A 113,302-nucleotide genomic window follows, 5' to 3' on the forward strand; every position below is an offset into this window, starting at 1 on the left:
TCCCCTTCGCGGAACATTGTCCTGCGGCCGACGTTTGGAGGGCGCTGCCGCTCGGCCGCTTCTTCAAGGAAACTTCATGCTCGCTTCGCGCAATCTGCTGGTCGTCCTCGTCGTCGTCCTTGTCGCCGCCCTCGCCGTGACCGGCTATTCGCTCTACCAGGAAAAGAAGCAGCCTGACGGCGTGGAGATCTCGGTCGGCAAGAACGGGCTGTCGATCAAGGAGAAGTAGGCGCACAGCCTTCTTGCCCGCCCCGGCGATGCGGCCAGCGGGTGGCCGCTTGACGGGGTGGCATTGGCCTTCACGGCTCAAAGGCGCTAACACCCTGCCACGAGCCAGTTTCGTGGGAGAACGAGATGAACGCGCCCTTCAAGAACCTCATCGCCGGCGAATGGGCCGGTGCATCCAACGCCTCGCGCAACATCAACCCCTCCGACACCAACGACGTCGTCGGCGAGTATGCCCAGGGCTCGGTCGAGGACCTGAACAATGCGGTGGCCGCTGCAAAGGCAGCTTTCCCGTCCTGGAGCCGCACGACCCCGCAGGAACGCTACGAGATCCTGAAGAAGGCCTCGGACGAGATCCTCGCCCGCAAGGATGAGCTCGGCCGCCTGCTCTCGCGCGAGGAGGGCAAGACTCTCGCCGAGGGCATCGGCGAAGCCACCCGCGCCGGCCAGGTCTTCGCCTTCTTCGCCGGCGAATGCCTGCGGCTCGGCGGCGAGGCCGTGCCCTCGGTGCGTCCCGGCGTCGGCGTCGAGATCACGCGTGAGCCGGTCGGCATCGTCGGCATGATCACGCCCTGGAACTTCCCGATCGCGATCCCGGCCTGGAAGATCGCGCCGGCGCTCGCCTGGGGCAACTGCGTCGTGATCAAGCCGGCCGATCTGGTGCCGGGCTCGGCCTGGGCGCTGGTCGACATCATCCAGCGTGCGGGCCTGCCGAAGGGTGCACTCAACCTCGTCATGGGCCGCGGCTCGGTCGTCGGCCAGGCGCTGCTCGAGCACAAGGACGTGCAGGCGATCTCCTTCACCGGCTCTGTCGCGACCGGTCGCAAGGTCGCCGCTGCCTGCATCGCCGGAAACCCGATGAAGAAGGTCCAGCTCGAGATGGGCGGCAAGAACCCGCTCGTCGTGCTCGATGACGCCGATCTCAAGACGGCGGTGGAAGTCGCGGTCAACGGCGCCTTCTTCTCCACCGGCCAGCGCTGCACCGCCTCCTCGCGCCTGATCGTGCAGGCTGGCATCCACGACAAGTTCGTCGAGGCCTGCATCGAGCGGCTGAAGGGCGTCGTCGTCGATGATGCGTTGAAGAGCGGCACCCATATCGGCCCTGTCGTCGACCAGAGCCAGCTCGACCAGGACCTGAAATACATCCAGATCGCCAAGGACGAGGGCGGCAAGCTGGTCTTCGGCGGCGAACTCCTGAAGCGCGAGACCCCCGGCTTCTATCTGCAGCCGGCGCTGTTCACCGAGACCACCAACGCCATGCGCATCTCGCGCGAGGAGGTCTTCGGCCCTGTCGCGAACATCGTCCGCGTCAAGGATTACGAGGAAGCGCTGAGCCTCGCCAACGACACCGAGTTCGGCCTTTCCTCCGGTATCTGCACGACCTCGTTGAAGTATGCGACGCACTTCAAGCGCAACAGCGAGGCGGGCATGGTGATGGTCAACCTGCCGACCGCGGGCGTCGATTACCACGTGCCGTTCGGCGGCCGGAAGGGCTCCAGCTACGGCTCGCGCGAGCAGGGCGCCTACGCCAAGGAGTTCTACACCACCGTCAAGACGGCCTATACGCTGGCCTGATCGCCGGAACAGCGGGCTGTCGCGGCGGTTGATCGGGGGAAACCCTTCCCGATCGGAGCCGCGACATGCACCACCTCGACCCGAAGACGCGCAACGCCGCCGACCTCGCGCTCGACTGCTACAAGCACTGCCACAGCATGGCGACGACGCATTGTCTCGCCGTCGGCGGAGCTCATGCCGAGCGCGGGCATCTCACGCTGATGCTGGCCTGCGCCGAAATCTGCCGCACCACGGCGCATCTGCTGCTGATGGACTCGGTCCATGGCCGCCATCTGGCGAGCGAATGCGTGGAGGTCTGCGGGGCCTGCGCCGCCGACTGCGAGCGCGTCGGCGGCATGGACGCCTGTGTCGCGGCCTGCCGGTCTTGTGCCAGTGCCTGCGCTGCCCTGATCGCGTGACGGCCGGTCGCGCGGCCGGCTCTCTCAGAAACCTTCCAGCACGATCTTGCCCTTGGCGCGATTGCTCTCGATCAGCGCGTGCGCCCGCTTGAGATTGGCGGCGTTGATCGGGCCGAAATGCTCGGCGAGCGTCGTCCGGACCGTGCCGTCATCGACGAGGCGCGACACCTCTGCCAGCAGCTTGCCCTGCTCGTCCATATCCGCAGTCTTGAACAGCGAGCGGGTGAACATCAGCTCCCAGTGCAGTGACAGGCTCTTGCGCTTCAGCGAGTTGGCGTCGAGCGCCTTCGGATCGTCGATCAGGCCGAGCCGTCCCTGCGGTGCCAGCAGTTCGACGATCCCGGCGAGATGCGCGTCGGTATGCGTCGTCGAGAACACGAAAGCCGGGGCCCCGATGCCGAGCGCCGCGATCTGCGCCGGCAGCGGCTTCGTGTGGTCGATCACATGATGCGCGCCGAGCTGCTGTGCCCAGCTCTGTGTCTCGGGACGTGACGCGGTCGCGATGACCGTGACGTCGGTGAGCTTGCGTGCGAGCTGGATCGCGGCCGAGCCGACGCCGCCGGCTCCGCCGATGATCAGGAGCGCATGGGCCGCCCCCGGCACCGGCTTGCGGATGTCGAGCCGGTCGAACAGCATTTCCCAGGCGGTGATGGCGGTGAGCGGCAGCGCCGCGGCCTCCGCGAAGCTCAGCGTCTTCGGCTTGGGGCCGACGATGCGTTCGTCGACGAGGTGGAATTCGGCATTCGAGCCCGGCCGGTCGATCGCGCCGGCATAGAACACGGCGTCGCCCGGCTTGAAATCGATTACCTGCGGGCCTACTGCCTTGACGATACCAGCCGCATCCCAGCCCAGCACTTTCGCATGTCCTTCTGTCGGCTGGTTGCCCAACCGCACTTTGGTGTCCACCGGATTGACCGAGACCGCCTTGACCTCGACCAGCAGGTCGCGCCCGTCCGCCACCGGCTCGGGCAAGTCGAGATCGATCAGGCTGGTTTCGGCGATGATGGGCTGCGATTGGCGGTATCCGACGGCGCGCATGGCGTCTCTCCTGTGTTGCGATAGCGGCGAAATGCGCATAACCATCGACGGGCGCAAGAACGCACAATTTCAGCCTATAGTGTCGAAAAGGATACCGTCATGCCGCCGCGTTTCCAGGAGCCTTATTGCTCAGCCGGCTGCCCGGTCGAGGCGGCGCTCGGCCTGATCGGCGGCAAATGGAAGGGTATCGCGCTCTATCACATGATGGGCGGCACGCTGCGCTTCAACGAGATACGGCGGCGCATTCCCGGCGTGACCCAGCGCATGCTGACGACGCAATTGCGCGAACTCGAAGCGGACGGGCTGGTCGTACGGGTCGTCTATCCCGAGGTGCCGCCGCGCGTCGAATACAGCCTTTCCGCCAAGGGGCGCACGCTGGAGCCGGTCATCATGGCGTTGAAGATCTGGGGCGAGGCTCATGCCCGGACGCCGCAGGCAGCCTCGGCGGACAAGGCCGCCTGAGCGCTCAGCCGACCGGGATCACATCCACCGCGATGCCGATCTTCTGCGAACCGGGGCCGATCACGACGCCGTCGAGCGGAGCCACATCGGCATAGTCCCGGCCGATGGCGGTGACGATATGGTCGTCCGCGACGATCAGGTCGTTGGTCGGGTCGAGTCCGATCCAGCCGGTTTCCGGGCCGCACCAGAGCATCACCCAGGCATGGCTGGCATCGGAGCCTTCCAGCCGCTTTTCCCCGGGCGGCGGGATGGTGCGGATATAGCCGCTGACATAGGCGGCAGGCAGGCCCAGACCCCGCAGGCCGCCGATCATGATATGGGCGAAGTCCTGGCAGACGCCGTGCCGCTGGGCGAAGGCCTCGGCGATGGGCGTGGTGACCTCGGTCGCCTCCGGATCATAGGTGAAGTCGCGCCGGATCCGCGCCATCAGCTCGCAGGCGGCTTCGAGCACCGGCCGCTTTCCGCCGAAGCTTTCATCGGCATAGGCGATCACCGCCTGAACCTGGGGTACGAGCCGGCTCGGATAAAGATGATGGGCCGGCGAAACCGGAGCGAGGCTGCTAGACGCCAGCGCCAGCCTGGCGACCTCTTCCCAGCCGCGCGTCAGGCCGGCATGCGGTGGTGTCGGCCGCTGAACCTCGATCCGGGCACGCATCTCCACCTTCAATTCCCGGTGGGGCTTGGTGATGGTGACAGCCGTCATCCGGTTGCCGAAGAAGCAGATGCCGTCGTTGCGCTCCGCCGGCCTGGGCGAGATCGAGAGCTCGGCCTTGCGCACGATCTGGCCGCCGCCATCATGCGGCAGCAGCCGCATGATGCAGCGAGCGAAGGGCACCTGCCGGCTGTAGCCATAGGTAGTGACGTGGCGGAGATCGTAGATCACGCGATGCCCGTCATGCGCGAGCCCTCGGGCCCGCTGTTCTGCAGGAAATAGCGGTCGGCGATGGCGCTGGAGAGACCCATCAGCAATTGCTCGAACAGCAGGATGCTGGTCCGGTCGAGGCGCCCCGCCTCGGTGGTGCGGCAATCGGCGGCGAGGCGCAGCACCAGCCGGCGCGGCGCTTCCAGCATGCCGTCATCGGCGAGCGTCGGCAGGTCGGCGATCTCGGCGTCGAGCCGCTCGACCTGGAACGCGACAGAGCGCGGATTATAGGGGTCGAGCATCACCAGATCGAGCACCGGCTGCAGGCTGGCGCCGAGCAGGTAGCGCGAGCGGTAGGTGATCTGCGAATCCGTCAGGTCGAGCAGGGCGTCGAGGCTGTCGCCCGACGCATGGCTGTCGGCGAACTGCCGGGCGAAGCGGCAGGTCGCGACGCCGCGCTCCAGACGCCGGCCGATGTCGAGGAAGCGCCAGCCGGGACCGCGCACCATGTTCTCCTGGCTGAGGCCGGAGAAGGCGGCGAGCGTCTTCAGCGCCCGATCGGCGATCTCGTAGGTCTCGCCTTCGCTCGGCTTGCGCCCTTCCTCGGGAAGGAGCTGGCGCTGCAGATCGCCGAACAGCCGCCAGGCATCGACCGAGAGCCGTTCCCGGATCACCGAGGCCGTGCGCCTCGCCTCGCGCACCGAGGCTGCGGCGGAACCATAGTCGTCGAGGCTGTAGAGCGCCGCATAGGCCTGCGCGGCCGGATTCCTCTGGCCCTGTCCGCCGGCCGCCGCGCCCCAGGCGACGAGCATGCTCCCGAGCTGCCGCACCGTATCGTTGCGCCCGGGCGCCGGGTCCGCGTCGATCAGCCTGCCGAGCAGCGCGCGCACCAGGCGCAGGACCGCTTCGCCGCGCTCCAGATAGCGCCCGAGCCAGAACAGATTGTCGGCGGCACGGCTCGGCAGCGTGCCGGTGAAGCGGCGGATGCTGATACGATCGGGCGTCGGCAGCAGGCTGATCTGCGCGACGGGCTCCTCCGAGGTTATCCAGACATCGCTGGAACGCACGCCGTTGCGCATGCTGACGGCGCGCGCATCGGGCTCGTCGGAGATGCGGCAGAAGCCGCCAGGCATCACCTTCCAGCCGTCCGGCGTCGCGGCGGCGAAGACGCGCAACGTCATCGGGTGGGGTTCGAGCCGGCCGTTCTGGAAGACCGGCATGGTCGAGAGCCGCACCACCTCCTGCCCGACATAGTCCATGCCGCGTTCCTCGATGCGCTGGCGCAGCGCGTCGCGCTCGGCCGCCGCCAGATCGCCGGCCAGAATCGGGGCCGTGTCGAACCCGCCGCCGGCGCTGCGGAAGGCGGGCGCGACGCTCATTTCACCGAGCCGGTCGAGCACGGCCTGCCGCTCCTGCGGCTGGCCGCACCACCAGGTCGCGACATTCGGCAGGATCAGCTCCTCGCCGGTGAGCTGCTCGGCGATGGCCGGCATGAACCCCATCAGGGCGCGGGCCTCGACGACGCCGGAACCGAGCCCGTTGGCGACATGGACATGGCCCTGCCGGACAGCCTCGACCAGCCCGGCCACGCCGAGCGCCGAGCGGGCATTGAGTTCGAGCGGATCGGCAAAATCGCCGTCGATCCGTCGCCAGATCACATCGGCCCGCTTCAGTCCGGCGATGGTGCGCACATGCACGCGCCCCTCGCGCATCAGCAGATCGCCGCCCTCGACCAGCAGGAAGCCGAGATAGCGCGCGAGATAGGCCTGCTCGAAATAGCTTTCGTTGAGCGGGCCGGGTGTGAGCAGGCAGATGCGCGGCTCGACCCGCTTCGAGCGTGCGACGAGCCCGGCCCGTAAACCTTGGAAGAAGGCCGCCAGCCGTTCGATGTTCATGCTGCGGAACATGTCGGGGAAGGCGCGGGCCAGCGCCAGCCGGTTCTCCAGCGCATAGCCGGCGCCCGAAGGCGCCTGCGTCCGGTCCTGCAGCACCCACCAGCGCCCGTCGGGGCCGCGTCCAAGATCGGCGGCGTAAATCTGAAGCGCGCCGCCCCCCGGCGCACCGTGGAGCGGGCGTAGGTAGTCGGGGCTGCCGGTGACGATGGCGGCAGGCAACAGGCCGTTCGCGATCAGCTCGCCCGGTCCGTAGATGTCGTCGAGCAGCGTCGACAGCAGTTGCGCGCGCTGCGTCACGCCCGCCGCGATCACCTGCCATTCCGCTTCGGGGATGACGAGCGGCACATGCGAAAGCGGCCATGAGCGCTCGCCGGAGCCCGGGTCGTTCGCGTCGATGTCGCCGTGGACGCGGTAGGAGACGCCGGTGTCGCGGACATGCCGGTCCGCCAGCCCGAAACGCTGCGAGAGCTCGGCCGGCGTCAGCGCGCACCATTCCGCCAGGAACGGCTCCCAATGCGGGCGAACGGTGCCGGCTGCATCGACGAACTCGTCAAAGGCGCCGGGGAAGGGGCGATAGCCGGCGAGCAGCGCGGCGCGCCGCTCGGCTCTGCTGCGTCCCCCCGACCGGGTGCGGCTCTGCACAGCCATCCGCTTGGTCTAACCCCCGCTAGCGCGCTTTCCGTCCGGCAGGAAACCGCCGAACGATAAAGCTCGCGCCAATGAAAAAGCCTGCTCTAGCGCCTCAGATCCAGCGTGAGCGGGAATTCGGCGCTGCTTTCCTCCGACGGAATCGCCAGAGCGCCGGGACTATGACCGATCGCCTCGAACCGTGCGAGCCGTCTCGCCTCCGCTTCGTAGGAATTCACAGGCGGTGTCTCGTAATTGCGACCGCCCGGATGGGCGACATGGTAGACGCAGCCACCGAGCGAGCGGCCCACCCAGCTGTCGACGATGTCGAAGGTCAGCGGCGCGTGCACGGGGATCGTCGGATGCAGGCCCGAGGCCGGCTGCCAGGCCTTGAAGCGCACGGCCGCGATCGCTTCGCCCGACGAGCCGGTCTCGGTCATCGGCAGGCGCCGCCCGTTGCAGGTGATCAGATGGCGGCCGGGCACGAAGCCCTTCGCCTTGACCTGGAGACGTTCCACCGAGGAATCGACATAGCGCACCGTGCCGCCGATCGCGCCCTCCTCGCCCATGACGTGCCAGGGCTCGAGCGCCTGCCGGATCTCGATCTCGACCCCGCCATGCGCGACCTTGCCGAAGAAGGGGAAGCGGAACTCGGCCTGTGCCTCGAACCAAACCGGATCGAAGGCGTAGCCGGCGTGCTGGAGATCGGCGAGTACGTCCTGGAAATCCCGCCAGACCATCTCGGGCAGCATGAAGCGGTCGTGCAGGGCGGTGCCCCAGCGCACCAGCTTGCCCTCCTGCGGCTCGCGCCAGAACCAGGCGACCAGCGCTCGCAGCAGCAATTGCTGGGCGAGCGACATGCGTGAATCAGGCGGCATCTCGAATCCGCGGAACTCGATCAATCCGAGCCGTCCCGTCGGCCCGTCAGGCGAATAGAGCTTGTCGATGCAGATCTCGGTGCGGTGCGTGTTGCCGGAGACGTCGACGAGGAGATTGCGGAAGAGCCGGTCCACCAGCCAGAGCGGGATCGGCGCCTCGCCCGCCTTCGGAACCTGCGCCATCGCGAGCTCCAGCTCGTAGAGCTGGTCCTGCCGGGCCTCGTCGATGCGCGGAGCCTGGCTGGTCGGGCCGATGAACAGGCCCGAGAACAGATAGGACAGCGAGGGGTGCCGGTTCCAGTAGAGCACGATGCTCTTCAGGAGGTCCGGCCGGCGCAGGAAGGGCGAATCGGCAGGCGTCACGCCGCCGAGCACGACATGGTTGCCGCCGCCGGTGCCGGTATGGCGCCCGTCGACCATGAACTTCTCGGCGCAGAGCCGCGAAAGCCGCGCCTCCTCATAGACGCCCTGCGTGATCGCGACCGCGTCGCGCCAGTCCGTCGCCGGGTGGATGTTGACCTCGATCACGCCGGGGTCGGGCGTGACCTTGATGACATTGAGGCGCGGGTCGAAGGGCGGTGCATAGCCTTCGATATGGACGGGCTGGCCCAATTCCTCGGCAACCGCCTCCACCGAGGCGACGAGATCGAGATAATCCTCCAACTGCTCGACCGGCGGCAGGAAGACGCACACTACATTGTCGCGGATCTCGAGGCTGAGCGCGGTGCGGACATGCTCGCCGCCGATCTCCTGCTCGCGCCGATCCTGCGCGGAGCCGTTTGCGGTCTCGACGGCGCGCACGATCTGCGGATGCGGAGCGAAGCTCGTCGGCGCGGCCGGCGCTGGCGGGCTTCCGGCGCCCGCGGCGGGTGCAGGCCCGGATGATCCCGCCGGGGCGAGGGGCTGCCGCGGCTCCATCGGGTCCTGCGGATGGATATGCGGATACTCGGCCTTGGGCACCACCGGCAGCGAGCCGAGCGGCAACCGGTAGCCGACCGGGGAATCGCCCGGCACGAGGAAGAGCTTGCCGCGGCGCAGCCGCCACTTCTCGGAGCGCCAGCGCCGGTCGCTCGCCGCTGCCTGCCAGCGCTGCACGGGGATGACATAGCCGCGCGGATTGCCGAGGCCGAGCTGGAAGACCTGCGCCATCCGCGCCCGCTCCTCCGGATCGGCGAGGCGCGGATCGAGCGGGTCGACATTCTCGGGAAGCTGCGCCTCCTTCAGCAACCAGTGACCGGTATCCTCATAGGCCGGCAGCACATAGTCGGCGCCGAGGCCGAGCTTGTCCGAGAGGCCCTTGGCCAGGGCTTCGGCGTCATGCGTGGTGGCTTTGGCCTCGAGTTCGCGATCGCCGCCCGTCTGTGCGCCCGGCTCGCGGGCGATGAGATCGGCATTGCGCCAGATCGGCTCGCCATCGCGACGCCAGTACAGGGCGAAGGCCCAGCGCGGCAGGCTCTCGCCCGGATACCACTTGCCCTGGCCGTAATGCAGCATGCCGCCCGGCGCGAAGCGCTGGCGCAGGCGCCGGATCAGCGTGTCCGCCCGCTGGCGCTTGGTCGGTCCGACGGCGTCGATGTTCCACTCTTCGCCGGTCTGGTCGTCGATCGAGACGAAGGTCGGCTCGCCGCCCATGGTGAGGCGGACATCCTGCGCCTGAAGATCGGTCTCGACCTGCTCGCCGAGCCGGTCGAGCTCGGTCCAGGATTCGTCCGAGAAGGGCAGGGTGATGCGCGGCACCTCATGCACGCGCTCGACGCTCATGTGGAAGTCGAAGGTGGTCTCGGCATAGCTCGCCACGCCGCTGACAGGCGCGGCGGCGCGATAATGCGCGGTGGCCGCCAGCGGCAAATGGCCTTCGCCGGTGAGAAGCCCGGATGTCGGATCGAGCCCGACCCAGCCGGCACCGGGAATATAAACCTCCGCCCAGGCGTGCAGGTCGGTGAAGTCCTTGTCCGTTCCGCGCGGGCCCTCGAGCGGATCGATGTCGGCCTTCATCTGGATCAGGTAGCCGGAGACGAAACGGGTGGCGAGGCCGAGATTCCTGAGCGCCTGCACCAAGAGCCAGCTCGTATCGCGGCAGGAGCCGGAGCGGATCGACAGCGTATGCTCCGGCTCCTGCACGCCCGGCTCCATGCGGATGCCGTAGGCGATCAGGCGCTGCAGCCGCGCATTGAGATCGACGACGAAGTTGACGGTGTTGACGGGCTCCGTCGGCAGTTCGGCCAGGAAGGCTTCGAGCAGCGGGCCGACCGGCTCCGTGACGAGATAGGGGGCGAGCTCTTCGCGCAGTTCCTGCGTGTAGGTGAAGGGGAAGGTCTCGGCGTCGGTTTCGACGAAGAAATCGAACGGGTTGATGATCGACAGCTCGGTGACGACGTCGACCTCGATGCGGAACTCGTTGACCGGCTCGGGAAAGACGAAGCGCGCCAGCCAGTTGCCGGCGGGGTCCTGCTGCCAGTTCACGAAATGCTGCGCGGGCGACACCTTCAGCGAATAGCTCTGGATCGCGGCGCGGCAATGCGGTGCCGGCCGCAGGCGGATGATCTGCGGCCCCAGCGTGACCGGCCGGTCATAGCGGTAATGCGTAACGTGGTTCAGCGCGGCGATGATGGCCAAGGCTCGGCTCTCCTGGACGCTGGCAAGGGCGGAAACCGCCGACGAAGACAGGTTAGCGAGCCGGCAGACGCGCGCAAAGCGCCGTTATGGAGATGGGGTCGGCGGTGCGGGCAGTATCTGCCCAAGAGATGTGCACAATGGCGTGCGCATGATCCGCCGATGGCTGGACAGTCGCGGCGGAGTGGTTCCAGATAGCGCGCAATGGGCTGTTTGGCGGCCCGCAGATACGAACAACGGGGAATTCGATGCGTCACGTAGCCAAGTTGATGGCCGTTTCGGCCTTTACCGCGCTGATGACGACGACGGCGGCCTTCGCGCAGACGCCGAAGGACACGGTCGTCATGGCCAAGCAGATCGACGACATCATCACGTTGGACCCGGCCGAGGCCTTCGAGTTCTCCGGCGTCGAGGTTGGTGCCAACGCCTATGACAAGCTCATCGGCGTCGATATCGCCAACAACAACGCGCTCGTCCCGGAACTGGCCGAGAGCTGGACCGTCACCCCCGACAACCTGACCTACACCTTCAAGCTGCGCAAAGGCGTCAAGTTTCACTCCGGAAACCCGCTGACCACCGCCGACGTCGTCTATTCCTTCCAGCGCGCCGTGACACTGAACAAGTCGCCGGGCTTCATCCTGCGCCAGTTCGGCTTCGTCGCCGAGAACGTGCTCGACAAGGTCAAGGCGCTCGACGAGAACACCGTCCAGATCACCGTCTCCAAGCCCTTCGCTCCGACCTTCTTCTACAACTGCCTGACCTCGGGCGTCGCCTCGATCGTCGACACCAAGCTGGTCAAGGCCAACGAGAAGGATGGCGACTGGGGCAATGGCTGGCTGAAGCTCAATTCGGCCGGCTCCGGCGCCTACAAGGTCCGCAGCTACCGGCCGAACGAGCAATATACGCTCGACGCCAATGAGAGCTGGTACAAGGGCGCGCCGAAGAGCAAGCGCGTCGTCGTCCGCCATGTCGCCGAGCCCGCCTCGCAGCGCCTGTTGCTGGAGAAGGGCGACATCGACATCGCCCGCAACCTCTCCAAGGACCAGCTTGCGGCGGTCAAGAGCAATGACGCCATCAAGATCGTCCAGGGCGACAAGGGCTACATCCTCTATCTCGGCCTTAACCAGAAGAACCCGAACCTCGCCAAGCCCGAGGTGCGCGAGGCGCTGAAGCTGTTGGTCGATTACGGCTCGATCGAGAAGAACATCGTCGAAGGTACCTATAAGGGCCACGAATCCTTCCTGCCGCAGGGCTTCCTCGGGGCGATCTCGGACAAGCCCTACAAGCTCGACGTCGCCAAGGCGAAGGAGCTCCTGGCCAAGGCCGGCCTCGCCAACGGCTTCACCGTCACCATGGATACCCGCTCCGTCGCGCCGATCACCGACATCGCCCAGGCGATCCAGGCGACCTGGGCCCGGGCCGGCGTCAAGCTCGAGATCATCCCGGGCGATGGCAAGCAGACCCTGACCAAGTACCGCGCCCGCACACATGACATCTATATCGGCCAGTGGGGTCCGGACTATCTCGACCCGCACACCAATGCCGAGACCTTCGCCATCAACGAGGACAATGGCGAGGAGGCGAAGTCGAAGACACTGGCCTGGCGCAATGACTGGGATATCCCGGACATGACCAAGGTCACGCAGGGCGCGGTGCTGGAATCTGATGCCGCCAAGCGTACGACCACCTATGAGGCGCTGCAGCGCGACCACCAGAAGGTCTCGCCCTTCGTCATCATGTTCCAGCAGATCGAGGTCTCGGCCGAGCGCAAGAACGTGAACGGCTGGGTCATCGGACCGAGCTCGGACACCAACTTCTACGCGACCATCGTCAAGAACTGAGTCCTGTCAGGGGTGGGAGACCCGCTGCGGCGCCAAAGCCGCGGCGGGCGCCTTCGCCATGCCCTGTCCCGGCCCGCTCCTGCTTCGCGCCCGTCGCTGCCCGAAGCGCCCTGGCAACCACAAGAAACGGAGGCGGGTCATGACGGCCGTGACGCAAACTCCCGTCCGCAAATCATCGGCCGCCGGCGCGCTGCGCCGATGGGCCCGTGTGCTCTCCCGCGAGCTGACGACCGTGGCCATCACCATGTTCGGCCTGCTGCTCGTCACCTTCTTCATCGCCCGCGTCATCCCGATCGACCCGGTGCTCGCCGTCGTCGGCGACAATGCCCGCCCCGAGACCTATGAGGCGGCACGCATCGATCTCGGCCTCGACAAGCCGCTCTGGCAGCAATTCGCCATCTATATCGGCAAGGTCTTCACCGGGAACCTCGGCACCTCCGTGCTGACCTCGAATCCGGTCACCGAGGACATCAGGCGCGTCTTCCCGGCGACGCTGGAGCTCGCCACGCTGGGGACGGTGATCGGCGTGCTGATCGGGGTGCCGCTCGGCATCCTCGCGGCGGTCAATCAGGGGCGCTGGCAGGATCAGGTGGCCCGCGTCGTCGGCCTCGTGGGCTACTCCGTGCCGGTCTTCTGGATCGGCCTGATGGCACTGTTGCTGTTCTACGCCAAGCTCGGCTGGGTCGCGGGGCCCGGCCGCATCTCCGTGGTCTGGCAGGATATCGTCACCACCCGCACCGGCGTCATCCTCATCGACGCGGCACTGGAAGGCGAATGGGAGGCCTTCTGGGACGCCTTCTCGCATCTGATCTTGCCGGCGCTCGTCCTCGGCCTGCTCTCCGTCGCCTATATCAGCCGCATGACCCGCAGCTTCATGATCAGCGAGCTGCAGCAGCAATATGTCGTCGCCGCCCGCGTGAAGGGCGTCTCTGAAACGGCTGTGATCTGGCGCCATGCCCTGCGCAACGCCGCCGTGCCGCTCTTCACGGTGATCGCGCTGTCCTACATGCACCTGCTCGAAGGCTCGGTGCTGACCGAGACGATCTTCGCCTGGCCGGGGCTCGGCCGCTATCTCACCAACGCCCTGCTCAATGCCGATATGAACGCTGTGCTCGGCGGCACGCTGGTGGTCGGCGTCGTCTTCATCGCGGTCAATCTGCTCACCGACATCATCGGCCGGTTGGCCGATCCGCGCGTGCGCTGAGGAGGCGGATATGAGCGACACCTCCCCCTCCGCCGACTTGCATGCCTGGCTTATCAGCGATTCACCCGGGTCGCGCCGCCAGGCCCGGCTCGGCCAGCTCTATCGCCAATGGCTCGCCTTTCGGCGCAATCCGATGGCGGTCGCAGGCCTCGCCATCATCGTCCTGTTGCTGCTGGTCGCCGCCTTCGCGCCGCTGATCGCGCCTTTCGACCCGCTCGCACAGGCGCTCGACAAGCGGCTGTTGCCGCCCTCCACGACCAACTGGTTCGGCACCGACGCGCTCGGGCGCGACATCTTCAGCCGGATCGTCTACGGCACGCGCATCACGCTGGTCATCGTGCTGCTGGTCGTCGTCACGGTCGGGCCCTTCGGCCTGCTGATCGGCGCCGTTTCCGGCTATTTCGGCGGCTGGGTCGACCGGCTGCTGATGCGCATCACCGACGTCTTCCTGGCCTTCCCGCGTCTCGTGCTGGCGCTGGCCTTCGTCGCGGCGCTCGGGCCGGGCATCGTCAACGCCATCATCGCCATCGCGATCACGACCTGGCCGCCCTACGCCCGCGTCGCCCGCGCCGAGACCATGGTGATCCGCAACCAGGATTACATCGAGGCGATGCGCCTGCAGGGCGCCTCGCGCGCCCGCATCATCTGGAAGCATGTCGTGCCGATGTGCATGCCCTCGCTGATCGTGCGCACCACCTTCGACATGGCCGGCATCATCCTCACCGCCGCGGGCCTCGGCTTCCTCGGCCTCGGCGCGCAGCCGCCCATGCCGGAATGGGGCGCGATGATCTCGGCCGGGCGCGAGCAGATCTTCGACCAGTGGTGGGTCGCGACCTTCCCGGGCCTCGCCATCTGCGTCGTCGCGCTCGGCTTCAACCTGCTCGGCGACGGCTTGCGCGACGTCATGGATGCCAGGTGAAGCCATGACGCGCGAGGCCATGACGAGCGAACAGCCGCTTCTCGAAGTCGACAATCTCAAGGTCGATTTCCACACCGCGACCGGCATCGTCCATGCCGTGCGCGGACTGTCCTTCACGCTCGGGCGCGAGCGCCTCGGCATCGTCGGCGAGTCCGGCTCCGGCAAGTCGATGACCGGCCGCGCCATCCTCGACCTGATCCCGCATCCTGGTGTCGTCAGAGCCGACGCCATGCGCTTCCGTGGCCAGGACCTGATGACGATGGACAAGGGTGCGCGGCGAAAGCTGCGTGGCCGGCACATCTCAATGGTCATGCAGGACCCGAAATTCTCTCTGAATCCGGTGCAGACCGTCGGCAGCCAGATCGCCGAGGCCTACCGCATCCACCGCAAGGCCGGCGGCCGCGAGGCGCGCGAGCGCAGCCTCTCCATGCTGGAGCAGGTGCAGATCCGCGAGCCCGCGCGCGTCTACGACCTCTACCCGCACGAGGTTTCGGGCGGCATGGGCCAGCGCGTCATGATCGCGATGATGCTGATCGCCGAGCCCGAAATCCTGATCGCCGACGAGCCGACCTCGGCGCTCGACGTCACCGTCCAGCTCCAGATCCTCAAGATTCTCGACGATCTCGTGACCGAGCGCGGCATGGGGCTGATCTTCATCAGCCACGACCTGCATCTGGTGCAATCCTTCTGCGACCGCGTCATCGTCATGTATGGCGGCAAGGTCATGGAGACGCTGCCGGCGGCCGAGCTGGCCGACCCTTCCGCGCGCGGCCGCCGCCATCCCTACACGCTCGGCCTGCTCGAATGCCTGCCGGACCTCGGCCATCCCCGGGCGAAGCTCGCCACCCTCAACCGCGACCCGGCCTGGCTGGCATGACGAACGCTGCGATCTCCGTCGACAAGCTCAACGTCTCCTTCGGCGATTCCCATGTCGTGAAGGATCTCTCCTTCACCGTGAACCATGGCGAGAGCTACGGCCTGGTCGGCGAGTCCGGCTCCGGCAAGTCGACCGTGCTGCGCGTGCTCTCCGGCCTCAACCGCGACTGGGGCGGCGCGGTCGCGATCGAAGGCGCGGCGCAGCCCAAGGTCCGGGACAAGGCCTTCTACCGCCATGTCCAGATGGTCTTTCAGGACCCCTATGGCTCGCTCCATCCCAAGAAGACGGTGGACGACACGCTGGCCGAGCCGCTCGCCATTCACGGTGTCCGCGATGCCGAGGCGCGGATCGGCAAGGCGCTCTCCGATGTCGGCCTTCCCGCTTCCTTCCGCTTCCGCTATCCGCACCAGCTCTCGGGCGGCCAGCGCCAGCGCGTCGCCATCGCTCGCGCCCTCGTGCTCGAACCCTCGATCCTGCTGCTCGACGAGCCGACCTCGGCGCTCGACGTCTCGATCCAGGCCGAGGTGCTGAACCTGCTCGCGGCGCTCAGGCAGGAGCGCAAACTGACCTATATCCTCGTCAGCCATGATCTCGCGGTCGTCGGCCATATGTGCGAGCGGCTGCTGGTCATGCAGTTCGGCCGCGCCGTCGAGGAGATGACCGTCGAGACGCTGGCCGCGCGCCAGCCTCAGACGGCTTATGCGCAGCAGCTTCTGGCGGCGAGCGCGGGGTTCAGCCGCACCGGCTGAGCGGGACGCGCAACGGCCGAGCGCCATTGCCTCTTTGCAGCGGGGCCAAATCGTCTCACTCTGGTCGCAGCCTTGCGCTATGCGCTTCACGTTCGACACAGGCCGGTCGAGCGGCAAGGCTTTGCGCCGGCATTACGAAACCGGCACCGCCTTACGGAGTTGTGAGTTCCATGGACGCCATCGTCGACAATGCGCTTCGGCCCGAGAGCATTCCCGAGAGGACGCCGGTCCCGCCTTTCGATCTGGTGATCTTCGGCGCCGGCGGCGATCTCGCCTTGCGCAAGCTCTTTCCGGCTCTTGGCCAGCGCAATCGCGAAGGGGTTCTGCCCGAGGAAAGCCGCATCTTCGCGATCGTCCGCAAGGAGGAGGATGTAGAGGGGCTACCGAAGCAGATCGCCCAGCGGCTCCATGAGGAAGGCATTCCGAAGGATCAGGTCGAGTCCTTCCTGCGCAGGCTCACCATGGTGCTGCTCGATGCAGTCCAGCCGGAAACCTACAAGGCGCTGAAGAAGGCGCTGGGCGACAGCGAGCGCGTCCGCTCCTTCTATCTCTCGACCCCGCCCGATCTCTTCATCCCGATCTGCGAGAACCTCGCCAAGGCCGATATCCTGACGCCGACCTCGCGCGTCATCCTCGAGAAGCCGCTCGGCCGCGATCTCGCCTCGGCGCGCCAGATCAACGACGCCGTGGGGCGTATCCTGCCCGAAAGCCGCACCTACCGGATCGATCACTATCTCGGCAAGGAGACGGTGCAGAACCTGCTCGTCCTGCGCTTCGCCAACACGCTGTTCGAGCGGTCCTGGTCGAGCCGCGACATCGATCATGTCCAGATCACCGTGGCCGAGACGGTCGGTCTCGAAAGCCGTGCCGGCTACTACGACAAGGCCGGGCATATGCGCGACATGGTGCAGAACCATCTCATGCAGCTGCTCACTCTCTTCGCCATCGAGCCGCCGAACATGCTGGAAGCCGGCGCCGTCCGCGACGAGAAGATCAAGGTGCTGAAGGCGCTGCGTCCCATCGTCGGGCCTGACGTCCAGCGCTACACCGTGCGCGGCCAGTACGGACCCGGCCAGATAGATGGCCAGCGGGTTCGCGGCTATGCCGAGGAGCTCGGCCACGGCAGCAACACCGAGACCTTCGTCGCCGTGCGCTGCGAGATCGACAACTGGCGCTGGGCCGGCGTGCCGATCTATCTGCGCACCGGAAAGCGCATGGCGCAGCGCTATTCCGAGATCGCGGTCACCTTCAAGCCGGTGCCGCACTCGATCTTCGGCAACGGCACCTGCGACCGGCTCGACGCCAACCGCCTCTTCATCCGCCTGCAGCCCAATGACGGCGTCCAGCTCCAGCTGATGATGAAGGTGCCGGGCTCCGGACGCCTCAAGATCGTGCCGCGCCAGCTCGACCTGCGCTATTCCACCGCCTTCGACGAGCGCACGCCGGATGCCTATGAGCGCCTCCTGACGGATGTGATCCGCGGCGACCAGACCCTGTTCATGCATCGCGACGAGGTCGAGCAGGCCTGGACCTGGGTCGATCCGATCATCGCCGGCTGGCAGGATTACAGCCCGCATCCGCATCGCTATGCCGCCGGCTCCTGGGGGCCGTCGCAGGCGATCGGCCTGATCGAGCGCGACGGCCGTTCCTGGGCCGATCCGGATTTCGTCTGATGGCGGCCGGCCCGCTTGCCTGGCAGCGTTTCGCCACCCTTGCCGACGCCTCCGAGGCGCTGGGCGAGGCCGTCGCGGTGCGGTTGCGGGAGGTCGTCGCCGAGAAGGGCAAGGCGCTGCTCGCAGTCCCCGGCGGCACGACGCCGGCGCGCTTTCTCGCCGCTCTCGGGCAGAAAGATCTCGCCTGGGACAAGGTCACGCTGCTGCCGACCGACGAGCGCTTCGTCGCATCCGACGACGAGGCCTCGAACGAGCGCATGATCCGAGGGCAGTTCGCGCCGCTGGCCGAGGGACGCGCCGATTTCCTCTCCTTTCACGGCCACGGCAGCGATATCGAGGCTGCGGCAGCCCTGCTTGGCGCGCGACTTGCCGAACATCCGCCACTCGACCTGCTTGTCAGCGGCATGGGCGCGGATGGTCACATCGCCTCGCTCTTTCCCGGCGCCGAGACCACGTTCAGCGCGGTGCCCGATAGCGGCATCGTCGTCGCGCGCCCGCCCGGCCTGCCGCCACGACTGTCGCTCTCGCCGGCGCGCCTCGTCGATGCCGGCTGGGCGGGCCTGCTCGTCTCCGGCGGCGCCAAGGAAGCCGTCCTCAAGGAAGCCTCCAACCGCAAGGCACCGCTGCCGGTCGACATGCTGATCGGCCGCGAGCAGGGGCTCGACGTCTACTGGGCGAAGGAGTAGAGCCCGCTCACCCGCTCAAATCGATTGAAAGACGAGGCCATGGACGAAACTGCCGCGATTGCCCGGTTGAAGAGCTGCGGCGTGATCCCTGTCGTCGTGATCGAGGACGCCTCGCGTGCTGTGGATCTCGCCCATGCGCTGGTCGCCGGCGGCATCGACGTCGTCGAGGTCACGCTGCGCCGTCCCGGCGCGATGGAGGCGCTTGCGGCCATCGCGAAGTCGGTGCCGAAGGCATTGGCCGTGGCCGGCACGGTGGTGACTCCGGCCCAGGTGACGCAGGTCAAGGATGCCGGCGCGCAGGCCGTGGTCAGCCCCGGCTTCAGCGAAGGCGTCGATGCGGCTTTGCGCGAGGCGGGTCTGCCCTGGCTGCCGGGCGTCGCCACGGCGTCTGACTGCATGCGCGCAGTCGCGGCCGGCCGGACCACCGCCAAGTTCTTCCCGGCCGAGCAGGCCGGCGGCCCGCCGGCACTGAAGGCGCTCTCCGGCCCGTTCCCGCAGATGAGCTTCTGCCCGACCGGCGGTGTCGGCCTCAAGAACCTCGGTGATTACCTCGCTTTGCCGCAGGTGATCTGCGTCGGCGGCTCCTGGCTCGTCCCGGCCGATGCGATCGCCGCCGGCGACTGGAGCCGCATCACAACGCTGGCGCGCGAGGCGAAGGAAGCGTTTGTGAAGGCACGGAGCTGACTTCGCCGCATGCGCGTACGCCCTGCGTCATTCTCGGGCGGAGCGAAGCGCAGACCCGAGAATCTCTGGCAGGATGCGGCTCTGGAGTTTCTTTCGGCATGAGATGCTCGGGTCAAGCCCGAGCATGACGCGCTCTATGCCGCCAGCTTCTCCCGCACCATTTCCGCAATCGCCAGCGAACTGGTCAGCCCCGGGCTCTCGATGCCCAAGAGGTTGACCAGCTCCGCCACCCTATGCACCTCCGGCCCGTCGATGCGGAAATCCGGCATCGGCTCGGTTGGGCCGTGCAGCTTCGGCCGGATGCCGGCATAGTCGGCGACCAGCGCTCCATCCAGCAATGCCGGCCAGTAGGTCCGGATCGCCGCGTAGAACTTCTCCGCCCGCGGCGGGTCGACCACCAGATCCTGGTCACTCCCGACCCATTCGACATCGGGGCCGAACTTGACGCGCCCACCCATGTCGATCGTGGCGTGGATGCCCAGGCCGGCCGCTTCCGGCACCGGATAGACCAGATGGCTGAAGGGCTGCCGCCCCGTCAGCGCGAAGTAGTTGCCCTTGGCGTAGTGCTGGATCGGCACATGCTCGGCCGGGAAGCCTGCGAGCAGGCCGAGCAGCTTCGGCGCGCCGTGCCCCGCCGAATTGACGATCGTCCGCACGGAATAGGTCGCGGGCTCCGCGCCGCCGAAATCCACGCTGAAGCCCTCCGCCTCGCGCCGCCAACCGGCGATCGGCGTGTTCAGCGCAAGCGAGCCACCGGCCGCCTCGCACTCGCCGAGCAGCGAGAGCATCAGCGCATGGCTGTCGACCACGCCGGTCTCGGGTGAGAGCAGGGCGATCTCGCAGCGCACCTCCGGCTCCATCGCCTTGGCCTCGGCGCCCGAGAGCCAGCGCAGCGAATCGACGCCGGAGGCTTTCGCCCGCGCCATGATCGTCTCCAGCGCCGGCTTCTGGGCTTCGGAGGTGGCGACGATCAGCTTGCCGCAGGCCTTGTGGGGCAGGCCGCGCTCTTCGAGGTAGCGGTAGAGCTGTTGACGGCCCTCGACGCAGACACGGGCCTTCAGCGAGCCGGGCGGGTAGTAGATCCCGGCATGGATGACCTCGGAGTTGCGCGCCGAGGTCTGGGTGCCGATGCCGTCGGCAGCCTCGGCGATGACGACCTCGCGGCCGGCCAGCGCCAGCGCGCGGGCCACCGCGAGGCCGACGACGCCGGCCCCGATCACCAGGCAATCGATGTCGCTCATCGTGAGGCGTCAGGCCCGCTGCGGCATGGCGATCTCGATCAGGCTCGCCCAGTAGTTCACGCCGACGGGGATCGCCGCATCGTTGAACTCATAGGCCGGGTGGTGCAGCCCCGCCGAGTCGCCGTTGCCGATGTTGATGAAGGCGCCGGGGCGCTCCTCCAGCATGTAGGAGAAGTCCTCCGAGCCCATGGTCGGCGGGATGTCGGTGGTGATCGCATCCGACCCGAAGACTTCCTTGGCGACGCTAGTCACGAAATCGGTCTGGCCGGCATGGTTGAAGGTCACGGGATAACCGAGATGGTATTCGAGGTCGTATTTCATGCCGAAGGCCTTCATCACGCCCTCGACGATCTCGGTGATGCGCTTCTGCGCGAGTTCGCGCGTCTTCGGCGTCAGCGTGCGCACCGAGCCCTTGATCTCCGCCGTCTGCGGAATGACGTTGAAGGCCTCGCCGGCATTGAGCGCAGTGACCGAGACGACGATGGATTCGAGCGGGTCGGCATTGCGCGAGGCGACCGTCTGCAGGGCGCTGACCAGGGCGCAGGAGGCGACGATCGGGTCGTTGACGTTGTGCGGTGCTGCCGCGTGTCCGCCCTTGCCCTCGATCTTGATGTGGATGCGGTCGGCAGCGGCCATCGCCGGCCCCTTGGCGATCTCGAAGCGGCCGAGCGCGAGCCCCGGCCGGTTGTGCATGCCATAGACCTCCTGCACGCCGAAGCGGGTGATCAGCCCGTCGTCGATCATCGCCTTGGCGCCGGCACCGCCTTCCTCCGCAGGCTGGAAGATCAGCACGGCGGTGCCGTCGAAGTCGCGGGTCTCGGACAGGTACTTCGCGGCGCCGAGCAGCATGGCGGTGTGGCCGTCATGGCCGCAGGCATGCATCTTGCCAGGCACGGTCGAGCGGTGCTCGAGATTGGTCTCCTCATGGATCGGCAGGGCGTCCATGTCGGCGCGCATGCCGATGACCTTGCCGGAATTCTGGCCCTTGCCCTTGATGATCCCGACCACGCCGGTCTGGCCGATGCCGGTGACGACTTCGTCGACGCCCCATTCCTTGAGCTTGTCGGCGACGAGGCCGGCAGTCCGGTGAACGTCGTACATCAGCTCGGGGTGGCGGTGGATGTCGCGGCGGATCGCGGTGATTTCCGGAGTCAGCGCCGCGATGATGTCGGTCTTGGGCATCGTATCCTCTGAGATAGCATGGGGCGCCGCGCAGAAAGCGGGTGCCGTCCGCACGCTAGCCCAGGCCCGGCCCGCCTGTCCAAGCCGGCAGCGCGCAGGGGGCGGGCCTTTGCGGAATGGCGGTCAGTGATCTGACAAGATGATGTGCCGTTGATTCCGCTCCGAAGGCCTCTTGGATTGCATCTACGTAATAGATCGGAAAGCCGCCAGCCATGATTTGGCCTTCCTTTGCCAATAGCGGAGGCGGCGTTCGTTCAGGTCATCGAGAATCTCTGACCTGATCATTCCTTTCCCCCTTCTCATGTTTGGTAGATGATGCGTCGTTCGTTGTTGCTTGCGTTGATGTTCGGTTTCTTGCCTGCGGTGGCCCTGGCCAACATTCCCTCCGAGAAAATTTCCTTTCAGCCTCAGGTCAAGGGCCTGGGCTGCCTCAAGCCCGAGACGCTGGCGATGGTCGCCGAGCTCATCGCGAAAATCGGGCCGATCCAGATCACCTCGACCTGCGGCGGCCGCCACGCCCGCCATTCGCAGCACTATAGCGGCAAGGCGATCGATTTCCGGCCGCTGGGGACCTCGCCACGGAAAGCGGCTGCGATCGCCCGCGCGCTCGAAAATGTCGGCGGTGTGGGTACCTACTCCAACGGCCTCGTTCATGCCGATATCGGCGAGCGCGAGGTCTCCTGGCACGGCCAGAAGCGCAGCCGCTATGCCTCCGCCGGCAAGCGCAGCCGCTACGCGAAGCTGGCCCGCAACGGCGGTTGATCTAACCGTTCAGAGCCCGAATTCGGTCCGCCAGCGCGCGATATCCTCGACCGCGACGTTCGATCCGCAGAGCACGAGACAGACGCGCTCCCCGGGTCGGAACTTCTCCTTGCACGCCAGCGCGGCGGCCACCACGCAGGCCGCCGCCGGCTCGACCAGCACGCGCTCGTTCTGCAGCACCCAGATCAGTTCCCGCACCGCGTCCCCATCCGGCACCACGACGATCTCCTCGAGGAATTGCCGTGCAGCCGCCATGGTGCGCTCGGTGGCGAAGGGCGCTCCAAGCGTGCGTGCGATCGAGGTCGAGCGGATCGGGACGGGCTCACCGGCGGCGAGCGCCTGCGTCATCGTCGTCGCGCCCTCGGTCTCGACGCCGTGCAGCCGCACCGCAGGGTCGAGCCCCTTCAGAGCCGCGCCGACCCCGGCCGAGAAACCGCCGCCGCCGATCGAGATGAAGACATGATCGATGCGCCCGCCGGCATCGGCGGCGAGTTCGAGCCCCAGCGTGCCATGGCCCGCGATGATCGCGGGGTCGTCATAGGAATGGACGTGGATCATGCCCGCTGCGGCATAGTCCTCGGCCTTGGCGAAGGCGGCGATCGAATCGTCGCAGAGCTCGACCTCGCCGCCGGCCTCCTCGGTCCGCCGGATGTTGAGGGCCGGCGTCGCCTTCGGCATCAGCACCAGCGCCCGGGTGCCGACCGCCCGCGCGACGAGCGCGACGGCGATGGCGTGGTTGCCGCCGGAGACGGTGACGACGCCGCGCGCGAGCTCGGCAGCGGTCAGCGCCGCCAGTTTGTTGAAGCAGCCACGCACCTTGAAGGAGCCGCCGAGCTGCAGGCTTTCGAGCTTCACCCAGGTCTCGACCCCGAGCCGCTCCGACAGGCCGGCGCTGTGATAGGTCGGCGTGCGGCGGACCTTGCCGGCGATACGAACGGCGGCAGCCTGGATATCGGCGAGGGTGACATCGAACGGCATGGCGGGTTTCGGTCCTGTTCTGGGCGCGGCGGCACCTGTTGCCGCACGAGAGCGCGTCCCGTGCAAGGCCGTCAAGCGCGAGCGAGACGGGTTTCGCCTTGTCCCTGCTCCCTGGCAGGTCCTAGCTTGCTGTCACGAAACCTGCTCGCGGCAGGGCCTTTGGAAGAGGGATGCGATGACGATGACGCCGAAAGAGATGCTTGCGAAGCTGGTTTCGTTCAACACGGAATCGCAGCGCAGCAATCTCGACCTGATCCATTTCTGCCGCGACTATCTCGCCTTGCTCGGCGTCGAGAGCAGGCTCGCGCCGAGCGAGGACGGCCAGAAGGCCAATCTCTATGCGACGATCGGGCCGAAGGGCGATGGCGGCGTCGTGCTCTCCGGCCATACCGACGTCGTGCCGGTAGCCGGGCAGGCCTGGACGTCCGACCCCTGGACCCTGACCGAGCGCGGCGGCAGGCTCTATGGCCGCGGTGCCTGCGACATGAAGGGCTTTGACGCGATCGCGCTGGCGCTCGTGCCGGAGATGCTGGCGGCGCCCCTGAAGCGGCCGATCCATATCGCGCTCTCCTATGACGAGGAGGTCGGCTGCCGGGGCGCGCGGGTGATGATCGAGGCGATGCAGGCTGATGGGATGAATCCCGCGGCCGTGATCGTCGGCGAGCCCTCCATGATGCAGGTCGTGACCGGCCACAAAGGCGCCATGCGTATGCGCACGACCGTGCGCGGTCACGCCGTGCATTCCAGCCGCGTCGATATCGGTGTGCCCGCCGTAATGGTCGCGGGCGAGCTGATCCACTGGCACAACGAGGTGATGGCGCAGAACAAGGCGGCGGCGCCCGGCAACGGCTTCGAGCCGCCTTACAGCACGCTGCATGTCGGCGTCGTCCAGGGCGGCACGGCTGTGAACATCACGGCGGAGCACTGCACCTTCGCCCATGAGGTGCGATGCGTCCCCGGCGACAGCCACGAGGATTACGCCGCCCGCTATCGCGCCAAAATCGCGGAGATCGAGGCGCGGATGCAGGCGATCGCGCCCAAAAGCGGCATCGACTTCGAGATCACCTCGAACACGCCCGCCATGGGCCCCGAGACGGACGGCGCGGCCGAGGCGCTCTGCCGGCGGCTCACCGGCGATAATGGCAGCCATGTCGTCGCCTACGGAACCGAAGGCGGGCTGTTCCAGCGCGCCGGCTGGTCGACCGTGGTCTGCGGTCCCGGCGACATCGCCCAGGCACATCAGCCGGACGAGTTCATCGCCGTCTCGCAGCTCGAAGCCGGCGCCGCGTTCCAGCGCGCGCTTATCGCCGAGCTCTCCCGCTGAGGCAGCCGTCAGGCCGCGGGCGGTTCGCCCGCCTTCGGCCGCTTATGGCCGGCGGGGCGCATCGGCAGCGGCACCGCCGGCCGGTCGGTCCGGTACTGGCCGCGGGCGATGGCGCCGAACAGCAGCACGACGGAGGTCAGCGTCATCAGCCACCACGGCAGCAATGGCGCGAAGCCGAAGACGCTGAGCGCAAAGGCCGTGGTGAAGGCGGCGACGCCGCCGGCAGCCAGCGCTCCCGGCATCCGGCCGGCGGCGCGGATCGCGAAATAGAGACAAGCGGCGGCGGCTGCGGCGCCGACCAGCCCGAGCTCATACCAGGTCTCGAACAGCAGCGTGGCTGGCGCTGGCTGCGGCAGCGTCCCGTTCATCTGGCCGCGGACGACCGTGTCGAGCCCGTGCCCGGTGATGAGCTCGATCGGCGACTGGCGGATCACATCCGCCCAGATCGAGAGCATCTGCGCGAAGCCGTCGGCGCTGTCGGGCAGCGCCGAAACCAGCGGCGCGAGCAGGAAGGGCAGGATCGGCGCGAACAGCATCAGCCCGGCGATGATCGTGGCGATCACCTGCGCGGCCCGCTCGCGGCTGGCCGTCACGGCTCCGAAGGCCACGGCCCCGAAGATCATCGCGACGGTCTCGCCATCCTCGAAGCGCGTCAGCGCCAGCAGAGCCACGACGAGTGCGAGGCCGAGCGCACTCATCCCCCTTTCGCGTGACAGCAGCCAGGCGAGCGCCGGCCAGGCCGTGATGAGAACGACCGAGACGCCGCGCTCGACCGCGCCGGGCGGCGTTTCGGCATGCCTGAGCGCCGCGATGATGATCAGCCCGAGCGCGAAGATGCCGGCGCTGCCGGTGCCGAGCGGCGAGAGGTTCAGGTTCGAGGAGCGCATCCGCTCGGGCAGGGCGGAAAGCCCGGCAAAGCCGAGCACGACGGCGAGCATCAGATTACCGGCCTTCTCGGCCGCGGCAGCCGGGAAGGGGCTCCACACCAGCGAGAGGAACGCCCAGGCCACGAGGCCTAGCAGGATCAGGCCCGGGCGGCTGAGCACGGCTTCCTTGAACGCGCCGGCGAACCTGCCGGGCTCTTCGACCAGTGCCGCGATAATCAGCAGCGCGATTCCGATCGGCACGAGCACCACGGCGGCGCGGCGCGAGACCAGCGCCGCCAGCGGCAGGACAAGCGCAAGCGTGCCGAAGCCGATGCGCCGCAGCAGCAGGGCGGCGTCGGTCGCCGGGTCGAGCGGGGTTTGGGCGTTGTTGCGGATCATGCGTTCCGACGGCGTGATGGGCAGCGGCCGGCCCGGTTGCCCGAGACAAACCTTCGCCACCCTAGCGAGACTGTAAGCGCACGACTGTAGGTGCGGCGCAACACTGCGCCGGCATCTCTCGGTCGCGTGACAAAGTCTTGCGGCCACCGCCTCTGGCGTCGCGCGGCCGTTCGTGAGAGGAATCCGGCATGACGATGCTGGCTGCCATTCCTTATGCGAGCGGTTCCGCGATCGACGCCTTCATGCAGGGACTGGCGGCGCAGCTGAGACAGCGCGGTCTGCGTCTCGGCGGGGTCGTCCAGCACAATGATGATGCCTGCGACGATCGCTGCATGGCGATGTCGCTTGAGGATCTCGGCAGCGGCCGGCGCTTCCCGATCAGCCAGAATCTCGGCGATGCCGCCGCAGGTTGTCATCTGGATGCGGCCGGGCTTGCCGCTGCCTCGGCCGCTTTTGCCGGCGCGCTGGCCGAGCGGGTCGATCTCGTCATCGTCAACAAGTTCGGCAAGCAGGAGGCCCTGGGCGAGGGGCTGCGTCAGGAGATCGCCGATGCGGTGATGGCCGGCTTGCCCGTGCTGATCGCGGTACGGCACGATTTCCTGCCGGCCTGGCGTGATTTCGCCGGAGACGACTGGGTCGAGCTGGCGGCCGACGCTGTGGCGGTCGAACGCTGGGTCGCGGCTGCGATCCGGCTCGCTGCCTGACCGGCGCCGTGATGCGGCGCCGGGATTGTCTGGCATGACGGGAGCCACGCTGCCGCCCACGGTCGGCCTTATCCTCGCGGGCGGCCTCGCACGCCGCATGGGCGGCGGCGACAAGGCCCTGAAGATCCTCGCCGGCCGGACGATCCTCGCCCATGTCGTCGGGCGGCTCGGTGAGCAGTGCGACAGCCTTCTCCTCAATGCCAATGGCGATCCAGCCCGGTTCGCGGCATGCGGCCTGCTGGTCGTCGCCGATACGGTGCCGGATTTCGCAGGCCCGCTTGCTGGCATCCTGGCCGGCCTCGACTGGCTCGCGGGCCACCGGCCGGATACGGCGTGGCTGCTGAGTGTCGCAGCCGATACGCCGTTCATCCCGACCGATCTCGCCGCGCGTCTGCACCGGGCCCGCATCGCGGCGGGCGTGCCGCTCGCCTGCGCCGCCTCCGCCGGGCAGGCGCACCACGCCATCGGGCTCTGGCCCGTCTCGCTGCGAGAGGAGCTGCGCCAGGCCTTGGCGACCGGTGAACGCAAGATCAGCCGCTGGACGCAGGCGCAGGGCGTTGCCGTCGCCGAGTGGCCGGCCGAGCCGTTCGATCCCTTCTTCAACATCAATTCGCCGGAAGATCTGGTTGAAGCGGAACGCCTCGCGGGGTTGCCGATCTAGCCACGGCGACGGGCATTACCGCTCCAGCAAGGCCTTCAACACCGCGAGGTCGCGGGACACCATGGCCGCGTCGCGCGCCATCTCATCGTCGGACACACCCTCGCGCTGGAACAGCGTGAACACCAGCTCGGCACCGTCGCCATTGGCGACGACCCGCATCGGGTTGTGCATGGCCGGCCCATGCTCGGGGATCACTGCATGGTCGAGCACGCCGTGATTGTTCGGCTCGCTGAACAGGACGCGCATCGGTCCCATCGGCGTCTCGGCGCGCCAGGTCATGCCTTCGACATGCACGAAACTATGACCGAGGCCTTCGGCCCATTGCGGGAAATTCGCCGGATCGGCCAGGAAGGCATAGACCTCCTCCACTGGGCGATCGATGCCGATGCCGATATGGCGGGCGTGCTGGACGGGCATGGCTCTGTCCTCCCAAACGCGGGTCATCCCGGCCGGAGCCCTCGGGTCCGGCCTTTTGGTCGGCCCAAGGGTGAACTCCGTGGAGAGCCGGGATCCATGCCCGAACCTCGATCGGAAGCGCTCCGGCATGGATCCCGGATCAAGTCCGGGATGACGGCGTGATTCCGTGTAAAGTCGGTCGATACTGAGAACAAAAGAAGAACATATTTACTTGCTTGTCAAGCCCCGACATCGGCCGGTCGGTGCTACTCGATGACGATCCGTGGTGCCGCCCGCATGGCGCCGCCGAGGCCGGCCTGCACCTGTCGCGCCACCGCGATATAGGCCTTGGCATGCGAGCTCTGCGGGTCGCTGGCGACGATGGGCCGGCCGCCGTCGGAGGTCTCGCGGATCGGCATGGCCAGCGGGATCTCGCCGAGGAAGGGAATATGGAGCCGCTCGGCCTCGTGCCGCGCCCCGCCATGGGCGAAGATATCGGACTGGTGCCCGCATTGCGGGCAGATAAAATAGCTCATGTTCTCGACGATGCCGAGGATCGGCACCGCGACCTTCCTGAACATCGCGACGCCACGGCGCGCGTCGAGCAGGGCCAGGTCCTGCGGCGTCGAGACGATGACGGCGCCGGCGAGCGGCACCTGCTGGGCCATGGTGAGCTGCGCATCGCCGGTGCCGGGCGGCATGTCCACGACGAGGATGTCGAGCTCTCCCCAGGCGACCTCGCGCAACATCTGCGTGATCGCCGAGATCACCATCGGCCCACGCCAGATCATCGGCGTCTCCTCGTCGACGAGGAAGCCGATCGACATCACCTTGAGCCCATAGGCCTCCATCGGCGCCAGAGTCCGGCCGGAGACGAGCTGGGGCTTGCCGGTGATGCCGAATATCTTCGGCATGGACGGCCCGTAGATGTCGGAATCGAGCACGCCGACCTTGAGGCCGAGCGTCGAGAGCGCGACGGCGAGATTGGCCGCGGTGGTCGACTTTCCGACGCCGCCCTTGCCGCTGGCGACGGCGATGATCTGCTTCACGCCGGGAACGCCGGTAGGCTTGGGCGCGCCGCCGGGGCCGGGGCGCTGCGCCTGTTGCCGGGCTTGCATGCCCGCCGAAGCCGCTGCCTTGTCCGCGGTCAGCCCGACAAGGACCTGGGTCACGCCCGGCAAGCCGCCGACCGCGCTTTCGGCCGCCTTGCGCACCGGCTCCATCGCGCCGGCCTCGGTCGCGTCGATGCCGATGGCGAAGATCACCTTGCCGCCATCGACCAGGATATCGCCGATGCGGCCGGAGGCGGCGAGCGATTGCCCGCTTGCCGGCAGCTCCACCAGTTCGAGCGCCCGCAGGACATCGGCTTGGGAGACGGTCACGTTGTCGAACTCCGTTTGTCGGAAGCGTCGTTCTCGGGCGGAGCGCAGCGCAGAGCCGAGAATCTCTTCGAGGAGATGCTCGGGTCAAGCCCGAGCATGACGCGGTTGTCTAGGCCGCCTTGCGAATATGAAAGACGAGGGCGCCGTCCGCATCCCCCTGCAACTCGATGGCATCGCCCGTTTCGCGCGCGAGATTAGGCAGGTCGATCACCGTCATCGGATCGGTGCATTGCACGACGAGCAGGCTGCCGGCCCGCGCGCCGCGAAGCGCCTTGCGCACGCGCAGCACCGGGAGCGGGCATTTCAGGCCGCGCAGATCGAGCGGAATGGTGTCCATGGTCTCGCGCCCGCCGGGCCGTTGTCGTCGCACTGCTTCATAGGACGGCTGTTCGGGTTGGAGCAACCGCCGCCATGCCGCATGCTTGACCCGCCTCGTCGCCGCGACGATGAAGGTCGGGCAGGATAACACGGAGTGCCGGCGGCGATGCTAGCGAAGAGCCGAAGCGGGCGAGGGCCGTGATGGCGCGGCTGAGCGGCGCCCGGACGGATTCCGGGCTCATCACTGTCGAGCAAGCCGGGGCTCGCGCGGCCGCGCTGGTCGCGCCGGTGGCCGATGCTCTCGCTCTGCCCCTGGGCGAAGCAGATGGCCGCACCCTGGCCGAGGCCGTGATCGCGCCGTTCGATCTGCCGCTTTTCTCCAATTCGGCGGTCGACGGTTATGCCGTCCGCTCTGCCGATCTCTCGCCCGGCACTGAAACCTGTCTCCCGATCCTCGGCCGCAGCGCGGCGGGCGATACGGGCGGAATGCTCGGGCGGGGCGCCTGGCGCATCTTCACCGGCGCGCCGATTCCGGCCGGCGCCGACACTGTCGTCATGCAGGAGGATGTCACGCCGAACGGCGGGGAGGTCAGTCTGCCTCCCGGCCTGAAGCGCGGTGCTAATCTGCGCTTGGCAGGCGAGGATATCGCGCGCGGGCAGGTGGCCTTGCCGGCGGGGCGACGCCTGAGGCCGCAGGATCTCGGCCTGCTGGCGGCACTGGGGCTGGATCACGTCCGGGTGCGGCGTCGCCCGCGCGTGGCCGTGTTCTCGACCGGCGACGAGCTGACCGAGCCTGGGCAGCCCCTCGCGCTGGGGGCGATCTACGACGCAAACCGGGCGATGTTGCGCGCCCTGCTGGCGCGAGCGGGCGCCGATGTCGCCGATCTCGGCATCCTGCGTGACGAACCCGGCGAGCTGGAGCGGCATCTGCGCGAGGCGGCCGGCGCCTGCGACCTCGTCGTCACCTCCGGCGGCGTCTCCGTCGGAGAGGCCGATCACGTCAAGGATGCGGTGGCCGCCTGCGGCGCGCTCGATCTCTGGCGTGTCGCGATCAAGCCGGGCAAGCCGATCGCCATCGGGTCGGTCGCGGGCACGCCCTTCATCGGCCTGCCCGGCAATCCGGTCGCCGTTTTCGTGGGCTTCATGTTCATCGCCCGGCCGATGCTGGCCCGGCTTGCCGGGACGGCCTTCGAGGCGCCAGTCGCGCTGCCGGTCACGGCGGGCTTCCGTCATCGCAAGAAGGGCGGGCGGCGCGAGTTCCTGCGCGTGACCATCGAACGGCGTGACGATGGAGTCGTAATCGCGCGCAAGCATCCGGGCGAAGGCGCCGGCTCGCTCGCCTCGCTCGCGCAGTCGGACGGGCTTGTCGTGCTGGCCGAGCATGTCGAGCAACTGGAAGAGGGCGAGAGCGTCGCCTTCCTGCCTTATGGCGGTCTGCTCGACTAGCTCGCTGATTTTTCACGGAACCACTGCGTCATCCCGGGCCTGACCCGGGATCCATGCCAGAGCGCGGCCGATCGAGGTTCAGGGATCCCGGCTCTCCGCTTCGCTCCGGCCGGGATGACCCGCATTTCCGTGAAGACGAAGCACGCCCCAGCGCGGCCGCCCGCCTCAATCGCGTCGGAAGACGACGCTCGCTCCCCAGCCGAGGAGCAGCGCCAGCAGCGCCGTCGCGAAACCATAGAGCAGCGGCCAGTCATAGGCTCCGGAAGCGAGGCGCTGCTCGATGCCGGTCTTGATCACCTCGAAGCTGGTCTGCTGGCGCGCCAGCGGAACCCCGCCGGAATACAGCACGATGTCGACGGTGTAGGAGCCGGTCGGCGCCGTGGCCGGGATGTCGATCGGCGCGCTGAAAAGCGCGTTTGACAGGAAGGTGACGCCGCGCTCCTCGTAGCCGTAGAGGTCCTTCGCCTGCATGATCCGGGTGAGGCTTTCGCGGAAGCGGATCGAACTGGGATCGAGATCGACCCAGTTTCCCTGCGGCAGTTCGGCATTGGCGAGGCCGATGCGGCCGCGACGTGCGGTCTCAGCGTTCATCATCTCGGCGATCGGCCGGTTGCTGGCCACGTGCAGGAAGACCGGATTGTCAGGGAAGCGACGCTGCGTCCGGTTGATCCAGATCGGGCCGAGCCGCTCCTTCTCGCGCACCAGCAGCATGCGCCGGGGGCCGCGGACCGTGACGATGATGTCGTAGGGATCGCCGCGCGAGACCGTACGTCCATCGCGCTCGACCAGTCCGAAGACCGTCAGCTGGCTGCCGGTGTAGTTCGAGGTGATCTGGATCTGGTGGCTCGACATCGCCGCGATCAGCGTCTCGGCCCGGGCCGCCACTGTCGCGAGACCGGCGCAGAGCGCGGCGAGGAGGCCGAGGACCCGCTTCATCGCGCGCTCTCCGGCACCACCACCGAGAAGGGCTCGTTCGGCGGAATGAAGAGCTCGATGGCGAAGCGCAGGCCGACCGAGAGGATCAGCAGCGCCAACAGGAGCCGGAAGGACTCGACGTTGAGGTTGCGCGCCGCCCGTCCGCCGAACTGCGCGCCGATGACGCCGCCCAGAAGCAGGAGCGTTGCGAGGATGAGGTCGACCGACTGGTTGGTGACCGCATGCAGGATGGTCGCGCCCGTCATCGTCACCAGGATCTGGAAGAGCGAGGTGCCGACCACCACGGCCGGCGGAATCCGGAAGAAGTAGATCAGGCCGGGCACCAGGATGAACCCGCCGCCGACGCCGAGCACGGCGCCGATGAAGCCGATGATGATGGCGAGCAGGGCGATAGGCAGGACGCTGCAATACAGGCCGGAGCGATAGAAGCGCTGGCGGAAGGGCAGGCCCATCCACCAGGGATGCATGCCGCCGCGCCGCTTCAGCCGCGCCGGCTTGCCGGCTCGGACGCGCAGCATGGCGCGCAGCGCATCGTAGAGCATCAGCCCGCCGATGATCGAGAACAGCGTGACATAGGACAGCGTGATGACGAGCTCGAGCTGGCCGAGCCGGCGCATCGTATTGAAGAACAGCACGCCGAGGACCGTTCCGACGATGCCGCCCGAGACCAGGACGCCCCCGAGCTTGAGGTCGAGCGCCTTGCGCCTGAGATAGGTCAGCACCCCGGTCATCGACGAGCCGGCGACCTGCGCCGCGACCGTCGCGACCGCGACGGCGGGGGGAATGTCGAGGAAGATCAGGAGGGGCGTGAGCAGGAAGCCGCCGCCGACGCCGAACAGGCCGGAGATGAAGCCGACCGCGCCGCTCAGGCCGAGCACCATCAGCACGCTGATCGGAAGCTCGGCGATCGGCAGGTAAATCTGCACTCTTACCCCTCGCAGGCGGGTGCATAGCCGCTGCTTGCACCGATTTGTCCCAGACTGAACCGCCCAGGTTAAAAGATGTTGCTGAAATGGAAGACGGGCCGCTACCGGCCCGCCTCAAGAGACTATCGTTCTGCTTGCCGCGTCAACACGTCGAAAGCATGACGCGCCGGCGCCGGGCTCAACTCCGCGCCGGCTTGTTCGGCTTGGCTGCCGCTGCGGTCGGGCCGGCGTCCCAGCCCTTGGCCGGCGGCGTCACGTCGTTGGCGACGGCATCGAGCGCCTTGGGCTTCCAGTTGCTGGCGGTCGCCTTGGCGGCGGCGAGCTCTTCCGGCTTCATGCGCTGGGCGACCTCGTCGCGCTTGCGGCCGGCATCCTCGTCGCCCTGCGTGGCGGCCACCGAGAACCAGACGAAGGATTGGGCGAGATCGGTCGGCGCCCCGAGGCCGCGGCCGAGCAGGACCGCGAGATTGTACTGGCTGTCGCGCACCCCGAGCTCGGCGGCGCGGCGGAACCACTCGGTCGCGACTGCATAGTCCGCCTTGCCGGAGACGCCCTCGGCGTGGAGCACCGCAAGGTTGTGCATCGCCTTGGCGTTGCCACGCTCGGCGGAGCGCTGGTACCAGATGCGGGCGAGCGCGAGATCGCGCTGCGTGCCGATGCCCTTCTCGAACATGTTGCCGACGCGGAACTGGGCAGGAGCGAGCCCCGCCACGGCCGCGCGCTCGAACAGCCGCAGCGCGAGCTTGGCATCGCGTTGGGCGGCGGGACCGTCGACGGCCTTGCTTGCCAGCTCGTAGACGGCGCGCGCATCGCCATCGAAGGCGGCCTTGCGCAGCCCGGCACTGCCGAAGCCCGCCGGCAGGTCGCCGAGGCCGGTCACCGCCTGCACATTCGATTCCGTCGCCGGGGCAGGAGCCGCCTGGCTGTCCATCGCGGCTGGACCGGCAGGACCGGGGGGCAAGGCCGCAATCTGCTCCGGCGCAACGATGGCCGGCGCCGGATTCGGGGGAGCCGACGACAGCGCCGAGGACTGGTCCTTGGCAGGAGCCTGATCCTTGACCGGCGCCTGCGAGGGCTCGACCGGCGCTTCCGGCTGGGCCACCGGCGGAGCGACGAGGCTGCGTGCTTCGCCGTTCGCGCTGGCCGTCTTGGTGCCGTCGCCACGCAGCGCACCGGTGACGATATGCGCCGTGCCCATCGCCAGGACGAGCGCGGCGAGGCCGAGCAGCAGCGGCCGCTTGCGCTTCTCCAGGATTTCCTTGAGCCGGCCGGAGCTTTTCGTTGTCGGCTCAAGGCTGGCGGAGGGCGCGCTCGCTGCCGCCTCGCTGGCGGCTTTCGCCGAGCGCCGCGCGGCGGCGATCAGGCTCTGGCGGACCGATTGCTGATCCTGACCTGTGGCGACATTGCTTTCGGGTCGGGGCCGGCCGGAGCCCGGCTCCAGCGGCAGGTCGAAGGCCGTATTCGGCAGCGTCGGAGCGCTCTCGACGCGGGAGGAGGAGGCAGGCGCCCCAAAGCGATCCTGAGCGGCGGCGCTGACGGAGGGGCCGGTGCTTTCGCGAGCGGGAGCAGCAGGCGCGCGGCCGGTCATCTCCTCGGCACGCGCCATTGTCTGAGCGCGGGGGGGGGCATTCCGGCGCTCGCCTTGCAACTCGGCCTCCAGCCCGGAGAGCCGGCCCATGATCGCCTCGAGCGACATGTGGACGGCGCCCAGCGCATCCTGCGTCTGGCGCTCGGACGAGACATGGGTGTCGCGCAGGCCGGTGACGAGGTTCGACAGCTCGGCGATGCCTTTGCCGGGTGCGGTGGCCGTGCTGGTCGCCTGGACGAGGGCGGCCCGCTCGGCCGCAGTCTCCTCGCGCATCGACCGCAGATGCACGACGAGATCCTGCAGCGTGCGCTCGATGCCGGTTTCGGCCGTACGTGTCGCTGCCGCCTCGTCGAGGCGAGCTGCAATGCCCGAAATCTGCTGCTCCAGGGCCTCGAAGGATTGCGAGTCGGCGCCGGGGGCGCCGGCTTCGTCGATCTTGTCGGCGAGATGACGCAGCATCTGCTCGATCGGGCCGAGATCGACCGGCGTCGCCGGGTCGCCTGTGCCGACCATGCGGTTGAGCTGGCTCGATGCGGCGAGGCTCTCGATCCGGCCGGCCAGCGCTTCGATCTGGCGTGTGACGGCGGACGGGCCCTGCTCGGCGAGGAGCTCGATGCGGTGCTGCAAGGCGTCGATGCGATCGTCGAGATGGTCGCCATGCCGCTGCGCCGTGACGTCGTCGAACTTGCGCGACAGCATTTCGATCTGCGTCGCGAGCGAAGCCAGGGGCGCGGTGTCGAAGTCCTGTGGCCGGCTGGACAGGACCGTGCTGCGCACATCCTCGATCGCAGCCGAGAGCGTACGCATCTCGCGCGGGTCCGGCTGGATTTCGCGCAACCGGCCGATCTCGAAGCCGAGCGAGGCGACCTGATGGGCGAGGTCCTCGAGCCGGTGATCCTGGCCGCCAGATGCGACCAGGCTGCGCAGCTCCGCGATGTCGCGCATCACGGGGTCGAGATTGGCCGTCTCGCCGCCGCGCGTCGCGAGCGCGTCGATCTTGGCGGCGAGATGCGCGATTTCGAGCTGGAAGCGCTGATAGCTGTCGCCCGTGCGATCCTGCGAGAGCCGCGAGACCTCGGCCTCGATCCGGGCCAGGGGCTTGAGCAAAGGTTCGAACTGGTCGCGCCTGTCGAAGCGGTCGAGACGCTCGGCGAGGCCGGCGATCTTGTTCTCGATGATGCTGGTGTCCGCCTGGCGCGGCTGCGGCTGCGGAGCGGCGGGGCGCTGTGCCGAGGTGCGCCGGGTCCCGAGGGAGAGTCTCGATTCCAGCTCCCGCAAATCCTCCCGCAACGCGGAGATACGTTCCGGCGCGACGCTTGCGGCACGCGAAGGCACGGTTTCCTCGGTGTCGAGAACGCGCTGGCGCGTGCGGATGTCGGTGACGGCCGCCGCCAGCCCGTCGCGGCTGAAGGCGAGACGCGGCGAATGCTCGGCCCGGTTCTGCTGGATCTCCTGGCTGCGCCGCTCGATGTCGGCGATGCGTTCGCCCATCGTCTTGATCGCCTCGGCGATGACGCTGGTCGCGCGCTCCTGTCGTTCGGCGGAGCCGCGCTCGCTCGACGATATGCGGTCTTCGGTCTTCTCGATCCAGCGGGCGATGGAATCGAGCGCGCCCGCTGTGCGGGTGCTGGCCTCCCGGGTCAGGCGTTCGATGCTGGCGGCCTGGTTGACCACGGCATCGAGTTCGAAACGCGACAGGTCGGGAACGGCGTTGCGCGGCGCGGTATCCATCTGTCCCTGGGACAGGCGTGCGAGCCTTTCGGAAAGGGCCGCGATATCCAGCTGCTCGGGCTTGGCGGGTGTCGGTGTCGGGGCGAACTCGGGCTCCCCGCTCTCGTCGCGGATCTTGTGGTCGAGCCATTCGCCGAGCGTCATGCCGGCGCGCCGTGCCGCTGCCTTTGCCGCGTCGCGCGTCCGGGGATCAACGCCCTTGACGCTCCAGGGCAAGCTGTTGGCCATGTTCTCGCTCGCCTACGGGGCCGATCTCCACGTCGGGTGCGGCCCCCTGATGCCGCAAACCCGCCGCGCGAACCTGGGCAGTCGTGAAGATAATGTTGACGACGCCGATGCGCGTTCCCGACATTTGACGGCCATGGTAAACAACGAGTTAAGAAACGGCTTCCGAACCGTTAATTTTCCGCCATTGACTCATGGGAACATCGGCCGGGCCGCGATGTAACGGTAACTTACCCGGGCAAAGCGACGTATTACCTGACGCAACGAAAGCGTCTTCCGTATGAGGAGGCATCCTGATCGATGCTGCCGTATGGGCAGCGATTCGATCTCCCGCAAGGAACGAGACCTCCATGTCGCGCCAAAGCCTGGCTATGGCGGGTTCTTCGAGTCATGAAGCCCGCTCTATAAACGCACCCGCCGAGGCCGATGAGGCCGGCGAATTCACCATCAGCGATCTCGCTCGCGACTTCGACGTCACGCTGCGTACCCTTCGCTTCTACGAGTCGCGCGGCCTGATCACGCCGACCCGTTCGGGGATGGTGCGCATCTATTCGGCGCGCGATCGCGCGCGGCTCGCATTGATCCTCAAGGGCAAGCAGCTCGGCTTCACGCTGGTCGAGATCCGCGCCATGCTCGCCAATGAGGACAAGAAGGGCGGAGCCGGGGACAAGGCCGCCAATGTCGGTGGCCTTCAGCTCAGCCGCGACCAGATCGTCGAGCAGCTCGAGCTGCTGCGCAGCCAGCGTGCCGAGATCGAAAGCGCGATCTCAGAGCTTGAGGCTTCGCTCGCCCGCTTCCCGAAAGCCTGATCTCCTTTTCGTTCTGGCTACCCACGAAACCCCGGCTTTGCCGGGGTTTTTTTATGCCGCATGCCCAGCCGCCGTCCGCAGAACGACAAAAAGGCGGTGTACCCGGTTGCATGTCGACTGAGATTGTTTATATATGAACTATCTTCAGGCGGCCCGGTTGACGAAGTGCCGCTCAGCGACGAGAGGGAGGACCAGATGCCGGTCTACAAGGCGCCCGTCGACGATACGCTTTTCCTGCTCAACGACGTTTTCAACATCGAGCGCTACAACAATCTCCCGGGCTTCGCCGATGCGAGCGCGGATGTGGTCGAGGCTGTGCTCGGCGAGGGCGCCAAGCTCTGCGAGGAAGTCCTCCAGCCGATCAACTATTCCGGCGACCAGGAGGGCTGCACGCGCCATCCCGACGGCCGGGTGACGACGCCGAAAGGCTTCAAGGCGGCCTATGAGGCCTATGCCGGCGGCGGCTGGATCGGGCTTGCCATGGACCCCGAATATGGCGGCCAGGGCCTGCCCTACACGCTCGGCGCCGTGATGAACGAATATGCCTCCGCCGCGAACATGGCCTTCGCCATGTATCCGGGCCTGACCATGGGCGCGATCGCCGCGCTCTACGTCCATGGCTCCGACGAGCAGAAGCGGGCCTATCTGCCGAAGATGATCGAAGGCACATGGTCGGGCACGATGAACCTGACCGAGCCGCATTGCGGCACCGATCTTGGCCTGCTCAAGACCAAGGCCGTGCCGAACGGCGACGGCTCCTACGCGCTGACCGGCACCAAGATCTTCATCTCGGCCGGCGAGCAGGACATCACCGAGAACATCATCCACCTCGTGCTTGCCCGCATCGAGGGCGCACCGGCCGGCGTGAAGGGCATCTCGCTCTTCGTCGTGCCGCGCAACCAGATCGGCGCGGATGGCTCCGTCGGGGAGAACAACCACGTCTCCTGCGGCTCGATCGAGCACAAGATGGGCATTCACGGCAATTCGACCTGCGTCATGAACTATGAGGGTGCGCAGGGCTGGCTCATAGGCGCCGAGAACAAGGGCCTCAACGCCATGTTCGTGATGATGAACGAGGCCCGTCTCGGCGTCGCCATCCAGGGCCTCGCCCAGTCCGAGGTCGCCTACCAGAATGCCGTCGTCTACGCCAAGGAACGCCTGCAGGGCAGGGCGCTGACCGGCGCCCAGGCAGCCGACAAGCCGGCCGACCCGATCATCGTCCATCCCGACGTGCGCCGCACGCTGATGTCGATCAGGGCGTTCAACGAGGCCGCCCGTGCCTTCGTGCTCTGGAACGCGCTGCAATCCGACATCGCCCATCGCTCGGGCGATGCCGCCGAGCGCCAGGCGGCCGACGACCAGCTCGGCCTGATGACACCGGTGCTCAAGGGCGTGCTCACCGATATCGGCTTCGACAATGCCGTGAAGGCGCAGCAGATGTTCGGCGGCCACGGCTACATCGCCGAGACCGGCGTCGAGCAGTTCGTCCGCGATGCCCGCATCGCCATGATCTATGAGGGCGCCAACGGTGTGCAGGCCATGGATCTCGTCGGCCGCAAGCTCGGCCGCGACGGCGGGCGTGCCATCATGGCCTTCTTCAACGAGGTCGGCGGCTTCCTGAAGGACAACGCCGAGGACGAGGCTCTGAAGCCTCTGCTCGGGCCGCTCCAGGTCTCGCTCGGCCATCTCCAGCAGGCGGCGATGTGGTTCATGAACAACGCGCTCGCCAAGCCGGACAATGCCGGCGCGGGGGCGAACGACTTTATGCACCTGCTCGGTCTGGTCTCGCTCGGCTACATGTGGGCGAGGATGGCCAAGGTCGCGCAGGAGAAGCTCAAGGCCGGCGCCAACGGCGCGACCGAGCGGATGAACGCCAAGCTGGTCACGGCCCGCTTCTTCATGGAGCGCACCTTGCCCGAGACTGCCGCGCATCTGGCGCGGATCACTGCCGGTGCCGATACGACCATGGCGCTGACGCCTGAGCAGTTCTGACGATCGACTGTCATGCCCGGGCTCGACCCGGGCATCTCTTGCAGAACCCGCTGGATGACGAGATGGTCGGGTCAAGCCCGACCATGACGTCCGGCACCAGAACGCGCCGGCCGACGGCGCCCCGGGAGGCCACCAAATGGCAGACGCATTCATCTACGATCACGTCCGCACGCCGCGCGGCAAGGGCAAGGCCGATGGCTCGCTGCACGAGGTCACGGCGATCGAGTTGGGCACGCAGGCCCTGCGCGCTATCAAGGACCGCAGCAACCTCGATCCGCTGCTCGTCGAGGACGTGGTGCTCGGCTGCGTCGATCCGGTCGGGGAGGCTGCGGCCGACATCGCCCGCACCGTGGCGCTCAAGGCCGGCTACGGCAAGGAAGTGCCGGGCGTGCAGATCAACCGTTTCTGCGCCTCCGGCCTCGACGCGGTGAACCTCGCCGCCGCGCAGGTCATGTCCGGCCAGAAGGAGATGGCGATCGGCGGCGGCGTCGAATCCATGTCCCGCGTCGGCATGGGCGCCTCCGGCTTCGGCATCGCCGTCGACCCCAGCGTCGCGATCGACACCTATTTCATGCCGCAAGGCATCTCGGCCGACCTCATCGCGACGAAATATGGTTTCTCGCGCGACGATGTCGACGCCTTCGCCGTCCGCTCCCACCAGCGCGCCGCCAAGGCCTGGAAGGAAGGGCGTTTCAAGAACTCGGTCATCCCCGTGACCGACGTCAACGGCCTCATCATCCTCGACCACGACGAAACCATTCGTCCCGAGGCCAATATGCAGGCGCTGGCCGCGCTGAAGGCCTCCTTCGTCCAGATGGGCGAGATGGGCGGCTTCGATGCGGTCGCGACCGCGGCGCATCCGGATGTCGAGTTCGTCAACCACGTCCACCACGCCGGCAATTCGTCGGGCATCGTCGATGGCGCGGCGGCCGTCCTCGTCGGCTCGAAGCGCGCTGGCCGCGCGGCGGGCCTGAAGCCGCGCGCTCGCATCAAGGCCTTCGCCACGGTCGGCTCCGACCTCGCGCTGATGCTGACCGGCCCGATCGACGTCACCCAGCTCGTGCTGAAGAAGGCCGGCATGACCTTGAAGGACATCGACCTCTTCGAGCTGAACGAGGCCTTCTCCTCCGTGGTCCTGCGCTATCAGCAGGCGCTCGACATCGACGACGACGTTCTGAACGTCAACGGCGGCGCCATCGCGATGGGCCACCCGCTGGGCGCGACCGGCGCGATGGTGCTCGGCACCGTGCTCGACGAGCTGGAGCGGCAGGACAAGCAGACCGCGCTGGTGACGCTCTGCGTCGCGGTCGGAATGGGCGTTGCGACCATCATTGAGAGGGTCTAGCGCCGCCGTCATTCCGGGGCGCCGCATAGCGGCGAGCCCGGAACCCATGACCACCAGCCGCTGCGGAAGAGGCGCAGCGGCTGCCGCAGCAAATCAACATCACATGTCGTGTTCATGGGTTCCGGGCTCCTCGCTGCGCTCGGCCCCGGAATGACGAGGGAGGATTTCAGATGAACCTCACCAATTTCCGCTTCGAGACCGACGCCGACGGTATCGCCGTCGCGACCTGGGACATGCCGGGCCGCTCGATGAACGTCATCACCCCCGAGGCGATGGAGGAGCTGAACCAGATCGTCGACAAGGTCGCCGCTGACGAAGCCATCAAGGGCTGCGTCGTCACCTCCGGCAAGGAGAGCTTCTCCGGCGGCGCCGACCTCACCATGCTCCAGGGCCTGCGCGATCTCTATGTGAAACTCGCCAAGGAGAAGGGCGAGGCGGTCGCGATGCAGAGCTTCTTCGACGAGAGCCGCAAGCTCTCGCTGCTCTACCGCAAGCTCGAGACCTGCGGGAAGCCCTTCGCCGCCGCGATCCATGGCGTCTGCCTCGGCGGCGCTTTCGAGCTCTCGTTGTCCTGCCAGTATCGCGTCGTCTCGGACGATGCCTCGACCCGCGTCGGCCTGCCTGAGATCAAGGTCGGACTCTTCCCGGGCGCCGGCGGCACCCAGCGCGTGGCGCGCCTGATGCAGACCGGCGACGCGCTCCAGATGATGTTCAAGGGCGAGCAGGTGAAGTCGCTGCCGGCGCGCAATTCCGGCCTCGTCCACGCCGTCGCGCCGCGCGCCGACATCGTCCAGAACGCCAAGGACTGGCTCAAGGCCAACCCGCAGGCGACCCAGCCCTGGGACCAGAAGGGCTTCAAGCTGCCCTCCAACAAGGTGCATTCGCCGGCCGGCATGCAGATCTGGCCGCCGGCCAACGCGATCTATCGCCGCGAGACCAACGACAACTACCCCGCTGCCCGCGCCATCCTCTCGGCTGTTTATGAGGGGCTGCAACTGCCCATCGACCTCGCGCTGAAGGTCGAGAGCCGCTACTTCGCCAAGATCCTGCGGACGAAGGAGGCGGCCTCGATGATCCGCTCGCTCTTCGTCTCGATGCAGGAGCTGAACAAGGGCGCCCGCCGCCCGGCCGACGTGCCGCCCTCCAAGCTCAAGAAGGTCGGCGTCATCGGCGCCGGCTTCATGGGCGCCGGCATCGCCTATGTCACGGCGCAGGCCGGCTTGGACGTCGTGCTGATCGATAAGGACATCGAGGCGGCGGAGAAGGGCAAGGCCTATTCGCACAAGCTGGTCTCCGACCAGATCATGAAGGGCCGCGCCAAGACCGCCGACCGCGACGCGCTGCTCGGCCGCATCAAAGCCTCAGCCGACTATGCCGATCTCAAGGGCTGCGACCTGATCGTCGAGGCCGTCTTCGAGGACCCGAAGGTCAAGGCGGCGGTGATCGCCGAGGTCGAGGCCGTGGTCGGCCCGCGCACCATTTTCGGCTCCAACACCTCGACGCTGCCGATCACCGGCCTCGCCGAGACCAGCCAGCGGCCGAAGAACTTCATCGGCATCCATTTCTTCTCGCCGGTCGAGAAAATGCTGCTGGTCGAGGTCATCATGGCCAAGAAGACGGGCAAGAAGGCGCTCGCCATGGCGCTGGACTATGTCCGCGCCATCAAGAAGACGCCGATCGTCGTCAACGACACCCGCGGCTTCTATGCCAATCGCTGCGTCGGCAACTACATCCGCGAAGGCCATCTCATGCTGATGGAGGGCGTGCCGCCGGCGATGATCGAGGCCGCCGGCAAGCAGGCCGGCATGCCCGTCGGCCCGCTCTCGCTGAACGACGAGGTAGCGGTCGATCTCGCCTGGAAGGTGCTGAAGGCGACCAAGGCCCAGCTCGGCGACGCTGCCGTCGATCCCGCGCAGGAGAAGCTGCTCTCCGACATGGTCGAGAAGCACGGGCGGCTGGGTCGCAAGAACAAGAAGGGCTTCTACGATTATCCGGAATCCGGGCCGAAGCGGCTCTGGCCAGGCCTCGCCGAACTCGTCGGCAAGCGGCTCGACCCGGAGAGCGTCGACATGGAAGAGCTGCAGCAGCGCCTGCTCGTCACGCAAGCCCTGGAAGCAGCCCGTACCTATGAGGAAGGCGTCGTCACCGATCCGCGCGAGGCCGATGTCGGCTCGATCATCGGCTTCGGCTTCGCGCCTTACTCGGGCGGCACGCTCTCCTACATCGACAATATGGGCGCGGCCGTCTTCGTGAAGCTCTGCGAGAAGCTGGCCAAGGCCCATGGCGAGCGCTTCAAGCCGAACCGGCTGCTGAAGCGCATGGCCAAGACCGGCGAGAGCTTCTACGCCACGGCGGAGAAGAGGGCGGCGGCCTGACGACGGAACGGCGTCCATGGCTGTTCGGCCCATCGTGCGGTTCCCGGATCCGCGTCTGCGCGTGGCGGCCGAGCCCGTCATCCGTTTCGACGCGGATTTGCGGGCGCTTGCCGATGATCTGCGCGACACGATGCGGGCGGCGCCGGGCGTCGGCATCACCGCGCCGCATATCGGCGTGCCGCTGCGGTTGGTCGTGCTGGAGCTGACGCCGGGCGAGGTCGCGGTCTACGTCAATCCGGTCGTCGTCGAGGCGTCGTCCGAGATGATCCGCCATAGCGAGGGCAGCGTCTCGATGCCGGGCGTAGTCGACGAGATCGAGCGCCCGGCGCGGGTGACGATAGGCTATCGCGATCTCGACGGCGTCGAGCGGACCGAGGCAGCGGAAGGCTTTCGGGCGATCTGCCATCAGCACGAGATCGACCAGCTCGACGGCATCTTCTGGATCGACCGCCTGTCGCGCCTCAAGCGCGACAGGCTTATCGCGCGCTACAACAAGTTGCAGCGCGGGTGAACTGATCGCCGGCTATCGCGCCAGCCCGCCGAAGACAAAATCATTCGTCAGCTTCACCGACGTCTGCCAGCCATCCGGCTGATTATAGTTGCCGGCGGTGACCGCGACGACGATATCGAGGTCCGGCGCGACGACTAGGCGCTGGCCGCCATTGCCGAAGGCGCCGTATCGCACCGAGGGTGTGCCATAGCGCGGCAGGTACCAGTGATAGCCGTAATCGAGGCCGTCGCCCGTCCTGATGCGCGAGGTCAGGCTCGCCTCCAGCCAATCGGCGGGGACGACCTGCCGGCCGCCATATGCGCCCTTGTCGAGCAGCAGCTGGCCGATGGCGGCGAGATCGCGCGGGCGCAGGCGCAGGCCGGAAGCCGCGGCCTCCAGGCCGTTCGAGCCCTTGATCCAGGCGAAATCGCCGATACCCAGCGGAGCGAACAGGCGCTCGCGGGCAAACGAACCGAGCGGCATGCCGCTGCCCTTCGCGATCAGATGGCCGAGCAGCGCGGTTGCGCCGCCGCTATAGGTCCAGGCCTCCCCGGGCGACCGGTCGATCGGCCGGTCGAGGATGAAGCGATAGCGATCGGGCGCGCGTTCCATGGCGATCTCGCTGTTGCGCGGATCGCTATACGGCAGGGATTCGTCCCATTGCGTGCCCATGGTCATCGCGAGCACATGCGATACGCGCAGCCTCTGGCGGGCCGCGTCGGCGGTGAGATCGGGGTATTCGGGGAAGCTCGCGAGCAAGGGCGCGGTCGGCCCCGGCACCAGCCCGTCCGCGAGCGCGATTCCGTAGAGCAGCCCGACGATGCTTTTCGAGACGGAGCGCAGGTCGTGCAATTCGCCGGCATCGAAGGCGACGACGCCTCGGCTATCGCCCCAGATCTCGTCGGCGCCGGGGAAGTAACGCTCGAGCGCGATCTTGCCTTGCCGCAGCACGACAAGGCCGTGGAGGCCTTTCAGCTCTCCAGCGGCGAAGGCCTTGTCGATGCGTTCGCCGGCGTCCGCCCGGAAACCGGCCTCGACGAGCGAGAGGCTCTGCCACTCTCTCGTCGATTGTCGTGCGGCGACAGGGGCAGCCATAAGGGCCATGCCCGTCGCTGCCAGGAAAGCGCGGCGGTCCATGGCCTGGTGCGAATCAGTTCGCCACAGCCCGGATCACCCGGCGCAGCTTCTCGACCAGTTCGCCGACCTGGCTTTCCGTGATGATCAGCGGCGGCGAGAAGGCGATCGTGTCGGCGGCGGTGCGGACCATCAGCCCTTCCTCGCGGAAGGCACGGTCCATCGCCTCGTAGCCGCGCTTGCCCGCGCCTTCCGCGCGCGGAGCGAGATCGACGGCGCCGACGAGGCCGAGTGTGCGGATGTCGACGACGTTGGGCTCGCCCTTCAGGCTCATCACCGCATCGGCCCAGGCATCCTCCATCGCACGGGCGCGCTCGAACAGCCCTTCCTCGCGATAGATGTCGAGGGCCGCCAGCGAAGCGGCCGCTGCCAGCGGGTGGCCCGAATAGGTGTAGCCGTGAAACAGCTCGATGACGTTGTCCGGGCCGTTCATGAAGGCGTCGTAGATATGCTTGCGCACGATCACGCCGCCCATCGGCACGGTGCCGGAGGTCACGCCCTTGGCGAAGGTGATCATGTCCGGGATAACCCCGTAGCGCTCCGAGGCGAAGGCGAAGCCGAGGCGGCCGAAGCCGGTGATGACCTCGTCGAAGATCAGCAGGATGCCGTGCTTGTCGCAGATCTCGCGCAGGCGCTTGAGATAGCCCTTCGGCGGCGGCAGCGCGCCGGTCGATCCCGCCATCGGCTCGACGATGACGGCGGCGATGGTCGAGGCGTCATGCAGCGCGACGACGCGTTCGAGATCATCCGCGAAATGCGCGCCGTATTCCGGCTCGCCCTTGCTGAAGGCCTGCTTCTCGCGGTCATAGGTGTGGGCGATATGGTCGGTGCCGGTCAGCAATCCACCGAAGAACTTGCGGTTGTTGACCATGCCGCCGACCGAGATGCCGCCGAAGCCGACGCCGTGATAGCCACGTTCGCGGCCGATCAGACGGGTTTTCGAGCCCTTGCCCGAGACGTTCCAATAGGCAAGCGCGATCTTGAGGGCCGAATCAGCCGCTTCCGAGCCCGAGCCGGCGAAGAAGACATGGTCGAGATCGCCTGGCGCCAGCGCCGCGATCCGGGCGGCGGCGGCGAAGACCTTGGGGTGGCCGTATTGGAAGGACGGCGCGTAGTCGAGCTCGCGCGCCTGCGCCTGGATCGCCTGGATGATCGGCTCGCGGGCGTGGCCGGCATTGCAGCACCACAGGCCCGCCGTGCCGTCCATGACCGGCTTGTTGTCCGGCGTATAGTAGAACATGCCTTCGGCCCGCGCGACCATGCGCGGGTTCTTCTTGAACGACCGATTGGCCGTGAACGGCATCCAATAGGCTTCGAGATCGTTCGGCGTACCGATGGCGGAAGGTGCTGAAGTCATCGAAGGGCCCCTGTGGATTAACCTTCGTTGAACCTAGCAGGCGAAAGCGGGCTGTAAATCGCCATCATGGTGCGCCATGGCTGCACCGGACAAATAGCGGTCTGGGCAAGGCCGCACGTGACGTTAGGTCGTCGATGGCGTAATCTCCCCACTTGGGGCGCAGACTGAACGGACCCCGATGACAGAAGGCGATGGTGATCCTGGACGGCTGGACGAGCGGGCCGCAGCGATCATCCGCGCGGAGCTGGCCCGTGTCCTTGCGTCCGACGCCTTTCGCGCCGCGCCCCAGCTTTCGGCTTTCCTGAGCTTCATCGTCGAGCGCACGATCGAAGGCCGCGCCGCCGAATTGAAGGGCTACACAATAGCCGTGGAAGGCCTCGGCCGGCCGGCCGACTTCAACCCTCAGATCGACCCGATCGTCAGGGTAGAGGCGGGCCGGCTCAGGCGTGCGCTGACGCAGTATTATGGCGGCGAAGGCCAGGGCGATCCGGTCGGGATCTCTATGCCGGTCGGCGGATACGTTCCCGTTTTCGAGATCGTCGACGCGAATGAAGAGATTGGTTGGGTTCCGGCTCCCGCCCGTCGGGACGAGGACACCATGGCGGCGCCACGGGCCGCAAAACCCGCCGATCGCGTCGCCGCGCGTCGGTGGTCCGTGGCTACCATTGCGGCGCTCGCGCTCGGCCTTCTCGCGCTCGGCTGGTGGTATCTGGCGCTGCCCGACGCGCCGGCCGAGCTCGCTTCGACCAGAATGACGGGAATAGAACAGGGCGCGGGCACACCGCAGGGCATCGCAACTTCGCTGCAGCTTGTCCGCGTCGCGATCACGATCCCCACCGTGCCGTCCGATCCCAAGCTGGCAGGCATCCTGCGCCGGTTCTCCGATCTGCTCGTCGATGCGATGGCCCGCTTCGACGATCTCGTGACGATCAAGGCTCCTGCGCCAGGGGCGGCGGCGCCTGCCGACGTCGACTATGTTTTCGAGATGAACGTCCAGGCCGTCGATGGCGGCGTCGAGGGGTTGGGTCGCCTGCGTTCCGTTCGGGACGGACGCATCGTCTGGACGGCGTCCTCCGGCCGGCCATCGCTCGAACTGCTGCAGGAATCCGACCTTGCCGAGATGGCCCGCAGGCTGGCGACAAGGCTGATCGAGCCGTTCGGCATCATCCCGGCCGATGCGCGCCAGTCGCCGCCGACACCGGCGGTTGGCTGCGTCCTGCAATCCTTCGATGCCCGGCGCTCGATGTTGCCGGACGACCTTCTCGCCGCCCGGTCTTGCCTTGAGAAACTGGTGGAGCAGGAGCCGGGCTTCTATCCGGCCTGGGCCCATCTTGCGATCATGACGCTTGGCGAGCATGGCTCCGGTTTCAATCCCGAGACCCTCGTTCCCAAGAACCTGGACGACAAGGGCCGTTCACCGCTCGATCGTGCGCTGGCCGCGGCTCTCACTGCCATTCGCCTGGCTCCGTCCGGCGCGCGCGCCTATCAGGCGATGATGAAGGTCCTGCTCTTGCGCGGATCGACCGAGGAGGCGATCCAGAAGGGGCGGGAAGCTCTGACGCGCAATCCCTATGATCCCGACATCATGGCCGATCTCGGGTCGCTCTATGTCCGGCTCGGCCGGCCGATCGAGGGGCTGCCGCTGCTCGAGCGCGCGACGGCGCTGAGTGTCGGGCGCCCGCCGCGCTACGATTTCTATGCCTTTCTGGGGGCCTATCTGATCGGGGCGAAGAAGGTTTCCGAGACCTATGCCGCCACGCTCGCCGCCGACACCAGCCCGTTCGGCCTGCTGGCCCAGGCACTGCGCGCCGCATCGGACGACGACTCGCCGGCACAGGCCAAGGCCATCGCAGGGCTGCGCGACAAGGCGCCGCTCTTCGCCAGGGATCCGCGCGCCTATCTGGCCCGAAAGGGGTTCGCCGAAGAGGTGACGGGCAAAATCCTGGCCGCGCTCGGGCTCGACAAGTCCTAGGCGTTTTCTGCAAGCCGCCCAGAGCGCCCGCGCTCCCATGTGACGCTGCTCGCATAACATTGTGCGCGCAGGTACTCTGCGGCTCAGTGTTGTGATTCGTTCCCCGCTTTCCGATCCACCCTTGTAGCGCGAACGCTGCCGTGGCCCCCTTGCGCTTGAAAGCCTTGCATCCTCTCGCCGGCGCGATCACCGGCCTTTCGGCCGGCGCGGTGATGACGATCCTGTTGCCTGGCGCGCTCGGCTCGGCGTTGGGGTTGCTCGCCTCGGGCGCTGGCGTATTGGCCACCATCCGTGCCTTCGAGCGCTATGGCCTCGCGCGGCATGAGCAGGCTCTGGCCGGACTTGGCGAAGTCAAGGTCCGGCTCGCCACCAATGCCATCCGTCTCGATGCCCTGTCGCAGCGTGTCGAGCAGATGCCGATGCGGGATGTCGATGCGGCGCCGGCGCGGGCGGCGATCCATGAGCTCACCGCCGAGGTCGGGCTCCTCGGCGATCTCATCCATCAGGTGGCGACGACGCTGGCCGATCATGAGAACGTCCTGGCCCGCCTGCCCGAACCGGCCGCCGCCGTGCCGGCGCCGGCCGCTTCAGCCATTCCCGAAGTCGTTCTCGATCCGGAGGCGGCGCGGCGCGCACGGGCAGAACAGCTCGCCGCCGAACGGGCTGCCGCGGCCAAGGCCGCCCGGGAAGAGGCCGAAGCCGAGCGTGCCGCCCTCATCAGCACCGCGCTCAGCGAGGGGCGTCTCGAAGTCCACCTCCAGCCGATCGTGTCGTTGCCGCAGCGCCGCACCCGCGGCTACGAGGCGCTGGCGCGGCTGCGGCTCGACGAGAACACGCTGCTTCTGCCGCATGAATTTCTCGATACCGTCGAAGCCCGCGGCTTCGGGCCGACGCTCGACGCGCTTGTCCTGACGCGCGCCTTGGCGATCGCCCGGCACCTTGGCTCGAAGGATGGCGATATCTTCGTCTCCTGCAATTTCAGCGCCGCGACCTGGGATTCGTCGCGCGCATTGGCCGCCCTGACGCGCATTCTCGACAAGTATCGCGACCACACCAGGCATCTCGTCATCGAGATGCCGCAGGCGGTCTTCCGCAAGCTTGATCCGACCAGCCTCGGCCTGCTCGGCGCGATGTCAGCGAACGGCGTGCGCTTCGCGCTCGATCATCTCGTCGATCTCAGGCTCGATCCGCATGCGCTGTTCGAGCGGGGCGTGCGTTACGTCAAGGCTCCGGCGGCGCTGCTGCGGGACCATGTCGAGGGCAGGATTGCCAGCGATATCGCGGCCGGCGATCTCGCGGCGATGATGGGCCGCGCATCGGTCACGCTCGTCGCCGAGCAGGTCGAGGACAACCCGCTGGCCGCCGACATGATCGAGCTCGGCGTCACGATGGGGCAGGGGCAGGCGTTCTCTCCGCCGCGCCCGGTCAAACCGGAGGTCTTCGCCGAGCCGGAGGCTGCTTCTGCGCTGTCTCAGGCAGTCTCGTCGCAGGCCCCGCAGCAGGACGCAGCAAACGACGTCGTGCGTCCGATGGTGTCTGCCGAGCTGCCTCCGGCCCCACCCATTCAGCAGGCGGAAAGCCGCCCAGAGCGGCTGCCCTTCCGCTCCGTCCTGCGCCGCGCCACAGCCTGACGCGCGGCGGTGCGCCGCAACATCCGGTTCCGCTCTCTGCGAATCCCGTCTAGACCTGCCTGCGCGAGGCGGCTTCTGCATCGCTACCAGCCGCCGGAGATCGAGACAGTGTCGCCATCGGGGATCGCATCAACCATCGCGCTATCGGGCTTTTCCGAGGTCGCGGACCGCTTCGATCTCTGCCTGTGCGACGTCTGGGGCGTGGTGCATAACGGCGTTGCCGCCTATCGCGAGTCGATCGTGGCGCTGATGCGCATGCGCGAACGCGGCATCAGCGTCGTGCTCGTCACCAATGCGCCGCGTCCGAGCGATGTCATCGTCGGTCAGCTCGACAATTTCGGTGTGCCGCGCGAGGCTTGGGACGCGATCGTCACATCCGGTGATGTCTGCCGGTCCCTGATCCGCGCACGCGCCGGCGAATCGATGTTCCGCCTCGGTCCGGATCGTGACCTGCCGCTGACCGCGGGTCTCGACGTGCGGGAAACCGGTCCCGACGACGCGGCCTATGTGCTCTGCACCGGCCTCTTCGACGACGAGAACGATACGGCGGCGACCTATGCCGATCTGCTGGCCGGCTTCGCCGCGCGGAAGCTGCCGCTGATCTGCGCCAACCCAGACCTCGTCGTCGAGCGCGGCGGCCGCATCATCCCCTGCGCCGGTTCGGTCGCGCTTGCCTATGAGGAGATCGGCGGGCAGGTGATCTATGCCGGCAAGCCGCATCTGCCGATCTACGAAGCAGCGTTAGCCGCGGCCGAGGAGAAGCGCGGTGCCCCGATCGCCCGCGACAGGATCTGCGCCGTGGGCGATGCGATCCGCACCGACATCGCCGGTGCCGAGGGCTTCGGCGCGGCCGGCGTCATGGTGCTGGCGGGCATCCACGCCCAGGATCTGATGGAAGCGTCGTGGGAGGAGCGTCACGGCTGGTTCGGCCGGCAGACGCACCGCCCGGCCTATGCCATGCCTCATCTGGTCTGGTGAGCGGCGCCAGAGCATTTTCGAGCGAAGTGGATACCGGTTCGCGTGAAGAAAATGCGACACAACAAAGAGGTAGGGCGTTTCGCGCTGAGAACGCGGGGATGCTCTACGCGGCCACGCAGACCGATTCGATCTTTGTCTTCAGCATCTGGGCGTTGAACGGCTTGACGATGTAGTTGCTGACGCCGGCCTTCTTGGCGGCGATGACGTTCTCCGTCTTCGATTCCGCCGTGACGATGATGAAGGGCGTCTCGGCCAGCCGCGTCTCCTCGCGCACCTTCTGGAGCAGCTCGAAACCGCTCATCGGCTCCATGTTCCAGTCGGAGATCACGAGCCCGTATTTCTTGTCGCGCATCTTGGCGATCGCCACCGAGCCGTCCGAGGCGTCGTCGACATTCTCGAAGCCGAGTTGCTTCAGCAGGTTGCGGATGATGCGGATCATCGTTTGGTAGTCGTCGACCACGAGGATCGGCATGGTTGGATCGAGAGCCATCGAGACGCTCCAGGGCAGTGCAGCGGTTCCGGCGCCGGAACATACCAGCGCCACGCCGCCCGTTCGGGGCGGCCTCCACTCGCATTCGGTGATAGCTCCGGCACGTTGCGAAGCGGTTAATCCGATTGCCGAGTGACGTAACGACATGATGGCGCGCCGCACCAAAGTTCAATTGCCGTCATATTGCAGTTGCGAGATGCTTAACCCGATCGCTGACAGGGGCTGGGGGCCGCCTGCAAGCCGAGAGAGATCCATGACAGTTCAGCCGATGCCCGGCGCGCTCTATACCGTTCATGCCTTCGAGGATCTGGCCGTCGGCCAGAACGAGAGCCTGATGCGGACCGTGATGGAACGCGATGTCGCGCTCTTCGCCGAGCTGTCGGGCGATGCCAATCCGATTCATCTGTGCGATCATTTCGCTGCCGGCACCAAGTTCGGCCAGCGCATCGCCCATGGCATGCTGACGGCGAGCCTCGTCTCGGCGCTGCTCGGCACGCGCCTGCCAGGGCCGGGTGCCGTCTATCTCTCGCAGACGCTGACCTTCCTGGCACCCGTGAAGATCGGGGATGTCGTCACCGCCCGGGTCGAGGTCGTCGAGCTCGTCACTGAGCGCCGCAGGGCGCGCTTCTTCTGCGAATGCCTGGTTGACGGCAAGGCGGTGATGGAGGGCGAGGCCTGGGTGGCGATGCCGCCGAGGCCGAAATCCTGAGGCGTTCGGCCGGCCGTGGCCTTGACGCCTCGCCGGCCTTCGCCGCAAAGACGACCGACGCCCGGCTTTCGCGGGCAGACGGACGTTCTCGATCGATGTCATCCCCAGCCGATGCGCCGTTGCGCCCAGAGCCGGCGGCCGTGGTCCTCGACCTCGACAAGCCCATACCCGATAGCCTGCGCGGCGCCGTCCTGGCGCTCGGCAATTTCGACGGCGTCCATCGGGGCCACGCCGAGTTGGCGCGCGTGGCGGGCGCCATGGCGAGTGACCTCGGAACCAGGCCCGCCGCCTTCACCTTCGAACCGCATCCGCGCAGCGTCTTCCGCCCGGAGGAGCCGGTATTTCGGCTAACGCCGCCGCAGCTCAAGCTCGAATTGCTGGCCGATTCCGGCCTGGCCCAAGTCTTCGTCCTGCCCTTCGACCGCGACATCGCGGCGATTCCCGCCGAGCGCTTCGTGGACGATCTGCTCATCGGCCGGCTGGGCGCCTCCGGCCTCGTCTGCGGTTACGATTTCCATTTCGGCAAGGGCCGCACCGGCTCGCCGGAGATGCTGCAGGCGCACTGCCTTGCGGCCGGCATCCCGGTCAGGGTCGTCCCGCCCTTCGCGTGGCAGGGCGAGGCGGTGTCTTCGACGCTGATCCGCCAGGCATTGGAGGAGGGCGATGCCGCCCGCGCCGCAGCGTTCCTGGGCCGCCCCTGGTTCGTGCGCGGGCTCGTCGCTCACGGCGACAAGCGCGGCCGCGAACTCGGCTACCCCACCGCCAACATGCACCTCGCTCGCGATTGCCGGTTGCGCCACGGCATCTACGCCGTGCGCATGCGCATCGATGGCGTCTGGCATGACGCCGTCGCGAGCTTCGGCCGCCGCCCCACCTTCGACGACGGCGCGCCGCGGCTGGAGACATTCGTCTTCGATTTCTCGGGCGATCTCTACGGCAAGCGCGTCGAAGTCGCCTTCATCGACTGGTTGCGCGGCGAGGCGAAGTTCGACTCGCTCGATGCCCTGATCGTGCAGATGGACGCCGACAGCGCCCATGCGCGCGACATTCTGACCAAGGCCCCTGCTTTCGACGCGCCGCCCTTCCTTCCTTGAGCAGCGCCTGCTAGAAGCCCCTCATGCCCGCTGAACGCGCCATGCTGATCGATTTTCCCCGGCGAATTACGGGCCCGGCTGCCGCCTCGCGCTAAACAGGCGCGGGCGCTTGCGCAGTCCGGGTTGAAGACCGCTTTTCCCGTTTCAAGAGTGGACGCGCCGGGGCCTGATCGAAGGCCCGCCGTTCCGATTGCCCGAGCCGGATGATGACCGACAGCACCAAGACCGCCCAAGTTGCCGAGAGTGTCGACTATTCGCAGACGCTCTTCCTGCCGCAGACCGAATTCCCGATGCGCGCGGGCCTGCCGCAGCGCGAGCCGGAGTTGCTCGCCCGCTGGGCGAAGCTCGACCTCTATCGCAAGCTGCGCGAGGCCGGGCAGGGCCGGGACCGTTTCGTCCTGCATGACGGCCCTCCCTATGCCAATGGCAACATCCATATCGGCCACGCGCTCAACAAGGTCCTGAAGGACCTCGTCACGCGCTCGCAGCAGATGCTCGGCTACGATTCCAACTACGTGCCGGGCTGGGACTGTCACGGCCTGCCGATCGAATGGAAGATCGAGGAGCAGTACCGCGCCAAGGGGCTGAACAAGGACGACGTTGATGTCGTCGAGTTCCGCAAGGAATGCCGCGCCTTCGCCGAGCACTGGGTCGATGTGCAGCGTCAGGAGTTCAAGCGCCTCGGCGTCGAGGGCGACTGGGCCCACCCCTATCTGACCATGGCCTACCCGGCCGAGGCGCAGATCGCCCGCGAGATCATGAAGTTCGCCGAGACCGGCCAGCTCTATCGCGGCTCCAAGCCGGTGATGTGGTCGGTCGTCGAGAAGACCGCGCTCGCCGAGGCCGAGGTCGAGTACGAGGAGCATGTCAGCGACACGGTCTATGTGGCGTTTCCGGTGCTGAATGCCCCGGCTCCGCTGGCCGGCGCCTCGATCGTCATCTGGACGACCACGCCGTGGACGATGCCGGGCAACCGCGCGATCTCGTTCCACAACAAGATCGGGTACGGCCTCTACAAGGTCACCGCTGCGCCCGAGAACAACTGGGCCAAGGTCGGCGCGACCTACATCCTCGCCAAGAACCTCGCCGAGAGCGTCTTCAAGGCTGCCAAGGTCGAAGCCTTCGAGCTCGTCGCCGACGTGTCGGCCGCCGCATTCGCCGGCCTGACCGCAGCCCACCCCCTGCGCGGCCACGGCTACGATTTCGACGTCCCCCTGCTCGACGGAGACCATGTCACCGACGATGCCGGCACGGGCTTCGTCCACACTGCGCCCGGCCATGGCCGGGAGGACTTCGACATCTGGATGGCGAGCGGCCGCATGCTGGCCGAGCGCGGCATCGAGACCCGCATCCCCTATACCGTCGATGCCGATGGCCGCTTCACCAAGGAGGCTCCGGGCTTCGAGGGCGCGCAGGTCATCACCGACAAGGGCGAGAAGGGCAATGCCAACGACGTCGTCATCAAGGCGCTGGTCGAGGCCGGCAACCTTGTCGCGCGCGGTCGCCTGAAGCACCAGTATCCGCATTCCTGGCGCTCGAAGAAGCCGGTCATCTTCCGCAACACGCCGCAATGGTTCATCGCCATGGACAAGCCGATCGGCGAGGCCGGCGCGCCGGACGTAGCCGATCCGAAGCCGGTCGCCGGTGGCAACGCCGACACGCTGCGCAACCGAGCGCTGAAGGCGATCAAGGAGACCGAGTGGGTGCCGGCCGCTGGCGAGAATCGCATCAACGGCATGATCGCCAACCGTCCCGACTGGGTCGTCTCGCGCCAGCGCGCCTGGGGCGTGCCGATCACCGTCTTCGTCGAGAAGGAGACGAAGGCGATCCTCATCGACGCGAAGGTCAATGCCGCCATCGCCGAGGCCTTCGAGGCCGAGGGCGCCGACGCCTGGTTCACCGACACCGATGGCGCCCGCTTCCTGAAACCGTTCGGCTATGACCCGGCGAAATATGAGCGCGTCACCGACGTCCTCGACGTCTGGTTCGACTCCGGCTCCACCCATGCCTTCACCCTGGAGAAGCGCGCCGATCTGCGCGCCCGCCGCAAGGACGAGGGTGGCAAGGATCGCGTGATGTATCTCGAAGGCTCGGACCAGCATCGCGGCTGGTTCCATTCGAGCCTGCTTGAAAGCTGCGGCACGCGCGGCCGGGCACCCTACGACATCGTCCTGACCCATGGCTTCTGCCTGGACGAGAAGGGCGAGAAGATGTCGAAGTCGAAGGGCAACGTCACCGCCCCTCAGGACATCATCAAGGATTCCGGCGCCGACATCCTGCGCCTGTGGGTCGCGGCGGCGGATTATTCCGACGATCTGCGCATCGGCAAGGAGATCCTGAAGACCTTCGTCGAGACCTATCGCAAGCTGCGGAACACGCAGCGCTGGATGCTCGGCACGCTCGCGCATTTCAGCGAGGATGTCCGCGTTTCCGACGTGCAGACCATGCCGGAGCTGGAGCGGCTGATGCTGCACCGGCTCGCGGAACTGGGGCCGCAGGTCGCGGAGGCCTACCGCACCTATGACTACAAGAAGGTCGTGACGCTGCTTTCGCAGTTCATGAACACCGAGCTGTCGGCCTTCTATTTCGACATCCGCAAGGACGCGCTCTACTGCGACCCGCTATCGAGCCACGTCCGCAAGAGCGCGCTGACGGTGGTCGATCATCTGTTCCGCTGCCTCACCACCTGGCTGGCGCCGATCCTCGTCTTCACCTCCGAGGAAGCCTGGCTCGAACGCTATCCGGAGCAGAAGGCCGCCGAGGGTTCGGTCCATCTCGAACTCTTCGCACGCGCCCCCGAGGATTGGCTCGATCCCGAGCTCGCCGAGCGCTGGAGCAAGATCCGCCGCGTCCGCCGCGTCGTCACCGGCGCGCTCGAGCTTGAGCGCGCCGCCAAGCGGATCGGCTCCTCGCTTGAAGCTGCTCCCCAGGTCTTCGTTTCCGACGCCGATCTCTACGCAGCCCTGTCGGGCGTCGATCTCGCCGAGATCGGCATCACCTCCGATGTCCGCATCGAGAACGGGGAGGGGCCGGCCGAGGCCTTCCGCCTCGCCGACGTGCCGGGCGTGGCGGTGGTGCCGCATCGCGCCGACGGCATCAAATGCGCCCGTTCCTGGAAGTATTTCGACCCGGCGACGGCCGATCCGGCCTATCCGCAGGTGACGCCACGCGACGCGAAGGCTCTGAAGGAGTTGGGAGTGCGCGCCTGATGACGCCTGCCCGCCGCCTCGGTCTGGCCACGGTCCTGATCGTCTTCATCTCCGATCAGGTCCTGAAATCCTGGCTGCTCTACAATGTCGGGCTGGCCGAGAACGGCCCCTTCGATCTCGCCCCGTTCCTGACGATCGTGCTCGCCTGGAACCGCGGCATCTCCTACGGGCTGTTCCAGCAGGGCACCGATCTCGGCCGCTGGTTCCTGGTGGTGATCTCCTTCGTCGCGGCCATCTGGCTCTGGCGCTGGATGTGGCGCAGTCCTGACAGGCTGACGGTGCTGAGCCTTGCGCTGATCATCGGTGGGGCGCTGGGCAACGGCGTTGACCGCGCTGTCTACGGCGCGGTTGTGGACTTCGTTCACTTTCACTGGGGTAATTTCAGCTGGTACATCTTCAACATCGCCGATGTCGCGATCGTTGTCGGCGTGGTCGGGCTCCTGTATGAGTCCTTCCGACCGGCTGGGGAAAAGACAGCTGAGTGACAGTCTCGCCATCGTTTTGCCGCTCCTCCGTGGTTGAGGCGGGTCTTGAGATCGTCCAAAGGGAGATTTGACATGGCGCAACGCATCCGCGTGACGCATCTGCTGCTCGCCGGCGGGCTCGTGCTGGCCGCTCAACCTGCCTTCGCGCAGGAGGGCATGCTGTTCAAGAACCTGATCGAGGGAACTTTTGGCGGCCGTGGTGCCGGCGGCGATATCGAGTATCGCGCTCGGCCGCCGCTGGTCGTGCCGCCGAATTCGACGCTGCCGCGTCCGCAGGATCCTGCCGGCGCCCGCAGTGCCGCCTGGCCCAATGATCCCGACGTCCAGCGCCGCAAGGACGAGGCCAATCGCCCAGCCTATGTGCTGACGGAGAAGGCGCGCAACAACCCGGTCCTGTCGCAGGAAGAGCTGCGCCGCGGCCGGATCTCGCGGGGCGAGGTGGCGCCGACCATCGTCGAGGAACACAGCAACTATAACAACCAGATTCAGCCGATCCGCATCGGCAAGGATCTGGCTGCCCGCCGCAATCAGGCTGCCGAGGAGACGCTGGCCTATGGCAGCGAGCCGCCGCGTCGCCTGCTGAGCGAGCCGCCGACCGGATATCGTCGCCCGGCAGCCACGGCCGCATTCGGCCCCGGTCGCGGTGGCCCGGTCGAGGACAAGCAGGCCGTCGGCCAGCGCGAATTCGTGACCGGCCAAGGCCCGGTGATGCAGATCAAACCCGAATAGGGGCGATCCGCGGAATCGGCTGAGGCGAGCCCTTGCCGAAGCCGGGCAAGCTGACCAAGTTCTCTTTGGGGCGGGCGCATCGTGCCCGCCCCTTCTTATCTGAGCAGGAGACGGCATCAGGTGAATATCCACGCGCGCCAGCCCGACGCGGCGGAGCCCGTCGAGTCCTTCCGCCTCGGTAATGGTCTCGATGTCGTGGTCGTGAAGGACCACCGCGCGCCGGTCGTCACCCACATGGTCTGGTACCGCAACGGCTCGGCGGATGATCCGGCCGGCAAGTCGGGCATCGCGCATTTCCTTGAACACCTGATGTTCAAGGGCACGCAGCGCTGGCCCGCCGGCGAGTTCTCCAAGATCGTCGCCGGCTATGGTGGCCAGGAGAACGCCTTCACCTCCTTCGACTACACCGCCTATTTCCAGCGCGTGCCAAAGGAGCATCTGCGCGCGATGATGGACTACGAGGCCGACCGGATGACCGGTCTCTCCTTCGACGAGAGCGTCGTCGCGCCGGAGCGCGACGTGGTGCTGGAGGAGCGGCGCATGCGCGTCGATTCCGACCCGGCTGCCGAACTCGGCGAGGAATTTTCCGCGACGCTGTTCTTCCACCATCCCTACGGCACCCCGATCATCGGCTGGGAACATGAGATCGAGGGCCTGAGCCGGGACGACGCCTTCGCCTATTACCAGCGCTTCTACACGCCCGAGAACGCGATCCTCGTCGTCGCCGGCGACACCGATGCCGCCGAGGTGCGCCGTCTCGCCGAGGAGAGCTATGGCAAGATCGCGGCCCGCGGCGCGGCGCCGGTCCGCAGCCGCCCGATCGAGCCCGAGCCCCGCGCCTCGCGACGTGTGACGCTGAACGACCGCCGCGTGCAGCAGCCCTCGCTGCGCCGTGGCTGGCTGACCCCGACCTACACCAGCGGAGACCGCGACGAGGTTCTGGCGCTCGAACTCGTCGCCGAGATCCTCGGCGGCGGCACGACCTCGCGGCTCTACCGCAAGCTCTGTGTCGAGGACGAGCTGGCGGCCGGCGCCAATGCTTATTTCATGGGCTCGATGGTCGATCGTTCGGCCTTCCAGCTCTCGGCGAGCCCGCGCCCGGGCGTCGAGATGGCCGCGATGGAGGCAGGCCTCGACGCCGTCCTCGCGACCTTCCTGGCTGAGGGGCCGAGCGAGCTCGAATTGGCGCGCGCCCGCACGCGGCTCGTCGCGGAGACGATCTTTGCCCGCGACAATCAGGCCTCGCTCGCCCGCATCTTCGGCTCGGCCCTGGCTGTCGGCGAGACCGTCGAGGACGTAATCGCCTGGCCGCAGCGCATCGAGGCGATCAGCCGCGACGCCGTCGTCGAGGCTGCCCGCCGCTATCTGAAGCCGGATCGCAGCGTCACCGGCCTGCTCCTGCCCGCCTGACCTCGCGGTCTTACCCTTTCGAACGGGCGGGCTTCAGGGCCCGCCGACAGGAAGCGACATGAACGCGCCGATTCCGACCCCCAAGCTCAATACCGCCGGCCCCGCCATCGCGGTCCAGACCGTCCGCTCGCCCGGCGGCATCGAGGCCTGGCTCGTCGAAGACCATAGCCTGCCGTTGATCGCGGTCGATTTCGCCTTCGACGGCGGCGCCAGCCGGGATCCGGAGAACGCGACCGGTAGTGCCTATCTGATCTCGGGACTCCTCGACGAGGGTGCCGGCAATCTCGACGCCGAAGCCTTCCAGGGCCGGCTGGCGGACCACGCGATCAGCCTCGGCTTCGAGGCCCGCCGGGATGATTTCCACGGTCATCTGCAGACCCTGGCGGGCCACCGCGACACCGCCTTCGAACTGCTGGCGCTGGCGCTCAACCAGCCGCGTTTCGATGCGGACGCCGTTGCCCGCGTCCGGGCGCAGATCATCGCCGGTCTGCAGCGCCAGGCACAGAATCCCGAAGTGATGTGCCGCAACGCACTCTTCGCCGCGGCCTTCCCGGGCCATGCCTACGGCCGGCCGGAGAAAGGCGATGTCGACAGCGTCTCGAAACTGGAAGCCCCGGCGCTCAGGGTGCTGACGCCGGACCTGCTCGATCGCGGCGGGCTCAAGGTCGTCGTGGTCGGCGACATCACGGCTGCCGAGCTCGCCGGGCGCCTCGACCTGCTGTTCGGCGGCTTGCCGGCCGGGGAAGCGCGTCCGCGCCCTTCCGAGCCGCTGCCGATCCAGGGCCTCGGCCAGACACATGTCATCGATCTCGACGTGCCGCAGACCGTCCTGCGCTTCGTGGGACCGGGGCTGATGTGGCACGACCCCGACTTCATCCCCGCGAGCGTGCTCAACCACATCCTCGGCGGCTCCGCCTTCACCTCGCGCCTCTTCATGGAAGTGCGCGAGAAGCGCGGCCTCGCCTATGGCGTCTCCTCCAGCATGATGCCGCTGCGCGAGAGCGCCATGCTGGTCGGCGGCACGGCCACCCGCAACGACCGCGCCGCAGAGTCGATGAAGGTGATCCGCGAGGAGATGATGAAGCTCGCCAGCGAGGGCCCGACCGAACATGAGGTCGAGGAAGCCAAGCGCTACATCATCGGCTCCTACCCGCTGCGCTTCGACACCTCCCCGAAGATCGCCGGCGAATTGCTGCATCTCGCCTTGCGCGGCGACACGCCCGATTTCCTCGCCCGGCGCAATGGCCTCTTCGCTGCCGTGACGCTGGCCGACGTCAAGCGCGTCGCGCAGCGCCTGTTCGGCAATCCCGACCTGCTCGTCCAGGCGGTTGGCAAGCCGGTCGGGCTGGTCTGAAATAGCCCTGTCTTCCTGTCGATACGGATAGTGCCCATGCTTCAGCAAAGCTTCGATCTCGCGCTCGAATCCAAGGTCGGCAAAGGGGGCATTCCCGATGCGGCCTTCGAAAAGGCGCTGGGGGATCTCAAGCCTGCGTTGGCGAAGCTGCAGGGGCAGGCCAGGGATGGCTCGCTTCCGCTGCTGAAGCTGCCGAGCGACACCGCCGATCTCGGCCCCGTGAAGGCTTCTGCCGAGCGCTTGAAGCAGGGCGGCACCACCGATGTGCTCGTGCTCGGCACCGGCGGCTCCAGCCTGGGCGGCCAGACTCTCGCGCAACTCACCGGCTACGGCATCCCCGGCCTCTCCCAGTTCACCTCCGGCCCGCGCGTCCACTTCATCGACAATCTCGACCCGGCGACCTATGCGGCGCTGCTCGCCAGGCTGCCGCTCAAGACGACGAAGTTCGTCGCGATCTCGAAATCGGGCGGCACCGGCGAGACCCTGCTGCAGTCGATCGCGGCAATCGAGGCGCTGCGCGGCGCGCATCTCGACGACAAGCAGATCGGTGATCACTTCCAGGGGCTGTCCGAGCCGGCCAAATCCGGCAAGCTGCACCCGCTGCGCGCGCTGCTGGAACCCTATGGCACGCCCTTCCTCGAGCACCACACCGATGTCGGCGGCCGCTATTCGGTATTGACCAATTGCGGCCTGCTGCCGGCCGCCGTGCTCGGCCTCGATATCGAGGCGCTGAGGCTTGGCGCGGCAAGGGCGGTGGCGCCGCTGCTGGCCGGCAAGGATGTCCGCGAGACGCCCTCGGCGGTCGGAGCCGCGCTTCACCTCGCCGCCATGCGCTCCGGCAAGAACATCGCCGTGCTCATGCCCTATGCCGACAAGCTGGCGCTGCTCACCCGCTGGTGGATGCAGCTCTGGGCCGAGAGCCTCGGCAAGGACGGGCAGGGCACGCAGCCGGTCGGCGCGCTCGGTCCGGTCGACCAGCATTCGCAGCAGCAGCTCTATCTCGCCGGGCCCAAGGACAAGTTCTTCACGGTCTTGACGACGAACGTGAAGGGCAAGGGTCCGAAGATCGACGCCGCCCTGGCGGAAAAGATCGGGCAGGCCGATTTCGCCGGCAAGACGATCGGCGATCTGGTGGCGGCGCAGGGCATCGCCATGATCGACACCTTCGCCAAGAATGGCTGCGCGGTCCGCCGCTTCCATGTCGAGAGGATCGACGAGACCAGCCATGGCGAGGTGCTGATGCATTTCATGCTGGAGACGATCCTGACCGGCTACGCCATGGGTGTGGATCCCTTCGACCAGCCCGCGGTGGAGGAGGCGAAGCTCCTCGCCAAGAGCTATCTTGCCGAGGGGCGCAGCTGAGCGAATCGGCTGGCCGCATTGTCATTCCGGGGCAGGCCGAAGGCCTGAGCCCGGAACCCATAACCGCAGGTCCGACATGGTTCCCTCGACCGCAGCAGCCCCTGTCGGCAAGCTCCGGTGTTCATGGATTCCGGGCTCTTCGCTGACGCGAAGCCCCGAAATGACGGCGAGTCCATGACCGTCCGCCGCCTCGATCCCGTCCTGGTCGACCGCATCGCCGCCGGCGAGGTGATCGAGCGCCCGGCAGCGGCCGTGAAGGAGCTGGTCGAGAACGCGATCGATGCCGGCGCGCGCGCGATCGCCGTCACCATCGCGGGCGGCGGGCGCGAGCTGATCCGCGTCGTCGACGACGGCGCCGGCATGACGCCGGAAGACCTCGAACTCGCGGTCGAGCGCCACGCCACCTCGAAGCTGCCGGAGGGCGACCTCTTCGCGATTCGCTCGCTCGGCTTCCGCGGCGAGGCGCTGCCCTCCATCGGCTCGGTGGCGCGGCTTTCGATCGCAACCCGCCGGCGCGAGGCACCGCAAGGGCACGGACTCGTCGTCGAGGCCGGCGAGAAGGGCGTGGTCCGCCCCGTTGCCGCCGCGCCCGGCACGCGGATCGAGGTCAGCGACCTCTTCATCTTCACCCCGGCGCGCCTCAAATTCCTGAAGAGCGACCGCGCCGAGGCGCAGGCCGTATCCGAGATGCTGCGGCGCCTCGCCATCGCCCATCCCGAGATCCGCTTTTCGCTCGAAGGCGAGCATGTCAGCGCCTTCGACTGGGCGGCGGAGCCGCTTGGCGAGGAAGGCCTGCTGCGCCGCCTCGGCCGCGCGCTCGGCCGCGACTTCCCCGAGAATGCGCTGAAGATCGACGCCGAGCGCGAAGGCTTCCGCATCAGCGGCTTCGCTGGCCTGCCGACCTTCCACCGCGGGACCTCGGCCGGCGTGCATCTCGCGGTCAACGGTCGTCCGGTGCGTGACAAATTGCTGCTCTCGGCCGTGCGCGGAGCCTATGCCGATGTCGTGCCTTCCGACCGGCACCCGGTGCTCTTCGTCGATGTCGGCTGCGATCCGCGCCTCGTCGACGTCAACGTCCATCCGGCCAAGAGCGAGGTGCGCTTCCGCGATCCGGCGCTGGTGCGCGGCCTCGTCGTCTCCGGCCTGAAGGCGGCGCTCGCCGCCGCCGGCCACCGCGCCACCACGACCGGTGGCGCGCGCACGCTCGATGCCTTCCGCGCCGTTTTCTCGATGGGCGGCAGCGGCAACGCCATCCCGCGTCCCGCTTTCCCGGAGACGCCGGGCTGGAGTGCCACAGCGTCGGCCTCGTACTCACCGCCGCAATCCGGCTTCTCCGATTTCGCCGCGCCTTCCGCAGATGCCCGCGCGCATCTCGCCGAGCCCTCGTCCGACGCGCTCGACCGGCCGCTCGGTGCTCCGCGCGCCCAGCTCCACGAGACCTATATCGTCGCCCAGACCCGCGAGGGTGTCGTCATCGTCGACCAGCACGCCGCCCATGAGCGGCTGGTCTATGAGCGGCTGAAAGCCGAGCGTGCCCGCTCCGGCATCGCCCGCCAGCCCTTGTTGCTGCCCGAGGTGGTCGAACTCGACCCCGTCGATGCCGACCGGCTGGTCGCTGCCGGGAGCGAGCTTGAAAGCCTCGGCCTCGTCATCGAAGCCTTCGGCCCGGGCGCGGTGCTGGTGCGCGAGGCACCGGCCCAGCTCGCCGGCGGCAATCTCCAGCGCCTCGTCCGCGATGTCGCCGATGCGCTGGCCGAGCATGGCACGGCCGGCTCCTTGGAACGCCGGCTCGACCATGTGCTGGCGACGATGGCCTGCCACAACTCGGTTCGCGCCGGCCGCCGCATGCGCCCCGAGGAGATGGACGCGCTGCTGCGCGAGATGGAGGTCACGCCCAATTCCGGCCAGTGCAATCACGGCCGCCCGACCTATGTCGAACTGAAGCTCAGCGATATCGAGCGGCTGTTCGGGCGGCGGTGAGGGAACGATCACGGCGCCGGCGGATGGGGGCCCGGCGCGACTGCGATCAACTCGGTCGATAGAAACCGGAATCGAGATTGTCCAGCGTCATGCCGGCATCGCCGGCTTGTGGAAACCATTGCTCGTCGACGATGGCCTGAAGTTCGCGTCGCGCAGCGACGTAGTCGACCGCGAGATTGGCATGCGCAGCCGTCAGGCGGACTTGCATGTTGGGGTGACCAAAGAGTTCCATGAGGACGCGCCTCTGATCTCCACGACGGGATTTGAGTTCAGTTGCCAGAGCCCATGTTTTCAAGATTAGGCGATTGGCTCGTGCGTTTTCGTTACGCTCGATCGCATCGTATTGCTCGATGCAGAGCTGTTCAAAAAGTCGCACGATCTCGGCGTTCGACAGGGACTTCAAATCTCGTTGCCGCATCATTTGAGCACCTTAAACTGCCGCAAGGCTTGATGACCGATCCGCACATGCTCCGACCAGTCTCTGCCTCGAAGATAGTCGCGTGGCGTCTGCATGCCGAGCTTCCAGTTTCGCCTACCATACCACCCGCTGATCTCGTGGTGCTTGTATCGCGGGATACTGACCACATTCTCGACGCTATCGATCATGGAGCGCGAAAAGTCCTGGTTCAACCGCGTGTGCTGTTCGACGATATGGTGGTCGTCATAGCCCGGTCGCTGCTGACCGACATGCTGCTGCAACTCGTCGAGCGACTTCGGCTCGTCCTGATAGGAGCGGATCGAGGGATACTCCGTATAGAGCCAGTGCCCCACTTCGATCGCTGTAATGACGATGCCGACCGGACCTGCTCGGCGCAGAGCCTGAAGCGCGATCGCTTTGGCCAGCGCCTTTGCGGCCTGTGTCTTTGAAGGCTGGCCCCTCGCTGTATCCTTGGGCAGGTCGAGCGCCGGGCCGCCATTATCGCCGATGCCGGGCTGCCGGCTTTGGCCGGAGCCCTCGCCGCCACCCCATTGGCCGCCCTCGGGGCTGCCCGCCGGAACACGCGGTTGATCCGGATTGAAGCCGCCCTTCTCGATCAGCGCCTGCAGGCGGGCGAGGGCACGCATCATGCGATCGCCGGCGAGCCGGCAAGCAACGGCATGGTGGCGGGCAGCGTGCCCGCAAGGTTCGATGGATCGTAGGGTGGGCATCCGGCGCTGGGTCTCCGCGGCGGATGCGGAGACTAAGCGCGAAACAGCGGGTGGGGATAAGTTCGCTGGCGCCGCCGTGGCTCTATGAGGCCCGCAGCACCATCACCTGCGTCTCGCCATAACCCCGCCGCTCCAGCTCCTCGAAGCCCTCGGGCAGGACGATCTCGGCGTCCGCCGCCTCTTCCAGCACGATCAGCGCATCCTTCTCGAGCCAGCCGCCCTCGCGGGCGGAGGCGAGTGCCTTTTCGCCCAGCCCCTTGCGATAGGGCGGGTCGCAGAAGACGAGGCCGAAGGGCGCCATGCCGCTGATCGGGCCGAGCTTCGTCGCGTCGCGGCGGAAGATGCGGCTGAAGCCGGCGATGCCCAGCGCCATCTGGTTCTCGCGGATGATGCCGCGGGCCTCCGTCCCGTCATCGACGAGCAGGGCGAAGCCCGCTCCGCGCGACAGCGCCTCGAAGCCGAGAGCGCCCGTGCCGGCGAAGAGATCGAGCACGCGCGCGCCCTCGATCGCATCGCCATAGGCATGGGCGAGCACGTTGAACAGGGATTCGCGCAGGCGGTCCGAGGTCGGCCGGATGCTGCCGATCCCCGGTTTCGGGCCGGCCAGTGGCCGGCCGCCCAGGCGTCCGCCGACGATCCGCATCGCTTAGCCGCGGTTACCGCCACCACCAGGGCGTGGACCTCTGCCACCGCCGCCGGGACGCGGGCCCTTGCCGCCACCAGGCCGCCCACCGCCCGGCTTGCCGCCGAAGGGGCGTCCGCCGCCGGCCGGCCGCTCGGAGGAGCGGGCGCCGAAGCTCTTGCCGCCGAAGCCTTTGCCGCCGCCCGGCTTGTCGCCGAAGCTGCGGCCACGCGGCCGGTCATCAGAAGGTCGCTCGGAGGAACGGGCGCCGAAGCTCTTGCCGCCGCCGAAGCCTCTGCCGCCACCGGGCTTGTCATCGAAGCTGCGGCTGCGGGGGCGATCTTCGGCCGGTCGCTCGCTGAAGCGGCGGGCAGGGCGCTCGGCTCCGTCGCGAGGGGCGCGGTCGGGGCGGTCCCCGCGCGGCGCGCGATCCTGCCAGGGCCGCTCATCGGCGCGGTCTCGCGTCCCGGCGTCCTCGCGCGGGCGTCGCGCCGGTCTCTCGCCGCCGCTCGGGCGGTCGAAGGAGCGCGGAGGCCGAGCCTCGGCGCTGCCGCGCTCCTGGCGCGGCTTGCGATCGGGCCTGCGCTTGCTCTCGCGCGGTGCCTCAGGCTCCTCGCGCGCGGGGGCGGCGACACGCTCGACCAGCACGCGCCGGCCCTTGGGATCGGCGATGGCCTTGTCGCGCCGGCGCGCGACGACGCCGCTCTCCTCGCGGCTCTGGCGTTCCAGCTTGGGGTCTGCGCCACGGCGCGGCGGTGCCTTCCGCTCGCGCTGCGGCTCGGTCTCGGCATCGCGCCAGACCGTGCGGGTCCACGGCTTGTCGCCGCGTAAGGGCGCGCGGGCCGGTTCGCCATCGCGTCCCGTTTCGTCGCGGCGGCGCCGCGGGCGGTCGTCGCCCGCCGGAGCCGGGCGCGGCGCGGCGGGCAGTGCGTCGCGGCGCGGCGATTCGAAGTCGGCGCCCGCCTGGGCGGCGAGCTCGGTGCCGAGCTGGTCCTGCAGCACGCGCGAGCGAATCTCGTCGGCCTCGCCCTCGGGCAGGTCGCCGAGCTGGAAGGGGCCGAAGGAGATGCGGATCAGCCGGTTCACCGTCAGCCCGAGATGCTCGAGCACGGTCTTGACCTCGCGGTTCTTGCCCTCGCGCAGATCGACCGTCAGCCAGGTGTTGAAGCCCTGCTGGCGCTCGAAGCGGGCGGTCACCGGCCCGTAATGGATGCCGTCGATGGTGACGCCGTCCTTCACCGTGTCGAGTACGTCCTGCGTCACCTCGCCGAAGGCGCGCACGCGGTAGCGCCTGAGCCAGCCGGTCTCCGGCAGCTCCAGCACCCGCGCCAAGCCGCCGTCGTTGGTCAGCAGCAGCAGGCCCTCGGTGTTGATGTCGAGCCGGCCGATGGTGAGCACGCGCGGCAGGTCCTCCGGCAGCGCGTCGAAGACGGTCGGCCGGCCTTCCGGGTCGAAATTGGTCGTCACCACGCCGCGGGGCTTGTGGTAGAGCCACAGCCGCGTGCGCTCGCGTGCCGGCAAGGGCTCGCCGTCGACCAGCACGATATCGGTCGGCTTCACGTCGAGGGCCGGGCTTTCCAGCACCGTGCCGTTCACGCTGACGCGGCCTTCCGCGATCATCGCCTCGCTGTCGCGGCGCGAGGCGACACCGGCGCGCGCCATCACCTTGGCGATCCGCTCCGGCTCCTCCGCCGTGATCAGCTTGCGCTCGGGTGCGGCGTCGTGCGAACGGCGCGGCCGCTCGTCATGGCCTCCGCCACCTTCGAAGCGCGGCGTGCGCGGCCGCGAAAAACGCTTCTCGCCGTCGCGGCCCTCGCCGCGCGGCGGCCGGTCGGCACCGCCCTGCGCCCTGTCGCGAGACGGGAAGGGGCGATCGCCCGCTCCTGCGGGGCGCCGGGGCCGCTCATCGCCCGAACGCTCGCGGAAACTGCGGCCCTCGCCTTCCGGCTTGAAGCGGGCGGGCCTTTCGCCGTCGAAGCGGCGCGGACGCGGGGCTTCGCCCTCGCTGCCGGCCGGTCGCTCGAAACGGCGGGCCGGGCGCTCGTCGCCGGCCGAATGGCCGCGGAACGGCTTGCGCTCGCCATCGCGGGCCGGGCGCCCGTCGCTGGCGGAGTGAGCCCGAAACGGCTTGCGTTCGCCGTCACGCGCCGGCCCACGGCTTTCCCCGCCGGAACGGCCGCCGAAGCTCTTGCCGCCGAAGCCCTTGCCGGGGCCACGGCCGCCGGCGCCACCGCCCTTGTGGGGGCCGCGGCCTCTGTTGTTGCTGTCGTCTTTCATGGTTGCTCCTGAGCCGGCCGAGCACAACCGCTTTGCGGAGAGGCCTGGCTCGCTTATTCGCTAGAGCGCGCGCCGATCAGCTTGCGACGCAATCTGATCGAATAACGCGTTCTCTATCAATATCTGAGAGACGGATTCACCGATCAGGTTGATCCAACCTGATCGGATCCGGCTCTATGACCGGCGCTTGTAGCAGAGGCTTTTCCTCGCTGCGAGCGCCAAAGCAGGGGTTGATGATGCCGCAGCCGAAACCGTCTCCCGCGCCAGACGCGATGGCGCTCGCCTTCGACGAGGCGAAAGCGGCCGCCCTGCGCGGCGAGGTGCCGGTCGGAGCGGTGGTAGTGCGCGACGGCGCGGTCCTCGCCCGCGCCGGCAATCGTACGCTCGAATTGAAGGATCCGACCGCCCATGCCGAGATGCTGGCGCTGCGTCGCGCCTGCGAGGCGATCGGCAGCGAGCGACTGATCGGCTGCGATCTCTACGTCACGCTCGAGCCCTGCCCGATGTGCGCCGCCGCGATTTCCTTCGCCCGGATCAGGCGGCTCTATTTCGGCGCGGGCGATCCGAAGGGTGGGGCGGTCGAGAACGGCGTCAGGCTCTATGAGAGCCCGACCTGCCACCATGTGCCGGAAATCTATGGCGGGCTGCGCGAGACCGATGCCGCGGCGCTGCTCCGGGATTTCTTCCGCGAGCGGCGTTGAGCCTCAGGTATCCGACGAGGTGATGCCGAACTTCTGCGCGAGCTGCGTGCGGTCCATGCAGGAGACGTCGTAGGTCACCTGCCGGCCCTTGAACTCGGGGCGCTTGCCGAATTCCTTGGTCATCGTGCCGATGATGTCATCGACCCGCGCTTCGCAAGCCTGGGCGGTCGTGAACTCCATCTCGCTGATCCGCGCGGTCGTGCACTGGGGCTCCCCGGCGACGCAGGCCATGACGACCATGGTGAAGGCATCCATGCAGGCGCTCCTGTTGCTGCCCGCCGAGGCTGCGCCCGTATGGTTAGCGCGGCGTTAACGGCCGGCGAGGTGGTCCAGGGTGCTCAAGCAAGATGCGCGCCGTCAGGCAAGACCGCGCCAGCAGAGATAGGCGCCGAGCGCCAGCAGGCCGGCGAAGAAGCAGATCTTGAAGGTCGCGGGCGAGATGCGGCTGCGGATGAACTGGCCCGCGCCCATGCCTGCCAGCGCGGGCACAAGAGCCAGCAGCGATTGCCAGGCGACGGTGCCGTTGAGCGCGCCGGCGCCGATCAATCCGAGGGAGAGCGCCAGCGTCGAGATGATGAAGGAGATGCCGAGCGCCTGCACCAGCTCGTCCTTGTCGAAACCGAGTGCCTGCAGATAGGGCACGGCCGGCAGCACGAAGACGCCGGTCGCGGCGGTGACGACGCCGGTCGCAACGCCGATGACGGGGCCGAGCCAGTTTTCCCAGGCTGTGGGCACGCGCAGCTTCGCCGCCTTCAAGCCGACGAGTGCGTAAAGTACCAAAGCCAGGCCGAGCCAGAGCGTCGCGGTGCCGTCTTTCTGCTGCTGCAACAGGCCGGCGCCGGCCCAGGTGCCCAAGCAGATGGTTGCGAGCATTGGCCAGAGCCGCCGCAGCGTCGCGCCGAGCTTCGGGCCGGTCGCGATCTGCCAGCCATTGGTGACGAGGTTGGGCACGACCAGCAGCGCCGCAGCTTGAGCCGGGGCCATGACCACGCCGAGGATGCCGACCGCGATGGTCGGCAAGCCCAGCCCGATCACGCCTTTGACGAAGCCGGCGAGCACGAAGGTCGCGGTGGTGAAGAGGATGAGAGTCGTGTTGTCCATGTCCCGCTTGTGGCATTGCCGCGGATGGCTGTCGCGGGCCGATGCTACGGCCGGCGCCGTAGCGTTCCCGCTTGCGATGGCGGCGGGTTGGCGCATCATGCGGCCCATGAACACGCAAGGTCCCTACCTCGCCGAGATCGCCCATCTGATGGGCGATCCTGCTCGCGCCAACATGCTGCACGCGCTGATGGACGGCCGTGCGCTGACGGCCAAGGAACTCGCCTGGATAGCCGGCGTCGCGCCGCAGACTGCGAGCGGCCATCTCGCCAAGCTGATGCAGGGCAGCCTGATCGACGTCGCCGTGCAGGGGCGCCACCGCTATTACAGGCTGGCCGGGCCGGAAGTTGCAGCGGCGCTCGAAGGCCTGATGGTGCTCGCCAATCTGGACGGGACGAGCCGGCGCCTGCCGTCGCGCGTCGGCGCCGAATTGAGCCAGGCCCGCACCTGCTACGACCATTTCGCCGGCCGGCTCGGCATCGGCATCCACGACGCGCTGATGACGGGCGACCATCTCTCTGCCAGCGAAGGCGGCTATGCGCTGACCAATTCGGGGAAAGCCATCTTCGTCGCGCTCGGGGTCGATCCCGAAGCAAGCGCCAGGAGCCGCCGCGCCGCCTTGCGTCCCTGTCTCGACTGGAGCGAGCGGCGGCCGCATCTTGCCGGACATCTCGCAGCGGCGCTGGCCTGCCGCTGCTTCGAGATGGAGTGGGTGCGTCGTCGCAAGGACAGCCGCGCCGTCAGCCTGACGGAAGACGGCCGCACCGTGCTCGAAGCGGCGCTTCCCGGTTTCCGCTGCGATGCGCCGGAAACCGTCAGCCCGCCGCTGCGAGAGCGCGCGCCAGCGCTCGCTTGACCTCGTCCTTGATCGGCTCGGCCGCCGCGAGGATCGCCTTGGCCTTGAAGAAGTCGAGCCCGCCGATGCGATCGGCGCCCGCCCGGATCAGGATATCGGGCGGCCGGCGCTCGACCATGCTCTGGACCAGCGTCCGGGTCAGGATCTGCGATGCCCCGACGATCGCCTCCATGGCGCCGGGAATGCGCGTGTCGCTCGTTGCCGTTGTGGGCGCGCTGACATCGACAGCGATGACGATGCGGCCCGGCGCCAGCAGGCCTTGATAGGGCAGGGGATCGATGGCGCCGCCATCGATCAGCACGCGCCCGCCGAGCGCGACCGGCCGCACCAGTCCGGGGATGGCGAGCGAGGCGGCGACGGCCGGCGTCAGCGGCCCCTCGTCGAGCAGCACCTCGGCATGGCGATGGTAGTCTGCCGCGACGGCGGTGAAGGGGATCGCCAGCTCCTCGAAGCGATCCGGCACCGCCTCCGGCCAGAACAGGTCCAGCAGCCGCTCGCCGTCGATCAGCACGGGGTTGCCAAGCCCGCGCACGAGGTCGGTGAGCTTGCCGACGCGGGCGTCGAGCAGCTTTGCGATCACGCGGGCCCGGTCGCGGAAGCTCTGCAGCGCATGCTCGCGCAGGTCACGGCCGGAGAGGCCGGCGGCATAGGCCGCGCCGATGATGGCGCCGATCGAGCAGCCGGCGATCTGCGCGGGCTTGAGCCCGAGTTCGTCGAAGGCCTCCAGCACCGCGATATGGCTGAGACCTCGCGCCCCGCCGGCACCCAGCACGAGCGCGATTTCCGGCGCGCGACCGGTTCCTTGTGAGGAGATGGCGGTACGGGAGCCCGGCATGCCTTCCGTTCCCGTCCTCTGCCTCAAGCCACCGCCCGAGCCAGGAAGGGCTTCAGCGCCGCCAGCGTCGCCTCCGGATTTTCCTCGGGCAGGAAATGCCCGCTGTCGATCGCCTGTCCCTCGGCCTGCGGTGCGAAGCTCTGCCGCCAGGTCTCGAGCGGGCTCGCGCCCTTGGCGGGAATGCCGGCCTCGCCCCAGAGCACCAGCGTCGGGCAGAGGATGCGCTTGCCTTCGGCGAGATCGGCCTTGTCATGCTCGATGTCGGTGGTGGCGCCCGCCCGGTAATCCTCGCAGGCCGCATGGATGCGCGTGGGATCGTTGAAGGATTCGGCGTAGGATCGCATCGCCAGCGGGTCGAACAGGTCGAGGTTCTTCGCCCGGCTCCAGCTTGCGATGGTGTGGTCGAGCCAGCCGACCGGATCGGCCTTGATCAGGTTCTCCGGCACCGGCTCGGGCTGCGCCAGGAAGGTCCAGTGATAGACCTGCATGGCGCGGGCGGCGTCCATGCCCTCCCACATCGAGACGGTCGGCAGGATATCGAGGAGGACGAGTTTCTCGACGCGGCCGGGATGGTCGAGCGCCAGCCGGTAGGCGACGCGCGCGCCGCGATCATGCCCGATCACGCCGAAGCGGATATGACCGAGCGCCTGCATAACCGCGACGATGTCTTCGCCCATGCCGCGCTTGGTGTAGGTCGCCTTGCCGCCGTCGCCATGCGGCGCGGCCGACCAGCCATAGCCGCGCAGATCCGGGCAGACGACGGTGTGGGTCTTGGCCAGTTCCGGCGCGAGCCTGTGCCATTCGGCATGGGTCTGCGGGAAGCCGTGGATCAGCACCAGCGGCGGGCCTTCGCCGCCCACGCGCGCGAAGATCTTGCCGATCGGCCCGTCGATCCAGTGTGGCTTGAAGCCGGGGAAGAGCGTGTCGATGTTCGCCATGGCCGGGAGCATAGGCATCGACCCGAAAAGTGGGAACCGGTTTTCGGAATGAGTCGATGCAGAAAGAAATCACAACGCTGATCGAATGGAGGATTTAGTAGGGTTATGGAATTTTGTATGCGGCGCAGGGATCATCTCTGGATATCGACGGGATGATTGAATGTTGATATTGATTAGAATTAATATTAATTTCTACCATTAATATTATCGCCAATGATAATCGAAGTAATTATTATCATAATTAATATAAGAGAAATAACCATAATAATACTACTAATTTCGTGTAACTTTGTCCATTCACCTCCATAAATCGCGACATGTGCGAACGAAATAACCATTGTTGCGCAGAATATTTTGCAGATTTTAATTAAAAAATCGCGGGTTCGTTGTTTCATTTTGTTGCGGTGTTACCTTGAGATTTCCCGAAATTCAAAGGCCGCGCGCCCCTGAAATATCGGTATCGGCGATGATGTAACCTGACGACCTTCTGTCAGCCTTGCTCGCGCTTCACCGCCTGCCAGCCGATGTCGCGGCGGCAGAAGCCTTCGGGCCAGTCGATCTTGTCGACCGCCTCATAGGCGCGTGCCTGTGCCTCGGCGACGCTCTTACCGAGCGCGACGACGTTGAGCACGCGCCCGCCATTGGCGACGAGGTCGCCATTCGCGAGCTTCGTGCCGGCGTGGAAGACGAGAACGTCGTCCAGCGCTTCGGCCTTCTCGACGCCACGGATAACGCTGCCGGTTTCGGGCTTCGCCGGGTAGCCCCTGGCCGCGAGCACGACGGTGAGCGCCGCTTCGTCCCGCCAGCGCAGATCGACGCTGGCGAGCACGCCGTCGCAGGATGCGAGCAGGGCCGGCACGATGTCGCTCTTGAGGCGCGGCATCAGCACCTCGCATTCGGGGTCGCCGAAGCGGACATTGTATTCGATCAGCTTCGGCCCCTGCGCCGTGATCATCAGCCCGGCGAAGAGCACGCCCTGGAACGGCGTGCCGCGCTTGGCCATTCCGGCGAGGGTCGGCCTGATGATCTCGGCCATGACGCGCTCTTCCATGGCGGGCGTCATCACGGGGGCGGGCGAATAGGCGCCCATGCCGCCGGTGTTGGGGCCGGTGTCGCCATCGCCGACGCGCTTGTGGTCCTGCGCCGAGGCCAGCGCCAGCGCATGCGTGCCGTCGCAGAGGGCGAAGAAGCTGGCCTCCTCGCCGATCATCCATTCCTCGACCACCACCTCGGCGCCGGCCTCGCCGAGCCCGCCGGCGAACATCATGTCGATGGCCTCATTCGCCTCGTCCAGCGTCTCGGCCATGATCACGCCCTTGCCTGCGGCGAGCCCGTCGGCCTTGATCACGATCGGCGCGCCCTGAGCGGCGACATAGGCCTTGGCGGAAGACGCATCGCCGAAGCGCCCGAAGGCGGCGGTCGGGATCGCGAATTCGGCGCAGAGCTCCTTGGTGAAGCCCTTCGAGCCTTCGAGCTGCGCCGCCGCCTTCGACGGGCCGAAGACCTTGATCCCGGCCTGGCGGAGATCGTCGGCGATGCCATCGACAAGCGGCCCTTCAGGCCCGACGACGACGAGGTCGATGCCCTGCAACCGGCAGAAGGCGATCACCGCATTGTGGTCGGCGACATCGACCGCGACGTTCTCGCCGCATTGCGCCGTGCCGGGATTGCCGGGCGCGATGAACAGCAGGTCGCAGAGCGGCGATGCCGATATCGCCCAGGCGAGCGCATGCTCCCGCCCGCCCGATCCGATCAGAAGAATTTTCATGGCGCCATCTCCGCTCCGTCACGGGCGCAATAGCGGTCGATCGCTGCGGCGGCAACGCTTCTGCTGTGCGGGCAGGGCCGTTATGGTCCGGTCATGAACACCGAATCGCCCCTGCCGACCGGCAATGCCCCGGAATGGTCCGTCTCGGACCTCTCCGGCGCGCTGAAGCGCACCATCGAGGATAATTTCGGCTTCGTGCGCGTGCGCGGCGAGATTTCGGGCTATCGCGGCCCGGTCGCTTCCGGCCATGTCTATTTCTCGCTGAAGGACACCAACGCCAAGATCGACGCGGTGATCTGGAAAGGCGTCTTCGGGCGGCTGAAGACGCGGCCGCAGGAGGGGCTGGAGGTCATCGCCACCGGCAAGATCACCACCTTCGCCGGCAAGTCGAGCTACCAGATCGTCATCGATTCACTGGAGCTGGCCGGCGCCGGCGCGCTGATGGCGCTACTGGAGGAGCGGCGCAAGCGCTTGGCGGCCGAGGGACTCTTCGCCGAGGAGCGCAAGCAGCTCATCCCCTATCTGCCCTCCGTCATCGGCGTCGTGACCTCGCCGACGGGCGCCGTCATCCGCGACATTCTGCACCGGCTGGAGGATCGCTTCCCCCGCCATGTCCTCGTCTGGCCGGTGAGGGTGCAGGGCGAGACCAGCGCGGCCGAGGTCGCCAACGCCATCGCCGGTTTCAACGCGCTGGCACAGGGCGGACGCATCCCGAGACCGGACGTCATCATCGTCGCGCGCGGCGGCGGCTCGCTCGAAGACCTGATGAGTTTCAACGAGGAGGTCGTGGTGCGCGCCGCCGCAACCTCCGGCATCCCGCTCGTCTCGGCTGTCGGCCACGAGACCGACTGGACCCTGATCGACCACGCCGCCGATCTGCGCGCGCCGACGCCGACCGGCGCGGCCGAGAAGGTCGTGCCGGTCCGCGCCGAGCTGATGAGCTTCGTGGCCGACCTGTCGCGGCGCCATGCCGGGGCGATGCTTCGCCTGTCAGACCGCCGCCGCAGCGACCTGAGGGCGCTGGCTCGTGCCCTTCCCGGGCCGGAAGCGGTGCTGTCCGGCCCGCGCCAGCGGCTCGACCTCACCGGGACGCGGCTGGCTCCGGCGCTGGCGCGCAACGCCCGCGCTCATGAGCAGGCGCTGCAGGGCCTGTCGCGCCGGCTGGAGGCGCGTTCACCCCGCGTGGCGCTTGCCAAATTGAGGGCCGAACTCGCTGGCTTTGCGCGCGTCCTCGCCAACGCCAGAACGAACGCATTGGAGAAGGAGCGCACCCGCATCGCCCATGCTCGCGATCGTCTGGCGACGCTCGACGCGCGCGCCCGCAACGCCTTCGGTCAGAGCCTGATCCAGCGTCGCGACCGTGGTGCCGCACTGGCCGAGCGGGCCGAGCGCGCCTTCGGGCAGAGCCTGCATCGCCGCGGCGATCGTCTCACCTCGTTATGGACGCTGATCCGCTCGCTCGGCCCCGAAACCGTGCTGGCGCGTGGATACGCGCTGATCCGCGACGAGGCCGGCGCGCTGTTGCGCAGTGTCGGTGAAGCGCTTCCGGGCCGGGCGCTGACTGTGCAGCTTGGCGATGGCAGCTTCGGCGTCACCGTTGCCGGAGGCGAGCCCGGCGGGCCGAAGCCGGCGCCGCGCCCGCTGCGCAAGGGTCCGGCCCCGGCAGGGCAGGGCGATCTGTTCTGAAGCTCAGGGCGCGTTGAGGAAGGTGTTGACGCGCTTCAGCGCATCCTCGCGCGCGGCCATGTTGGTGCCGACCGTGACCTTGCCTGTGCCGCTGGCGGAATAGGCGATGTTGTCGCGCTCCCTCACCTCGAGGCGCGGATGGTCGAAATCATGCAGGACGCCGGGATAGAGCACGAGGCCGACCTGCTCGCCGCGCGCCTGCGCTGCCTTGGCGAGGTAGCCGCAGGGCGCCGCCGGCGTCCAGTCGTCGGCATCCCCCATCAGGATCAGCAGCGGCAGGCGGGCCGAGAAGCTCGGCGATTCCGATTGCACGCGGCAGGCTGGATAGAAGGCGATGGCGCGCTTGAAATCCGGCCGCCCGTCGGTTGGAATCCGGTCTTTGCGGATCGCGGCCAGGACCGTCGAGCCGCCGCCCGACCAACCGAGCAGGGAGATCATGCCGGGCCGGATATCGCTGCGGTGCTGCAGCCAGTTCCGCGCAGCGGCGGCGTCGCTCACGCGCTCGCGCCCGGCGCGCACGGTCAGGTCCTTGACGCCGCATTGCGAGCCGAGCCCGCGCGAACCGTAGCTGTCCGGCATCAGCACGGCGAAACCGGCAGCAGCGAGCCGCTCGCCCCAGTCCATATGCCGCACCGACAATTTGCCTTGCTCGCGCCACAGACCGCCGCAACCATGCAGCGCGACCACGGCTGGAAAAGGCCCCGGTCCGGCTGGGCGGTAGAAGACGCCTTCGAGATGCCCGTCGTCCAGCGGAAGCGAGACGCGCTCGTAGCCGGCGGCCAGGGCGGCCGGGGCTCCAAGCAGTAAAAGGCTCATCAGACACGCGGCAAGGCGCTTGAGACTGGACATCACCGACCAGAAGATTATCACAAGCTCTGGAGTATTCCGGTTTTCCGTTTCCCGATCAATGATTTGATACGAATTTGATGAACATCAGCGAGCGTCTTCCTCCGAGCGGGCCCGAGGCGGTCCTCGATTACGGCCCCGGCGAGTTCCGCGTGATGAAGCCCGGCGCCTTCGTGCGTTGCGCCGTGACGTCCGTGCCGATCCGCCTGGAGGAGCTGCGCTACTGGTCCATCGAATGGCAGGAGGCTTACGCCTCGCCGGAAGCGGTCCTGCTCAGGCTACGCCGGGCCGGGCGCGCCTGACGCGGCAGCGAGCAGGCTTTCGACACGGTCCGGCTCCGCGAAGACGAGCCTGACGGGCACCACGACGATCCGATCGATCTCCGTCTCCGGCCAGAGCGTCGCGAGCTTGGTCCAGTCCTTCTCCGTGGTGGCGATCAGCGTGTCGCGCCTTTTCGCCTCGGCCGTGACCTGGGCGATATCGGCTTCCGTATAGGCATGGTGATCGCCGAAGGAGCGTTCCGCGACAATGAGGGCGCCGGCTTCCCGCAGCGTGACGGCGAACTTCTCCGGTCTGCCGATTCCCGAAAGCGCCAGAACACCTCGCCCCCTCAGCCGCTCGGTCGCTGTGCCCAGCGGTTCCAGCCGGGCCACAATGACCGGCCGGCCGTGGGACCGGGCGGCGGCCGCAACCTGCCGGCCGGCCTCGCCCTCGCCGATGATAATCACGGCGTCGGCCTCACCGATCTGACCCGCGAGCGGCGCCCGCAGCGGACCGGCCGGCAGGCAGAGCCCGTTGCCGGCGCCTGAAAGCCCGTCGACCACGGCCACCCTGAGGCGCTTCGTGAGCGAGGGGTTCTGCAAGCCGTCGTCCATGACGATCACGCTGGCGCCGAGCCCATGGGCCAGCCGCGCGCCGGCAACCCGGTCGCGGGCGATGACGGTGCGGGCATGGCGCGCCATCAGCATCGGCTCGTCGCCGACATCGGCGGCGGCATGATGGTCGGGATCGACCTCGACGGGGCCAGCCAGCCGGCCGCCATAGCCGCGCATCAGCACGAACGGCGTCTCGCCGCGCCGCTTCAGCAGCCCCGCGATGGCGATCGCCGTCGGCGTCTTGCCGGCGCCGCCGGCGACGAAGTTGCCGACGCAGATGATCGGGATGGGGAGATCGGCGCCGGCCCGTCGCATGCGCCGCAGCGTGATCGCGCCATAGAGCCAGCCGAGCGGCCAGAGCAGCCAGGCGGGGAGCGTCGGCTTAGGCAGCCACCAGAAGCGTGGCGCGCTGAGCATCAAGAGGTGGGGTCGCGCTGTCCGAGCGCCACGCGCATCAGCAGCGGCTCGATGGCATGGAGCGTGCGGTTGAGCGCGCCGCCGAGCTGAGTCGCCGTCTGCGCCGCCGCCCGCGCTGCCTGCCGCGCGCTTGCCGGGTCGCTCAGCCAGCGATGCACGGCACCCGCCAGGGCCTGCGCATCGGCGACGGAGCGCGAGCCGCCATCCTGGTCGAAGGCCCCGAAGATCTCGGCATTGTTGTGGACATAGGGACCGTGCAGCAGCGCGCAGCCCAGCTTGGCAGGCTCGATCGGGTTGTGCCCGCCGATGCCTTCGACCAGCGAGCCGCCGAGGAAGGCGACCTGCGACAGCCGGTAGAACAGCCCGAGTTCGTTGACGGTGTCGGCGACATAGAGCTCGACATCGCGCTCCGGGTTCTCACCGGTGGCCCGGCGCGACATGGCGACGCCGTTGGCCTGCGCCAGCGCCTCGATATCGGGGCCGCGTTGCGGATGGCGCGGCGCGATGATGGTCAGGAGCTTCGGCAGATAGGGCTTGATCGCGAGATGGGCGGCGAGCACAAGTTCGTCCTCGCCCGGATGCGTGCTTGCGGCGATCCAGACCGGGCGCCCGGTCGTCATGCCGTCGAGGATCCCGAGCATGTTCGGCTCGGCGGGCGGGGCCGGCACATCGAATTTGAGGTTGCCGGCGACGCTGACGCGTGGCGCACCGAGCTGGGCGAGCCGCTCCGCATCGCCCTGCGACTGCGCGAGGCACGCCTCGAAGCAGGAGAGCAGGAAGCGCGAGGTCCTCGGCATCTTGTACCAGCGGGCGAAGGAGCGCTCGGACATCCGCCCGTTGACCATGACAACCGGGATCGTGCGGCGCTGCGCCTCGATCAGCAGATTGGGCCAGATCTCGGATTCGCAGATCAGGCAGAGCTCGGGCCGCCAGTAATCGAGGAAGCGGCGCATATAGCGGGGCACGTCGAGCGGCAGGTACTGGTGGATCACGCCCGCGGGCAGCCGCGCCGCCAGGAGCTTGGCTGAGGTGACGGTGCCGGACGTCACCAGCACGCCGAGGCCGCGCTTCTGCAGCTTGGCGATCAGCGGGAGCAGAGTCACCGTCTCGCCGACGCTGGCGCCATGCAGCCAGACGACGGGCTTGTTCGGCCGCTTGACCCCCGCATGGCCGCGGCGTTCGGGCAGGCGCTCCGGGTCCTCCTTGCCGCGGCGCCGGCGCCACAGCAGCAGCCCGGCCGCGGCCGGCTCGAGCAGGGCCGTGGCGTAGCGGTAGCTCCTGAGAATCGCGCCCTTGCCGCTCATGCCGGCGCCCCGGCCGGCTGCTGCCGCTCACGCAGGCCTGCGCCCGGATCGCGGCCGCCAACGAGCGCATAGGCGCGGGCGTGGACGTCGTCGAGGCTCGCCTGGAGGGCGAGGCGGGCCGCTTCCTGCGTCGCCTCGTCGGCATCGCGCGCGACCAGGATCGGTTCGCCGACGACGATCGCGCCGCGCCCGAAGGGCAGGCCGATCGAGGCGCGGTCCCAGCTGTTGAAGTCGATGCGGCGGCTGGTCACGACCGCGACGGCGCGGATCGGCCGGCCGGAAGCGCGCGCCAGCGCGATGATGCCGGGGCCGGCGATGCGGGCTCGCTTGGGGATATCGGCGGTCAGCACCATCGTGTCGCCCGCCGCCAGACGGCGCACCATCGCCAGGAAGGCGCTGGCGCCGCCCTTTTCGCGCACCTTCTTGCCCAGCGCGCCGGAGCCGCGGATCGCGCCGATCCCCAGTTCGCGCAGCGCCACGGCGTTGAAGCCGCCGTCGCCATGGCGGGAGACCAGCGAGCAGGCCGGCATCCAGTCCGGCCGGGCGAAGGGGATCATGATGTGTTGGCCGTGCCACATCGCGAAGATGACGGGCAGCTCCGGCCGGACATCGTCATAGATGTCCGCCGGTTCGAAGACGATCTTGTTGGTGCGCTGCACGAGGCGCAGATAGCCGGCCAGCAATCGGCCGAGCGTTTCCTGCGCCGCGCGCGTCTTGAGGAGGGAAAACCCCATCTGCGTGTCGTCGAGATCCTGTGCCGGTTCAGGCCTTGGTTGCTTCGGGGTCGAGAAGGCGGTGCAGATGCACGACGAAATAGCGCGTCTGCGCCTGGTCGACCGTTTGCTGGGCCTTGGCCTTCCAGGCCATGTGGGCGCTGGCATAATTCGGGAAGATCCCGACGATGTCGAGCTTCGCCAGATCCTTGAAAGTGACGCCTTCCAGCGAGGCGAGCTCGCCGCCGAAGACGAGATGGAGAAGCTGCTTCTGATCTGGTTCCGCGCTCATCAGTGTCTCCTGCAGGGCTCTGGCGCCCCCCATAAGCCATCCGCGCTGCGCATGCGAGCGGGCCGGGTGGCAAGCCTTCAAAAAAAGCCTCAGACGGACTGCGTCTGTCCGTCGCGCAGCCGCCCGACTGCATGCAGAAGCGGGGCCGCGAGCGCGCCATTGCTGGCAATCAGCATGCCGTGCACGGGAGTGGGGCGGTTATAGGCGACGGCCCCTCCGGAGGCGTCACTGAGCCGCCCGCCGGCCTCGCTCAACACGAGGTCGGCCGCCGCCAGATCCCAGTCGCGCGCATCGGACGAGATCAGCCCGGCGTCGATCGTGCCGTCGGCGATGCGCGTCAGCCTGAGCGCGAGCGAGGGAATCTTGGCGGCCGCCTCGAACTGCTCGAACTGCGCCAGCGCGTCCAGCATCGGCTTGGGGCCGGCGATCCTTGCGCCGGTAAGGCTACCGGCCGGCGAGGTCCTGATGGTGTCGCCGCTGCGCTTTGCGCCGCCGCCGCGCAGTGCCGTATAGGTCGCGTCGCAGGCGGGGGCGTGGACAATGCCGAGGACCGGCTCCCCGGCGTCAAGCAGCGCGACACAGACGGCCCAGTCCGGCGAGCCGCTCATGAAGGCTCGCGTGCCGTCGATCGGATCGACGACCCAGACGAAGCGGTGCGACAGGCGCAGGGCGTCGTCGACCGTCTCCTCGGAGAGCCAGGCAGCTTCCGGCAACAGGGCCGACAGGCGAACGCGCAGGAAGGTGTCGACGCCGATATCGGCCTCCGTCACCGGCGAGCCGCCACTCTTGGACCATGTGCGTGCCGCCGTCTGCGCGCCCGGGCGGAAGAGATCCAGTGCGAGGGCCCCGGCTTCCAGGCAGCTTTCGCAGGCTGCCTTCATCAGCTCGCCCGCGATCGGTAGCGTCATTGCACTCATGCCCTTCGTATCGGTCGCGAAAGTTGCGGTTTCAAGCCGAAAATGCGGGCGGGTTGCGAAAGATTCCGTCAAGCATCAGAGCTGAAACAAGCACAACGGACCGCGCCAGGGGCGAAAACACCATCCTTTAACCCAACCCCTTAAGCGCTCGGACACGGCTGGCGACCATCCTCATCTGGCAAGCACGAGAGCCCCGGCATCGACAGAGGGCTCCGTAGCAGCAGGGATTGAGAGAGGCGTTATAACCGATGGCCAGCGTCACGCCGGCTGCCGGGGAGGGTGGCTTTGCGCCTCATCTCTCCGGCGGCTCGACAACCACAGCGATCGTTTCCAGCAACCCGATGCCGGCCCGGCCGGCGGCGCCCGCGATCGAGCGCCTGGCTTCCGTGCGGATACTGCGCGGCTCGGCCAATTGGCGCGGAGTCGCGTTGCGCCTCGCCAACCCGGCGGGTGACGACGAGCGTTTCGAGCTTGCGCTGACGGCCGGCGATGGCCGCTCCATCGTGGTCGCCTGTGCCGATGAGGCCGATGCCGTCGCTCTCTGGCGTGATTTCGGCCGCGCCAGCGGCTTGCCGTTGTTGCTCGAGACTGCCGACGGCGTGGTGAGCGAACCCTTCCCGCAGATCGGCCGCGTCGCGCTGGGCCCGGTGCGGATCAGGCGTCGCCACGGCCTGCTCAATGGCCGTCGCCCGCGTTTCCTGACGCGTCGCAAGACCGGACGGATCGCGGAGTTGCCGGTGATCGTTTCCGGCGACAGGCTGACGGATTAACTTGCCAGCAGCGCCCGGCTGATCGTGTCGAGCGCCAGCCCGGCGGCCAGCAGCAGCCCGGCATTGCGGTTCGAGCGGAACAGCACCAGGGCCTCAGGCGAGCTCGCTCCCGCAAGGCGCGTGACCTGCCGGCCGAGATGGGCGGCGAAGGCGGCGAGCCCAAACCAGGCGAAGGCACCGCCGCCGACGAGCCAGATCGCGATACCCGTGAGCAACACCGCCAGCCCGAAGCAGAGTGCCACGGCCTCGCGCGTATGATCGCCGAAATAGCGGGCGCTCGACTTGATGCCGGCGATGACGTCGTCCTCGATGTCCTGCATCGCATAGATCGTGTCGTAGCCGACCGTCCAGGCGATCGCTGCCGCGTAGATCAGATAGGCCGGCGGATCGAGCCGTCCGAAGACGGCGCTCCAGCCCATGAGTCCGCCCCATGAGAAGGCGAGGCCGAGCACGAACTGGGGCATGTTCGTGATCCGCTTCATGAAGGGATAGACCGCGACGATTGCCAGCGAGCCGATGCCGAGCAGCATCGTGAAGCGGTTGAACTGCAGCAGCACGGCAAGCCCGCCGAGCGACAACGCGATCATGAACAGCGCGGCGGCCTTGGCCGTCACCTGCCCGGACGGCAGCGGCCGGCCGCGCGTGCGCGCCACCTCGGCATCCAGCTTGCGGTCGATGATGTCGTTGAAAGTGCAGCCGGCTCCGCGCATGAGGACCGCGCCGATCAGGAAGAGCAGGCTGTGCCAGGGATCGGGATAGGGCCGGCCGGCGGCGATCGCGGCGAGCCCCGCCGCCCACCAGCACGGCAGCAGCAGGAGCCACCAGCCGATCGGCCGCTCGATACGGGCGAGCTTCAGAAAGGGACGGGTCGCGCGTGGCGCCCACGTATCGACCCAATGCCCTTTGAGCGCGTCGGGCAGGACGGTGTCAGTTCCGGGAGTGGCGTGGAGCGGTGCCTGCTCCGGCATGATCGGGCTCGCCGGTTAGAGCGCGCCCTGCGGAACGCGCAGGCCACCGCCGGCGCCGCTCGTGATCGAATCGGCGCCGCCGAACGGATTCGCGCCCTGCGCCTGCTGCTGGGCCCGCCGCTGCATCACGGCCTGCTGTTTGACCGCATTGCAGGCCTGGCCGCGGAACGTCAGAACTTTCTGATTGTCGGTCTTCATGCCGTCGATGAAGGAAGGCGGGATCTGGCACCAATCCTGGTTCGCAGTGGCGAACTTGATGGCCGACTCGCCGTTGTTGGCCAGCCGGCCGAAGGTGCTGCAGGCCTCCTGCGGCGTCATCTTCTTCTTGGCCTTCTGGGAAGCCTGGAGCCGGGCGACGATCGTCTGGCGCTCGACGAGCAGCTTCTGGATCTGCTCGCAGCCGGAAACCTGGGCGCTGGCGGGTGCGGCGGACAAGAACGAAGCCACGGCGAGGCCGACCGTCGCGACTACGCCTGATGCCATCCTGCGCCGCATGATGTTCCTCTCCAGCTTGCCGACCGGGTCTGGCCGATCTTTAAATATGTCCTTAACAGCAGGGCGCTGTTAACGCGAACGACCCTAGCGAGTCTACTCTTCGTATGTCGGAAGTGGCTCGCTGCTAATCGATGATTGTGGCGTTTTTCACGCCGCTCTCAACAGCCTTACCCTTTTGCGGAGACGCCTGCCCACATGTCCGTCCCAGATTTCGCCCGCCATCGGCTCTTCATCGATGGAGCCTTGGTACCGGGTGTGGCGCTTCCGCTGGAGCGCGAGCAGGCGAACTATCTGCTCAACGTCCTGCGCTTCAAGGCGGGCGATACGGTGCTCGTCTTCAACGGCCGCGACGGAGAATGGCTGGCGAGCGTCGTGCCAGAGGGACGCAAGCAGGCGACGCTCGCCCTCGTCAAACAGGTGAAGCCGCAGCCGCCTGCGGGGGATCTGCACTGTCTCTTCGCACCGCTGAAGCATGCCCGCCTCGATTATATGGCGCAGAAGGCGGTCGAGATGGGGGCAAGCGTCCTCCAGCCGGTCATCACCCGGCGCACGCAGGTTTCGCGTCTCAACCTCGACCGCATGCGCGCCAATGCCATCGAGGCGGCGGAGCAATGCGGAATCCTGAGCCTGCCCTCCGTCGAGGCCGAAATGCCGCTGCAGGCCGCTCTCGCTTCTCTGGCGCCGGAGCGGCTGCTGATCTTCTGCGACGAGGCCGCGGGGGAGGCGAGTCCCATAGCGGCACTGGCCGAGCGGGAACCGGCGCCGCTGGCGGTCCTGATCGGACCGGAGGGCGGCTTCGACGAGGCCGAGCGGCAGCTGATCAGGTCTCGGCCGAATACCCTTCCGATCTCGCTTGGCCCGCGCATCCTGCGCGCCGACACCGCGGCCGTCGCCGCGCTCGCCGTGGTCCAAGCCACTCTCGGGGACTGGTCGCGGCGCTGAGCGGAACGCCGGCGCCCCTGCGACGTTCATCAGGCGGGGCATGCGTGGCTGCCGGACAAGGGCCGACTGCGTCCCCGTGTGATGAAACCGATCGGGACGGATTGATGGCTGCGCAGCGCTTCGGAATCGAGGAAGAGTATTTTCTGGCGGATGCCGCGAGCCGTGGCGCCGTGCGCAAGGTGCCGCCCGCCTTCATCGACGATGCGCAAAAAGCCTTTCCGGATGAAGTACAGCGGGAGATGCTGCAATCGCAGATCGAAGTCGCGACCGCGATCTGCACCACGATGGCGGAAGCCCGATCGGCGCTCGCAAGGCTCCGTTCAGGGCTTGCGGATATTGCCGGACGGCACGGTCTGCTGCTGCTGGCTTCCGGCACGCATCCTAGCGCGATCTGGTCGCGGCAGCGCGTCACCGAGGCCGCTCGCTACGATCGCCTGATGCAGGAACTGCAGATGATCGGCAGCCGCAACCAGCTCTGCGGGCTGCATGTGCATGTCGAAGTGCCCGACGAGGACGAGCGTATCCGGCTGATGGCGCGGATCATGCCGTATCTGCCGCTGTTGCTGGCGCTCTCGACCTCATCCCCCTTTTGGCAGGGGCGGCGCACCGGGCTGATGGGCTATCGCCTCGCCGCCTATGCCGAGTTGCCGCGCACCGGATTGCCGGAACTCTTCGTCGAGCCGGACGAGTATCGGTCCTATATCGCCGCGCTGGTGAACTCTGGTGCGATCAAGGACGAGAGTTACATCTGGTGGGCCATGCGGCCTTCGATGCGCCATCCCACGCTGGAGCTGCGCATCGCCGACAGCTGCACCAGCCTCGATGACACGCTTGCGATCGCCGCGCTCTATCGCTGCCTCGTCCGCTATCTCCTGCGCAACCCGGCGGTGAATGCGAGGCCGGCGCCGGCGACGCGCGGCATCGCGCTGGAGAACTTCTGGCGGGCGCAGCGCTACGGCATCCATGGCGGCTTCATCGATGGCGCCGGCACCGGCATGCGCCCGGTCGCGGATATCGTGGAAGGCTGGATCGGCCGCTTGGCGGAGGATGCCTCGGCGCTCGGCTGCGAGGACGAGCTGGCGCGGTGCGGTGTCATCGCTCGCGACGGCACCAGCGCCGACCGGCAGCTAGCGACACACGAAGAGTCCCGCCAGCGCGACGGCGACCAGGCGGCGCTGGCCGCGACGGTCGATTGGATCGCCGCCGAAACCCGCCGCGTTGGGGGCGTGGAGTGCGGCGAAGAGGCAGCGCAGGGCCTGCTTCGCGCCGGCTGAACGGCTTGCCGGCAACTCCGAGGCCTGCTGCCAGCGCCGGACGGCCTTTCGCGAATGCAAGGACCGGGTCGTTGTCGAGCGTTCTGCGCTCGCCTATGTGTGTCCTCCCGCACCTGCTGCCCCCGGCTTCCGCCGGCGAGCTGCTGGTCCTTCATGTCTGTTCTGCCGGAGCACCCATGGCTCGCGACGTGTCCGATTCGACCCCGATCGGTTCGAAGGATGAACTGGTCTCCTGGATCGCAGCCGGCGAGAAACCGGAATCCGCTTTCCGGATCGGCACCGAGCACGAGAAGTTCCCGTTCTACCGCAGCGATCTCGCGCCCGTTCCCTATGAGGGGCGCGCCGGAGCCGGCGGCATCCGTGCGCTGCTGGAAGGCATGCAGCAGCGCCTCGGCTGGGAGCCGATCCTCGATGCCGGCAACATCATCGGCCTCGCCGGCCCTGATGGCGGCGGCGCGATCTCGCTGGAGCCGGGCGGCCAGTTCGAATTGTCGGGCGCACCGCTGGCCACGCTGCATGAAACGCAGAGCGAACTCGCTGCGCATATCGCCGACGTGAACGCCGTCGCTGCCCCCCATGGCATCGCCTTCACGGCGCTGGGCGCATCTCCGCTCTGGACACGTGCCGAAACGCCGATGATGCCCAAGGGCCGCTACAAGATCATGGCGAACTACATGCCGAAGGTCGGCACGCACGGCCTCGACATGATGTTCCGGACCTGCACGGTGCAGGTCAATCTCGACTTCGCCACCGAGGCCGACATGGTGCGCAAGCTCCGTGTCTCGCTCGCCCTGCAGCCGTTGGCGACGGCGCTGTTCGCTTCCTCGCCCTTCCTCGAGCGCAGGCTCAACGGCTTCCAGTCGATGCGCTCCGAGATCTGGCGAGATACCGACAATGCGCGCTCGGGCATGATCGCCTTCGCCTTCGACGAGGGCATGTCCTACGAGGGTTATGTCGACTGGGCGCTCGATGTGCCCATGTATTTCGTCAAGCGCGGCGATATCTATCATGACGTGGCCGGCGCCTCTTTCCGCGATCTGCTGGCCGGGAAGCTGCCGCAATTGCCGGGCGAGCGTGCGACCATCTCGGACTGGGCCAATCATCTCTCGACGCTGTTCCCGGAAGTCAGGCTGAAGCGCTTCCTCGAGATGCGTGGCGCCGATGCCGGCCCCGCCGACATGCTGACCGCGCTGCCGGCGTTCTGGGTGGGGCTGCTCTACGACCAATCGGCCCTCGATGCCGCCTGGGACATCGTGAAGGGCTGGAGCGCGGAAGAGCGCCAGGCGCTCCGCGATGCCGTTCCCAAGAAAGGGCTTGCCGCGACGATCGCGGGCCGCAAGCTGAGCGAGATCGCGGCCGAGGTGGTCGAACTCTCGCGCGCCGGTCTCGTCCGGCGCGCCAGCCGGAACGCTGCGGGCCAGGACGAGAGCGTCTTCCTGGCGCCTGTGCATGAGATCGTGGCGCGCCGCCAAAGTCTCGCAGAACGCCTGGAGGAGCGCTTCCGCTCTGCCTGGAACGGCAAGGTCGAGCCGGTCATGACCGAGCTGAGCCTTTATTAGCTCGACACGCAGGCTCACGCCGGAATCGTGATTTCCGGCGCATTCTGCCGCCGAAATTAACGAGTTGGCGGAAACTTCATGCATAACCTAACGGCATGAAGCAGATCGGCGCCAGCTTTGCGGGGTTCTTGAGCGACGAGCGTGGCGCCACGTCGATCGAGTACGCTTTTATCGCCAGCCTGGTTTCGATCGTCATCCTCGGTGCCGTCACGCTGATCGGCACGCGCCTCAACACACTGTTCGAGGGCGTTGTCCCCGGCCTCGGGAAATAGCCCGCCGATCGGGGCCTCGCCTTATTCCGCCGCCGTCTTGAAGCTCGCCAGATTGTCCAGGCTCTGGATGATGTGCTCGGCCAGCGCGTTCGAGAGCACCGACGGGTCAAAACGGGTGCGCAGCAACCCGATCTTGCACGAGGGCAGGGTGGCGTAACCCTCGGACGGGCCGAGGATGCGCATGCCCGGCCTGACGGCGCTTTCCGGCAGCACCGAAACCGCCAGCCCCGCCAGCACCGCAGCGCCGACAGCCGTCGAGTTCCAGCTGGCATAGAGCACGCGGAAGCGGCGTCCCTTCGACTCCAGCGCATCCACCGCGGCCTGTCGCCAGTTGCAGGTCGGCCGCCCCAGCGCCAGCGGCAACGGATCCTCCTCATGGACGCCATGGCGTGCCGAGGTGACCCAGAGCAACGGCTCGATCCGGATGATCTCGCCCTGACCGCGGCTCTCGACATGGGTGATGATGGCGAGGTCGATGTCGCCGGTCGCGATCCGCTCGGCCAGCATCGGGGTCGGCTCGCAGACGACCGTGACCTCGGCGCGCGGGTTCGAATGGGCGAAGCGGGCGAGGATCTCCGGCAGATAGCGGTCGGCATAGTCGTCGGGCACGCCGAGGCGAATGCGGCCCTTGAGGTCGGCATCGGCGAAGGAGGCGACGCATTCGAGGTTCAGCCGGACGATGCGGCGGGCATAATCGAGCAGGCGCTCGCCATCTTCCGTCAGCTTGGCGTGGCGACCGTCACGCCCGAACAGGGGGCGGCCGACACGCTCCTCGAGCCGCTTCATCTGCATCGAGACCGCCGACTGCGTCTTGAAGACGATCTCGGCGGCGCGGGTGAAGGAGCCGGTATCGGCGATGGCGACAAAGGTCTTGAGCTGATCGGCATCGAGCACATGGGCCATTGGCGATCCCCATCCACTGTTCATCAATTTCAGTGTTGCGAGACATCATAACCATTCGTTTGGCTGATGACCAGAGCCTCGATATGGTCTTCGTAATCTCCGAGTTCCCCCAGTCAATGGTGAGTCCGGACCGGGAGGAGATGCCGAACCATCCTTTCACCCGTCCGCCCCAGGAGGCCGTCATGCTGCTCATGACCATTGCCGCGAAGTCGCTCTCGTCCGTTTCGGTTGGGATCACGCGCATTGCCACGGTGGGTTTCGGCGGGATTGCCCAATTCGTTCGCGCCGTCATCCACCGTCGCGAGGTGATGCGCCTCGCCGAGCTCGACGAGCGCGGTCTCAAGGACATCGGGCTCGTGCGCTCCGATATCGCCGGTGCGCTGGCGACGCCGTGGTTCAAGGACCCGTCGGCCGTCCTCGCGGATCGTTCGCAGGCGCTGACGGACACGGCCGCGGCCCGCCGTGAGCACGCGCTTCTCCATGCGCCGGCCCACCCGAAACGGGCGGCCAACATCGATCTAGCGGTTGCACGCTGCGCCTGACCCCTTGGCGCCAGCGTCCCTGCGGGCGGGAGCTTCGTGCTTCCGCCCTTTTTTATGCCTTGGTTGACGGTTTCCTTCGCCGAATAACGTAAATTTCACCATTCTGACGGAAATCTGCCCGCGGGTGCCGCCATGCTGGCGGCCGCGTTGAACGTGGGCTGTCGGCATGAAACTGTCATTGCGCCTGAAGGACATGCGGATTCGCACGAAGATCGCGATCCCGCTCATCGCGATGGGCCTGATCGGGTTGGGCACCGCGATCTACGCCGGCAACGAATACGCCCGTATCCAGAAGACCTATTCGGACCTGATCGACCAACGCGCCACTGCGATCCTCGACTCGGCCCAGTCGACCCTGGCGACGAGCTACATCCTGCGCGATCTCTACAAGGCGATCGCCTATCCCGAATTCATGAAGCAGAACGCCACGAGCATCGAGGATGTCCGCAAGGGCTACGATCTCGCGCTGCAGCAGCTCACCAACGCCAAGATCAGCTTCCCCGAGAAGCATGCCGAGTTCGACGGGCTGGCGCGTCGGATCACCGAGCTCAAGTCCAAGATCGACGACGTGACCAAGCAGGCTTCGCGCGACGAGGACCTGCCGGCGCTCTCGGTGATGTCTGAGTTGGACCGGGCCTTCGGAACGATCATCGCCGACGCCGTGAAGCTCAACGGCGAGATCAAGGGCGATACGCTGACGGCCGCACACGTGCTCGATGCCGAGGCGCAGCAGCTCGACTGGCTGATGCTGGTGTTGACCCTCGTCGGCACCTTGCTCGGCCTTGCCGGCGCGATGCTGCTCGCCCGGCAGTCCATCACCAAGCCGCTCGACCAGCTCAAGGAGCGGATGGCGGACCTTGCGGCCGGCAACTATGCGGTCGAGATCGACGGCCAGGTGCGGCGCGACGAGCTCGGCGCGATGGCGCGGACCGTGCAGGTCTTCAAGGAGAACGGCCTTGCCGTGCAGCGCCTCGAAGCCGAGACGGCGGAGAGCCGCGACGCTTCTGAGGCCGAGCGACGCATCATCGAGCAGGAGCGCGCCGCCCGCTCGCATGAGCAGGATCGCCTCGCCGCCGAGCAGCGCCAGGTGATGGAGGCCCTTGCCGAAGGGCTCGACCGGCTGTCGCGGGGCGACCTGACGTGCCGCATCGATGCCGAGCTGGCGGCGGAATACGAGAAGCTGCGCGACGACTTCAATCTCGCGGTCGGCCATCTGGCCGAGACGATCCGCACGATCCAGGCGACATCCGGCGACGTCAGCAATGCGGCGCTGGAGATCAACACCGGCGCCGACGACCTGTCCAAGCGCACCGAGGAGCAGGCCTCGTCGCTCGAGGAGACGGCTGCGACCACCGAGCAGCTCGCTGCCTCCGTCAAGGCGTCCGCCCAGTCTTCCCATCAGGCGGTAGCGCTCGCCGACGAGGCGATGGACGTTGCCCGCAAGGGCGGCGCCATCGTTCAGGATGCTGTCGACGCCATGGCGCGCATCGAGGCGGCCTCCCGCAAGATCTCCGACATCACCACGGTGATCGACGAGATCGCCTTCCAGACCAATCTTCTGGCGCTTAACGCCGCGGTCGAGGCCGCACGCGCCGGCGACGCGGGCAAGGGCTTCGCGGTCGTCGCCTCGGAGGTGCGGACGCTCGCCCAGCGCTCGGGCGAGGCTGCCAAGGACATCACCACGCTGATCACCGAATCCGGGGCGGAGGTGGCGCAGGGCGTCGGTCTCGTCCGTTCGGCGGGCGCCGCGCTGGAACGCATCGTCGATGCCTCGCGGAAGGTGTCCGCGACGGTCTCGGAGATTTCCGCCGCTGCGACGGAGCAGTCGCACGGCATCGACGAGATGAGCCAGGCCGTCGCCCATATGGACGAGATGACCCAGCAGAATGCGGCGCTGGCCGAGGAGAGCGCGGCTTCCGCGACGGCGCTCGCCAACCAGATCGAGCGCCTCAACGATCTCGTCGCCAGCTTCCGGACGCGCGATGATGTCACGGCGCTGCGCGGCATCGCAGCCACGATGGCCTCGCCGCAAGGCGATGACGGCTGGGATCAGCGCCTGCGCGCCTGAGCCCTCACTCAGCAAGCCGGGCCGGACGGAAGAGTCCGGCCGCACGCCCGGGCGACCTCAGCGGCGCCCCTGGCCGCCGCCGAGCATGGCATCCAGGATCGACTTCAGCGCGTTCTGGTGATCGTCCTGAATCTGGCGGCCGTGCTCGAACATCTGGTTGAGTGCGTCGAGACCGATCGAGCCGGGTCCGGCGGCCGAAGACGAGGGCGGCGCATCGTCCGGTTCGGGCGCGGGCGGAGCGGGCGCGCGCCGGGGCGGGGCGCTCCGTGGCGCGGGAGCCGGATCAGGCTCGGGGGCCGCACCGCCGAACATGCCGCCGAGGATCTGGCCGAACGCGCCGCCGAACGGATCGGTCGGCGTCGGCTGGGGATTGGCCTGCGGCGGGCCGGCAGCCTGGCCGAACATGCCCTTCAGGATCGCGTCGAACGGATTGACGGGCGCCTGAGGCTGCGGCGGCGGGGGCTGCATCCCCGGCATCTGGCCGCGCATCATCTCGGCGAACTGGCCGAGAATGCCGCCGAGACCTTGATTGCTGGTCGACTTGAACAGACCGCCCATCAGCATCGAGGCGATGATCGGGAGCATCTGCTTCAGGATCGCCTGGCTGACGCCGCTGGTCGCGGCCGCCTGCACGGCGATGGCCTGGCTGACCTCGGGGGAGCCGAAGAGCTGGCTCAGCACGTTGTTGCCGGCCGTCTGCGCGCCCGATGGAATGCCGCCGCCGGCCGCCTCGAAGAAGCGGGCATAGGGCGAGGCCGTCATCATCTGCGCCAGCGAGCCGAAGGCGTAGGGGTCGTGCGTCTGCCGCTGCAGCCCCATCGAGAAAGCCGGAAGCAGCGCGTCGAGCGCGGCCTGGGTCTGCTGCATGTTCAGCCCGTACTGTCGGGCGAGGTTCTGCATCGCCTGCCCGTTCTGGGCCGATTGCATGATATCGAACAGGTTCACCATCGGCGCCTCCCGGCCGGCACTAGCTCCGTGCCTCGGCCGACGATAGCAGGGTGTCGTTGGCTGGCAAATCGTGGGCGGCCCGGCGTTGTGCCGCCTCCCGTTCCAGCCGGCTGATGCCGCGATAGGCGAAGACCAGCGCCAGCACGCCGAAGGCGACCGCCCCCAGTGCCGAGCCGGCGAGCGCGCCCTTCGGCCCGGCGAGATGCGCACCGAGGATGGCGAACGGCATCGTGCCGAGCGTGGCGCGGCCCCAGCTGAACAGCGTCGACAGGAACGGCATGCCGAGATTGTTGAAGGCGGCGTTCGCGACGAAGAGCATGCCGACGAACAGCCACATCGGGCCGGCGATCAGGCAGAAGAACTCGACCAGCTCCGCCGTCAGGCCGGTGGCATGGAAGGCGGCGACGATGGTGCCGCGCAGCGCATAGAGCAGCAGCCAGGAAATCAGGACGCAGGCCCCCGCGAAGATCGCGGAATCGGTCAGGCCGCGCCGCATGCGGTCGAAGCGCCCGGCCCCCCAGTTCTGACCGAGGATCGGCCCGACTGCCCCGGACAGCGCAAACAGCACGCCGAAGGCGACCGGCACCAGCCGGTCCATGATGGCCAGCGCCGCAACCGCCGCATCGCCGAAGCGGGCGACCACGCCGGCGAAGACGGCATTCGCGATCGGGTTGGAGAGATTGGTCAGGATCGCCGGTCCCGCGATGGCGAAGGTCCGGGCGCTGTCCTGCCGCACGAAGCTCAACTTGGGCCGCGCCATCATGCCGTGGACGATCACGGTGCCGTGGAAGCCGATGGCGACGATGATGATCCGGGCCAGCACGATCGCGATCGCGGCGCCGTCCGGTCCCAGACCGAATCCGAAGATCAGCAGCGGGTCTAGCCCCGCAGTGGCGATGCCACCGCCGAGCGTCACGAACATCGCGCGCCTTGCATCGCCGATGGCGCGCAGGATGCCGGAAAAGCCCATGCCTACGGCCATCAAGATGTTCGAGGGCAGCACGATGTGCAGGAAGGAGAGGGCGATCGCATGCGACTGGTCGCGTGCGCCGAGCAGGGTGAGCAGGCGCGGCAATAGCGGCAGGGCGATCAGCGACAGCACGAGGGCGACGAGCGCCGCCAGCACCATGGTCGAGGACGCGATGCGCCGCGCGGCCTGCCGATCGCCGGCGCCGATGCTGCGGGAAGTCAGGGCGGTGATGGCGATCATCAGCCCGACATTCACCGATACCATCAGATAGAGCACGATGGTGGCAAAGCCGACGCCGGCGGTCGCCTCCGGCCGCCCGAGCCAGGAGACGTAGAGTAGCGACAGGAGGTCGACGACGAAGACGGCCATCAGGCCGATCGAGCCCGTCGCGGTCATCACCGCGACATGGCGCATCAGCGGGCCCTCGACGAAGACGGCCCGAGCCGGCCGGACAGAGGCGTTCGTCACAGTTCGGGCTCTCCGACGCCGCCGACCGAGACCTCGGCCCCGCCATCGGCGATGACCTGCTCGGTCTCGGCATTGAGGGCCTTGGACTTGCCCTTCGGCTTCACGATCGGTTCCGGCGTGACGCGCGGCACGCGGTTCAGCGCGGCGGCGATCCCTTCGCTGAACTGGATCTCCATGCGCTGGGCGTCGCGATCGCGGACATGGTCGATCACGAAATCGGCCTCGTCGTGGCTCAGGCCGAGAGCTTCCAGCGTCACGCGCCCGAAACCGAGCGCCGATTCGAAAGTCTCGCGCATCTGGTAGTCGACATTGGCCTTCATCAGCTCGATGGCGTGGATCCTGTCGAAGGCCCGGACATGGACGCGGACATTGGGAAACTCGGCCTTGATCATCTCCACGATCCGGAGGGCCGCGTCCTTGTCGTCTACGCAGACGCAGACCACCTTCGCCCGGCCGGCCCCGGCGGCGCGCAGCACGTCGAGGCGCGTCCCGTCGCCGTAATAGACCTTGAAGCCGAACCGGGCCGCGGCCCGGATCTGCTCGACGTCGGAGTCGATCACCGTGATGTTGATGTGCTGCAGCAGCAGCGCCTGCGTCACCACCTGTCCGAAGCGGCCGAAGCCGACCACCATCACCTGGCTGTCGCTGGTCCCTTCATAATCCTCCTCCATCGTCTCCGGTGTGATGCGCGCCAGCAGCACGGCGTCGATCAGCTTGGCGACGACCGGGCCGAGCAGCATGCTGATGGCAGCCAGAGCGGTGGCCATCGCCGCCTGTTGCGGGTTCAGCAACCCCTGGGCCAGGCCGAGCGGCACAAGCACGAAGGCGAATTCGCCGGCCGGGGAGAGCAGCGCGCCGGCCCGGATCGCCTCGAGCCAGCTCGAACAGGAGATCCTCAGGATCGAGGTGACGACGACGATCTTGAACAGCACGAGCAGCGGCGCCGCCACGGCCAGCAGCATCCAGTTGGCGGCCACCAGCCGGAGATCGAGCGACATGCCGACCGCCATGAAGAACAGCCCGAGCAGCACGCCGCGGAACGGCTCGATGTCTGCCTCCAGCTCATGCCGGAAATGCGAATCGGCCAGCATCACGCCGGCAAGGAAGGCGCCCATCGCCATCGACAGCCCGACATGTTCCATCAGCAGCGCCGCGCCGAGCACGATCAGCAGGGCGGCTGCCGTCATCACATCCTTGGCGCCGGTATTGGCCAGGATGCGGAAGAACGGGTTCATGACGTAGCGCCCGGCCAGCACGATCAGCACCAGGGCGAAGAGCGCGATGCCGAGGCTGGCGAGCGCCCGCATCGGGCTGCCGGCCTCGGCTCCGCCGGTGGTGGCGAGCAGCGGTAGCAAGGCAAGCGCCGGAGCGATCGCCATGTCCTGGAACAGCAGGATCGAGAAGGTCCGCCGGCCGTAAGGCTCGCTGGCGTCGCCCCGTTCCTGGAGCTGCTGCAGCGCGATCGAGGTGGCCGACAGTGCCAGCGCCACGCCCACCGCGACCGCGCCCGCCGCGGAAAGGCCGAACCACCAGCCGAAAAGCCCGATGCCGGCGGCGCTGAGCGCCATCTGCGCCAGGCCCGTGCCGAGAATGTCCTTGCGCATCGAATAGAGCCGCGCCGGCTGCAGTTCGAGCCCGACGAGGAAGAGCAGCAGCACCACGCCGATCTCGGCCGTGCTGCGGATCGCGTCGGGGTCCTTGATGACGCCGAGGATCGACGGGCCGATGACGATGCCGGCGGCGAGATAGCCGAGAACGGCCGATTGCCCGAGCTTGCGGAAGAGCGGGACGGCGATCACCGCCGCGGCGCAGAAGGTCAGGATCGGCGGCAGGTAGCTGACATGCGAGGCGGCGTCGGCCATGCGGAACTCGTGATCGGGAGCGGGCGTGCGGTGGTTTGGATTGCGGTCGTGCGGTGCGACCGGCCATGACCTATCTAGGCTCTGGGCGGCGATCCTGCGAGGGGCAATCGGCGCGAAGCCGCAGGCCGCGCGGTTTCGCTTCCTTGACATCGCACCGATCCCGCCGAAAGAAGACCTTGGACCGATTGGAGTTTGCCCCGCGCGTGACCAAGCCGCCGCTCGACATTCTGCTCTGCGCCCCGCGCGGCTTCTGCGCCGGGGTCGTGCGCGCCATCGACGCGGTCGAGAAGGCGCTCAACCTGCATGGCGCGCCGGTCTATGTCCGCCACGAGATCGTCCATAACAAATACGTCGTCGAATCCCTGAAGCGGAAAGGCGCGGTCTTCGTCGCCGAATTGTCGGAGGTGCCGGACGCGACCCGGCCGGTGATCTTCTCCGCCCACGGTGTCGCCAAGGCGGTTCCGGCCGAGGCGAAGTCCCGCCATCTCTTTGCCATCGACGCGACCTGCCCGCTGGTGACGAAGGTCCATCGCGAGGCGGAGGTCCATCACAAGCGCGGGCGCCATATCCTGCTCGTCGGCCATGCCGGCCACCCCGAGGTCATCGGCACGATGGGCCAGCTCCCCGTGGGCGCCATCACGCTGATCGAGACGCTGGACGACGTTGCGACGCTGAGCCCCCCGGCCGGCCAGCCGCTCGCCTATGTCACCCAGACCACGCTTTCGGTCGACGATACCCGCGAGATCGTCGAGGCGCTTCAGGCCCGTTTCCCGGACCTGATCGCCCCGCACAAGGAAGACATCTGCTACGCCACGACGAATCGCCAGGAAGCGGTGAAGCGCGTCGCCCCGCAGGTCGAGGGGCTGATCGTCGTCGGCTCGCCCAACTCCTCGAACTCGCAGCGCCTGCGCGAGGTCGCCGAGCGCGCCGGTTGCCCGGTCGCGCGGCTCGTCCTGCGCACCGACGAGATCGACTGGTCGGTCTTCGGCAACATCCGCAGCCTCGGCATCACCGCGGGCGCCAGCGCGCCCGAAGTGCTGGTCGAGGAGATCATCGACGCCTTCGCCGAGCGCTACGAGGTCCGCGTCGAGACCGTCTCGACCGCCGACGAGAACGTCTTCTTCCCGCTGCCGCGCGAATTGCGCGGCGAGGCGGCGCCAGCCGCGGCCGAATAATTCCAGCAGAAGCATTTTCGAGCGAAGCGGGCATCGGTTCGCGTGAAGAAAATGCGACAGACCAAAGTAAGAGAGCCCGATCTTGGCCGTCTATACCGAAGTGCCCGATGACGAGATGGCCGCCTTCGTGGCGCGCTACGGCATTGGCGAACTGCTTTCCGCCAAGGGCATCGCCGAAGGCGTGGAGAATTCGAACTATCTGATCCACACCACGCAGGGCACCTACATCCTCACCCTCTACGAGAAGCGGGTGAATCCGGACGATCTGCCGTTCTTTCTCGGCCTGATGCAGCATCTTGCCGGTCGCGGCCTGATCTGCCCCCAGCCGGTCGAGGACAGCCGCGGCGAGATGCTCGGCCGCCTGGCAGGGCGCCCGGCAGCGATCGTCACCTTCCTCGACGGGCTTTCGGTCCGCCGCCCCACAGCCGCCCATTGTCAGGAACTCGGCCGTGGCCTCGCTTTGATGCACGAGGCCGGCGCGGATTTCACGATGGAGCGGGTCAATGCGCTCTCCGTGCCGGGTTGGCGGCCGCTGGCGCATCAGGCCGGCCCCGATGCCGACAAGGTCTCCCCGGGCCTCGCCCGCCGGATCACGGCCGAGATCGCCGTGCATGAGGCGAGCTGGCCCAAGGATCTGCCGCGCGGCGTGATCCATGCCGATCTCTTCCCCAACAACGTCTTCTTCATCGGCAGCCGCCTGTCCGGGCTGATCGACTTCTACTTCGCCTGCACCGACGCCTATGCCTACGACCTCGCGATCTGCCTGAACTCCTGGTGCTTCGAGGCCGATGGCTCGTTCAACCTGACCAAGGGCCAGGCCCTGCTCGCCGGCTACGAATCCGTCCGCCCGCTGAACGAGGCGGAGATCGCGGCGCTGCCGCAGCTCTGCCGCGGCTCGGCCCTGCGCTTCCTGCTGACGCGGCTGGTCGACTGGCTGAACGTGCCGGCCGGCGCCCTGGTCAAGCCGCATGATCCGCTCGAATACGACCGCAAGCTCGCCTTCCACCAGCGCGTGCTCGATGCCCGCGAATATGGGCTGAAGCGATGAGCGATACGGTCGAGGTCTGGACGGACGGTGCCTGCTCCGGCAATCCCGGGCCCGGCGCGCTTGGGGCTTGCCCCATTCGCGCCACCAAAAATCGCCGGGACCTGCCATGAGCGATACGGTCGAAGTCTGGACGGACGGTGCCTGCTCCGGCAATCCCGGTCCCGGCGGCTGGGGGGCGATCCTCAACTATAACGGCGTCGAGAAGGAGCTTTCTGGCGGCGAGGAAATGACGACCAACAACCGCATGGAGCTGATGGCGGCGATCGCGGCGCTGGAGGCGCTGAAGCGGCCCTGCACGGTCGCGCTCCACACCGACAGCCAGTATCTGCGCCAGGGCATCACCGGCTGGATCCATGGCTGGAAGAAGAACGGCTGGAAGACCGCCGACAGGAAGCCGGTCAAGAATGTCGAACTCTGGCAGCGCCTCGAAACGGCGCTGGGGCGCCACAAGATCGAGTGGAAATGGGTCAAGGGCCATGCCGGAGACGAGATGAACGAGCGCGCCGACGCGTTGGCGCGCGCCGGCATGGCGCCGTTCAAGCCGGGGCGGTAGAGCCTCCTGATTTCTGACGGAAGCAGAACGTCATCCCGGACAAGCTGCGCAGCAGCGCCGATCCCGGATCCATCGTAGAGTTCCGGAGCCCTCCGATGGATCCCGCTCAAGGCCGGGATGGCGCCGTGGTTCCGAGAAAACGTAGCGTGCGCTGGTCTGGATCGCCACACGTCATCGGACGCGCCAACGGCCGCGTCGTAGCTTTCGACAGGTCATCAGTAGGGAGCGCCTGTCGGGCACTCCCTGCTGATCGAAGCCTTTCGACGTCGCGGTGTTAGCCGGCCGGCTTTACGCGGCCTGCGAACTCATCCTCGGCGTTACGTTCTGGTTCATGCGGAACAGGTTCGAAGGGTCGTAGCGCTGTTTCAGCGTGGCAAGGCGATGATAGCTGCCGCCATAGGCCTCCTGAACGCGATCCATCTCGTCGGCCGGCATGAAGTTGATATAGGCAGTCCCGGCGGAAAGCGGTCTTGTCGCGTCGAAGAGCTCTCGCGCCCAGCCGATGCAGGCCTGATCCATGGCCGGTTCGCGCCACCGCGCATGAACGTTCATGACGAAATGGGAACTGCGTTGCGGAAACGCCGTGGCATCGGCGGCGACACGGCCAGCTGCGCCCCCGACATGAGCGATGAAGATCTCGCATTCCGGGCTCGGAAGATGGCTCGCCGCGCCGATCAGCAGACGGATCGTCGTGTCCGACAGCTCGGCGAAGTCGTGGCTCTTCCAGTAGTTGCGGGCGCCGGGTGCGAGCAGGGGGTCGAAAGCCTGTTGCCATGCCGTGAACGGCGTGGCTCCCACCACATCGGCGATCGGCGTGCCGATCGAGCGCAGCCTGGCGGTCGCCTTGTTGCCTTCGGCGATGTCGCCGCAATAGCACATGGCAAGGATGAGCACTTCCTTGCCGTGCCACTCCGCCGGGAGGAACGGCAGGGGCGGTGCCTGCCGCATCACGGCCCAGCACGTCAGCTCGTCCGGTGCGAGTTCGAGCGCCTGCCGGTATTCCCTCAGAACCGTCTCGGCTTCGCTGAAGGGGTGGACGACGAGGCCCGACAACACTTGCGGGCCGAATTTGTGAAGGCGGAACTCAAACGCGGTCACCACTCCGAAATTGCCGCCGCCGCCACGCAACGCCCAGAACAGGTCTGGATCCTGCGCTTCGCTGACTCGCCGGAGCTCGCCATCGGCTGTGACCACCTCGACCGACACCAGGCTATCCAGCGTCAGGCCGAACTTGCGTGTGATCCAGCCGAAGCCGCCGCCCAGCGTCAGCCCGGCGATGCCGGTCGTCGAATTGATGCCCGTCGGCACGATGAACCCGGCCGCCTGGGTTTCCCTGTCGACATCGGCGAGAAGCGCCCCCGGCTCGACCCATGCACGCTCTGACGCCGCATCGACGCGGACCGACTTCATCTGCGACAGGTCGATCATCAGACCGCCGTCGCAGACGGCGTTTCCGGCAATGCCATGTCCGCCGCCCCGCACCGAGACGAGCAGCCCGTTGTCGCGTGCGAAGCGGACCGCGCTGACGACATCGGCCGCGGCCATGCAGCGTATGATCAGGCCGGGCCGGCGATCGACCATCCCATTCCAGATCGCGCGTGCCTCGTCATAGGCTGCGTCACTTGCGTCGAGGATGCTGCCGCGGAGTTGGGAGGCCAGCATTTCGATGGCCGAGGCACTGATGGCCTTCTTGCCGGCCGCCAGTGTCGTAAGGCTATGAGCAGTCATGATAGCGCCTCCCGAATGAGTTTTTGTGGTTCGGCCCGATGGCCGCCGGCACTGTGCGCCCATTGGTGGTTCCGCTCCGTGATGCAGATCACACGGGAAGTGCACACCGGGAAACGCCGAAAACCCCTCTCCTATGCGGGAGAGGGGCTGCCATGGTTCCAGCGCTTGCTTTTCGGATGCCCGGCTTGATCCGGGGATGAAGGCTGGAGGGGGAGGCGCCCGCCTCAGCGCCAGCCGAGGCCGGGTGCGACGTGCTTCAGGATCGCCTCGAGCACATGGGCGTTATAGTTGACGCCGAGCTGGTTCGGCACGGTCAGCAAGAGCGTATCGGCCTCGGCGATCGCCTCGTCCTTGGCCAGCTCCTTGATCAGCTTGTCCGGTTCGGCGGCGTAGCTGCGCCCGAAGATGGCGCGGGTGTTCTCGTCGATGAAGCCGACCTGATCGTCGCTCTGGTCTCCGCTGCCGAAATAGGCGCGGTCGCGGTCGTCCACCAGCGCGAAGATGCTGCGGCTGACCGAGACGCGCGGCTGGCGCGCATGCCCCGTCTCCTTCCACGCTTCGCGATAGGCGCGGATCTGCTTCGCCTGCTGGATGTGGAAGGGCTCTCCCGTCTCGTCGTCCTTGAGCGTCGAGCTCTGCAGGTTCATGCCGAGCTTGGCGGCCCAGACGGCAGTCGCGTTGGAACCGGCGCCCCACCAGATGCGCTCGCGCAGGCCTTCGGAGTGAGGTTCGAGCCGCAGCAACCCCGGCGGGTTGGGAAACATCGGGCGCGGATTGGGCTGGGCGAAGCCCTGGCCACGCAGCACGTCGAGGAACACCTCCGCATGGCGCCGGCCCATATCGGCGTCGCTCTGGTCTTCAGCAGGCTCGTAGCCGAAATGGCGCCAGCCATCGATGACCTGCTCGGGCGAGCCGCGGCTGAGGCCGAGCTGGAGGCGTCCGCCGGCGATCAGGTCTGCCGCGCCGGCATCCTCCGCCATGTAGAGCGGGTTCTCGTAGCGCATGTCGATCACGGCGGTGCCGATCTCGATCCGCTTCGTCTTCGCGCCGATGGCGGCCAGCAGTGGGAAGGGCGAGGCCAGTTGCCGCGCGAAATGGTGGACGCGGACATAAGCGCCGTCAGCGCCGAGTTCCTCGGCGGCGACGGCAAGATCGATCGACTGCAATAGGGCATCGCCGGCCGAGCGCGTGCCGGATTGTGGCGAGGGCGACCAATGGCCGAACGAAAGAAAGCCGATCTTCTTCATGATTCCAAACCTGCCGGCCACCGCGAGGGCGATCACTCCCCCCGATATAGTGCGGTTCGCGGCAAGGCGCGCGTGCGCTCCTGCACGCTCGCGTCTGCACCGGTGCCATCAGGACGTCATGCTCGGGCTCGACCCGAGCATCTCCTGAAGGAAAGGCGCCTCTTTCGGCATGAGATTCCCGGGCCAGCCCGGGAACGACGCCTTGCCGCTCAAGCCAAGGGCTGGCGATAGACGATGAAGCCCGATTTGTCGGCGACCTTGTTGTAGAGCTCCTGCGCCTGCAGGTTGGCCTCATGCGTCTGCCAGTAGACGCGGAAGCAGTTCTTCTCGCGCGCCATCTCGTTCACGGCTTCGATCAGCTTGCGCCCGACGCCGGTGCCGCGGGCTTCCGGCACGGTGAACAAATCCTGCAGGTAGCAGATGTTGCGCTCGCTCCAGGTCGAGCGGTGGATCACCCAGTTGGTCATGCCGAGCGCCTCGTCGCCGCGCATGGCGATGAAACCGCCCATGGGCTCCTGGCCGCCGGTCAGCCGGTCGAAGGTGACGGCGTCGAGTTCGGCCGGCAGCGTCGCCTTGTAGAAGGTCAGGTATCCCCGCCAGAGCGGCGTCCAGAAGGCGCGGTCGGCAGCGGTCAGCGGGCGAATGACGATGTCGGACATGCGGGTCTCTCCTCCGGCGCAGACGCTATCCGGCAGTCCGGCACTTGTCTCATGACAAGCCGAGATCGGATCGATCAAGCGGAGTAGAAAGGAATGGAGGCGGTCGGCCCTTAGGCGACATTAAAGCGCGAGACGATCTTAGCAATTGCGGGGTTCGTGAACTCCCCCACTGGATCATCACTTTGGTCTGTCGTCCTATGGTACTCACCGGCGTCGAACGCCGTGAAGACATCCCATAGAATTGGCGGAGTTATTCGTTCTGTCAGATACGCACTTTCGTATTCCCACAAGAGATTAGCCACTGCGTCAGCTTCCTCGAAAGGTATACGTCCATCATGATATGCGATTGCAATGAACCTGCACACGGCTTCGATCAATTCGATATCTCGGCTTGTCTCGTCCCCCACCCACCGTCTGAATTTTGCCGCCTTTCGAGCGGCTATCTTCTGCTCACTGAATGATGAGCCGAGGCCCACGTTACGGGCTCTCATGCCAGTTCGACCAATTTGACCATTGATGCGCGTTCGCTCATGCTGCCAAAAATGGGCCATCTCTCTAACGACACGCTGGATGTGGTCGGATGAGAATGCCATTGCACCAACTGCCTACCGTTAAAATCAATGGAGACGATGACAGGGGGTGGCACTAGTCAAGTCCGCTTCCGACCCATTCCTGACATTCGCCGTGTTGAACGCTTCAGCGCCGGGAGCCTCAACAAAAAAGCCCGCGCGAATCAATCGCGCGGGCTCTGTGATCGATAACCCGGAAAACCTCAGAGCTGGCCGAGCATCGTCTCGGCGCCGGAGGTGTCGGCCTTGCCCGGTGCTTCCTCGACATTGAGGGACTTCACAACGCCGTCCTCGATCAGCATCGAGTAGCGCTGGGAGCGCGTGCCCATGCCGAAGCCCGAGCCGTCCATCGACAGGCCGATCTCCTTGGCGAAGTCGGCATTGCCGTCAGACAGGAACTCGATGACGCCGGCGCCGCCGCTGGCCTTCGACCAGGCATCCAGCACGAACACGTCGTTGGTGGAGGTCACCAGGATGGCATCGACGCCCTTGGCCTTGATCTCGTCGGCCTTGGCCAGATAGCCGGGCAGATGGTTCTTGTGGCAGGTCGGGGTGAAGGCGCCGGGCACGGCGAAGAGCACGACCTTGCGGCCTTTGAATAGGTCGTCGGTCGTCTTGGCCGCCGGCCCATCGGCGGTCATGACGCGAAACGTCGCCTGCGGAAGCTTGTCACCCACCTTGATCGTCATTGCGGCTGTTCTCCGTGAAGCCTGCGGCCGGGGCCGCTCGCCCCCGGATTAGGGCCTGCTGGCGGGGATGTCGAGTTCGAGCCGTGTCTCGACGGGCTTGGGCATTCCGCGGATGGTGAAGATGAGGGGGACCGGGCCGGCGGCGCTCTTCGGCCGTTCGTTGATCCGGATCTGGGCGACGACCGTCCCGTCGGGCTGCGGCGCCAGCCGGGATTTGCCGAAGGACCACATCCCCGGGCCTTCGGCGAAGATGTCCTGCACCTTGCCATCGGGCGGCGGCTGCAGGACGAGCCGCAACCCTGGATCGACCACGGTGTCGTCGAGCTTCGCCTCGATGATGGAGGTCTTCTCCTTGTGCGTTCCCGGCTTCACGGGGACTGGAACGCGCGCCTCGAAGCTCTCCAGCCGTGGCGACGTCACGGTGGTGACGCCGGGCTCGAGCCAGAGGCTCGCCTCGCCCTTGGCGGGAATGCAGATCTTCTCGCAGACCGCATAGTCGAGCTTGAGCACGACCATGACCGGCCGCGACGGATCGACCGGCTGCACCGAGATCGGGATCACGACCTCGCCGACATAGCCCACGGAATAGCCGGCCGAATCCTGGAACCGCTCCGGAACCGGCCAGCGCACGTCGAGCCCGCCGATATTGATCGAGCCCGACCAGTCGAAGCTTGGCGGGACGCCGAATTCACCCGGGCTGCGCCAGTAGGTCTTGAAGCCCGGCGACATCACGATCTCGACGCCGACGCGCTGCTTTCCGGTCGGGGTCGTGGGGCCGGCGATCAGCCGCAGCTTAGAATGCTCGCTCGTCGACCAGGGCGACGTCGCGGCTTCGGTCGCTGCCTCCTGCGCATGCGCGACGGCGCTCAGCACGAAAGGCGCCATGGCCAGCAGGGAAAAAACTCGGTTCACCGACCCTGCCTTATCCATTGCGAAACCGAAAAGCGAACAAATCCTGCATCTCCCTGCGAAGCCAGCGCCGCCGCGACCGTGCAGTTTCTTGCATAAATGGGGCACAATCGCGTTGCCGGCCGTGTCGGTACGCGCATTCAGCCGTGCCGCACGCGAACGTGATCCATGGCGGTGGCCAGGCCAGGGTCACGCGATCTTGGCAGGCCTGTTCGCATCCAACCCTTGCCGAGACTCCCCGACAACCTCTAGCATGGGTGGATGAAGATCGGCTCACAACCACGCGTCGGCGGCCGCAGCTATCTCGACGGGCAATGCCTGATCGCGATGCCGGGCATGGCCGATACGCGCTTCAGCCGCAGCGTCGTCTATGTCTGTGCCCATTCGGAAGATGGCGCGATGGGCATCATCGTCAACAAGCCGGCAGCCGATACGAGATTCCCGGACCTCCTCGTCCAGCTCGACGTCATCCCGTCGGAAGAGATCATCCGCCTGCCGAGCCGCGCCGAGAAGATGCAGGTGCTACGCGGCGGGCCGGTCGAGACCAAGCGCGGCTTCGTGCTCCATACCGCCGATTTCTTCCTCGAATCGGCGACGCTGCCGATCGACGACGGCATCTGCCTGACGGCGACGCTCGACATCCTCCGCGCCATCGCCGTCGGCAGCGGGCCGGAAAACGCCGTCCTCGCTCTGGGCTATGCCGGCTGGGCTGCGGGCCAGCTCGAAGCCGAGATCCAGTCCAATGGCTGGCTGCACTGCGCCGCCGACCCCGAATTGCTGTTCGACGAGGGCGTCGATACCAAATACCAGCGGGCGCTGAACAAGATCGGCATCGACCCGGCCTTCCTCTCGCGCGAAGCCGGCCACGCCTGAAACCGCCGCTCCGGCATTCTCGGCCCTGACCCGAGCATCTTTTCAACCCGAGTCATCCAGGGCGTGCCGATTTGGTGCGGAATCACGCCGTCATCCCGGGCTTGACCCGGGATTCATGCCGGGACGTTGCCGACGAAGGCTCGGGCATGGATCCCGGATCTCCGCTTCGCTACGTCCGGGATGACCCGCGTTTGACGAAAACGCGGCATGCTCTTGTCCTGCGATCCCCGGGTCTGCGCTTCGCTTCGCGCGAGCATGACGCAGTGAGTTACGCCGCTTCCGTCGCCGCCGCCGTTGCGCCCATCAGGCGGCGCGCTTCGGCCGCCGTCATCGGCTGTCCGAAGATGTAGCCCTGCGCGTATTGGCAGCCGAGCTGGTAGAGCTCGATCGCATCCGACTCGCTTTCCGCGCCTTCCGCGACCACATCCATGCCGAGATCGGAGGCGAGTTGCACGATCGAGCGCAGGATCACCGGCGGGCGGCCATTGCCCATCTGCCGCACGAAGCTCTGGTCGATTTTGATCGTGTCGAAGGGGAAGCGCTGCAGATAGGACAGCGACGAGTAGCCCGTGCCGAAATCGTCGAGCGACAATCCGGCGCCGAGGTCGCGGATGCGTTGCAGCATCTGCGCGGCATATTCCGGGTTCTCCATCACGAGGCTCTCGGTGATTTCGAGCTTCAGCGTGCCGGGCAGCACGCGCCGGCGCCCGAGCACGGTCTTCACGTCATGCAGCAGGTCGTGGCGCAGCAGTTGCCGGCTGGAGACGTTGACGCTGGCGAAGATCGGCGGGTCGACTTCGAGTGCAGCCTGCCAGGCTTCGAGCTCGCGCGCCGTCTTGTCCATCACATAGACGCCGAGATCGACGATCAGCCCGGTCTCCTCGGCGATGGCGAGGAAGTCCTGCGGCATCAGCCGGCCCTCGCGCGGATGGTCCCAGCGCACCAGCGCCTCGAAGCCCGCGATCGTGCGGTCCTCCAACCGGACGATCGGCTGGTACATGACCTGGATCTCGCTGCGCTCGATCGCCCGGCGCAGGTCGCTTTCGAGCGCGAGCCGGTCGTTGCGGTCGGTCCGCATCGCCGGCACGAAGACCTCGATCTTATTGCCGCCCTGGCGCTTGGCATGGGCCATGGCGAGCTCGGCGTTCTTGAGCGCGTCGTCCTTGCGCGCGGCCGAAGAGGGATCGAACAAGGCGAGCCCGATCGAGGGCGTCAGCACGATCTCGCGCTCGGCATAGGTGATCGGCGTCGAGACGGCGCGGCGCACGAGCTCGGCCAGCGCCAGGATGCGCTCCGGGTCGCGCTCCGAGACGAGGATCATCGCGAAGGTGTCGCCGCCGATCCGGGCGAGCGTGTCCTGCGCCCTCAGCAGCCGTCCGAGTCGGCGGGCCAGCGTCAGCAGGATCGAGTCGCCGGCCGAGAAGCCGACCGATTCGTTGACCTGCTTGAAGCGGTCCACGTCGATCACGAGCACGGTCGGGCGGATGTTGTCGTCGGCACGGGTGAAGCCGAAGATCGCGCCGAGCCGGTCCTGGAACAGCTTGCGGTTGGGCAAGCCGGTCAGGTTGTCGTGGACGGCGTCGTGCAGCAGCCGCTCCTGCGCGGTGCGCTGCTCGGTGACGTCCGAGAGCGTGCCAATGACGCGGATGACCTCGCCGTCCGAGCCGAGGACCGGCCGCGCCTTGACGTTGAACCAGTGATAGGCGCCGCTTGCGGCGCGCAGGCGCAGGTCGAGATTGAGCTTGCCGCGCCGCTGCTCCAGCACCGCATCGAGCGTGACGCGGTAGCGATCGCGGTCGGCGACGTGCATGTGCTCCAGCCAGCGTGCCGCCGAGCCCTCGAGCGAGCCTTTGGGCAGCCCGAGCAGCGCCTCGATCTGCGGCGAGACGAAGACCTTGTCGGAACTGACGTCCCAGTCGAAGACGAGGTCGCCCGAACCCGAGAGGGCGAGCGCCCGCCGTTCGGTATCCGAGACCAGGCCTTGCGAGATCGCGCCGCCGGCGAAGGCGTGCTGGATCACGGTGAAGCCGATCAGCAGCACGATCAGCACGAGGCCGCCCAACAAGGCAGGCGCGACCAGATCGCGTTGGAATTGCCCGGTGACGGTGAAGCTCGCCGCCGTGACCCAGACCGCGAGCAGGAACCAGGTCGGGATCAGCATCACCGCGCGCTCATAGCCATGCGTCGCCAGATGCACGACGAGCACAAAGCCGACAGCCGCGACGGCGGCGATCGAGATGCGCGCGATGCCCGAGGCCATCGGCGCGTCGAAGACGGCAAGACCGATCAACCCGGCGAGCCCGAGGATCCAGATCGCCGTGACATGGCCGTAGCGCACATGCCAGCGCGACAGGTTGAGATAGGCGAAGAGGAAGACGAGCAGCGTCGCCGCCAGCACCACCTCGGCGCCGGCACGGTAGATGCGCTCGATCGCAGGCGTGAGCGGGAAGAGACGCTGGAAGAAGCCGAAGTCGAGGCCTGCATAGGCAAGGACCGCCCAGGCGAGCGCCGCGGCGGCCGGGAAGATCACCGCGCCCTTGACCACGAAGATGATGGTCAGGAACAGCGCCAACAGGCCGGCGATGCCGATGATGATGCCCTTGTAGAGGGTCAGCCCGTTGGTCTTCTGCCGGTAGGCTTCCGACTCGTAGAGATAGAGCTGCGGCAGGTTGGGCGACTTCAATTCGGCGACGAAGGTCACGGTCGTGCCGGGGTCGAGCGTGATCAGGAAGACGTCGGCGTCGGGGCTGGCCTCGCGATCGGGTGCGAGGCCCTGGCTCGCGGTCACCGCCTCGATGCGCTTGTCGCCGAGATCGGGCCAGACCACGCCGGAGCCGATCAGGCGGTGGAACGGCGCGACCAGCAGCCGGTCGATCTGCTCGTCGGAATCATTGGTGAGCGCGAAGACGATCCAGTCCGGCCGCGCGCCGGATTCGCGCGCCCTGACCGCGATGCGGCGGACGATGCCGTCCGGCCCCGGCGCGGTCGAGATCTGGATGACGTCGCCGTCGGATTTGTTGCGCTCGACGACATTTGTGAGGTCGATCACCGGCACGTCGACCGGCACGCGCACCGCTTCGACGGCGCTTGCCGGCGTCGCGGCCGCAAAAACAAACCACAGGGCAAGGCCGGCGACGGCGAGGCCGATCCGGAGGATGCGCTCGGAAATGGACAAGCTGTGCTCGGCTATCAGGCGGGAAACGATCATTCGAGTTTGAACGAAAATCCCTATTGGTCGCTCATGGCAAGGGCAAGGCAGAGCGCGGCTGTGGTCAACCGCTGCCGTCACGGCTTCTCTCCGGTCAGCGCATCGTTCGAGAGCACGGCATAGAGCAGGTGATCGGCCCAGGCGCCGTTGATCTTCAGATAGGCGCGCGCCAGCCCTTCGTGCCGGAAGCCGACCCGCTCCAGCAGGCGCCGCGAGGGCTCATTGTTCGACAGGCAGGCGGCCTCGACCCGGTGGAGCGCAAGTTCGGAGAAGGCGAAGCGTACGGCGCCGCGCACCGCTTCCGTCATATGGCCCCTGCCGGCATGGCGCTTGCCCATCCAGTAGCCGAGCGTGCAGGCCTGTGCGACTCCGCGCCGGATCAGGCCGAGCGTCAGCCCCCCGAGCAGCGCTTCCGAATGGGCCTCGAAGATGAACAGCGAATAGGCCTCGTCGCTGGCGATCTCGCGCGATGCGCGCTTGGCCCGCAGCCGGAACGAAGCGCGGGTCAGGTCGTCCTCGTTCCAGGTCGGCTCCCAGGGCGTCAGGAACTCGCGGCTTTCGATGCGCAGCACGGCCCAGGCCGAGTAGTCGCTGGCCTGCGGCGCCCGCAGGAAGAGGTTCTGCGTCCGGATCAGCGGGCGGTTTGGCGGCTCGCTCGGGAAACGGAAGAGCGCCATCGCCGTTCAGTCCGCCGCCCGGGCCGCCTGGCGCAGGCGCTTGGCGGCGGGAACGTCCTGGATCGGGCCGATCGCGGCGATGGTCGGTTGGTGGCCGAGCAGCGAGCGGCCGGCGGCGCGCACGTCCTCCAGCGTCACCGCGTCGAGCCGGGCGGCCAGCTCCTCGCGCGGGATCGCCCGGCCGAAGATCAGCACCTGCCGCGCCATCTGCTCCAGCTTGCCGCCGGGGCTCTCAAGTGAAGCCAACAACCCCACCTTCATCTGGGCACGGGCTCGCGCCACCTCGACCTCGCTGACATCCTCGGCAGCCTGGCGCAGGCAGCCGAATGCGACCTCGATCAGCTCGTTGGCATCTTCCGGTGCGGTGCCGGCGCCGATGCCGAAGACGCCGCAATCGGAGAAGGGCCAGTGGAAGGCGTCGATCGCATAGGCCAGGCCACGCTGTTCGCGCACCTCCTGGAACAGCCGCGATGAGAGCCCGCCGCCGAGCACGGAGGCGAAGATCTGCAGCGGATAATGGGCTCCGCCGGTGAAGGGCAGGCCGGGCAGGCCAAGCACGAGATGCACCTGCTCCTCGTCGCTGCCGATCCGGGCTTCACCGCCGCGATACTCGCCGGCTTCCCGCTCTGGTATTTCGTCCGGCCTGGCCGGCAGTTTCGACAGATGCTCGCGGGCCAGCGCGACCAGCTCGTCATGGTCCACGGCGCCGGAGGCGGCGAGCACCATGTTTCCCGCATGGTAGTTGCGCGCGAGATAGGCGCGGATCGCATCGGGCGTGAAACCCTTCACCGTCTTGGCGGTGCCGAGGATCGGCCGGCCGATCGGCTGGTCGGGGAAGGCGGCCTGCAGGAAGCGGTCGTAGACGAGATCGTCGGGCGTATCCTGAACGGCCGAGATCTCCTGCAGGATCACGCCCTTCTCGCGCTTCAGCTCCTCCTCGGTGAGGGCGGGCGAGGTCACGATGTCGGCGAGGATGTCGACGGCGAGCCCTAGATCGGCGCCGAGCACGCGGGCGGTGTAGCAGGTGTATTCGACTGATGTCGCGGCATTGAGGTCGCCGCCGACGCTTTCGATCTCCTCGGCGATCTGCAGTGCGTTGCGCCGCGCCGTGCCCTTGAACGCCATATGCTCGAGCAGATGGGCGAGGCCATGCTCATGGGACAGCTCGTCGCGCGAGCCGGCGCCGATCCAGATACCCAGCGAGACGGTCGCGGCATGCTCCATGTGTTGCGAGACGATGCGCAGGCCCGAGGGCAGGGTGGTCAGCCCGACCTCGGGATCATGGGCACCTTCCGGCCGAGCCGGTGCGGCGATCTCGGCGGCCTCGGCCGGTCCGGTCGCGCTCACGCTGCCGCCCCGCGGACGGCGCGGGCATGCTCGCGCACGAAGGCCTCGACCTTGCCGAGGTCGTTCGGCAGCAGCGTCAGGCGCTCCTTCCGCGCCATCAGATCGGCAAGATGGGCGGGCAGGGCGGGTTCGACGCCGCTCGCCGCTTTCACCGCCGCGGGGAACTTGGCCGGGTGGGCCGTGCCGAGCACGATCATCGGCGTCGCCGGGTTGCGCTTCAGGGCCTGCCGCGCGGCGCCGACGCCGATCGCGGTATGGGGGTCGAGCAGATATCCGGCTTCGGTCCAGCTCTTGCGGATCTCGGCCGCGACCTGCTCCTCGCTCTGAGCGCTCGCGTCGAAATCGCCGCGGATGCGCTGGAGCGGCTCGGCCGCGATCTCGAAGCGGCCGGATTGCTGCAGCGATTGCATCAGCCGGCGTACCGCGCCGCCGTCTCGGCCATGGGCCTCGAACAGCAGCCGCTCGAAATTCGAGGATATCTGGATATCCATCGAGGGCGAGGTCGTCGCCGCGACGCCTCGCATCTCATAGGCGCCGGTTTCGAGCGTGCGCGTCAGGATGTCGTTGCTGTTGGTCGCGATCAGCAGCCGCTCGATCGGCAGGCCCATCTGCTTGGCGACCCAGCCGGCGAGAATGTCGCCGAAATTGCCGGTCGGCACCGCGAAGGAAACCTTGCGCGCCGGGCCACCGAGCGCGACGGCGGAGGTGAAGTAATAGACCACCTGCGCCGCGATGCGGGCCCAGTTGATCGAGTTCACGCCCGAGAGGCCGATCTCGTCGCGGAAGGCGTGGTGGTTGAACATCGCCTTCACGAGATTCTGGCAATCGTCGAAGGTGCCTTCGACCGCGATGGCATGGACGTTCGGCGCATCGACCGTCGTCATCTGCCGGCGCTGCACGTCGGAGACACGGCCCTGCGGATAGAGGATGAAGACGTCGACGCTCTTTAGCCCCTTGAAGGCGTCGATGGCAGCCCCGCCCGTATCGCCGGAGGTCGCGCCGACGATGGTGGCGCGCTGGCCCCGCTGGCCGAGCACCTGGTCCATCAGCCGCCCGAGCAGCTGCATCGCCACGTCCTTGAAGGCGAGCGTCGGGCCGTGGAACAGCTCGAGCACGAAGAGATTGTCGCCGATCTGGGTCAGCGGGCAGACGGCCGTGTGCCGGAAGCCGGCATAGGCCTGATGGATCATCGAGCCCAGCGCCTTCGGCTCGACATCGCCGCCTGTCAGGGCGCCGAGCACGCGTTCGGCCACGGCAGTGTAGGGCTGGCCCGCGAAGCCGGCGATCTCGGCCGGCGTGAGTTTCGGCCAGCTCTGCGGCAGATAGAGGCCGCCGTCGCGGGCGAGCCCGGTCAGGAGCGCGTCGGAAAAGCTGAGCGCCGGGGCTTCACCCCGGGTGGAGACATGCAACACGATCTTGGCCTCGGTGATCTCAGTCAGATGCTATAGGCCGGTCCGTCGGTTTCGGCAAAACCGTCGAGACGTCAGGCCGGGGCCGAGCCCTTCCGCGCCTGCCAGACCCAGGCGGCGAAGACGCCGAGCAGGGTCAGCGCCAGTCCGAACCAGGTCAGGGCATATTGGAGATGGTTGTCGGGGATTCGCGCGATCAGCTCGCGCACATCGACGCCGGCCGGTGGCGTCAGCCCGTCGCCCTCCCGCTCGGCTTCGAGATAGAACGGCGCCGGAGGCAGGCCGAGCGAGGCGGCGATGGCGCCGGGATCGCGCGTGTAGAACTCCCGGATCGACGGCAGGTCATCCGGCGTGAAGGTGTTTCGGATTTCCGGCGCGCGCAGGAAGCCCTTGATCGTGTCGGGGCCGCTGGCCGGGCCGATCTGTCCGATGCGGCTTTCAGGCACGAAGCCGCGATTGACCAGGATGATGCTGCCATCTTCCAGCCGGAAGCCCTGGAACACCCAGCGGCCGAAGCCGGAAAGCTGGCGCGAGCCCGGCGGGCCGGCGGCGATCGTGGTGCGCACGCCGGCGATCGGCCCGTCGACGTAACGGCCTGTTGCGGCGACGCGGGTCAGGTCGAGCGCGGCGGCATCGAGCTTGGCCCATTCGGCGCTCGCCGGCATCGCAGCCGGCGCGCCGGCAGCCTGCGCCTGCAGCCGCTCGATATAGGCGTGCTTCTCCTGCATGCGCTGGAGCTGCCAGGCCCCGAGCGTGCAGAGGATCGCCGTGCCCACGATCGTCAGGATCGTCGGCAGGATCAGGCTCGGCCTCCGCTCGATTGCGATTTGCGCCGTCACTTCGCGCGTCCGCCTTCCTCGGCCTTGTGGGCGTATTGCAGCGCGACGGCGAGCCCCTTCATCGGCCTGAGCAGCCCGAGGCAGAGGATCAGCGCCAGCGGCAGCCACATCGACAGGTGCAGCCAGATCGGCGGCTCATAGGCGATCTCGACATAGAGCGCCGCGCCCAGCACGACGAAGCCCGCGATCAGCATGATGAAGACGGCCGGGCCGTCGGCTGAGTCCGCGAATTTGTAGTCGAGCCCGCAGGCGCTGCAGCGCGGCTTCAGCTTGAGGAAACCGTCGAACAGCGCACCTTCGCCGCAGCGTGGGCAGCGCCCGGCCAGCCCCGTGGAATAGGGGGAGGGAGGTGTGGGTTCAGGACCGGCCATCGCAGCCTCCCAGAGCATCGGCCCGAAAAGTGGAATGCGGTTTTCGGGAAAGCCGATGCAAAATCAAAGGACCTAAGCAGGAAAGGCGGCCTCGCGGCCGCCTTTCGTCAGACGAGAACCGCGAGGGCGCGGTAGTTGTTCGTGATCTAGTGCGCCGCGGCCGCGTGCCCACCCGCGCCCCAGACGTAGATCGCGGCGAACAGGAACAGCCAGACCACGTCGACGAAGTGCCAGTACCAGGCGGCGAACTCGAAGCCGAGATGCTGGTTCGGCTTGAAGTGGCCGAGATAGGCCCGGTAGAGGCAGATCGCCAGGAAGATGGTGCCGATGATGACATGCGCGCCGTGGAAGCCGGTCGCCATGAAGAAGGTGGCGCCGTAGATGTTGCCCCTGAAGGCGAAGGTGGCGTGCGAATACTCGTAGGCTTGGCACAGCGTGAACAGGATGCCGAGGATCACCGTCAGCCACAGGGCCTGCTTCAGGCCGGCGCGGTCGTTGTTGATCAGCGCGTAATGCGCCCAGGTCACGGTCGTGCCCGAGGTCAGCAGGATCAGGGTGTTGAGCAGCGGCAGGTGCCAGGGATCGAAGGTCTCGATGCCCTTGGGCGGCCAGACGCCGCCGGTGAAATCGTAGCGGAGATAGTTGATCGTCTCGCCGGAAAACAGGCTGGCGTCGAAATAGGCCCAGAACCATGCGACGAAGAACATCACCTCCGAGGCGATGAACATGATCATGCCGTAGCGGTGGTGGAGCTGGACGACGCGGGTGTGGTGGCCCTCCGTTTCGGCCTCGCGCACCACGTCCATCCACCAGGAGAGCATGGTGTAGAGCACGCCGAGCAGGCCGGCGCCGAAGACGAGCGGGCCGATATGCATGCCGCCCACGGGCAGCGCCTTCATCCACATCACGGCGCCGATCGCCAGCACGGTCGCGCTGGCGGCGCCGACGAGCGGCCACGGGCTCGGATCGACGAGGTGGTAGTCGTGGTGCTTCGTATGGGCCCCGGCCATCTTATTCAGTCTCCGCGTACGGCGTCTTGTCCGCGCTTTTGCTCTAGCGCGTTCTACAGTTTCGAATTGCCCGCGTCACCCTTGACGGAGCCGGCCTTGTCCTCGGCGACGGGCTGGCCCGACTTGGAGGCGAAATAGGTGTAGGACAGCGTGATGGCGTGGACCCCGTCGAGCTCGCGATTCCCAGCGATCTCGGGGTCGATATAGAACACCACCGGCGCTTCGAAGCTCTCGCCCGGCTTGAGCGTGTGCTCGGTGAAGCAGAAGCACTGGATCTTGACGAAATAGGCCGCGCCCTTCTCCGGCGCGACATTGTAGGTCGCGATGCCGGTCACGGTGCGGTCCGAGCGATTCGTCATCTTGTAGAACACGGTCTGCGTCGCGCCGACGCGGACCTTGATCTCCGGGCTCTCGGCCTCGAACTTCCAGCCCAGGCCCGGCGCGACATTGGCGTCGAAACGCACTGCCATCGTCCGGTCG

Annotated in this window: 100 protein-coding genes (1 of these 100 running past the window's edge); 49 read left to right on the forward strand and 51 right to left on the reverse strand. The window is 67.5% G+C overall.

Annotation, left to right across the window (positions count from 1 at the left end):
* The first annotated feature begins 76 nt into the window (after positions 1-76).
* The 3 genes from AC2FAN_RS11930 (at position 77) to AC2FAN_RS11940 (ending at position 2,198) form a co-directional block, all read left to right on the forward strand.
* The gene (locus tag AC2FAN_RS11930) at positions 77-229 is read left to right on the forward strand and encodes a hypothetical protein (RefSeq protein ID WP_265052127.1); all 153 of its coding nucleotides are present in this window, start codon (positions 77-79) and stop codon (positions 227-229) included.
* A gap of 125 nt (positions 230-354) precedes the next feature.
* On the forward strand, positions 355-1,800 hold the full coding sequence (locus AC2FAN_RS11935) for an aldehyde dehydrogenase family protein (protein ID WP_476804706.1): 1,446 nt from the start codon (positions 355-357) through the stop codon (positions 1,798-1,800).
* Positions 1,801-1,865: 65 nt separating this feature from the next.
* Complete coding sequence (locus AC2FAN_RS11940) at positions 1,866-2,198, forward strand: four-helix bundle copper-binding protein (protein WP_485174222.1); 333 nt, start codon at positions 1,866-1,868, stop codon at positions 2,196-2,198.
* A 24-nt stretch (positions 2,199-2,222) separates the two neighbouring features.
* On the opposite strand, the gene AC2FAN_RS11945 is transcribed toward AC2FAN_RS11940, so the two are convergent.
* Positions 2,223-3,236 carry a zinc-binding alcohol dehydrogenase family protein gene (locus tag AC2FAN_RS11945; RefSeq protein WP_485174224.1) on the reverse strand — a complete coding sequence of 338 codons (1,014 nt, stop codon included), beginning with the start codon at positions 3,234-3,236 and terminating at the stop codon, positions 2,223-2,225.
* A gap of 99 nt (positions 3,237-3,335) precedes the next feature.
* Between AC2FAN_RS11945 and AC2FAN_RS11950 the strand changes: the two genes are divergently transcribed.
* Positions 3,336-3,698, forward strand: a complete 363-nt coding sequence (locus tag AC2FAN_RS11950) for a winged helix-turn-helix transcriptional regulator (protein ID WP_485174225.1) — start codon at positions 3,336-3,338, stop codon at positions 3,696-3,698.
* 4 nt (positions 3,699-3,702) lie between these two features.
* On the opposite strand, the gene AC2FAN_RS11955 is transcribed toward AC2FAN_RS11950, so the two are convergent.
* The 3 genes from AC2FAN_RS11955 to AC2FAN_RS11965 form a co-directional block, all read right to left on the reverse strand.
* On the reverse strand, positions 3,703-4,581 hold the full coding sequence (locus AC2FAN_RS11955) for a transglutaminase family protein (protein ID WP_265052132.1): 879 nt from the start codon (positions 4,579-4,581) through the stop codon (positions 3,703-3,705).
* Positions 4,578-7,103, reverse strand: coding sequence for a circularly permuted type 2 ATP-grasp protein (locus AC2FAN_RS11960; protein WP_485174228.1), 2,526 nt, complete (start codon positions 7,101-7,103; stop codon positions 4,578-4,580). The genes AC2FAN_RS11955 and AC2FAN_RS11960 overlap by 4 nt, the downstream gene beginning before the upstream one ends.
* 86 nt (positions 7,104-7,189) lie before the next feature.
* On the reverse strand, positions 7,190-10,576 hold the full coding sequence (locus AC2FAN_RS11965; RefSeq protein WP_485174229.1) for a transglutaminase family protein: 3,387 nt from the start codon (positions 10,574-10,576) through the stop codon (positions 7,190-7,192).
* A gap of 245 nt (positions 10,577-10,821) precedes the next feature.
* Between AC2FAN_RS11965 and AC2FAN_RS11970 the strand changes: the two genes are divergently transcribed.
* The 8 genes from AC2FAN_RS11970 (at position 10,822) to eda (ending at position 19,206) form a co-directional block, all read left to right on the forward strand.
* On the forward strand, positions 10,822-12,414 hold the full coding sequence (locus AC2FAN_RS11970) for an ABC transporter substrate-binding protein (RefSeq protein ID WP_485174231.1): 1,593 nt from the start codon (positions 10,822-10,824) through the stop codon (positions 12,412-12,414).
* Between the two features lie 139 nt (positions 12,415-12,553).
* Positions 12,554-13,618: an ABC transporter permease gene (locus AC2FAN_RS11975; RefSeq protein ID WP_265052136.1), complete on the forward strand. Its 1,065-nt coding sequence runs from the start codon at positions 12,554-12,556 to the stop codon at positions 13,616-13,618.
* 10 nt (positions 13,619-13,628) lie between these two features.
* Positions 13,629-14,537 (forward strand): nickel transporter permease, encoded by a 909-nt coding sequence (gene nikC / locus AC2FAN_RS11980; RefSeq protein WP_485174234.1) that lies wholly within the window; start codon positions 13,629-13,631, stop codon positions 14,535-14,537.
* A gap of 4 nt (positions 14,538-14,541) precedes the next feature.
* Positions 14,542-15,414 (forward strand): ABC transporter ATP-binding protein, encoded by an 873-nt coding sequence (locus AC2FAN_RS11985; protein ID WP_485174236.1) that lies wholly within the window; start codon positions 14,542-14,544, stop codon positions 15,412-15,414.
* A complete protein-coding gene (locus AC2FAN_RS11990; RefSeq protein WP_485174238.1) occupies positions 15,411-16,163 on the forward strand; it encodes an ABC transporter ATP-binding protein in 753 nt (250 codons plus the stop codon). The genes AC2FAN_RS11985 and AC2FAN_RS11990 overlap by 4 nt, the downstream gene beginning before the upstream one ends.
* 170 nt (positions 16,164-16,333) lie before the next feature.
* Positions 16,334-17,836, forward strand: coding sequence for a glucose-6-phosphate dehydrogenase (zwf, locus tag AC2FAN_RS11995; RefSeq protein WP_476804716.1), 1,503 nt, complete (start codon positions 16,334-16,336; stop codon positions 17,834-17,836).
* The gene (locus tag AC2FAN_RS12000) at positions 17,836-18,522 is read left to right on the forward strand and encodes a 6-phosphogluconolactonase (protein ID WP_485174241.1); all 687 of its coding nucleotides are present in this window, start codon (positions 17,836-17,838) and stop codon (positions 18,520-18,522) included. The genes zwf and AC2FAN_RS12000 overlap by 1 nt, the downstream gene beginning before the upstream one ends.
* A 39-nt stretch (positions 18,523-18,561) precedes the next feature.
* Complete coding sequence (gene eda, locus AC2FAN_RS12005; protein ID WP_476804718.1) at positions 18,562-19,206, forward strand: bifunctional 4-hydroxy-2-oxoglutarate aldolase/2-dehydro-3-deoxy-phosphogluconate aldolase; 645 nt, start codon at positions 18,562-18,564, stop codon at positions 19,204-19,206.
* A 134-nt stretch (positions 19,207-19,340) separates the two neighbouring features.
* On the opposite strand, the gene AC2FAN_RS12010 is transcribed toward eda, so the two are convergent.
* Complete coding sequence (locus AC2FAN_RS12010) at positions 19,341-20,447, reverse strand: NAD(P)/FAD-dependent oxidoreductase (RefSeq protein ID WP_485174243.1); 1,107 nt, start codon at positions 20,445-20,447, stop codon at positions 19,341-19,343.
* A gap of 9 nt (positions 20,448-20,456) precedes the next feature.
* Positions 20,457-21,629 (reverse strand): M20 aminoacylase family protein, encoded by a 1,173-nt coding sequence (locus AC2FAN_RS12015; RefSeq protein WP_265052143.1) that lies wholly within the window; start codon positions 21,627-21,629, stop codon positions 20,457-20,459.
* Between the two features lie 342 nt (positions 21,630-21,971).
* Here AC2FAN_RS12015 and AC2FAN_RS12020 point away from each other — a divergent pair, with 342 nt between their 5' ends.
* Positions 21,972-22,391, forward strand: coding sequence for a D-Ala-D-Ala carboxypeptidase family metallohydrolase (locus AC2FAN_RS12020; protein ID WP_485174245.1), 420 nt, complete (start codon positions 21,972-21,974; stop codon positions 22,389-22,391).
* A 9-nt stretch (positions 22,392-22,400) separates the two neighbouring features.
* Here the strand turns inward: AC2FAN_RS12020 and AC2FAN_RS12025 are convergent, their stop codons facing one another.
* Positions 22,401-23,369: a threonine ammonia-lyase gene (locus AC2FAN_RS12025; protein WP_485174247.1), complete on the reverse strand. Its 969-nt coding sequence runs from the start codon at positions 23,367-23,369 to the stop codon at positions 22,401-22,403.
* A gap of 181 nt (positions 23,370-23,550) precedes the next feature.
* Here AC2FAN_RS12025 and argE point away from each other — a divergent pair, with 181 nt between their 5' ends.
* Positions 23,551-24,693 carry an acetylornithine deacetylase gene (gene argE / locus AC2FAN_RS12030; protein ID WP_485174249.1) on the forward strand — a complete coding sequence of 381 codons (1,143 nt, stop codon included), beginning with the start codon at positions 23,551-23,553 and terminating at the stop codon, positions 24,691-24,693.
* Between the two features lie 8 nt (positions 24,694-24,701).
* On the opposite strand, the gene AC2FAN_RS12035 is transcribed toward argE, so the two are convergent.
* Positions 24,702-25,958 carry a peptide ABC transporter permease gene (locus AC2FAN_RS12035; RefSeq protein ID WP_485174251.1) on the reverse strand — a complete coding sequence of 419 codons (1,257 nt, stop codon included), beginning with the start codon at positions 25,956-25,958 and terminating at the stop codon, positions 24,702-24,704.
* Between the two features lie 188 nt (positions 25,959-26,146).
* Here AC2FAN_RS12035 and AC2FAN_RS12040 point away from each other — a divergent pair, with 188 nt between their 5' ends.
* Both AC2FAN_RS12040 and mobA read left to right on the forward strand, forming a co-directional pair.
* Complete coding sequence (locus tag AC2FAN_RS12040; protein WP_265052147.1) at positions 26,147-26,662, forward strand: DUF2478 domain-containing protein; 516 nt, start codon at positions 26,147-26,149, stop codon at positions 26,660-26,662.
* Positions 26,663-26,696: 34 nt separating this feature from the next.
* Entirely contained in the window at positions 26,697-27,323 is a 627-nt protein-coding gene (gene mobA / locus AC2FAN_RS12045; RefSeq protein ID WP_265052148.1) for a molybdenum cofactor guanylyltransferase MobA, read from the forward strand.
* Between the two features lie 15 nt (positions 27,324-27,338).
* Here the strand turns inward: mobA and AC2FAN_RS12050 are convergent, their stop codons facing one another.
* From AC2FAN_RS12050 to AC2FAN_RS12060, 3 genes are all read right to left on the reverse strand, one after another.
* Positions 27,339-27,740: an SRPBCC family protein gene (locus AC2FAN_RS12050; protein ID WP_265052149.1), complete on the reverse strand. Its 402-nt coding sequence runs from the start codon at positions 27,738-27,740 to the stop codon at positions 27,339-27,341.
* Between the two features lie 245 nt (positions 27,741-27,985).
* Positions 27,986-29,101: an Mrp/NBP35 family ATP-binding protein gene (locus tag AC2FAN_RS12055; protein WP_265052150.1), complete on the reverse strand. Its 1,116-nt coding sequence runs from the start codon at positions 29,099-29,101 to the stop codon at positions 27,986-27,988.
* A 109-nt stretch (positions 29,102-29,210) separates the two neighbouring features.
* Positions 29,211-29,438, reverse strand: a complete 228-nt coding sequence (locus AC2FAN_RS12060; RefSeq protein ID WP_265052151.1) for a sulfurtransferase TusA family protein — start codon at positions 29,436-29,438, stop codon at positions 29,211-29,213.
* A gap of 182 nt (positions 29,439-29,620) precedes the next feature.
* Here AC2FAN_RS12060 and AC2FAN_RS12065 point away from each other — a divergent pair, with 182 nt between their 5' ends.
* Positions 29,621-30,865: a molybdopterin molybdotransferase MoeA gene (locus tag AC2FAN_RS12065; protein WP_485174255.1), complete on the forward strand. Its 1,245-nt coding sequence runs from the start codon at positions 29,621-29,623 to the stop codon at positions 30,863-30,865.
* Positions 30,866-31,030: 165 nt separating this feature from the next.
* On the opposite strand, the gene AC2FAN_RS12070 is transcribed toward AC2FAN_RS12065, so the two are convergent.
* From AC2FAN_RS12070 to AC2FAN_RS12080, 3 genes are all read right to left on the reverse strand, one after another.
* Positions 31,031-31,801: a TIGR02186 family protein gene (locus AC2FAN_RS12070; RefSeq protein WP_265052153.1), complete on the reverse strand. Its 771-nt coding sequence runs from the start codon at positions 31,799-31,801 to the stop codon at positions 31,031-31,033.
* Positions 31,798-32,727 (reverse strand): sulfite exporter TauE/SafE family protein, encoded by a 930-nt coding sequence (locus tag AC2FAN_RS12075; RefSeq protein WP_265052154.1) that lies wholly within the window; start codon positions 32,725-32,727, stop codon positions 31,798-31,800. The genes AC2FAN_RS12070 and AC2FAN_RS12075 overlap by 4 nt, the downstream gene beginning before the upstream one ends.
* 178 nt (positions 32,728-32,905) lie before the next feature.
* Positions 32,906-36,274 carry an SEL1-like repeat protein gene (locus AC2FAN_RS12080; protein WP_485174258.1) on the reverse strand — a complete coding sequence of 1,123 codons (3,369 nt, stop codon included), beginning with the start codon at positions 36,272-36,274 and terminating at the stop codon, positions 32,906-32,908.
* Between the two features lie 347 nt (positions 36,275-36,621).
* Between AC2FAN_RS12080 and AC2FAN_RS12085 the strand changes: the two genes are divergently transcribed.
* From AC2FAN_RS12085 to AC2FAN_RS12105, 5 genes are all read left to right on the forward strand, one after another.
* A complete protein-coding gene (locus AC2FAN_RS12085) occupies positions 36,622-37,080 on the forward strand; it encodes a MerR family transcriptional regulator (protein ID WP_265052156.1) in 459 nt (152 codons plus the stop codon).
* A gap of 195 nt (positions 37,081-37,275) precedes the next feature.
* Complete coding sequence (locus AC2FAN_RS12090; RefSeq protein ID WP_265052157.1) at positions 37,276-39,072, forward strand: acyl-CoA dehydrogenase C-terminal domain-containing protein; 1,797 nt, start codon at positions 37,276-37,278, stop codon at positions 39,070-39,072.
* 136 nt (positions 39,073-39,208) lie between these two features.
* Positions 39,209-40,417 carry an acetyl-CoA C-acetyltransferase gene (locus AC2FAN_RS12095; protein WP_485174260.1) on the forward strand — a complete coding sequence of 403 codons (1,209 nt, stop codon included), beginning with the start codon at positions 39,209-39,211 and terminating at the stop codon, positions 40,415-40,417.
* 170 nt (positions 40,418-40,587) lie between these two features.
* Entirely contained in the window at positions 40,588-42,792 is a 2,205-nt protein-coding gene (locus tag AC2FAN_RS12100; RefSeq protein ID WP_485174262.1) for an FAD-dependent oxidoreductase, read from the forward strand.
* A 16-nt stretch (positions 42,793-42,808) separates the two neighbouring features.
* The gene (locus tag AC2FAN_RS12105; protein WP_485174264.1) at positions 42,809-43,303 is read left to right on the forward strand and encodes a peptide deformylase; all 495 of its coding nucleotides are present in this window, start codon (positions 42,809-42,811) and stop codon (positions 43,301-43,303) included.
* Between the two features lie 12 nt (positions 43,304-43,315).
* On the opposite strand, the gene AC2FAN_RS12110 is transcribed toward AC2FAN_RS12105, so the two are convergent.
* A complete protein-coding gene (locus tag AC2FAN_RS12110; RefSeq protein WP_485174266.1) occupies positions 43,316-44,377 on the reverse strand; it encodes a serine hydrolase domain-containing protein in 1,062 nt (353 codons plus the stop codon).
* A gap of 55 nt (positions 44,378-44,432) precedes the next feature.
* Positions 44,433-45,773: an omega-aminotransferase AptA gene (gene aptA, locus AC2FAN_RS12115; RefSeq protein ID WP_265052162.1), complete on the reverse strand. Its 1,341-nt coding sequence runs from the start codon at positions 45,771-45,773 to the stop codon at positions 44,433-44,435.
* A gap of 178 nt (positions 45,774-45,951) precedes the next feature.
* Here aptA and AC2FAN_RS12120 point away from each other — a divergent pair, with 178 nt between their 5' ends.
* The 3 genes from AC2FAN_RS12120 to AC2FAN_RS12130 all read left to right on the forward strand — a co-directional run bounded on the left by AC2FAN_RS12120 (position 45,952) and on the right by AC2FAN_RS12130 (position 50,354).
* On the forward strand, positions 45,952-47,745 hold the full coding sequence (locus AC2FAN_RS12120) for a tetratricopeptide repeat protein (RefSeq protein ID WP_485174269.1): 1,794 nt from the start codon (positions 45,952-45,954) through the stop codon (positions 47,743-47,745).
* Positions 47,746-47,885: 140 nt separating this feature from the next.
* Positions 47,886-49,376 (forward strand): EAL domain-containing protein, encoded by a 1,491-nt coding sequence (locus AC2FAN_RS12125; RefSeq protein ID WP_485174271.1) that lies wholly within the window; start codon positions 47,886-47,888, stop codon positions 49,374-49,376.
* Between the two features lie 108 nt (positions 49,377-49,484).
* On the forward strand, positions 49,485-50,354 hold the full coding sequence (locus tag AC2FAN_RS12130; RefSeq protein ID WP_485174273.1) for a TIGR01459 family HAD-type hydrolase: 870 nt from the start codon (positions 49,485-49,487) through the stop codon (positions 50,352-50,354).
* A gap of 103 nt (positions 50,355-50,457) precedes the next feature.
* On the opposite strand, the gene AC2FAN_RS12135 is transcribed toward AC2FAN_RS12130, so the two are convergent.
* Positions 50,458-50,844 (reverse strand): response regulator, encoded by a 387-nt coding sequence (locus AC2FAN_RS12135; protein ID WP_265052166.1) that lies wholly within the window; start codon positions 50,842-50,844, stop codon positions 50,458-50,460.
* A gap of 253 nt (positions 50,845-51,097) precedes the next feature.
* Between AC2FAN_RS12135 and AC2FAN_RS12140 the strand changes: the two genes are divergently transcribed.
* From AC2FAN_RS12140 to mutL, 9 genes are all read left to right on the forward strand, one after another.
* The gene (locus tag AC2FAN_RS12140; RefSeq protein WP_265052167.1) at positions 51,098-51,553 is read left to right on the forward strand and encodes a MaoC family dehydratase; all 456 of its coding nucleotides are present in this window, start codon (positions 51,098-51,100) and stop codon (positions 51,551-51,553) included.
* A 95-nt stretch (positions 51,554-51,648) separates the two neighbouring features.
* Positions 51,649-52,647, forward strand: coding sequence for a bifunctional riboflavin kinase/FAD synthetase (locus AC2FAN_RS12145; protein WP_485174275.1), 999 nt, complete (start codon positions 51,649-51,651; stop codon positions 52,645-52,647).
* 206 nt (positions 52,648-52,853) lie between these two features.
* The gene (gene ileS / locus AC2FAN_RS12150; RefSeq protein ID WP_485174277.1) at positions 52,854-55,856 is read left to right on the forward strand and encodes an isoleucine--tRNA ligase; all 3,003 of its coding nucleotides are present in this window, start codon (positions 52,854-52,856) and stop codon (positions 55,854-55,856) included.
* A complete protein-coding gene (gene lspA, locus AC2FAN_RS12155; protein ID WP_265052170.1) occupies positions 55,856-56,341 on the forward strand; it encodes a signal peptidase II in 486 nt (161 codons plus the stop codon). The genes ileS and lspA overlap by 1 nt, the downstream gene beginning before the upstream one ends.
* Positions 56,342-56,413: 72 nt before the next feature.
* Positions 56,414-57,070, forward strand: coding sequence for a hypothetical protein (locus AC2FAN_RS12160; protein ID WP_485174280.1), 657 nt, complete (start codon positions 56,414-56,416; stop codon positions 57,068-57,070).
* A gap of 120 nt (positions 57,071-57,190) precedes the next feature.
* Positions 57,191-58,480 carry a M16 family metallopeptidase gene (locus AC2FAN_RS12165; protein WP_265052172.1) on the forward strand — a complete coding sequence of 430 codons (1,290 nt, stop codon included), beginning with the start codon at positions 57,191-57,193 and terminating at the stop codon, positions 58,478-58,480.
* 58 nt (positions 58,481-58,538) lie between these two features.
* Positions 58,539-59,834, forward strand: coding sequence for a M16 family metallopeptidase (locus AC2FAN_RS12170; RefSeq protein ID WP_265052173.1), 1,296 nt, complete (start codon positions 58,539-58,541; stop codon positions 59,832-59,834).
* Positions 59,835-59,870: 36 nt separating this feature from the next.
* On the forward strand, positions 59,871-61,196 hold the full coding sequence (locus tag AC2FAN_RS12175; protein WP_485174282.1) for a glucose-6-phosphate isomerase: 1,326 nt from the start codon (positions 59,871-59,873) through the stop codon (positions 61,194-61,196).
* A gap of 174 nt (positions 61,197-61,370) precedes the next feature.
* Positions 61,371-63,176, forward strand: a complete 1,806-nt coding sequence (gene mutL, locus AC2FAN_RS12180; RefSeq protein WP_485174284.1) for a DNA mismatch repair endonuclease MutL — start codon at positions 61,371-61,373, stop codon at positions 63,174-63,176.
* A gap of 46 nt (positions 63,177-63,222) precedes the next feature.
* On the opposite strand, the gene AC2FAN_RS12185 is transcribed toward mutL, so the two are convergent.
* The 4 genes from AC2FAN_RS12185 to AC2FAN_RS12200 form a co-directional block, all read right to left on the reverse strand.
* The gene (locus tag AC2FAN_RS12185) at positions 63,223-63,579 is read right to left on the reverse strand and encodes a DUF2019 domain-containing protein (RefSeq protein ID WP_320109539.1); all 357 of its coding nucleotides are present in this window, start codon (positions 63,577-63,579) and stop codon (positions 63,223-63,225) included.
* 14 nt (positions 63,580-63,593) lie between these two features.
* Positions 63,594-64,244 (reverse strand): hypothetical protein, encoded by a 651-nt coding sequence (locus AC2FAN_RS12190; RefSeq protein WP_485174286.1) that lies wholly within the window; start codon positions 64,242-64,244, stop codon positions 63,594-63,596.
* 163 nt (positions 64,245-64,407) lie between these two features.
* Positions 64,408-64,968, reverse strand: coding sequence for a 16S rRNA (guanine(966)-N(2))-methyltransferase RsmD (gene rsmD / locus AC2FAN_RS12195; protein WP_485174288.1), 561 nt, complete (start codon positions 64,966-64,968; stop codon positions 64,408-64,410).
* A 3-nt stretch (positions 64,969-64,971) separates the two neighbouring features.
* Positions 64,972-67,224 carry a pseudouridine synthase gene (locus AC2FAN_RS12200; protein WP_485174290.1) on the reverse strand — a complete coding sequence of 751 codons (2,253 nt, stop codon included), beginning with the start codon at positions 67,222-67,224 and terminating at the stop codon, positions 64,972-64,974.
* A 236-nt stretch (positions 67,225-67,460) separates the two neighbouring features.
* On the opposite strand from AC2FAN_RS12200, the gene AC2FAN_RS12205 reads away from it, so the two are divergent.
* Positions 67,461-67,925 carry a nucleoside deaminase gene (locus AC2FAN_RS12205; RefSeq protein WP_485174292.1) on the forward strand — a complete coding sequence of 155 codons (465 nt, stop codon included), beginning with the start codon at positions 67,461-67,463 and terminating at the stop codon, positions 67,923-67,925.
* Between the two features lie 3 nt (positions 67,926-67,928).
* Here the strand turns inward: AC2FAN_RS12205 and AC2FAN_RS12210 are convergent, their stop codons facing one another.
* Positions 67,929-68,180, reverse strand: a complete 252-nt coding sequence (locus AC2FAN_RS12210) for a hypothetical protein (RefSeq protein WP_485174294.1) — start codon at positions 68,178-68,180, stop codon at positions 67,929-67,931.
* Between the two features lie 102 nt (positions 68,181-68,282).
* Complete coding sequence (locus AC2FAN_RS12215; RefSeq protein ID WP_485174296.1) at positions 68,283-69,026, reverse strand: sulfite exporter TauE/SafE family protein; 744 nt, start codon at positions 69,024-69,026, stop codon at positions 68,283-68,285.
* A gap of 106 nt (positions 69,027-69,132) precedes the next feature.
* Here AC2FAN_RS12215 and AC2FAN_RS12220 point away from each other — a divergent pair, with 106 nt between their 5' ends.
* Complete coding sequence (locus AC2FAN_RS12220) at positions 69,133-69,879, forward strand: ArsR/SmtB family transcription factor (protein WP_485174298.1); 747 nt, start codon at positions 69,133-69,135, stop codon at positions 69,877-69,879.
* On the opposite strand, the gene AC2FAN_RS12225 is transcribed toward AC2FAN_RS12220, so the two are convergent.
* The 3 genes from AC2FAN_RS12225 to purD all read right to left on the reverse strand — a co-directional run bounded on the left by AC2FAN_RS12225 (position 69,839) and on the right by purD (position 73,420).
* Positions 69,839-70,714 (reverse strand): patatin-like phospholipase family protein, encoded by an 876-nt coding sequence (locus AC2FAN_RS12225; RefSeq protein WP_485174300.1) that lies wholly within the window; start codon positions 70,712-70,714, stop codon positions 69,839-69,841. The two genes, AC2FAN_RS12220 and AC2FAN_RS12225, sit on opposite strands and share 41 nt — an antisense overlap.
* Before the next feature lie 23 nt (positions 70,715-70,737).
* Positions 70,738-71,652 carry an alpha/beta fold hydrolase gene (locus tag AC2FAN_RS12230; protein ID WP_485174302.1) on the reverse strand — a complete coding sequence of 305 codons (915 nt, stop codon included), beginning with the start codon at positions 71,650-71,652 and terminating at the stop codon, positions 70,738-70,740.
* Between the two features lie 490 nt (positions 71,653-72,142).
* Positions 72,143-73,420, reverse strand: a complete 1,278-nt coding sequence (purD, locus tag AC2FAN_RS12235) for a phosphoribosylamine--glycine ligase (protein ID WP_485174304.1) — start codon at positions 73,418-73,420, stop codon at positions 72,143-72,145.
* A gap of 93 nt (positions 73,421-73,513) precedes the next feature.
* Here purD and xseA point away from each other — a divergent pair, with 93 nt between their 5' ends.
* The gene (xseA, locus tag AC2FAN_RS12240) at positions 73,514-75,106 is read left to right on the forward strand and encodes an exodeoxyribonuclease VII large subunit (protein ID WP_485174306.1); all 1,593 of its coding nucleotides are present in this window, start codon (positions 73,514-73,516) and stop codon (positions 75,104-75,106) included.
* Positions 75,107-75,109: 3 nt separating this feature from the next.
* On the opposite strand, the gene AC2FAN_RS12245 is transcribed toward xseA, so the two are convergent.
* The gene (locus AC2FAN_RS12245) at positions 75,110-75,922 is read right to left on the reverse strand and encodes a dienelactone hydrolase family protein (protein ID WP_485174308.1); all 813 of its coding nucleotides are present in this window, start codon (positions 75,920-75,922) and stop codon (positions 75,110-75,112) included.
* Between the two features lie 110 nt (positions 75,923-76,032).
* Here AC2FAN_RS12245 and AC2FAN_RS12250 point away from each other — a divergent pair, with 110 nt between their 5' ends.
* Entirely contained in the window at positions 76,033-76,254 is a 222-nt protein-coding gene (locus AC2FAN_RS12250) for a DUF2093 domain-containing protein (RefSeq protein ID WP_265052187.1), read from the forward strand.
* Here AC2FAN_RS12250 and lpxK read toward each other — a convergent pair.
* From lpxK to AC2FAN_RS12275, 5 genes are all read right to left on the reverse strand, one after another.
* The gene (gene lpxK / locus AC2FAN_RS12255; RefSeq protein ID WP_485174310.1) at positions 76,231-77,244 is read right to left on the reverse strand and encodes a tetraacyldisaccharide 4'-kinase; all 1,014 of its coding nucleotides are present in this window, start codon (positions 77,242-77,244) and stop codon (positions 76,231-76,233) included. The two genes, AC2FAN_RS12250 and lpxK, sit on opposite strands and share 24 nt — an antisense overlap.
* Positions 77,244-78,548: a 3-deoxy-D-manno-octulosonic acid transferase gene (locus AC2FAN_RS12260; RefSeq protein ID WP_265052189.1), complete on the reverse strand. Its 1,305-nt coding sequence runs from the start codon at positions 78,546-78,548 to the stop codon at positions 77,244-77,246. The genes lpxK and AC2FAN_RS12260 overlap by 1 nt, the downstream gene beginning before the upstream one ends.
* Entirely contained in the window at positions 78,545-79,282 is a 738-nt protein-coding gene (locus AC2FAN_RS12265) for a lysophospholipid acyltransferase family protein (protein ID WP_485174313.1), read from the reverse strand. The genes AC2FAN_RS12260 and AC2FAN_RS12265 overlap by 4 nt, the downstream gene beginning before the upstream one ends.
* A gap of 28 nt (positions 79,283-79,310) precedes the next feature.
* Entirely contained in the window at positions 79,311-79,553 is a 243-nt protein-coding gene (locus tag AC2FAN_RS12270; protein WP_265052191.1) for a DUF4170 domain-containing protein, read from the reverse strand.
* 89 nt (positions 79,554-79,642) lie between these two features.
* Complete coding sequence (locus AC2FAN_RS12275; protein ID WP_485174576.1) at positions 79,643-80,461, reverse strand: 3'(2'),5'-bisphosphate nucleotidase CysQ; 819 nt, start codon at positions 80,459-80,461, stop codon at positions 79,643-79,645.
* Positions 80,462-80,718: 257 nt separating this feature from the next.
* Here AC2FAN_RS12275 and AC2FAN_RS12280 point away from each other — a divergent pair, with 257 nt between their 5' ends.
* On the forward strand, positions 80,719-81,240 hold the full coding sequence (locus AC2FAN_RS12280) for a DUF6101 family protein (protein ID WP_485174315.1): 522 nt from the start codon (positions 80,719-80,721) through the stop codon (positions 81,238-81,240).
* Here AC2FAN_RS12280 and ubiA read toward each other — a convergent pair.
* Both ubiA and AC2FAN_RS12290 read right to left on the reverse strand, forming a co-directional pair.
* Positions 81,237-82,208, reverse strand: coding sequence for a 4-hydroxybenzoate octaprenyltransferase (gene ubiA / locus AC2FAN_RS12285; protein ID WP_485174317.1), 972 nt, complete (start codon positions 82,206-82,208; stop codon positions 81,237-81,239). The two genes, AC2FAN_RS12280 and ubiA, sit on opposite strands and share 4 nt — an antisense overlap.
* Before the next feature lie 15 nt (positions 82,209-82,223).
* Positions 82,224-82,703: a hypothetical protein gene (locus AC2FAN_RS12290; RefSeq protein ID WP_476804752.1), complete on the reverse strand. Its 480-nt coding sequence runs from the start codon at positions 82,701-82,703 to the stop codon at positions 82,224-82,226.
* 195 nt (positions 82,704-82,898) lie between these two features.
* On the opposite strand from AC2FAN_RS12290, the gene AC2FAN_RS12295 reads away from it, so the two are divergent.
* The 4 genes from AC2FAN_RS12295 (at position 82,899) to AC2FAN_RS12310 (ending at position 86,750) form a co-directional block, all read left to right on the forward strand.
* Positions 82,899-83,645: a 16S rRNA (uracil(1498)-N(3))-methyltransferase gene (locus AC2FAN_RS12295; RefSeq protein ID WP_476804753.1), complete on the forward strand. Its 747-nt coding sequence runs from the start codon at positions 82,899-82,901 to the stop codon at positions 83,643-83,645.
* A 104-nt stretch (positions 83,646-83,749) separates the two neighbouring features.
* Positions 83,750-84,919, forward strand: coding sequence for a carboxylate-amine ligase (locus AC2FAN_RS12300; RefSeq protein ID WP_485174319.1), 1,170 nt, complete (start codon positions 83,750-83,752; stop codon positions 84,917-84,919).
* Between the two features lie 176 nt (positions 84,920-85,095).
* On the forward strand, positions 85,096-86,478 hold the full coding sequence (locus AC2FAN_RS12305) for a glutamate--cysteine ligase (protein WP_485174321.1): 1,383 nt from the start codon (positions 85,096-85,098) through the stop codon (positions 86,476-86,478).
* A 95-nt stretch (positions 86,479-86,573) separates the two neighbouring features.
* Positions 86,574-86,750, forward strand: coding sequence for a Flp family type IVb pilin (locus AC2FAN_RS12310; RefSeq protein ID WP_265052198.1), 177 nt, complete (start codon positions 86,574-86,576; stop codon positions 86,748-86,750).
* Between the two features lie 21 nt (positions 86,751-86,771).
* Here AC2FAN_RS12310 and AC2FAN_RS12315 read toward each other — a convergent pair whose 3' ends face one another.
* The gene (locus tag AC2FAN_RS12315; protein ID WP_265052199.1) at positions 86,772-87,653 is read right to left on the reverse strand and encodes a LysR substrate-binding domain-containing protein; all 882 of its coding nucleotides are present in this window, start codon (positions 87,651-87,653) and stop codon (positions 86,772-86,774) included.
* A 182-nt stretch (positions 87,654-87,835) separates the two neighbouring features.
* On the opposite strand from AC2FAN_RS12315, the gene AC2FAN_RS12320 reads away from it, so the two are divergent.
* Positions 87,836-88,195, forward strand: coding sequence for a DUF1127 domain-containing protein (locus tag AC2FAN_RS12320; RefSeq protein ID WP_265052200.1), 360 nt, complete (start codon positions 87,836-87,838; stop codon positions 88,193-88,195).
* Between the two features lie 166 nt (positions 88,196-88,361).
* The gene (locus AC2FAN_RS12325) at positions 88,362-90,263 is read left to right on the forward strand and encodes a methyl-accepting chemotaxis protein (RefSeq protein ID WP_485174324.1); all 1,902 of its coding nucleotides are present in this window, start codon (positions 88,362-88,364) and stop codon (positions 90,261-90,263) included.
* A 57-nt stretch (positions 90,264-90,320) separates the two neighbouring features.
* Here the strand turns inward: AC2FAN_RS12325 and AC2FAN_RS12330 are convergent, their stop codons facing one another.
* From AC2FAN_RS12330 to AC2FAN_RS12340, 3 genes are read right to left on the reverse strand one after another with little or no spacing between them, the layout of a single operon-like run.
* The gene (locus AC2FAN_RS12330) at positions 90,321-91,208 is read right to left on the reverse strand and encodes a DUF937 domain-containing protein (protein WP_485174326.1); all 888 of its coding nucleotides are present in this window, start codon (positions 91,206-91,208) and stop codon (positions 90,321-90,323) included.
* Between the two features lie 22 nt (positions 91,209-91,230).
* Positions 91,231-92,649 (reverse strand): MATE family efflux transporter, encoded by a 1,419-nt coding sequence (locus AC2FAN_RS12335; protein ID WP_265052203.1) that lies wholly within the window; start codon positions 92,647-92,649, stop codon positions 91,231-91,233.
* On the reverse strand, positions 92,646-94,511 hold the full coding sequence (locus AC2FAN_RS12340; RefSeq protein ID WP_476804758.1) for a monovalent cation:proton antiporter-2 (CPA2) family protein: 1,866 nt from the start codon (positions 94,509-94,511) through the stop codon (positions 92,646-92,648). The genes AC2FAN_RS12335 and AC2FAN_RS12340 overlap by 4 nt, the downstream gene beginning before the upstream one ends.
* A gap of 203 nt (positions 94,512-94,714) precedes the next feature.
* On the opposite strand from AC2FAN_RS12340, the gene ispH reads away from it, so the two are divergent.
* From ispH to rnhA, 3 genes are all read left to right on the forward strand, one after another.
* Positions 94,715-95,686, forward strand: coding sequence for a 4-hydroxy-3-methylbut-2-enyl diphosphate reductase (gene ispH, locus AC2FAN_RS12345; protein WP_265052205.1), 972 nt, complete (start codon positions 94,715-94,717; stop codon positions 95,684-95,686).
* Between the two features lie 82 nt (positions 95,687-95,768).
* A complete protein-coding gene (locus AC2FAN_RS12350; protein WP_476804759.1) occupies positions 95,769-96,734 on the forward strand; it encodes a homoserine kinase in 966 nt (321 codons plus the stop codon).
* 106 nt (positions 96,735-96,840) lie between these two features.
* Positions 96,841-97,287, forward strand: coding sequence for a ribonuclease HI (gene rnhA, locus AC2FAN_RS12355; RefSeq protein WP_265052207.1), 447 nt, complete (start codon positions 96,841-96,843; stop codon positions 97,285-97,287).
* Between the two features lie 288 nt (positions 97,288-97,575).
* Here the strand turns inward: rnhA and AC2FAN_RS12360 are convergent, their stop codons facing one another.
* The 5 genes from AC2FAN_RS12360 to AC2FAN_RS12380 form a co-directional block, all read right to left on the reverse strand.
* Positions 97,576-99,015: an FAD-binding oxidoreductase gene (locus AC2FAN_RS12360; protein WP_485174329.1), complete on the reverse strand. Its 1,440-nt coding sequence runs from the start codon at positions 99,013-99,015 to the stop codon at positions 97,576-97,578.
* Positions 99,016-99,239: 224 nt separating this feature from the next.
* A complete protein-coding gene (locus tag AC2FAN_RS12365; RefSeq protein ID WP_485174331.1) occupies positions 99,240-100,262 on the reverse strand; it encodes an LLM class flavin-dependent oxidoreductase in 1,023 nt (340 codons plus the stop codon).
* Between the two features lie 209 nt (positions 100,263-100,471).
* Positions 100,472-100,921 (reverse strand): GNAT family N-acetyltransferase, encoded by a 450-nt coding sequence (locus tag AC2FAN_RS12370; RefSeq protein WP_485174333.1) that lies wholly within the window; start codon positions 100,919-100,921, stop codon positions 100,472-100,474.
* A 772-nt stretch (positions 100,922-101,693) separates the two neighbouring features.
* On the reverse strand, positions 101,694-102,179 hold the full coding sequence (locus AC2FAN_RS12375; protein ID WP_485174335.1) for a redoxin family protein: 486 nt from the start codon (positions 102,177-102,179) through the stop codon (positions 101,694-101,696).
* 48 nt (positions 102,180-102,227) lie between these two features.
* A complete protein-coding gene (locus AC2FAN_RS12380; protein ID WP_265052212.1) occupies positions 102,228-103,091 on the reverse strand; it encodes a protein-disulfide reductase DsbD domain-containing protein in 864 nt (287 codons plus the stop codon).
* A 258-nt stretch (positions 103,092-103,349) separates the two neighbouring features.
* Between AC2FAN_RS12380 and AC2FAN_RS12385 the strand changes: the two genes are divergently transcribed.
* Positions 103,350-103,961 (forward strand): YqgE/AlgH family protein, encoded by a 612-nt coding sequence (locus tag AC2FAN_RS12385; RefSeq protein ID WP_265052213.1) that lies wholly within the window; start codon positions 103,350-103,352, stop codon positions 103,959-103,961.
* Between the two features lie 268 nt (positions 103,962-104,229).
* On the opposite strand, the gene AC2FAN_RS12390 is transcribed toward AC2FAN_RS12385, so the two are convergent.
* From AC2FAN_RS12390 to AC2FAN_RS12425, 8 genes are all read right to left on the reverse strand, one after another.
* Complete coding sequence (locus tag AC2FAN_RS12390; RefSeq protein WP_476805037.1) at positions 104,230-107,169, reverse strand: EAL domain-containing protein; 2,940 nt, start codon at positions 107,167-107,169, stop codon at positions 104,230-104,232.
* Between the two features lie 77 nt (positions 107,170-107,246).
* Positions 107,247-107,846, reverse strand: a complete 600-nt coding sequence (locus AC2FAN_RS12395; protein WP_265052215.1) for a GNAT family N-acetyltransferase — start codon at positions 107,844-107,846, stop codon at positions 107,247-107,249.
* Between the two features lie 6 nt (positions 107,847-107,852).
* On the reverse strand, positions 107,853-109,160 hold the full coding sequence (locus AC2FAN_RS12400; protein WP_485174578.1) for a M16 family metallopeptidase: 1,308 nt from the start codon (positions 109,158-109,160) through the stop codon (positions 107,853-107,855).
* Between the two features lie 29 nt (positions 109,161-109,189).
* On the reverse strand, positions 109,190-110,605 hold the full coding sequence (thrC, locus tag AC2FAN_RS12405; RefSeq protein ID WP_485174338.1) for a threonine synthase: 1,416 nt from the start codon (positions 110,603-110,605) through the stop codon (positions 109,190-109,192).
* A 71-nt stretch (positions 110,606-110,676) separates the two neighbouring features.
* Positions 110,677-111,441 carry an SURF1 family protein gene (locus AC2FAN_RS12410; RefSeq protein ID WP_485174340.1) on the reverse strand — a complete coding sequence of 255 codons (765 nt, stop codon included), beginning with the start codon at positions 111,439-111,441 and terminating at the stop codon, positions 110,677-110,679.
* Positions 111,438-111,812: a DUF983 domain-containing protein gene (locus tag AC2FAN_RS12415; protein WP_485174342.1), complete on the reverse strand. Its 375-nt coding sequence runs from the start codon at positions 111,810-111,812 to the stop codon at positions 111,438-111,440. Before AC2FAN_RS12415 ends, AC2FAN_RS12410 begins: the two co-directional genes overlap by 4 nt.
* Before the next feature lie 146 nt (positions 111,813-111,958).
* On the reverse strand, positions 111,959-112,822 hold the full coding sequence (locus tag AC2FAN_RS12420) for a cytochrome c oxidase subunit 3 (protein WP_476805041.1): 864 nt from the start codon (positions 112,820-112,822) through the stop codon (positions 111,959-111,961).
* A 53-nt stretch (positions 112,823-112,875) separates the two neighbouring features.
* Positions 112,876-113,302 carry the 3' portion of a cytochrome c oxidase assembly protein gene (locus AC2FAN_RS12425; RefSeq protein WP_265052220.1) on the reverse strand. It continues 185 nt past the right edge of the window, so only the last 427 of its 612 coding nucleotides appear in the window; its start codon lies beyond the right edge, outside the window — the gene reads right to left on this strand; it ends in the stop codon at positions 112,876-112,878.

It is taken from the genome of Allobosea sp. RIT-PG3_2 (assembly GCF_057321085.1).

Bases quoted from the DNA above. Each gene is read 5' to 3' on its own strand.
- AC2FAN_RS12085 (WP_265052156.1), top strand. From the start codon at position 36,622: ATGTCGCGCCAAAGCCTGGCTATGGCGGGTTCTTCGAGTCATGAAGCC.
- AC2FAN_RS11950 (WP_485174225.1), top strand. From the start codon at position 3,336: ATGCCGCCGCGTTTCCAGGAGCCTTATTGCTCAGCCGGCTGCCCGGTC.
- AC2FAN_RS12080 (WP_485174258.1), bottom strand. From the start codon at position 36,274: ATGGCCAACAGCTTGCCCTGGAGCGTCAAGGGCGTTGATCCCCGGACG.
- AC2FAN_RS12175 (WP_485174282.1), top strand. From the start codon at position 59,871: ATGCTTCAGCAAAGCTTCGATCTCGCGCTCGAATCCAAGGTCGGCAAA.
- AC2FAN_RS12025 (WP_485174247.1), bottom strand. From the start codon at position 23,369: ATGCCGTTCGATGTCACCCTCGCCGATATCCAGGCTGCCGCCGTTCGT.
- AC2FAN_RS12290 (WP_476804752.1), bottom strand. From the start codon at position 82,703: ATGCGGCGCAGGATGGCATCAGGCGTAGTCGCGACGGTCGGCCTCGCC.
- AC2FAN_RS12245 (WP_485174308.1), bottom strand. From the start codon at position 75,922: ATGAGCCTTTTACTGCTTGGAGCCCCGGCCGCCCTGGCCGCCGGCTAC.
- AC2FAN_RS11970 (WP_485174231.1), top strand. From the start codon at position 10,822: ATGCGTCACGTAGCCAAGTTGATGGCCGTTTCGGCCTTTACCGCGCTG.
- zwf (WP_476804716.1), top strand. From the start codon at position 16,334: ATGGACGCCATCGTCGACAATGCGCTTCGGCCCGAGAGCATTCCCGAG.
- AC2FAN_RS12295 (WP_476804753.1), top strand. From the start codon at position 82,899: ATGTCCGTCCCAGATTTCGCCCGCCATCGGCTCTTCATCGATGGAGCC.
- AC2FAN_RS12365 (WP_485174331.1), bottom strand. From the start codon at position 100,262: ATGAAGAAGATCGGCTTTCTTTCGTTCGGCCATTGGTCGCCCTCGCCA.
- AC2FAN_RS12385 (WP_265052213.1), top strand. From the start codon at position 103,350: ATGAAGATCGGCTCACAACCACGCGTCGGCGGCCGCAGCTATCTCGAC.
- AC2FAN_RS12390 (WP_476805037.1), bottom strand. From the start codon at position 107,169: ATGATCGTTTCCCGCCTGATAGCCGAGCACAGCTTGTCCATTTCCGAG.
- AC2FAN_RS12420 (WP_476805041.1), bottom strand. From the start codon at position 112,822: ATGGCCGGGGCCCATACGAAGCACCACGACTACCACCTCGTCGATCCG.
- AC2FAN_RS12000 (WP_485174241.1), top strand. From the start codon at position 17,836: ATGGCGGCCGGCCCGCTTGCCTGGCAGCGTTTCGCCACCCTTGCCGAC.
- AC2FAN_RS12270 (WP_265052191.1), bottom strand. From the start codon at position 79,553: ATGAGCGCGGAACCAGATCAGAAGCAGCTTCTCCATCTCGTCTTCGGC.
- AC2FAN_RS12305 (WP_485174321.1), top strand. From the start codon at position 85,096: ATGGCTCGCGACGTGTCCGATTCGACCCCGATCGGTTCGAAGGATGAA.
- aptA (WP_265052162.1), bottom strand. From the start codon at position 45,773: ATGACTTCAGCACCTTCCGCCATCGGTACGCCGAACGATCTCGAAGCC.
- ileS (WP_485174277.1), top strand. From the start codon at position 52,854: ATGACCGACAGCACCAAGACCGCCCAAGTTGCCGAGAGTGTCGACTAT.
- rnhA (WP_265052207.1), top strand. From the start codon at position 96,841: ATGAGCGATACGGTCGAAGTCTGGACGGACGGTGCCTGCTCCGGCAAT.
- AC2FAN_RS12090 (WP_265052157.1), top strand. From the start codon at position 37,276: ATGCCGGTCTACAAGGCGCCCGTCGACGATACGCTTTTCCTGCTCAAC.
- AC2FAN_RS12020 (WP_485174245.1), top strand. From the start codon at position 21,972: ATGTTCGGTTTCTTGCCTGCGGTGGCCCTGGCCAACATTCCCTCCGAG.
- AC2FAN_RS12160 (WP_485174280.1), top strand. From the start codon at position 56,414: ATGGCGCAACGCATCCGCGTGACGCATCTGCTGCTCGCCGGCGGGCTC.
- AC2FAN_RS11975 (WP_265052136.1), top strand. From the start codon at position 12,554: ATGACGGCCGTGACGCAAACTCCCGTCCGCAAATCATCGGCCGCCGGC.
- AC2FAN_RS12035 (WP_485174251.1), bottom strand. From the start codon at position 25,958: ATGATCCGCAACAACGCCCAAACCCCGCTCGACCCGGCGACCGACGCC.
- AC2FAN_RS12070 (WP_265052153.1), bottom strand. From the start codon at position 31,801: ATGAAGCGGGTCCTCGGCCTCCTCGCCGCGCTCTGCGCCGGTCTCGCG.
- AC2FAN_RS11930 (WP_265052127.1), top strand. From the start codon at position 77: ATGCTCGCTTCGCGCAATCTGCTGGTCGTCCTCGTCGTCGTCCTTGTC.
- AC2FAN_RS12280 (WP_485174315.1), top strand. From the start codon at position 80,719: ATGGCCAGCGTCACGCCGGCTGCCGGGGAGGGTGGCTTTGCGCCTCAT.
- AC2FAN_RS12395 (WP_265052215.1), bottom strand. From the start codon at position 107,846: ATGGCGCTCTTCCGTTTCCCGAGCGAGCCGCCAAACCGCCCGCTGATC.
- AC2FAN_RS12120 (WP_485174269.1), top strand. From the start codon at position 45,952: ATGACAGAAGGCGATGGTGATCCTGGACGGCTGGACGAGCGGGCCGCA.
- AC2FAN_RS12300 (WP_485174319.1), top strand. From the start codon at position 83,750: ATGGCTGCGCAGCGCTTCGGAATCGAGGAAGAGTATTTTCTGGCGGAT.
- AC2FAN_RS12340 (WP_476804758.1), bottom strand. From the start codon at position 94,511: ATGGCCGACGCCGCCTCGCATGTCAGCTACCTGCCGCCGATCCTGACC.
- AC2FAN_RS12415 (WP_485174342.1), bottom strand. From the start codon at position 111,812: ATGGCCGGTCCTGAACCCACACCTCCCTCCCCCTATTCCACGGGGCTG.
- AC2FAN_RS12360 (WP_485174329.1), bottom strand. From the start codon at position 99,015: ATGACTGCTCATAGCCTTACGACACTGGCGGCCGGCAAGAAGGCCATC.
- AC2FAN_RS12325 (WP_485174324.1), top strand. From the start codon at position 88,362: ATGAAACTGTCATTGCGCCTGAAGGACATGCGGATTCGCACGAAGATC.
- AC2FAN_RS12190 (WP_485174286.1), bottom strand. From the start codon at position 64,244: ATGATGCGTGCCCTCGCCCGCCTGCAGGCGCTGATCGAGAAGGGCGGC.
- AC2FAN_RS11985 (WP_485174236.1), top strand. From the start codon at position 14,542: ATGACGCGCGAGGCCATGACGAGCGAACAGCCGCTTCTCGAAGTCGAC.
- AC2FAN_RS12375 (WP_485174335.1), bottom strand. From the start codon at position 102,179: ATGACGATCAAGGTGGGTGACAAGCTTCCGCAGGCGACGTTTCGCGTC.
- AC2FAN_RS12015 (WP_265052143.1), bottom strand. From the start codon at position 21,629: ATGCCCAAGACCGACATCATCGCGGCGCTGACTCCGGAAATCACCGCG.
- AC2FAN_RS11940 (WP_485174222.1), top strand. From the start codon at position 1,866: ATGCACCACCTCGACCCGAAGACGCGCAACGCCGCCGACCTCGCGCTC.
- AC2FAN_RS12205 (WP_485174292.1), top strand. From the start codon at position 67,461: ATGCCGCAGCCGAAACCGTCTCCCGCGCCAGACGCGATGGCGCTCGCC.
- AC2FAN_RS12200 (WP_485174290.1), bottom strand. From the start codon at position 67,224: ATGAAAGACGACAGCAACAACAGAGGCCGCGGCCCCCACAAGGGCGGT.
- mutL (WP_485174284.1), top strand. From the start codon at position 61,371: ATGACCGTCCGCCGCCTCGATCCCGTCCTGGTCGACCGCATCGCCGCC.
- AC2FAN_RS11945 (WP_485174224.1), bottom strand. From the start codon at position 3,236: ATGCGCGCCGTCGGATACCGCCAATCGCAGCCCATCATCGCCGAAACC.
- AC2FAN_RS12275 (WP_485174576.1), bottom strand. From the start codon at position 80,461: ATGACGCTACCGATCGCGGGCGAGCTGATGAAGGCAGCCTGCGAAAGC.
- rsmD (WP_485174288.1), bottom strand. From the start codon at position 64,968: ATGCGGATCGTCGGCGGACGCCTGGGCGGCCGGCCACTGGCCGGCCCG.
- xseA (WP_485174306.1), top strand. From the start codon at position 73,514: ATGAACACCGAATCGCCCCTGCCGACCGGCAATGCCCCGGAATGGTCC.
- AC2FAN_RS11990 (WP_485174238.1), top strand. From the start codon at position 15,411: ATGACGAACGCTGCGATCTCCGTCGACAAGCTCAACGTCTCCTTCGGC.
- AC2FAN_RS12265 (WP_485174313.1), bottom strand. From the start codon at position 79,282: ATGGGGTTTTCCCTCCTCAAGACGCGCGCGGCGCAGGAAACGCTCGGC.
- AC2FAN_RS12310 (WP_265052198.1), top strand. From the start codon at position 86,574: ATGAAGCAGATCGGCGCCAGCTTTGCGGGGTTCTTGAGCGACGAGCGT.
- ubiA (WP_485174317.1), bottom strand. From the start codon at position 82,208: ATGCCGGAGCAGGCACCGCTCCACGCCACTCCCGGAACTGACACCGTC.
- AC2FAN_RS12050 (WP_265052149.1), bottom strand. From the start codon at position 27,740: ATGCCCGTCCAGCACGCCCGCCATATCGGCATCGGCATCGATCGCCCA.
- AC2FAN_RS12260 (WP_265052189.1), bottom strand. From the start codon at position 78,548: ATGAGCGGCAAGGGCGCGATTCTCAGGAGCTACCGCTACGCCACGGCC.
- purD (WP_485174304.1), bottom strand. From the start codon at position 73,420: ATGAAAATTCTTCTGATCGGATCGGGCGGGCGGGAGCATGCGCTCGCC.
- AC2FAN_RS12210 (WP_485174294.1), bottom strand. From the start codon at position 68,180: ATGGATGCCTTCACCATGGTCGTCATGGCCTGCGTCGCCGGGGAGCCC.
- AC2FAN_RS12140 (WP_265052167.1), top strand. From the start codon at position 51,098: ATGACAGTTCAGCCGATGCCCGGCGCGCTCTATACCGTTCATGCCTTC.
- lpxK (WP_485174310.1), bottom strand. From the start codon at position 77,244: ATGCTCAGCGCGCCACGCTTCTGGTGGCTGCCTAAGCCGACGCTCCCC.
- AC2FAN_RS12040 (WP_265052147.1), top strand. From the start codon at position 26,147: ATGACGATGCTGGCTGCCATTCCTTATGCGAGCGGTTCCGCGATCGAC.
- AC2FAN_RS12315 (WP_265052199.1), bottom strand. From the start codon at position 87,653: ATGGCCCATGTGCTCGATGCCGATCAGCTCAAGACCTTTGTCGCCATC.
- AC2FAN_RS12230 (WP_485174302.1), bottom strand. From the start codon at position 71,652: ATGGCGAACATCGACACGCTCTTCCCCGGCTTCAAGCCACACTGGATC.
- AC2FAN_RS12170 (WP_265052173.1), top strand. From the start codon at position 58,539: ATGAACGCGCCGATTCCGACCCCCAAGCTCAATACCGCCGGCCCCGCC.
- AC2FAN_RS12225 (WP_485174300.1), bottom strand. From the start codon at position 70,714: ATGCCGGGCTCCCGTACCGCCATCTCCTCACAAGGAACCGGTCGCGCG.
- AC2FAN_RS12095 (WP_485174260.1), top strand. From the start codon at position 39,209: ATGGCAGACGCATTCATCTACGATCACGTCCGCACGCCGCGCGGCAAG.
- AC2FAN_RS12370 (WP_485174333.1), bottom strand. From the start codon at position 100,921: ATGTCCGACATCGTCATTCGCCCGCTGACCGCTGCCGACCGCGCCTTC.
- AC2FAN_RS12250 (WP_265052187.1), top strand. From the start codon at position 76,033: ATGAACATCAGCGAGCGTCTTCCTCCGAGCGGGCCCGAGGCGGTCCTC.
- mobA (WP_265052148.1), top strand. From the start codon at position 26,697: ATGACGGGAGCCACGCTGCCGCCCACGGTCGGCCTTATCCTCGCGGGC.
- AC2FAN_RS11960 (WP_485174228.1), bottom strand. From the start codon at position 7,103: ATGGCTGTGCAGAGCCGCACCCGGTCGGGGGGACGCAGCAGAGCCGAG.
- AC2FAN_RS12060 (WP_265052151.1), bottom strand. From the start codon at position 29,438: ATGGACACCATTCCGCTCGATCTGCGCGGCCTGAAATGCCCGCTCCCG.
- AC2FAN_RS12010 (WP_485174243.1), bottom strand. From the start codon at position 20,447: ATGAGCGACATCGATTGCCTGGTGATCGGGGCCGGCGTCGTCGGCCTC.
- nikC (WP_485174234.1), top strand. From the start codon at position 13,629: ATGAGCGACACCTCCCCCTCCGCCGACTTGCATGCCTGGCTTATCAGC.
- AC2FAN_RS12215 (WP_485174296.1), bottom strand. From the start codon at position 69,026: ATGGACAACACGACTCTCATCCTCTTCACCACCGCGACCTTCGTGCTC.
- AC2FAN_RS12145 (WP_485174275.1), top strand. From the start codon at position 51,649: ATGTCATCCCCAGCCGATGCGCCGTTGCGCCCAGAGCCGGCGGCCGTG.
- lspA (WP_265052170.1), top strand. From the start codon at position 55,856: ATGACGCCTGCCCGCCGCCTCGGTCTGGCCACGGTCCTGATCGTCTTC.
- AC2FAN_RS12135 (WP_265052166.1), bottom strand. From the start codon at position 50,844: ATGGCTCTCGATCCAACCATGCCGATCCTCGTGGTCGACGACTACCAA.
- AC2FAN_RS12065 (WP_485174255.1), top strand. From the start codon at position 29,621: ATGGCGCGGCTGAGCGGCGCCCGGACGGATTCCGGGCTCATCACTGTC.
- eda (WP_476804718.1), top strand. From the start codon at position 18,562: ATGGACGAAACTGCCGCGATTGCCCGGTTGAAGAGCTGCGGCGTGATC.
- argE (WP_485174249.1), top strand. From the start codon at position 23,551: ATGACGCCGAAAGAGATGCTTGCGAAGCTGGTTTCGTTCAACACGGAA.
- AC2FAN_RS12100 (WP_485174262.1), top strand. From the start codon at position 40,588: ATGAACCTCACCAATTTCCGCTTCGAGACCGACGCCGACGGTATCGCC.
- AC2FAN_RS12105 (WP_485174264.1), top strand. From the start codon at position 42,809: ATGGCTGTTCGGCCCATCGTGCGGTTCCCGGATCCGCGTCTGCGCGTG.
- AC2FAN_RS11935 (WP_476804706.1), top strand. From the start codon at position 355: ATGAACGCGCCCTTCAAGAACCTCATCGCCGGCGAATGGGCCGGTGCA.
- AC2FAN_RS12110 (WP_485174266.1), bottom strand. From the start codon at position 44,377: ATGGCTGCCCCTGTCGCCGCACGACAATCGACGAGAGAGTGGCAGAGC.
- AC2FAN_RS12320 (WP_265052200.1), top strand. From the start codon at position 87,836: ATGCTGCTCATGACCATTGCCGCGAAGTCGCTCTCGTCCGTTTCGGTT.
- AC2FAN_RS12220 (WP_485174298.1), top strand. From the start codon at position 69,133: ATGAACACGCAAGGTCCCTACCTCGCCGAGATCGCCCATCTGATGGGC.